The 109,233-nt window shown below is 62.3% G+C and carries 116 protein-coding genes and 3 pseudogenes (1 of these 119 only partly in view); 54 read left to right on the forward strand and 65 right to left on the reverse strand.

Annotated features, from left to right (window positions below; translation table 11 throughout):
- The 3 genes and pseudogenes from JWR51_RS19230 to JWR51_RS19240 all read right to left on the reverse strand — a co-directional run.
- Positions 1–607, reverse strand: a pseudogene (locus tag JWR51_RS19230) (xylose isomerase); the annotation flags it as partial.
- Positions 604–2,073: a xylulokinase gene (gene xylB / locus JWR51_RS19235; protein ID WP_299751318.1), complete on the reverse strand. Its 1,470-nt coding sequence runs from the start codon at positions 2,071–2,073 to the stop codon at positions 604–606. The pseudogene JWR51_RS19230 and the gene xylB, both read right to left, overlap by 4 nt.
- A gap of 93 nt (positions 2,074–2,166) precedes the next feature.
- Positions 2,167–3,195 carry a LacI family DNA-binding transcriptional regulator gene (locus JWR51_RS19240; RefSeq protein ID WP_299751321.1) on the reverse strand — a complete coding sequence of 343 codons (1,029 nt, stop codon included), beginning with the start codon at positions 3,193–3,195 and terminating at the stop codon, positions 2,167–2,169.
- Positions 3,196–3,331: 136 nt separating this feature from the next.
- Here JWR51_RS19240 and JWR51_RS19245 point away from each other — a divergent pair, with 136 nt between their 5' ends.
- From JWR51_RS19245 to JWR51_RS19255, 3 genes are all read left to right on the forward strand, one after another.
- Entirely contained in the window at positions 3,332–4,342 is a 1,011-nt protein-coding gene (locus JWR51_RS19245; protein ID WP_299751324.1) for an aldose epimerase family protein, read from the forward strand.
- Positions 4,343–4,417: 75 nt separating this feature from the next.
- Positions 4,418–5,533: an epoxide hydrolase family protein gene (locus JWR51_RS19250; protein ID WP_299751327.1), complete on the forward strand. Its 1,116-nt coding sequence runs from the start codon at positions 4,418–4,420 to the stop codon at positions 5,531–5,533.
- Between the two features lie 72 nt (positions 5,534–5,605).
- On the forward strand, positions 5,606–6,331 hold the full coding sequence (locus JWR51_RS19255; RefSeq protein WP_299751330.1) for a YafY family protein: 726 nt from the start codon (positions 5,606–5,608) through the stop codon (positions 6,329–6,331).
- Here the strand turns inward: JWR51_RS19255 and JWR51_RS19260 are convergent.
- Positions 6,318–6,965, reverse strand: a complete 648-nt coding sequence (locus JWR51_RS19260) for a cold shock and DUF1294 domain-containing protein (RefSeq protein WP_299751333.1) — start codon at positions 6,963–6,965, stop codon at positions 6,318–6,320. The genes JWR51_RS19255 and JWR51_RS19260 overlap by 14 nt on opposite strands.
- 144 nt (positions 6,966–7,109) lie before the next feature.
- On the opposite strand from JWR51_RS19260, the gene cfa reads away from it, so the two are divergent.
- Positions 7,110–8,225 (forward strand): cyclopropane fatty acyl phospholipid synthase, encoded by a 1,116-nt coding sequence (gene cfa / locus JWR51_RS19265; RefSeq protein ID WP_299751336.1) that lies wholly within the window; start codon positions 7,110–7,112, stop codon positions 8,223–8,225.
- A 56-nt stretch (positions 8,226–8,281) separates the two neighbouring features.
- On the opposite strand, the pseudogene JWR51_RS19270 reads toward cfa, so the two are convergent.
- A pseudogene (locus JWR51_RS19270) lies at positions 8,282–9,175 on the reverse strand (ATP-binding protein); the annotation flags it as partial.
- A gap of 375 nt (positions 9,176–9,550) precedes the next feature.
- Complete coding sequence (locus JWR51_RS19275; protein WP_299751339.1) at positions 9,551–10,306, reverse strand: SDR family oxidoreductase; 756 nt, start codon at positions 10,304–10,306, stop codon at positions 9,551–9,553.
- Between the two features lie 119 nt (positions 10,307–10,425).
- Between JWR51_RS19275 and JWR51_RS19280 the strand changes: the two genes are divergently transcribed.
- Positions 10,426–11,331 (forward strand): LysR family transcriptional regulator, encoded by a 906-nt coding sequence (locus tag JWR51_RS19280; protein ID WP_299751341.1) that lies wholly within the window; start codon positions 10,426–10,428, stop codon positions 11,329–11,331.
- Between the two features lie 162 nt (positions 11,332–11,493).
- On the opposite strand, the gene JWR51_RS19285 is transcribed toward JWR51_RS19280, so the two are convergent.
- The 3 genes from JWR51_RS19285 to JWR51_RS19295 form a co-directional block, all read right to left on the reverse strand.
- Positions 11,494–11,814, reverse strand: a complete 321-nt coding sequence (locus tag JWR51_RS19285) for a multidrug efflux SMR transporter (RefSeq protein WP_299751344.1) — start codon at positions 11,812–11,814, stop codon at positions 11,494–11,496.
- 78 nt (positions 11,815–11,892) lie between these two features.
- Positions 11,893–12,348: a carboxymuconolactone decarboxylase family protein gene (locus JWR51_RS19290; protein WP_299751347.1), complete on the reverse strand. Its 456-nt coding sequence runs from the start codon at positions 12,346–12,348 to the stop codon at positions 11,893–11,895.
- Positions 12,349–12,444: 96 nt separating this feature from the next.
- Positions 12,445–13,866: a PLP-dependent aminotransferase family protein gene (locus JWR51_RS19295; RefSeq protein ID WP_299751349.1), complete on the reverse strand. Its 1,422-nt coding sequence runs from the start codon at positions 13,864–13,866 to the stop codon at positions 12,445–12,447.
- A gap of 114 nt (positions 13,867–13,980) precedes the next feature.
- Here JWR51_RS19295 and JWR51_RS19300 point away from each other — a divergent pair, with 114 nt between their 5' ends.
- A complete protein-coding gene (locus JWR51_RS19300) occupies positions 13,981–14,595 on the forward strand; it encodes an NAD(P)H-dependent oxidoreductase (RefSeq protein ID WP_299751351.1) in 615 nt (204 codons plus the stop codon).
- Here the strand turns inward: JWR51_RS19300 and JWR51_RS19305 are convergent.
- A complete protein-coding gene (locus tag JWR51_RS19305; RefSeq protein ID WP_299751353.1) occupies positions 14,592–15,707 on the reverse strand; it encodes an MFS transporter in 1,116 nt (371 codons plus the stop codon). The genes JWR51_RS19300 and JWR51_RS19305 overlap by 4 nt on opposite strands.
- Positions 15,708–17,349: 1,642 nt before the next feature.
- On the opposite strand from JWR51_RS19305, the gene JWR51_RS19310 reads away from it, so the two are divergent.
- Complete coding sequence (locus JWR51_RS19310) at positions 17,350–17,814, forward strand: hypothetical protein (protein ID WP_299751356.1); 465 nt, start codon at positions 17,350–17,352, stop codon at positions 17,812–17,814.
- A gap of 190 nt (positions 17,815–18,004) precedes the next feature.
- Here JWR51_RS19310 and JWR51_RS19315 read toward each other — a convergent pair whose 3' ends face one another.
- Positions 18,005–18,454 carry a hypothetical protein gene (locus JWR51_RS19315; RefSeq protein WP_299751358.1) on the reverse strand — a complete coding sequence of 150 codons (450 nt, stop codon included), beginning with the start codon at positions 18,452–18,454 and terminating at the stop codon, positions 18,005–18,007.
- A gap of 426 nt (positions 18,455–18,880) precedes the next feature.
- Here JWR51_RS19315 and JWR51_RS19320 point away from each other — a divergent pair, with 426 nt between their 5' ends.
- The 3 genes from JWR51_RS19320 to JWR51_RS19330 are packed head-to-tail and all read left to right on the forward strand — an operon-like array spanning position 18,881 to position 24,607.
- Entirely contained in the window at positions 18,881–19,960 is a 1,080-nt protein-coding gene (locus JWR51_RS19320) for a DNA cytosine methyltransferase (RefSeq protein WP_299751360.1), read from the forward strand.
- A 28-nt stretch (positions 19,961–19,988) separates the two neighbouring features.
- On the forward strand, positions 19,989–22,949 hold the full coding sequence (locus JWR51_RS19325; protein WP_299751361.1) for an ATP-binding protein: 2,961 nt from the start codon (positions 19,989–19,991) through the stop codon (positions 22,947–22,949).
- Positions 22,946–24,607, forward strand: coding sequence for a response regulator receiver domain (locus JWR51_RS19330; RefSeq protein ID WP_299751364.1), 1,662 nt, complete (start codon positions 22,946–22,948; stop codon positions 24,605–24,607). Before JWR51_RS19325 ends, JWR51_RS19330 begins: the two co-directional genes overlap by 4 nt.
- Positions 24,608–24,865: 258 nt before the next feature.
- On the opposite strand, the gene JWR51_RS19335 is transcribed toward JWR51_RS19330, so the two are convergent.
- Positions 24,866–25,126: a helix-turn-helix transcriptional regulator gene (locus tag JWR51_RS19335; RefSeq protein ID WP_299751367.1), complete on the reverse strand. Its 261-nt coding sequence runs from the start codon at positions 25,124–25,126 to the stop codon at positions 24,866–24,868.
- A 99-nt stretch (positions 25,127–25,225) separates the two neighbouring features.
- On the opposite strand from JWR51_RS19335, the gene JWR51_RS19340 reads away from it, so the two are divergent.
- On the forward strand, positions 25,226–25,786 hold the full coding sequence (locus JWR51_RS19340) for a hypothetical protein (protein ID WP_299751370.1): 561 nt from the start codon (positions 25,226–25,228) through the stop codon (positions 25,784–25,786).
- A gap of 84 nt (positions 25,787–25,870) precedes the next feature.
- Positions 25,871–26,602: a hypothetical protein gene (locus JWR51_RS19345; protein WP_299751372.1), complete on the forward strand. Its 732-nt coding sequence runs from the start codon at positions 25,871–25,873 to the stop codon at positions 26,600–26,602.
- A 340-nt stretch (positions 26,603–26,942) separates the two neighbouring features.
- Here the strand turns inward: JWR51_RS19345 and JWR51_RS19350 are convergent, their stop codons facing one another.
- From JWR51_RS19350 to JWR51_RS19370, 5 genes are all read right to left on the reverse strand, one after another.
- A complete protein-coding gene (locus JWR51_RS19350) occupies positions 26,943–28,349 on the reverse strand; it encodes a hypothetical protein (RefSeq protein ID WP_299751375.1) in 1,407 nt (468 codons plus the stop codon).
- A 315-nt stretch (positions 28,350–28,664) separates the two neighbouring features.
- Entirely contained in the window at positions 28,665–29,000 is a 336-nt protein-coding gene (locus JWR51_RS19355; protein WP_299751378.1) for a hypothetical protein, read from the reverse strand.
- The gene (locus JWR51_RS19360; protein ID WP_299751381.1) at positions 28,982–29,632 is read right to left on the reverse strand and encodes a hypothetical protein; all 651 of its coding nucleotides are present in this window, start codon (positions 29,630–29,632) and stop codon (positions 28,982–28,984) included. The genes JWR51_RS19355 and JWR51_RS19360 overlap by 19 nt, the downstream gene beginning before the upstream one ends.
- Before the next feature lie 164 nt (positions 29,633–29,796).
- Positions 29,797–30,879, reverse strand: a complete 1,083-nt coding sequence (locus JWR51_RS19365) for a hypothetical protein (RefSeq protein WP_299751384.1) — start codon at positions 30,877–30,879, stop codon at positions 29,797–29,799.
- A 74-nt stretch (positions 30,880–30,953) separates the two neighbouring features.
- Positions 30,954–31,193, reverse strand: a complete 240-nt coding sequence (locus JWR51_RS19370; protein ID WP_299751387.1) for a hypothetical protein — start codon at positions 31,191–31,193, stop codon at positions 30,954–30,956.
- A gap of 139 nt (positions 31,194–31,332) precedes the next feature.
- Here JWR51_RS19370 and JWR51_RS19375 point away from each other — a divergent pair, with 139 nt between their 5' ends.
- Positions 31,333–31,974 carry a hypothetical protein gene (locus JWR51_RS19375; RefSeq protein WP_299751390.1) on the forward strand — a complete coding sequence of 214 codons (642 nt, stop codon included), beginning with the start codon at positions 31,333–31,335 and terminating at the stop codon, positions 31,972–31,974.
- 112 nt (positions 31,975–32,086) lie between these two features.
- Here JWR51_RS19375 and JWR51_RS19380 read toward each other — a convergent pair whose 3' ends face one another.
- The 4 genes and pseudogenes from JWR51_RS19380 to JWR51_RS19395 form a co-directional block, all read right to left on the reverse strand.
- Positions 32,087–32,335, reverse strand: coding sequence for a hypothetical protein (locus tag JWR51_RS19380; RefSeq protein WP_299751393.1), 249 nt, complete (start codon positions 32,333–32,335; stop codon positions 32,087–32,089).
- Positions 32,332–32,697, reverse strand: coding sequence for a hypothetical protein (locus tag JWR51_RS19385; protein WP_299751396.1), 366 nt, complete (start codon positions 32,695–32,697; stop codon positions 32,332–32,334). Before JWR51_RS19385 ends, JWR51_RS19380 begins: the two co-directional genes overlap by 4 nt.
- Before the next feature lie 736 nt (positions 32,698–33,433).
- Complete coding sequence (locus JWR51_RS19390) at positions 33,434–34,978, reverse strand: recombinase family protein (protein WP_299751399.1); 1,545 nt, start codon at positions 34,976–34,978, stop codon at positions 33,434–33,436.
- 31 nt (positions 34,979–35,009) lie between these two features.
- Positions 35,010–35,654 (reverse strand): annotated as a pseudogene (locus JWR51_RS19395) (magnesium chelatase domain-containing protein); the annotation flags it as partial.
- Positions 35,655–35,835: 181 nt separating this feature from the next.
- Here JWR51_RS19395 and JWR51_RS19400 point away from each other — a divergent pair.
- From JWR51_RS19400 to JWR51_RS19410, 3 genes are all read left to right on the forward strand, one after another.
- Positions 35,836–36,675: a GH25 family lysozyme gene (locus JWR51_RS19400; protein WP_299751405.1), complete on the forward strand. Its 840-nt coding sequence runs from the start codon at positions 35,836–35,838 to the stop codon at positions 36,673–36,675.
- Positions 36,676–36,759: 84 nt separating this feature from the next.
- Positions 36,760–36,882 (forward strand): hypothetical protein, encoded by a 123-nt coding sequence (locus JWR51_RS19405; protein ID WP_299751408.1) that lies wholly within the window; start codon positions 36,760–36,762, stop codon positions 36,880–36,882.
- A gap of 169 nt (positions 36,883–37,051) precedes the next feature.
- The gene (locus tag JWR51_RS19410) at positions 37,052–38,359 is read left to right on the forward strand and encodes a sorbosone dehydrogenase family protein (protein ID WP_299751411.1); all 1,308 of its coding nucleotides are present in this window, start codon (positions 37,052–37,054) and stop codon (positions 38,357–38,359) included.
- Here JWR51_RS19410 and JWR51_RS19415 read toward each other — a convergent pair.
- From JWR51_RS19415 to rsmI, 4 genes are all read right to left on the reverse strand, one after another.
- Positions 38,356–38,985 (reverse strand): MarC family protein, encoded by a 630-nt coding sequence (locus JWR51_RS19415; RefSeq protein WP_299751414.1) that lies wholly within the window; start codon positions 38,983–38,985, stop codon positions 38,356–38,358. The two genes, JWR51_RS19410 and JWR51_RS19415, sit on opposite strands and share 4 nt — an antisense overlap.
- 233 nt (positions 38,986–39,218) lie before the next feature.
- Positions 39,219–40,157 carry a glutathione synthase gene (gshB, locus tag JWR51_RS19420; protein WP_299751417.1) on the reverse strand — a complete coding sequence of 313 codons (939 nt, stop codon included), beginning with the start codon at positions 40,155–40,157 and terminating at the stop codon, positions 39,219–39,221.
- Between the two features lie 9 nt (positions 40,158–40,166).
- On the reverse strand, positions 40,167–40,553 hold the full coding sequence (locus JWR51_RS19425; protein ID WP_299751422.1) for a YraN family protein: 387 nt from the start codon (positions 40,551–40,553) through the stop codon (positions 40,167–40,169).
- Positions 40,522–41,421 carry a 16S rRNA (cytidine(1402)-2'-O)-methyltransferase gene (rsmI, locus tag JWR51_RS19430; RefSeq protein ID WP_299751425.1) on the reverse strand — a complete coding sequence of 300 codons (900 nt, stop codon included), beginning with the start codon at positions 41,419–41,421 and terminating at the stop codon, positions 40,522–40,524. The genes JWR51_RS19425 and rsmI overlap by 32 nt, the downstream gene beginning before the upstream one ends.
- Before the next feature lie 115 nt (positions 41,422–41,536).
- Between rsmI and JWR51_RS19435 the strand changes: the two genes are divergently transcribed.
- Positions 41,537–42,745, forward strand: a complete 1,209-nt coding sequence (locus tag JWR51_RS19435) for a penicillin-binding protein activator (RefSeq protein ID WP_299751428.1) — start codon at positions 41,537–41,539, stop codon at positions 42,743–42,745.
- A gap of 217 nt (positions 42,746–42,962) precedes the next feature.
- Here JWR51_RS19435 and hemW read toward each other — a convergent pair whose 3' ends face one another.
- The 4 genes from hemW to rph are packed head-to-tail and all read right to left on the reverse strand — an operon-like array spanning position 42,963 to position 45,604.
- A complete protein-coding gene (hemW, locus tag JWR51_RS19440; protein ID WP_299751432.1) occupies positions 42,963–44,114 on the reverse strand; it encodes a radical SAM family heme chaperone HemW in 1,152 nt (383 codons plus the stop codon).
- The gene (gene rdgB / locus JWR51_RS19445; RefSeq protein WP_299751435.1) at positions 44,101–44,748 is read right to left on the reverse strand and encodes an RdgB/HAM1 family non-canonical purine NTP pyrophosphatase; all 648 of its coding nucleotides are present in this window, start codon (positions 44,746–44,748) and stop codon (positions 44,101–44,103) included. Before rdgB ends, hemW begins: the two co-directional genes overlap by 14 nt.
- Positions 44,745–44,891, reverse strand: coding sequence for a hypothetical protein (locus JWR51_RS19450; protein ID WP_299751438.1), 147 nt, complete (start codon positions 44,889–44,891; stop codon positions 44,745–44,747). The genes rdgB and JWR51_RS19450 overlap by 4 nt, the downstream gene beginning before the upstream one ends.
- The gene (rph, locus tag JWR51_RS19455) at positions 44,888–45,604 is read right to left on the reverse strand and encodes a ribonuclease PH (protein ID WP_299751441.1); all 717 of its coding nucleotides are present in this window, start codon (positions 45,602–45,604) and stop codon (positions 44,888–44,890) included. The genes JWR51_RS19450 and rph overlap by 4 nt, the downstream gene beginning before the upstream one ends.
- Before the next feature lie 147 nt (positions 45,605–45,751).
- Here rph and hrcA point away from each other — a divergent pair, with 147 nt between their 5' ends.
- On the forward strand, positions 45,752–46,828 hold the full coding sequence (hrcA, locus tag JWR51_RS19460) for a heat-inducible transcriptional repressor HrcA (RefSeq protein ID WP_299751443.1): 1,077 nt from the start codon (positions 45,752–45,754) through the stop codon (positions 46,826–46,828).
- Positions 46,829–46,896: 68 nt separating this feature from the next.
- Positions 46,897–47,478 carry a nucleotide exchange factor GrpE gene (grpE, locus tag JWR51_RS19465; RefSeq protein ID WP_299751446.1) on the forward strand — a complete coding sequence of 194 codons (582 nt, stop codon included), beginning with the start codon at positions 46,897–46,899 and terminating at the stop codon, positions 47,476–47,478.
- Between the two features lie 9 nt (positions 47,479–47,487).
- On the opposite strand, the gene pncA is transcribed toward grpE, so the two are convergent.
- Positions 47,488–48,120 (reverse strand): bifunctional nicotinamidase/pyrazinamidase, encoded by a 633-nt coding sequence (gene pncA / locus JWR51_RS19470; protein WP_299751449.1) that lies wholly within the window; start codon positions 48,118–48,120, stop codon positions 47,488–47,490.
- A gap of 2 nt (positions 48,121–48,122) precedes the next feature.
- Positions 48,123–49,925: an aminodeoxychorismate synthase component I gene (gene pabB, locus JWR51_RS19475; protein ID WP_299751453.1), complete on the reverse strand. Its 1,803-nt coding sequence runs from the start codon at positions 49,923–49,925 to the stop codon at positions 48,123–48,125.
- Positions 49,926–50,053: 128 nt separating this feature from the next.
- Between pabB and JWR51_RS19480 the strand changes: the two genes are divergently transcribed.
- The 6 genes from JWR51_RS19480 (at position 50,054) to dnaJ (ending at position 56,252) form a co-directional block, all read left to right on the forward strand.
- A complete protein-coding gene (locus JWR51_RS19480; protein ID WP_299751456.1) occupies positions 50,054–50,386 on the forward strand; it encodes a hypothetical protein in 333 nt (110 codons plus the stop codon).
- A gap of 245 nt (positions 50,387–50,631) precedes the next feature.
- The gene (gene dnaK / locus JWR51_RS19485; RefSeq protein ID WP_299751459.1) at positions 50,632–52,545 is read left to right on the forward strand and encodes a molecular chaperone DnaK; all 1,914 of its coding nucleotides are present in this window, start codon (positions 50,632–50,634) and stop codon (positions 52,543–52,545) included.
- A 168-nt stretch (positions 52,546–52,713) separates the two neighbouring features.
- Positions 52,714–52,998: a hypothetical protein gene (locus JWR51_RS19490; protein ID WP_299751462.1), complete on the forward strand. Its 285-nt coding sequence runs from the start codon at positions 52,714–52,716 to the stop codon at positions 52,996–52,998.
- A gap of 102 nt (positions 52,999–53,100) precedes the next feature.
- Positions 53,101–53,562 carry a hypothetical protein gene (locus tag JWR51_RS19495; RefSeq protein WP_299751465.1) on the forward strand — a complete coding sequence of 154 codons (462 nt, stop codon included), beginning with the start codon at positions 53,101–53,103 and terminating at the stop codon, positions 53,560–53,562.
- A 283-nt stretch (positions 53,563–53,845) separates the two neighbouring features.
- Complete coding sequence (locus tag JWR51_RS19500; RefSeq protein ID WP_299751468.1) at positions 53,846–54,895, forward strand: alpha/beta hydrolase fold domain-containing protein; 1,050 nt, start codon at positions 53,846–53,848, stop codon at positions 54,893–54,895.
- Between the two features lie 214 nt (positions 54,896–55,109).
- A complete protein-coding gene (dnaJ, locus tag JWR51_RS19505) occupies positions 55,110–56,252 on the forward strand; it encodes a molecular chaperone DnaJ (protein WP_299751471.1) in 1,143 nt (380 codons plus the stop codon).
- Between the two features lie 145 nt (positions 56,253–56,397).
- Here dnaJ and JWR51_RS19510 read toward each other — a convergent pair whose 3' ends face one another.
- On the reverse strand, positions 56,398–56,805 hold the full coding sequence (locus JWR51_RS19510) for a VOC family protein (protein ID WP_299751474.1): 408 nt from the start codon (positions 56,803–56,805) through the stop codon (positions 56,398–56,400).
- A 129-nt stretch (positions 56,806–56,934) separates the two neighbouring features.
- Between JWR51_RS19510 and JWR51_RS19515 the strand changes: the two genes are divergently transcribed.
- Both JWR51_RS19515 and JWR51_RS19520 read left to right on the forward strand, forming a co-directional pair.
- Positions 56,935–57,480, forward strand: a complete 546-nt coding sequence (locus JWR51_RS19515; protein WP_299751477.1) for an NADPH-dependent FMN reductase — start codon at positions 56,935–56,937, stop codon at positions 57,478–57,480.
- A 6-nt stretch (positions 57,481–57,486) separates the two neighbouring features.
- A complete protein-coding gene (locus tag JWR51_RS19520) occupies positions 57,487–58,095 on the forward strand; it encodes a histidine phosphatase family protein (RefSeq protein ID WP_299751480.1) in 609 nt (202 codons plus the stop codon).
- Here the strand turns inward: JWR51_RS19520 and JWR51_RS19525 are convergent.
- Complete coding sequence (locus JWR51_RS19525; RefSeq protein ID WP_299751483.1) at positions 58,085–58,342, reverse strand: TfoX/Sxy family DNA transformation protein; 258 nt, start codon at positions 58,340–58,342, stop codon at positions 58,085–58,087. The two genes, JWR51_RS19520 and JWR51_RS19525, sit on opposite strands and share 11 nt — an antisense overlap.
- Positions 58,343–58,403: 61 nt before the next feature.
- Here JWR51_RS19525 and pyrF point away from each other — a divergent pair, with 61 nt between their 5' ends.
- A complete protein-coding gene (pyrF, locus tag JWR51_RS19530) occupies positions 58,404–59,102 on the forward strand; it encodes an orotidine-5'-phosphate decarboxylase (RefSeq protein WP_299751486.1) in 699 nt (232 codons plus the stop codon).
- Between the two features lie 379 nt (positions 59,103–59,481).
- Here pyrF and JWR51_RS19535 read toward each other — a convergent pair whose 3' ends face one another.
- Entirely contained in the window at positions 59,482–59,832 is a 351-nt protein-coding gene (locus tag JWR51_RS19535; RefSeq protein ID WP_299751488.1) for a VOC family protein, read from the reverse strand.
- A gap of 138 nt (positions 59,833–59,970) precedes the next feature.
- Between JWR51_RS19535 and dapB the strand changes: the two genes are divergently transcribed.
- Genes dapB through JWR51_RS19550 form a run of 3 tightly spaced genes read left to right on the forward strand, consistent with a single transcriptional unit; the run spans position 59,971 to position 61,880 of the window.
- Positions 59,971–60,810: a 4-hydroxy-tetrahydrodipicolinate reductase gene (gene dapB, locus JWR51_RS19540; protein ID WP_299751491.1), complete on the forward strand. Its 840-nt coding sequence runs from the start codon at positions 59,971–59,973 to the stop codon at positions 60,808–60,810.
- A gap of 3 nt (positions 60,811–60,813) precedes the next feature.
- Complete coding sequence (locus tag JWR51_RS19545) at positions 60,814–61,251, forward strand: EVE domain-containing protein (RefSeq protein WP_299751494.1); 438 nt, start codon at positions 60,814–60,816, stop codon at positions 61,249–61,251.
- Positions 61,252–61,265: 14 nt separating this feature from the next.
- Positions 61,266–61,880 carry a 2,3-bisphosphoglycerate-dependent phosphoglycerate mutase gene (locus JWR51_RS19550; protein ID WP_299751497.1) on the forward strand — a complete coding sequence of 205 codons (615 nt, stop codon included), beginning with the start codon at positions 61,266–61,268 and terminating at the stop codon, positions 61,878–61,880.
- Between the two features lie 24 nt (positions 61,881–61,904).
- Here the strand turns inward: JWR51_RS19550 and JWR51_RS19555 are convergent, their stop codons facing one another.
- Both JWR51_RS19555 and JWR51_RS19560 read right to left on the reverse strand, forming a co-directional pair.
- A complete protein-coding gene (locus JWR51_RS19555; protein ID WP_299751500.1) occupies positions 61,905–62,774 on the reverse strand; it encodes a bifunctional helix-turn-helix domain-containing protein/methylated-DNA--[protein]-cysteine S-methyltransferase in 870 nt (289 codons plus the stop codon).
- Between the two features lie 86 nt (positions 62,775–62,860).
- Positions 62,861–63,343 (reverse strand): DUF2244 domain-containing protein, encoded by a 483-nt coding sequence (locus JWR51_RS19560; protein ID WP_299751503.1) that lies wholly within the window; start codon positions 63,341–63,343, stop codon positions 62,861–62,863.
- A 44-nt stretch (positions 63,344–63,387) separates the two neighbouring features.
- On the opposite strand from JWR51_RS19560, the gene nth reads away from it, so the two are divergent.
- Complete coding sequence (gene nth, locus JWR51_RS19565) at positions 63,388–64,059, forward strand: endonuclease III (protein ID WP_299751506.1); 672 nt, start codon at positions 63,388–63,390, stop codon at positions 64,057–64,059.
- Between the two features lie 144 nt (positions 64,060–64,203).
- Here the strand turns inward: nth and JWR51_RS19570 are convergent, their stop codons facing one another.
- Positions 64,204–64,653, reverse strand: a complete 450-nt coding sequence (locus JWR51_RS19570; protein ID WP_299751509.1) for a DUF2214 family protein — start codon at positions 64,651–64,653, stop codon at positions 64,204–64,206.
- Between the two features lie 75 nt (positions 64,654–64,728).
- On the opposite strand from JWR51_RS19570, the gene JWR51_RS19575 reads away from it, so the two are divergent.
- On the forward strand, positions 64,729–65,316 hold the full coding sequence (locus JWR51_RS19575) for a TetR/AcrR family transcriptional regulator (protein ID WP_299751512.1): 588 nt from the start codon (positions 64,729–64,731) through the stop codon (positions 65,314–65,316).
- A gap of 66 nt (positions 65,317–65,382) precedes the next feature.
- On the forward strand, positions 65,383–66,402 hold the full coding sequence (locus JWR51_RS19580) for an adenosine kinase (RefSeq protein ID WP_299751515.1): 1,020 nt from the start codon (positions 65,383–65,385) through the stop codon (positions 66,400–66,402).
- 214 nt (positions 66,403–66,616) lie between these two features.
- Here the strand turns inward: JWR51_RS19580 and JWR51_RS19585 are convergent, their stop codons facing one another.
- The 10 genes from JWR51_RS19585 to hisB all read right to left on the reverse strand — a co-directional run bounded on the left by JWR51_RS19585 (position 66,617) and on the right by hisB (position 72,929).
- Positions 66,617–67,384 carry a TIM barrel protein gene (locus JWR51_RS19585; RefSeq protein ID WP_299751518.1) on the reverse strand — a complete coding sequence of 256 codons (768 nt, stop codon included), beginning with the start codon at positions 67,382–67,384 and terminating at the stop codon, positions 66,617–66,619.
- Between the two features lie 69 nt (positions 67,385–67,453).
- Positions 67,454–68,404 (reverse strand): type I pantothenate kinase, encoded by a 951-nt coding sequence (gene coaA, locus JWR51_RS19590; RefSeq protein ID WP_299751521.1) that lies wholly within the window; start codon positions 68,402–68,404, stop codon positions 67,454–67,456.
- Positions 68,404–68,724 (reverse strand): phosphoribosyl-ATP diphosphatase, encoded by a 321-nt coding sequence (locus JWR51_RS19595; RefSeq protein WP_299751523.1) that lies wholly within the window; start codon positions 68,722–68,724, stop codon positions 68,404–68,406. The genes coaA and JWR51_RS19595 overlap by 1 nt, the downstream gene beginning before the upstream one ends.
- Before the next feature lie 190 nt (positions 68,725–68,914).
- The gene (hisF, locus tag JWR51_RS19600) at positions 68,915–69,745 is read right to left on the reverse strand and encodes an imidazole glycerol phosphate synthase subunit HisF (RefSeq protein ID WP_299751525.1); all 831 of its coding nucleotides are present in this window, start codon (positions 69,743–69,745) and stop codon (positions 68,915–68,917) included.
- A gap of 55 nt (positions 69,746–69,800) precedes the next feature.
- Positions 69,801–70,043, reverse strand: coding sequence for a hypothetical protein (locus JWR51_RS19605; RefSeq protein WP_299751527.1), 243 nt, complete (start codon positions 70,041–70,043; stop codon positions 69,801–69,803).
- Complete coding sequence (locus JWR51_RS19610; protein ID WP_299751530.1) at positions 70,040–70,369, reverse strand: hypothetical protein; 330 nt, start codon at positions 70,367–70,369, stop codon at positions 70,040–70,042. The genes JWR51_RS19605 and JWR51_RS19610 overlap by 4 nt, the downstream gene beginning before the upstream one ends.
- Positions 70,366–71,097, reverse strand: a complete 732-nt coding sequence (hisA, locus tag JWR51_RS19615) for a 1-(5-phosphoribosyl)-5-[(5-phosphoribosylamino)methylideneamino]imidazole-4-carboxamide isomerase (protein WP_299751532.1) — start codon at positions 71,095–71,097, stop codon at positions 70,366–70,368. Before hisA ends, JWR51_RS19610 begins: the two co-directional genes overlap by 4 nt.
- Complete coding sequence (gene hisH, locus JWR51_RS19620) at positions 71,094–71,738, reverse strand: imidazole glycerol phosphate synthase subunit HisH (RefSeq protein ID WP_299751535.1); 645 nt, start codon at positions 71,736–71,738, stop codon at positions 71,094–71,096. The genes hisA and hisH overlap by 4 nt, the downstream gene beginning before the upstream one ends.
- Entirely contained in the window at positions 71,735–72,079 is a 345-nt protein-coding gene (locus tag JWR51_RS19625) for a DUF2628 domain-containing protein (protein ID WP_299751538.1), read from the reverse strand. Before JWR51_RS19625 ends, hisH begins: the two co-directional genes overlap by 4 nt.
- Positions 72,080–72,308: 229 nt before the next feature.
- A complete protein-coding gene (gene hisB, locus JWR51_RS19630) occupies positions 72,309–72,929 on the reverse strand; it encodes an imidazoleglycerol-phosphate dehydratase HisB (protein ID WP_299751541.1) in 621 nt (206 codons plus the stop codon).
- Between the two features lie 235 nt (positions 72,930–73,164).
- Here hisB and hslV point away from each other — a divergent pair, with 235 nt between their 5' ends.
- Genes hslV through hslU form a run of 3 tightly spaced genes read left to right on the forward strand, consistent with a single transcriptional unit; the run spans position 73,165 to position 75,543 of the window.
- Complete coding sequence (hslV, locus tag JWR51_RS19635; protein WP_299751544.1) at positions 73,165–73,722, forward strand: ATP-dependent protease subunit HslV; 558 nt, start codon at positions 73,165–73,167, stop codon at positions 73,720–73,722.
- A 2-nt stretch (positions 73,723–73,724) separates the two neighbouring features.
- Positions 73,725–74,246, forward strand: a complete 522-nt coding sequence (locus tag JWR51_RS19640) for a GNAT family N-acetyltransferase (protein WP_299751547.1) — start codon at positions 73,725–73,727, stop codon at positions 74,244–74,246.
- Positions 74,239–75,543: an ATP-dependent protease ATPase subunit HslU gene (gene hslU, locus JWR51_RS19645; protein WP_299751550.1), complete on the forward strand. Its 1,305-nt coding sequence runs from the start codon at positions 74,239–74,241 to the stop codon at positions 75,541–75,543. The genes JWR51_RS19640 and hslU overlap by 8 nt, the downstream gene beginning before the upstream one ends.
- Before the next feature lie 321 nt (positions 75,544–75,864).
- Here the strand turns inward: hslU and JWR51_RS19650 are convergent, their stop codons facing one another.
- From JWR51_RS19650 to JWR51_RS19660, 3 genes are read right to left on the reverse strand one after another with little or no spacing between them, the layout of a single operon-like run.
- Positions 75,865–76,236 (reverse strand): helix-turn-helix transcriptional regulator, encoded by a 372-nt coding sequence (locus JWR51_RS19650; protein WP_299751553.1) that lies wholly within the window; start codon positions 76,234–76,236, stop codon positions 75,865–75,867.
- Positions 76,233–76,817, reverse strand: a complete 585-nt coding sequence (locus tag JWR51_RS19655) for a Smr/MutS family protein (protein ID WP_299751555.1) — start codon at positions 76,815–76,817, stop codon at positions 76,233–76,235. Before JWR51_RS19655 ends, JWR51_RS19650 begins: the two co-directional genes overlap by 4 nt.
- 27 nt (positions 76,818–76,844) lie before the next feature.
- Positions 76,845–77,570, reverse strand: coding sequence for a Tim44/TimA family putative adaptor protein (locus JWR51_RS19660; RefSeq protein WP_299751558.1), 726 nt, complete (start codon positions 77,568–77,570; stop codon positions 76,845–76,847).
- A gap of 168 nt (positions 77,571–77,738) precedes the next feature.
- Between JWR51_RS19660 and JWR51_RS19665 the strand changes: the two genes are divergently transcribed.
- A complete protein-coding gene (locus JWR51_RS19665; RefSeq protein ID WP_299751561.1) occupies positions 77,739–78,203 on the forward strand; it encodes an FxsA family protein in 465 nt (154 codons plus the stop codon).
- An 81-nt stretch (positions 78,204–78,284) separates the two neighbouring features.
- The gene (secB, locus tag JWR51_RS19670; protein ID WP_299751564.1) at positions 78,285–78,803 is read left to right on the forward strand and encodes a protein-export chaperone SecB; all 519 of its coding nucleotides are present in this window, start codon (positions 78,285–78,287) and stop codon (positions 78,801–78,803) included.
- 61 nt (positions 78,804–78,864) lie between these two features.
- Here the strand turns inward: secB and dnaQ are convergent, their stop codons facing one another.
- The 4 genes from dnaQ to JWR51_RS19690 are packed head-to-tail and all read right to left on the reverse strand — an operon-like array spanning position 78,865 to position 81,607.
- Complete coding sequence (dnaQ, locus tag JWR51_RS19675; protein WP_299751570.1) at positions 78,865–79,566, reverse strand: DNA polymerase III subunit epsilon; 702 nt, start codon at positions 79,564–79,566, stop codon at positions 78,865–78,867.
- 9 nt (positions 79,567–79,575) lie between these two features.
- The gene (coaE, locus tag JWR51_RS19680) at positions 79,576–80,172 is read right to left on the reverse strand and encodes a dephospho-CoA kinase (protein ID WP_299751573.1); all 597 of its coding nucleotides are present in this window, start codon (positions 80,170–80,172) and stop codon (positions 79,576–79,578) included.
- A 2-nt stretch (positions 80,173–80,174) separates the two neighbouring features.
- The gene (locus JWR51_RS19685; RefSeq protein WP_299751575.1) at positions 80,175–81,005 is read right to left on the reverse strand and encodes a shikimate dehydrogenase; all 831 of its coding nucleotides are present in this window, start codon (positions 81,003–81,005) and stop codon (positions 80,175–80,177) included.
- Positions 81,002–81,607 (reverse strand): Maf family protein, encoded by a 606-nt coding sequence (locus JWR51_RS19690; protein ID WP_299751578.1) that lies wholly within the window; start codon positions 81,605–81,607, stop codon positions 81,002–81,004. The genes JWR51_RS19685 and JWR51_RS19690 overlap by 4 nt, the downstream gene beginning before the upstream one ends.
- A gap of 441 nt (positions 81,608–82,048) precedes the next feature.
- On the opposite strand from JWR51_RS19690, the gene hemE reads away from it, so the two are divergent.
- From hemE to JWR51_RS19730, 8 genes are all read left to right on the forward strand, one after another.
- Positions 82,049–83,086, forward strand: a complete 1,038-nt coding sequence (hemE, locus tag JWR51_RS19695) for a uroporphyrinogen decarboxylase (protein ID WP_299751581.1) — start codon at positions 82,049–82,051, stop codon at positions 83,084–83,086.
- 3 nt (positions 83,087–83,089) lie between these two features.
- Positions 83,090–83,515, forward strand: a complete 426-nt coding sequence (gene hemJ / locus JWR51_RS19700) for a protoporphyrinogen oxidase HemJ (protein ID WP_299751584.1) — start codon at positions 83,090–83,092, stop codon at positions 83,513–83,515.
- Positions 83,516–83,845: 330 nt separating this feature from the next.
- On the forward strand, positions 83,846–85,111 hold the full coding sequence (rho, locus tag JWR51_RS19705; protein ID WP_299726183.1) for a transcription termination factor Rho: 1,266 nt from the start codon (positions 83,846–83,848) through the stop codon (positions 85,109–85,111).
- 6 nt (positions 85,112–85,117) lie between these two features.
- A complete protein-coding gene (mnmE, locus tag JWR51_RS19710; RefSeq protein ID WP_299751587.1) occupies positions 85,118–86,416 on the forward strand; it encodes a tRNA uridine-5-carboxymethylaminomethyl(34) synthesis GTPase MnmE in 1,299 nt (432 codons plus the stop codon).
- Positions 86,417–86,499: 83 nt separating this feature from the next.
- On the forward strand, positions 86,500–88,362 hold the full coding sequence (mnmG, locus tag JWR51_RS19715) for a tRNA uridine-5-carboxymethylaminomethyl(34) synthesis enzyme MnmG (RefSeq protein WP_299751590.1): 1,863 nt from the start codon (positions 86,500–86,502) through the stop codon (positions 88,360–88,362).
- Positions 88,362–89,009 carry a 16S rRNA (guanine(527)-N(7))-methyltransferase RsmG gene (gene rsmG / locus JWR51_RS19720; RefSeq protein WP_299751593.1) on the forward strand — a complete coding sequence of 216 codons (648 nt, stop codon included), beginning with the start codon at positions 88,362–88,364 and terminating at the stop codon, positions 89,007–89,009. Before mnmG ends, rsmG begins: the two co-directional genes overlap by 1 nt.
- Positions 89,010–89,035: 26 nt before the next feature.
- Complete coding sequence (locus JWR51_RS19725) at positions 89,036–89,836, forward strand: ParA family protein (RefSeq protein WP_299751596.1); 801 nt, start codon at positions 89,036–89,038, stop codon at positions 89,834–89,836.
- A 10-nt stretch (positions 89,837–89,846) separates the two neighbouring features.
- A complete protein-coding gene (locus JWR51_RS19730) occupies positions 89,847–90,716 on the forward strand; it encodes a ParB/RepB/Spo0J family partition protein (RefSeq protein WP_299751599.1) in 870 nt (289 codons plus the stop codon).
- 138 nt (positions 90,717–90,854) lie between these two features.
- On the opposite strand, the gene holA is transcribed toward JWR51_RS19730, so the two are convergent.
- From holA to leuS, 3 genes are read right to left on the reverse strand one after another with little or no spacing between them, the layout of a single operon-like run.
- Positions 90,855–91,877: a DNA polymerase III subunit delta gene (gene holA / locus JWR51_RS19735; protein WP_299751602.1), complete on the reverse strand. Its 1,023-nt coding sequence runs from the start codon at positions 91,875–91,877 to the stop codon at positions 90,855–90,857.
- Positions 91,877–92,377: a hypothetical protein gene (locus tag JWR51_RS19740; protein WP_299751605.1), complete on the reverse strand. Its 501-nt coding sequence runs from the start codon at positions 92,375–92,377 to the stop codon at positions 91,877–91,879. The genes holA and JWR51_RS19740 overlap by 1 nt, the downstream gene beginning before the upstream one ends.
- A complete protein-coding gene (leuS, locus tag JWR51_RS19745) occupies positions 92,364–94,982 on the reverse strand; it encodes a leucine--tRNA ligase (protein ID WP_299751607.1) in 2,619 nt (872 codons plus the stop codon). Before leuS ends, JWR51_RS19740 begins: the two co-directional genes overlap by 14 nt.
- A gap of 128 nt (positions 94,983–95,110) precedes the next feature.
- On the opposite strand from leuS, the gene JWR51_RS19750 reads away from it, so the two are divergent.
- From JWR51_RS19750 to JWR51_RS19760, 3 genes are all read left to right on the forward strand, one after another.
- Complete coding sequence (locus tag JWR51_RS19750) at positions 95,111–95,794, forward strand: YggS family pyridoxal phosphate-dependent enzyme (protein ID WP_299751609.1); 684 nt, start codon at positions 95,111–95,113, stop codon at positions 95,792–95,794.
- Between the two features lie 128 nt (positions 95,795–95,922).
- A complete protein-coding gene (locus tag JWR51_RS19755) occupies positions 95,923–96,606 on the forward strand; it encodes a response regulator transcription factor (RefSeq protein ID WP_299751611.1) in 684 nt (227 codons plus the stop codon).
- A gap of 110 nt (positions 96,607–96,716) precedes the next feature.
- The gene (locus tag JWR51_RS19760; protein ID WP_299751614.1) at positions 96,717–97,178 is read left to right on the forward strand and encodes a cyclic nucleotide-binding domain-containing protein; all 462 of its coding nucleotides are present in this window, start codon (positions 96,717–96,719) and stop codon (positions 97,176–97,178) included.
- A 223-nt stretch (positions 97,179–97,401) separates the two neighbouring features.
- On the opposite strand, the gene JWR51_RS19765 is transcribed toward JWR51_RS19760, so the two are convergent.
- The 6 genes from JWR51_RS19765 to ffh all read right to left on the reverse strand — a co-directional run bounded on the left by JWR51_RS19765 (position 97,402) and on the right by ffh (position 102,704).
- Entirely contained in the window at positions 97,402–98,214 is an 813-nt protein-coding gene (locus tag JWR51_RS19765; protein WP_299751617.1) for an exodeoxyribonuclease III, read from the reverse strand.
- A gap of 297 nt (positions 98,215–98,511) precedes the next feature.
- A complete protein-coding gene (gene rplS / locus JWR51_RS19770) occupies positions 98,512–99,069 on the reverse strand; it encodes a 50S ribosomal protein L19 (RefSeq protein ID WP_299751620.1) in 558 nt (185 codons plus the stop codon).
- 217 nt (positions 99,070–99,286) lie between these two features.
- Positions 99,287–99,973: a tRNA (guanosine(37)-N1)-methyltransferase TrmD gene (gene trmD / locus JWR51_RS19775; RefSeq protein WP_299751623.1), complete on the reverse strand. Its 687-nt coding sequence runs from the start codon at positions 99,971–99,973 to the stop codon at positions 99,287–99,289.
- Positions 99,970–100,506, reverse strand: a complete 537-nt coding sequence (rimM, locus tag JWR51_RS19780) for a ribosome maturation factor RimM (RefSeq protein WP_299751626.1) — start codon at positions 100,504–100,506, stop codon at positions 99,970–99,972. Before rimM ends, trmD begins: the two co-directional genes overlap by 4 nt.
- Positions 100,507–100,691: 185 nt before the next feature.
- Positions 100,692–101,090, reverse strand: a complete 399-nt coding sequence (rpsP, locus tag JWR51_RS19785; RefSeq protein WP_299751628.1) for a 30S ribosomal protein S16 — start codon at positions 101,088–101,090, stop codon at positions 100,692–100,694.
- A gap of 30 nt (positions 101,091–101,120) precedes the next feature.
- Positions 101,121–102,704 carry a signal recognition particle protein gene (ffh, locus tag JWR51_RS19790; RefSeq protein WP_299751631.1) on the reverse strand — a complete coding sequence of 528 codons (1,584 nt, stop codon included), beginning with the start codon at positions 102,702–102,704 and terminating at the stop codon, positions 101,121–101,123.
- A 282-nt stretch (positions 102,705–102,986) separates the two neighbouring features.
- Between ffh and JWR51_RS19795 the strand changes: the two genes are divergently transcribed.
- Entirely contained in the window at positions 102,987–103,466 is a 480-nt protein-coding gene (locus tag JWR51_RS19795) for a hypothetical protein (protein ID WP_299751634.1), read from the forward strand.
- An 89-nt stretch (positions 103,467–103,555) separates the two neighbouring features.
- Positions 103,556–104,770 (forward strand): GNAT family N-acetyltransferase, encoded by a 1,215-nt coding sequence (locus JWR51_RS19800; RefSeq protein WP_299751637.1) that lies wholly within the window; start codon positions 103,556–103,558, stop codon positions 104,768–104,770.
- Between the two features lie 224 nt (positions 104,771–104,994).
- Here JWR51_RS19800 and JWR51_RS19805 read toward each other — a convergent pair whose 3' ends face one another.
- A complete protein-coding gene (locus JWR51_RS19805; protein WP_299751640.1) occupies positions 104,995–105,954 on the reverse strand; it encodes a cupin-like domain-containing protein in 960 nt (319 codons plus the stop codon).
- Positions 105,951–107,153, reverse strand: coding sequence for a GNAT family N-acetyltransferase (locus tag JWR51_RS19810; RefSeq protein WP_299751643.1), 1,203 nt, complete (start codon positions 107,151–107,153; stop codon positions 105,951–105,953). The genes JWR51_RS19805 and JWR51_RS19810 overlap by 4 nt, the downstream gene beginning before the upstream one ends.
- Positions 107,154–107,565: 412 nt before the next feature.
- Between JWR51_RS19810 and dapF the strand changes: the two genes are divergently transcribed.
- Both dapF and mtaB read left to right on the forward strand, forming a co-directional pair.
- Positions 107,566–108,417, forward strand: a complete 852-nt coding sequence (dapF, locus tag JWR51_RS19815; RefSeq protein ID WP_299751684.1) for a diaminopimelate epimerase — start codon at positions 107,566–107,568, stop codon at positions 108,415–108,417.
- Positions 108,418–109,233, forward strand: the 5' portion of a protein-coding gene (mtaB, locus tag JWR51_RS19820) for a tRNA (N(6)-L-threonylcarbamoyladenosine(37)-C(2))-methylthiotransferase MtaB (protein ID WP_299751646.1). It continues 450 nt past the right edge of the window; only the first 816 of its 1,266 coding nucleotides appear in the window; it begins with the start codon at positions 108,418–108,420; its stop codon lies off the right edge, out of view.

Genomic DNA, 109,233 nt, shown 5'->3' on the forward strand with positions numbered 1-109,233 from the left:
CCTGCTTGATCTTGGTGTTGAGCAGCGTCTCATAACCCTCGCGGCCACCCCACAGCACATAATTCTGGCCACCGAGCTCGTGAGTGACTTCCAGCACGTTCTTCACCTGGCCGGCGGCATAGGCGAATACATCCGGATCCGGGTTGGTCGCGGCGCCGGACATGTAGCGGCGGTTGGCGAAGAGGTTGGCCGTGCCCCAGAGGAGCCTGGTGCGGCTGTTTTCCATCTTGCGGGCAAAGATTTCGGTGATGGTGCGGACGTTCCTGTTGCTTTCGGCAAGCGTCGCGCCCTCGGGCGCTATGTCGGCGTCATGGAAGCAGAAGAACGGGATATCGAGCAGGTCGAACAGTTCGAACGCCACGTCGGCCTTGAGCTTGGCGCCTTCCATGCCCTTGTCATACCACGGGCGATCGAAGGTGCGGCCGCCGAACGGATCGCCGCCTTCCCAGGCGAAGGTGTGCCAATAGGCGACGGCGGGGCGGATATGATCTTCCATCCGCTTGCCGAGGACGATTTCATCCTTGTTGTAGTGATGGTAGGCCAGCGCATTGGAGCTTGATGGCCCCTCGAATTTCACCGGCGAAATTCCCTTGAAGAAATCAGTCACGTCCGTGCCTCCTCGATGGCGGGATAGAGTGCGCGATAGCGCGCATATTGGTCGGCGTAGGCATTGGTGAGACCCTTGTCGGGGGCGATCACGGTCTTGATGGCGGGCATGGCCATGACACTGGCCGGATCGGCACCGGTGGCGGCGCAGAGGCCCAGGCGGGCGGCGCCAAGCGCCCCGCCGAAATCGCCATCCTCGGGGAGGGCGACTTCCATGTTCAGGTTGGTGGCGATCATCTTGAGCCAGAGCGGGGATTTTGAGCCACCGCCGACCGCGAGAAGGCGATCGATCTTGGTGCCAGCATCATTGAGGACGCGCTGGCAATCGCGGAAGGCGAAGGTGACGCCTTCCATGACGGCCTGAGCCAGTTGCGCCGGTTCGGTGCTCTGGCTAAGGCCGGTGAAAGAGCCGCGGGCATTGGCATTGTTGTGCGGGGTGCGTTCGCCCGACAGGTACGGCAGGAAGATTTCCTCGCCCGGGCCTTTGAACTGGGCTTCGGCGGCGCGGGACAGGTCGGCTTGCTGCTGGCCGGTCATGCGGGAGAGCCAGTTGAGGCTGTCGGTGGCCGACAGGATGACGCCCATCTGATGCCAGGTATTGGGGATGGCATGGCAGAAAGCGTGGACCGCGCCATTGGTATTGGGGCTGAAGCGCTCGTTGGAGACGAAGATAACGCCCGAAGTGCCGAGCGAAACAAAGCCTTCGCCGGGACGGATGGCGCCGATACCGCAGGCAGCGGCGGCATTATCCCCAGCGCCGCCGGCGATGACCACATCGCCGCTCATGCCCCAGCGGGACACGAATTCGGATTTGAGATTGGCTGAGGGGGCCGAGCCTTCGACCAGGCGCGGCATGTGCGAGCGGTTGAGGCCAGTGACGGCCAACAGTTCGTCCGACCAGTCGCGCTTGGCGACATCGAGCCAGAGCGTGCCTGCGGCGTCGGACATTTCTTCGATGTGCTCGCCGGTCAGCAGCAGGCGGATATAGGCCTTGGGCAGCAGCACCTTGGCGATCTTGGCGTAGATTTCGGGCTCGTGCTTGCGCACCCAGGCAATCTTGGGCGCGGTGAAGCCCGGCATGGCGATATTTCCGGCGAGCTCGCGCAAAGTGGGGAGCGCGGCTTCCATTTCTGCGCATTCGGCGGCCGAACGCCCATCATTCCAGAGAATGCAGGGGCGGAGGACCTCGTCGTTTTTACCCAGCAGCGTCGCGCCATGCATGTGGCCGGAGAGGCCGATACCGCGAACATTTTTGAGCTGCTCGGGGTTGGATTTCGACAGCTTGTCGATGGCGGCCAGCGTAGCGGTCCACCAATCGGTTGGGTTCTGCTCGGACCAGCCGGGATGGGGGCGAACGGGCTCGACGGCGGGAGCCGTGGCTTCGCCCAAAGCGCGACCTGATTCGTCGATCAGCAGCGCCTTGACGCCGGAGGTGCCGATGTCGATGCCGAGAAAGGTTGCGCTCATGAGGTACGTACCTCCGAGCAAGGTGCAAACAACATCTGAACGTCCTCCCTGCCCATTTTTGGGCTAGCGCCGATTTGATGGATGGCGTGCTTCTTAGCGTAGATTGTCGCGCAGGAAAATACCGATTTCAATGGGGTCGGTTTTGGCGATGCCGCTGGCGCCCAAGGCCAGGGACCGCGCAGCGGCGATGGCGGCGCGGATTTCGCCATCGGGATTTTGGTCCAGAACCACGTCGATGGAGCCGGTGCGTAGGCCATTGCGCGTAGGCTCGGTCAGTTCGTGGGCGATGACACGAATGCTGCCGGAGCGGTGCGATGCGTCGAGCGCGGCCACGAGGCCAGAGTTACCTGCACCCAGATTGTAAATACCGGCGAGGTCGGGATGGGTGTCGAGAAGCTGGCCCACCAGAACCTCGGTTTCGGCGCGCTCGTCATGGCCTTCGATGGGGCCTACCAGGGTAACTGCGGGAAATTCGGCGGCGATGGCTGCGCGAAACCCTTCGAGGCGGTCGCGGTGATCGCGCAGATGCAGCGAGCCGGCAATGAGCGCGACCTTGCCGCCCTGGGGGCAAAAGCGGCCCATCAGCGAGGCCGCGGTGCGGCCGGCGGCAACATTGTCGATGCCGATGAAGTGGCGGCGGGCCGAGCCGGGCAGGTCCGACACCAGGGTCATCACTACGACGCCCCGGCGGGTGGCATGGTCGACAGCGGTCAGCACCGACGCGTCCTCGCTGGCGACGATGACGGCGCAGTCGCAATCGCGCGGGTCAAGGCCATCGAGGCTTTGCGCCAGCGCATCGGCATCCAGCGCCTTGAGGCGGATGGTGGTGAGCTGTAGACGATCGGCCGGCGCCTCGCTGGCGCGGCGGGCGACGGCGTCGGCCAGGCCGGCCATGAACTCGTTGGAGCTATCGGGGATGATGAAAACCACGCGCAGATCGCGCGCGCGGGCCAGCAGCGAGGCCGACAGATCGCGCTGGAAACCCAGGGTTGCGATGGCGGTTTCGACTTTTTCGGTGGTGGCTGGGCTGACGCCGGCGCGGCCATTGAGCACGCGGTCGACCGTGGCCAGCGATACCCCGGCGGCACGGGCCACATCGTGGACGGTGGCGCGCCGTCTCATGCCGATCTCGTCCAATCGTCACCCCTGAATTCTGTGCTGCCACAGTCGGCAGGGGCGGCCAAAAGGTCAAGTGCGACGTTGCAGGTGGGCCGGAAAGCAGGCTACACGTTCCCCGCAAAAGACGAAGGGGCATGCAATGGCAATCGAAGTTTCGGCATTTGGCGAGTTCAAGGGCAAGCGGGTCGACCAGTTTCGGTTGACCAGTGAAACCGGGGTTGCGGTCGATATCATCTCCTATGGCTGCGTGGTGCGCGATTGGCGCGTGCCGGTCAATGGCGGCCTTCGTTCAGTCGTGCTCGGGTTCGACGACTTCGACGCCTATCCCAAGCACAGTCCGCATTTCGGCTCCCTGGCCGGGCGGGTCGCCAACCGGATCAAAGGCTCTTCGTTTGACCTCAACGGCAAGCGCTACGACCTGCCGCCCAATGCCGGAGCACTGCATCTGCATGGTGGCAACGAGGGGCTGGGCCGACAGGTCTGGGACGGCGAGGCCGATAGCGGCACCAATGCGGTGCGCTTCACCCATTTCAGCCCGGACGGCGCCTCGGGCTATCCCGGCAACGTCAATTTCGCCGCCACCTATCGGCTGACCGGCAACAAACTACGCCTGGAGCTGGAGGCGACCACCGACCGGGCGACGCCGATCAGCCTCGTGCAGCACCAGTATTTCAACCTCGGGACCGGCAATGATGTGCTCGACCACCATATCCAGGTGGATTCGAGCGCCTATACCGAGCTGGGCGAAGACCTGTGCCCGACCGGCGCCATCCTGCCGTCGGCGGGAATGCAGTACGATTTGCGCGCGGGCCGGATCATGCGCGACCACGCGGGCGATCCGGTGGCCTATGATATCGGGCTGGCGCTCGATACCGGGCGCAGCCATGCCGAGCCGATCGCGGTGGTGAAGGGGCCAGATGGGGCACTAACGCTGAGGCTGTGGACCGACCGGCCGGGCGTCCAAGTCTATAATGGCGTCTGGACCGATATCGCGGTGCCGGGGCTCAACGGCAAACGCTATGGCAAGCATTCGGGGCTGTGCCTAGAGGACCAGAATTTTGCCGACGCCGTGCACAATCCGCACTTTCCGTCGGTGATTCATTCGCCGGAACGGCCATATAGCCACTGGTGCGAATTCGAAATCGCCTGATTTCCTGCTGACTCGAACTGTCAGGGCCCTGGCGCATTGATATTCACGCGGCACCTCGCCGCGTGGAGATTTGCCATGATGCCGTTTCAGATTGCCGTCGATGACAGCGCGCTGGAAGATCTCAAGGTACGGCTGGCGGATACGCGGCTGCCGCAGGCATTGGACGATGTCGGGTGGGACTACGGCATCGAGACCGGGTTTCTGCGCCGGCTGATCAGCCACTGGGGCCAAGCATTCGATTGGCGGGCCGCCGAGGCGCGGCTCAATGGGTTTGCGCAGTTTACCGACACCATCGACGGCGAAACCGTGCATTTCGTCCATATGAAGGGCGAAGGCGGGCGACATGTGCCGCTGCTGCTGACCAATGGCTGGCCCTCCAATTTTGTCGAATTGCTGCCGATCGTGCCGCTGCTGACGCGGGAGGTGGACGGCATCTCGTTCGATATCGTCATTCCCTCGCTGCCCGGCTACGGCTTTTCCGGTAAGCCAACAGCGCCGGGCATGAACCTGACCAAGGTGGCGCCGCTCTGGGCCGAGCTGATGAGCCGGCTAGGCTATGAGCGGTTCATGATCAGCGGCTCGGACCTGGGCGGCGGGGTCGAAATGGTGCTGGTCAAGACCGCGCCTGAGCGGATCATCGGGGCGCACTATTCCAATGTCTATTCGGGCTTCGCCCGGCCAGACGAGCCCACGCCAGAGGAAGTGGCCTACTTCAAGGGCATCGATTATTGGGCCTTCGCCGAGGGCGCCTATGCGATGATCCAGGGCACCAAGCCGGCGACGCTGGCGGTGGGGTTGAACGATTCGCCCGCGGGGCTGGCGGCGTGGATAGCTGAAAAATTCCAGGGCTGGAACCAGCCCGAGCGGCCGATCGAGACGGCGTTTGCGCTGGATGACCTGTGCACGATCCTCTCGGTCTATTGGTTCTCGCAGACCATCGGCTCGTCGGTGCGGCTCTATAAGGAAGCCTTTGCCGATCCCGACCTGATCAAGCCGGGTCCGCCGCATCAGGTGCCGCATGGGATCTACCTTCCGCCGGGCGACATGCCGGCGCCGCGCGCCTGGGGCGAGCGGCATTTGCAGAATATCGTGCGCTGGACCGAGGCAACGGCCGGCGGGCATTTCCCGGCGCTGGAATTTCCCGAGGAGTTTGCCGCCGATATCCGTGGCTTTCATGCGCAGATTGGCTGACGGCCAACGCAGCGAGGTGCTTGGCGGCGGCCGGGGAATCGGGCATGCCTTTTGTCCAGAGGAGAACGAACCATGGACAAAACAGAGCGCCTGTTCGCGGTTATGGATGCGCTGCGGCGGCATAGGCGGCCGGTTACGGCAGCGGCTTTGGCCGAAGAGCAGAATGTTTCAGTGCGCACGCTCTATCGCGATGTGCAGACCCTTATCGGGCTGGGCGCGCCGATCGAGGGAGAAGCGGGGGTCGGCTATATGCTGAAGCCCGGGTTCTTCCTGCCGCCCCTGATGTTTTCGGCCGAGGAACTGGAAGCCTTGGTGTTGGGCGCGCGCTGGGTGCAGGCGCAGCCGGACGATGGACTGGCGGGAGCGGCGCAGAATGCGCTGGCCAAGATTGCTACCGCCTCGCCCGAGGACCTGCGCGACAAGATCAACGATACCGGGCTGTGGCCGGTGCTGGTGGCCAGCAAACGGCCGCCGGTGGCGATATTAGGTCAGATCCGGCTGGCGATGCGGCAGGAAAAGGCGCTGCATATCGCCTATGAGGACGAGGGCGGACGCACCTCGGAGCGCAGCATCTGGCCGATCCAACTGGCCTATTACGAGGGCAAGCAGATCATCGTCGCCTGGTGCTGCATGCGCGAGGCGTTTCGCAATTTCCGCACCGACCGCATCGCGGTCCTGACACCGATCGAGGAGCGTTATGGGCGGCGCCGGCTGGCCATGGTCAAGGAATGGCGGGCCGAACAGGAGCGCGAATGGGCCGAATGGGCGGCGGCCAGAGCCGCCGCTAACCCGGAATAAGGTTGGCGAGTTCGCCCATGGACAGGCGGCCGCTAATCAGGCCGATCAGCAGCAAGGCATGCAGCGCGGCGATGGCGCCGGAGGTGAGGGCAAATTCCGGCTTGGCGGTCTTGTGGCGAAAAATTTGCTGCGCCAGGAGGCCGCCGATAATGCCGAAGAGCAGATCGATACCGTGCAGCCGCGCTTCGCTGGTGCGCCAGCCACCGGCTTCGGCCTGGCGCTTGTCGTCATAATAGACGGCGGCTGAAACAATGCCCATGACCGAGTAGGTGAGCAGCAGCAACAGGGGCACGGAGCCGATTGCCGCGCCGGCCAGCGCCAGTGCGGCCAGGATGGCCGCGGCGTAGTAGCGGACGGCATGGCGTCGTTTTGGGCTGGGTGCGGGCTCGCTGCCCCGCGCCAGGGCCCGGCCCTTGACCGGATTGGCCCCCGCAATGCTGACATTGACTGCGGCGGGACCGCCATCGCGGCGGCGGCCGATGGCGTAGCTGACACGGTCGCCGAGTTGCGGGCGAGTGGCGATGCGGGCGATCTCCGAGATGTGCACAAAGATGCGCGGGCCGCCGCCATCGGGGTGGATGAAGCCAAAACCGCGCTCGTCGTTCCACTCAATCAGTTCGCCATGCTGGGCCATTGGTCTGCTCCGTACCGCAACCAATTTAGCGGCAAGGCGTTAGCGGGCGATGGATTTTTAGGATCGTCAGATTCCTATTGATCGTCGATTGACGATGGAGTTAACATAGGCCGTTTCCGCAACCATCAGCATCCTAATTAAATCATGTCCAGCACCGCCAAGAATTTCATTGAGACGCAACTTAAAAAGACAGGGGTGGTCATCAACGGCCCCAATCCCTGGGATCCGCAGATCCATAACGAGGCGCTGTATGGGCGCCTGCTGAGCCAGGGCACGCTGGGGCTGGGCGAAGCCTATATGGATGGATGGTGGGACGCCGAGGCGATCGACCAGTTCATCTTCCGGCTGGTATCGGCCCATATCCAGGACAATTTCAGGCCCGACCTGGCGCTGATAGGCAGCGTGCTGCGCGGCAAGCTGCTGAATATGCAGCGCCTTAAAGTGCGCGAAGTGGGCGAAAAGCACTACGATATCGGCAATGAGCTTTATGCCGCAATGCTCGACAGCCGCATGATCTATTCGTGCGGCTACTGGCAGGACGCCACCACGCTTGACGCCGCGCAGGAGGCCAAGCTCGACCTGATCTGCCGCAAGGTGGGGCTGGAGAAGGGCATGCGCATTCTCGATATCGGCTCGGGCTGGGGCGGGTTCATGCAGTTCGCCGCCGAGCGCTATGGGGTAAGCGCGGTGGGCGTGACCATTTCCAAGGAGCAGGCGGCGCTGGCCAATGAGCGCACGCGAGGCCTGCCGGTCGAAACGCGGCTGATGGATTATCAGGCGCTCGAGGGCAAATTCGACCGCATCATCTCGATCGGCATGTTCGAGCATGTCGGCTACAAGAATTACCGGCCCTACTTCACCAAGGCGCGCGAGCTTTTGGTGGATGACGGGTTGATGCTGCTGCACTCGATCGGCGGCCACACCACCACCAGCCATGGTGACCCGTGGAGCGAAAAGTACATTTTCCCCAATGGCATGCTGCCTTCGATCGCGCAGATCGGCACGGGAATAGAAAAGCTGTTCGTGATGGAGGACTGGCACAATTTCGGTGCCGACTACGACAAGACGCTGATGGCCTGGCTGGAGCGGTTCGAGGCGGCCTGGCCAAAGCTGGCCGATCAATACGACCAGCGCTTCTACCGCATGTGGCGCTATTACCTGACCTCGTTCGCGGCTGTGTTCCGGGCCCGCAATATCGGGCTGTGGCAAGTGGTGCTGTCGCCTCATGGGGTGCCGGGTGGCTATACTAGCGTGCGATGAGTCAAGGATTCACGTGAAACTTTCCACCGCAAAGCCGGTCACCGAACGGTCACAGATCAGGTCATGGCCAGGTTGATGCGGTAGCTGAGGGCTTCGGCAATGTGGGAGCGGGCGACCTTTTCGGCGCCTGCGAGATCGGCCAGCGTGCGGGCGACTTTCAACACCCGGTGATAGGCGCGGGCGGAGAGCGAGAAGCGCTCGGCCGCCTGCAGCAGCAAGGCTTGGCTCTCACGGTCGGGATTGACCACGGCTTCGATCAGGGTCGGACCGGCGGCGGCATTGGTGTAGACGCCGGGAGCGCCAGCTTCGAGATAGCGCTCGCGTTGGCGTTCACGCGCCAGATGGACACGCTGAGCAACCACGGAAGAGGCTTCAGCGGCACCACCGGGGGCGATCATATCGGCGGCGCTGACGGCAGGGACGTCGATGCGGATATCGATGCGGTCGAGGAAGGGCCCGGAGACACGGGACTGGTAATCGCCGGCGCAGGCGGCACCGCGCTTGCAGGTATGGCCCGGACTGCCCGCCATGCCGCATTTGCAGGGGTTCATGGCCGCAATCAATTGTACGCGGGATGGATAAGTAACGCGGGCATTGGCGCGGGCAATGACGGTTTCGCCTGACTCCAGCGGTTGGCGCAGGCTATCGAGCACCTGGGCGGCGAATTCAGGCAGTTCGTCGAGGAACAGCACGCCATTATGAGCGAGGCTGACCTCTCCGGGCCGAACACGCAGACCTCCGCCGACCAAAGCTGCCATCGAGGCGGAATGATGCGGCGCGCGGAACGGGCGGCGGTCGGAAATGGCGCCACCGGCCAGTTCCCCGGCGATGGACTGGATCATCGACACATCGAGCAGCTCGCGCGGATTGAGCGGCGGCAGGATGGAGGGCAGGGGGGCCGCCAGCATGGATTTTCCAGCGCCGGGGGGGCCGATCATCAGCATGTTGTGTGCACAAATGTCCCTTGTGATAAATGCCCGCAATGGGGTGGAGAGGGGACGGTCCGGTTTTTGCTCTCATTTTGAGATAGCAGACGCCGGAAAATACGCTCTATAGCGCGTTGCCGGACAACTCCAAGCACAGGGCGACGAGACGCTCTTGACAATCGACACTGCGAGTAAGGCCGCCGGGATGGATTGGCCGGCTTGTCGCCCGGATCAGGATTTCGCCATTACCGGGTGCTGGCAGGGCCGGCGCTTCGGTCACTTGCAGGACGTCGGCTGGCTCGCCATACCGGTGATAAATGATGCTTCGCATTGGATTTCCTGGCGCATGTCGCAAAGGGAAATGACGGCGCGGCCAGTCGCGCCGTCACAGAGCGGCGATCAGATCTGCGCTTGGCCGCCATCGACGAACAGCTCGGCGCCATTGACGAAGCTGGCATCGTCGGAGGCCAAGAATAGAACCGCCTTGGCGATTTCTTCAGGCTGGCCGACGCGGCCGAGCGGGATGGTGCTGGCGAGATAGCCGAGCAGGCCCTGCTGCTGCGCTTTATCGGGGCCAGCCAGGTCCACAAGGCCCGGGGTCTCGGTCGAGCCGGGGCTGACGACGTTGAAGCGAATGCCACGATCCTTCACATCCAGGATCCAGCTGCGCACGATATTGCGCACGGCGGCCTTGGAGGCGCTGTAGATGCTGAAATTAGCGGTGCCCTTCTTGCTCGTGGTCGAGCTGGTGACGACGACCGAAGCGCCCTGGGACAGCAGCGGCAAAGCCTTCTGCACGGTGAAGACAAGGCCCTTCACATTGCGGTTGAAGGTGTCGTCAAACTGCTCTTCGGTGATGCCGCCGAGGGGCAGCATGCTGCCGCCGCCGGCATTGGAGAACAGTACGTCGATGCGGCCCTTCTGCGCCTTGACCGTCTCGAAGAGGCGATCGAGATCGTCCATCTTGGCGGAGTCGGCCTGGATGCCGGTGACATTCTCGCCGATAGCGGCGACTGCGGCATCAAGCTCGGGCTTGCGGCGGCCGGTGATGAAAACATGCGCCCCTTCGGCCGCGAACAGCTTGGCCGTGGCCAGGCCAATGCCGGTGGTGCCGCCGGTGACGACAGCAATCTTACCTTCGAGTTTTTGAGACATGAAGCCTACTCCAGTTGGTTGTTACCGACTGAAAGTAGTGACCACGCAGCTTGCATAAAGTGCGATTTCTTGTTTTATTAATCCATGTAGATGCATAATACCTTCGGAGGATTTCCTGCTTGGATCAACTTCTCGCCATGAGAACGTTCGTGCGCATCGCGGAAACGGGAGCCTTTGCAAAAGCGGCCGACGCGCTGCAATTGCCACGCTCGACCGCCAGCAAACTGGTTGCCGATCTTGAGGACCACCTCGGTACCAAGTTGATCCAACGCACCACACGCAGCCTGAATGTGACGCCCGAGGGCGCTGAATATTATGAGCGAGCGGTGCGCCTGCTTGCCGAGATCGATGAAATGGACGCGGTTGCTTCCAATGCGCGGGCACAGCCCAAGGGCCGTTTGCGGTTGGACATCGGCTCGTCGCTTGCCAATTCCATTCTTATACCAGCACTGCCAGAATTTAGGGCTCTGTATCCTGAGATCGAGGTGCAGTTGGGTGTCAGCGATCGACCAGCAGACCTTATCAACGAGGGTGTGGATTGCGCGATACGGGGTGGCGCCCTGGCGGATACATCTTTGATCGCAAGGCGTATCTGCGAACTGGGCTTCGTGACTTGCGCTGCGCCCGGATACCTTTCCAACTTCGGTGTGCCGGAAAAGCCATCGGATCTTGAGCATGGCCACATCTTGGCGAGCTATTTTTCTTCGCTTTCCGGAAAGCCATTTCCACTTCTCTTCCGGCAGGGTGAAAAGACGATCGAAATCAATATGCGCTCGATGGCGGCAGTCAATGACAGCACCGCTCACCTCAGCAGTTTGATTGCTGGCTTGGGGATTGGCCAAACCTTCCGATACGTGGCCCAGCCCCACCTTGATGACGGTACGCTCGTTCCGGTGTTGACCGGCTGGTCTCGGCATTCAATGCCGCTCTACGTGATGTATCCGCCGAACCGGCACCTTAACGCCCAGATACGCGTCTTCGTCGACTGGGTGGCTGTGCTGTTCGCGAAGGTCGCTGACGTATAGCGTCCATATGGTGCGTTATCTGGTTGGTCTAAGATGATAGGCCGAGTTCTGAATCCGCCATTGCTGATAGCCTGGGCGGATCCAGAACTCGGCTCGATATCTCCACCGTGCCATAGTAGGCAGGGGTGCATGCAGGCCCTGATCGGGAAAATGCTGAGTAGCCTAGTTTCCCGAGACCAGCTTTAGGCCGATGACGCCGGCCAGGATAAGCACGATGCACAGAATTCGCAGCGGCGATGCAGAGTCGCCCAGCAGCACGATGCCCAGAACAGCGGTTCCCGCCGCGCCGATGCCGGTCCAAACAGCGTAGCCGGTGCCCATCGGCAGCGTCCGCATGGCGAGCGACAATAGCACCACGCTCGATAGCCCGGTGCCGACGGTCAGCAGGCCGGGGACCAATCGCGTAAAACCCTCGGACGACTTCATGGCGAAGGCGAAGCCGATTTCGAGAAGGCCGGCGATGCAGAGAAAAGCCCATGCCATGGCACAGCTCCATTTTGAATGAGGGGTCAGCGGGCGCCGGCGGATGGAGGAAGTTCGCCGAGCGCCCGCCGATGGAGATTAGGCGTTCGCGGCAGCGGCCGGGGGCACGCGGAAGGCGATGCCGAGGCGGTTGAACACGTTCATCAGACCGATCGCATAGGTCAGGTCGGCGAGTTCCTTGTCGTTGAACTCGGCGGCGGCGGCCGCATAATCGGCATCGGGAACATGGGATTCGGAAACGCGAGTGACGGCTTCGGCCCAGGCCAGGGCGGCGCGTTCGCGAGCGGTGAAGACCGCACCGGCGTCGTGCCAGATCGGCACCAGAACCAGTTTGTCGACCGCAAGGCCGCCCTTGGTCAGGTCGCGCGAGTGCATGTCGATGCAATAGGCGCAGCCATTGATCAGCGAGACGCGCAGATAGACTAGATCGATCAGGTCTTTCGGCAGGCCGGACTTTTGAACGGCCATATAGACGCCGCCCAGGGCCTTGAAGCCTTCGGGGGACGCTTTGGCATAGTCGAGGCGAGTGCTCATGATGAAATCCTTGTTGGTTGAGGACTGCATCTATCGATTTCTTGGCCTATCATAGAAGAACCATGATCTGGCATATGGACTAGGCCATAATGCCTGTCACATTAGCCCAGCGATGCGCCTGCCCAGCGTCTCGGCGGTGCGCTGGGAATCGACATTGGTAAAATTGACCAACAGCGCCGAAGCCCCCTCTTCCCCCATCATCCAGTCTGACAAGGCCTCGGCGTAAAGGCCCTCGCTACGCATGCGGGCGACAACCTCGCGATCGGATTGCCCACCCTGCAGCCGCAAGATCAGGTGCATGCCACCGGGCTGAGAATCGATACGCACGTGCTTGCCGAGCGCGCTGGCGAGGCCCCCGGCGGTGGCGGCGCGGCGTTCGGCGTATAGCTTGCGCATGCGCTGGATATGCCGGGCGAAATGGCCCTCAGTGATGAAGGCCGTGACGATCGCCTGGGTCAGTTCGGGACTGCCTCCGGTAGACACCTGGCTGACCGCCCCGAAGCGCTCGACCTGCGGCTGCGGCACCACCAGATAGGCCAGGCGAACGCTGGGCAACAGCACCTTGCTGAAGGTGCCCGCATAGAGCACACGCCCTTCGCGATCCAGACTCTTCAGCGCCGGCAGAGGCCGACTGACGTAGCGGTATTCACCATCGTAGTCGTCTTCGATGATCCAGGCTTGGTTGCGCGTCGCCCAATCCAGCAACGCCAGCCGCCGCGGCAGGGACAGCGACACACAGAGCGGACTTTGATGGGCGGGCGTCACCACCGCGGCACGGGCCTTGGGCGCTAGTCGGATGGCCTCGCCAACCATCATCCCATCGCCATCGACCGGCACCGGGACGGCGCCGATGTTCATTAATTCCAACAGGTCGCGGGTCGGCGGATAGCCGGGATTTTCCAGCCAGACCCTGTCGCCGTCCTTGAGCAGCGCATGGGCGATCAGTTCGAAAGTGTGTCGATAACCGGAGGTGACGAAAATTTGTGATGGAGAGCAGTTGATGCCGCGCGATACCTGCAGATAGGCGGCGATCTGAGCGCGCAATTCGGGCAAGCCATAGACAGGCGGATGCACCATATCGGCCGGCTGCATGGCCCGCACTGCGCGGGCGCCGAGCCGAGCCCAGATCTTGCGCGGAAACGCATCGAGGGCCGGCAAGCCCATCTGAAATGGCAGGATGGTGTCGGGCCGAAAACTCATCGCCGGATTGCCACTATTGGGCGGCCGCAGTGAACTGGCAACGGCGGTTCCCGGCTTGAGGTCGGGAGTCACCACGGTACCAGCTTGACCGCGCGCCTGGATGTATCCCTCCGCCGCCAGCAGCGAATAGGCCGTTTCGATCGTGCCGCGGGCTAGGCCCAGTTCCTTCGTGAGCGCTCTTGCTGATGGAATGCGATCCCCCGGCTTCAGAACCCCGCTAGCGATAGCGCCGCGAAATCGATCGTAGATCTGCCGATAGAACGGATCGGCCGCTTGGGGGTCCAACGGTGAGATCGTAGGAGGTTTGGCTGTGGTCATGGCCTAGTCCTGTTTTTGGTTCATGGACCTTTGATATGGGGCATGACCTCTATTAGTCATAGCCCATCGCGGCGTCCAGGGTTTTGGCGTCGACCAAATCTTGGAGACGGACCTATGAAGACAATCCTGCATGTCAGTTGCAGCCCGCGCGGGCAGGACGCCGAGAGCTACCGCCTGTCGCAGAAGATCATCGGCTCTCTGCTCCAGCAAGAGCCCACGGCAGTCTTGGTCGATCGCGTGATCGGCGACGGCAGCATCCCCGCGGTCGATGCCGACTACGCCCTCTCGCAGGGCTCTGCCGCCGACGTCTCTGACCAGGGCTCGATGATCCTCTCCGAACAGCTCATCCGGGAGCTGGAAAGTGCAGACGTTGTGCTCATCAGCACGCCCATGCACAACTACACGGTGCCCTCGACGCTGAAGGCCTGGATCGACCATGTCGTTCGTGCCCGCCGGACGTTCAACGTGACCGCTGCCGGCAAGGTGCCCCTGTTGCGGGACCGTCCCGTCTTCATCGCCATCGCCGCCGGCGGCCGATTCTCCGGCGAGCGCGCCCGTCAGCCCGATTTCCTAACGCCATATCTCCAGGCAATCCTCAACATGATCGGCCTCTACGACCTGACGTTTTTCTCCGTCCAGGGAACCGGCTCGAACCCGGACGCCATCGTCAAGACGCGTGCGCGGACCCACCAGGCCTTGGAAGACCATTTCGCCTCGGTCCGTCTCTAGCCGGGTGGGGTCTCTTGCCGCGCCAAGCTCCGTCTGAACGCGAGATAGCTGTCGGGTGAATAGCGCAGGGCCAGCACGATCAATCCGATAATGCCGATCGCCATCAGCAACCAAGCCTGCGCGAGATCCGCGAACGCATCCCGCAGGGCCCCGGCGATTAGGGGAACAAAGCTGGCGAGAATGTACCCGCCGCCCTGCACGAATGCGGTAAAGTCGCCGGCTGCCGTCGGCTCATTCACATGGTCCACTGCCACGATGATCGATAGCGGAAACAGAATGCCGATTCCAGTGCCAAGCAAGATGATGGCCGGAACAGCCAGCGAGACGGGGGTCGTCAAGAGGCACGCCAACCCTGCGAGCACCAGTACCAGACAGGTCACCAGCGGACCCCGGCGATCTGGGAAATGACGGATGAATGCTGCTAGCGCTAGTGCGGTCAACGCCTCGATGAAGGTTAGCCCAGCCAACAGATAACCGGCCGTCTCGGAGGACTGTCCTAAGGCGACGTAAAACGGCGGTAGCCAGGCCATCACCAGCATGAAGGCGCCCGTGCCGATACCGAAAAATACCAGCAGTGACCAACTGCGCGGGCTGCTCCAGAACGTGATCGTCTTTGTTGCGACAGTTCCCTGGCTGGCCCGCGCCCGTTTGTCCCCAGCCGCGGGGCGGCTGGCGACCAACCAAATCACCGAGGCGACTAGCGCCGGACCGGTCCAGGACGCCAACGCCACTGCCCACCCAAACCGATCAGCGAGCCCCGCCGCGCTTGCGGCCGCCAGGGCCGCGCCGGAGACTATGCCTGTTGAGTAAAGGCCGATGGCTCCGCCGGTATTGCCGGGGAAGTTTCGCTTGATGAACCCGGGAGCCAGCGCCTGCACAATCGCGATCCCAATGCCCGCGGCCGCGGCTGTAACAAGCAGCCCCAGGCTGTCATTCAGCCAGAATCTGGCCGCACAGGAGACAGCGATGGCCAGCGTTCCCAGCCCGATGCCCCGTTTTTCGCCCAGCGCCCGGCGCAGTGGTCGCACCGACATCGCCCCTACACCCATCAGGAACACGGGCAGCATGGTGACGAACCCGATTCCAGTCGATCCCATATGGGTGGCGTCCAAGTTCAGTTCCGTGAGGGGTCCCATGGCAGCGATGGCCGGGCGAAGATTAAGCGACACCGCCAGAAGGGCGATTACTAGCAAGGTACTCTGTGGCTTGTTTAGGCCGGTCATATTCATTGCCCCAGATGCTGTCACACCCGCCCTGCGCGCTGCTGAGCGCACCGGCGACGATCCACCATGCGGGTTGCGAGACTGTCGAACCTGCGGCCGCTTGGCCTAGTTTGATAGGTCCATGATCACGCTTCTTCTTTAGGCCAAGACTTATCGGTAATATTGTACCCGCCCGGTCTACGGCCGGTCCCGACAGCTGGTAGCGAAAATCTGGGCTCATTCCAGCTCCGGCACATCGCCATTCTGAAGCAGCACAAGGGGATCACCGAACACCCCGTTTGACCAGGTCTGCGGTCTTCGGTCCCAGTTGATGTCGACCCCTGGCGACAGGCCATTTCCCTGGCCGTCTGGATGGCGCTGGCCTCGTCCCAGAACGGCCGCAAGGCTATCCGACCAATGCCGGGAAACCAGATTGAACGGCTGCTTTTAGGAAATAGCGGCGCGACCACCAATGGCCGGAATGGGGTCGGTTTCTGCCGTTCACCTGATGGATTGATATTCCAATCCTTGCAGCCTTCCGGACGGACCGCCGTGCAGCATGTTGTGTGTACAAATGTCTAGCGCAACAAGTGCCAGAAATGGGGTAGAGGCTGTGTGAAGATGGTCAGCAGTGTTGGGCCGCTTTGCGCCAATGGCGGGCATAGGAGTACAACGATGTAGGACTGTCATCGACGTCGAACCCCTGAATTTCGATCGCGCCTCCACCTCGTCGCTTTGGCGCTGATGGCAAGGCGGCCTTCCTCGCAATGTTGTCGGCGGGGTCTTGTCGATAAATTCTGCCAGACGCGCTCTTAGTTCTTGCGTTGAGGGGCGGCCGTTAGGGTGTTTCATGGGTGGTGGGAGCCCTCGCTTGGCCAGACAATCATGCCCCGCGAACAAAGTAACCAGCCACGACCGGGCGATATGCTTGTGGCCATTCATTTATTCCGAAAGTCAGCGAGCAGATATTACTCGATAGACCGCCCCTCATCGCCCTGCTCCGGCGGGTTTTGTTGCGCTGTGATGTAAATGGTGCTTCATTTGTCGGGTGAAGGACACAGGAGGAGTGAAGGATGAAGCAGGATCTATCGTGCGACTTAACCGAAGGCGAAATAATTGATCCAACAACAATCAGGGAATTGATCAGTAGTACAACGTACTTGGCGCCGAATTTGGAAAAGAAGACATCTCATCGCGGATCGACCGAAAAGATAAAGAAATCGTACATTCCAATTGATTTTACTATTTGGGATCAATGCCTTGTTACGTCGGTTGAAAAACAAACGCACATTCAATCTCACTCCCATGACGAACCGTTGTTTAGATATGTGCTCGAGGGTTCATTTCGCATCAATGGAATTTTACACAAGGCTGGTGACTGGGTACTTCTACCACAGAATTTCGTCTACGAGATTGACACGGAAGACGGGTACAAGACCATATCTCACTATTACACCATCTGTGTCGTCGAGCACTAGCTGCGCCATCACTGAAAGTCGACATGGACCAAGGTTGTTCTGAACGATCTCTTATTAATAACAGGAGAAGTGAAATGGACGGTAATACAGAATCGATGATTGCAAATACTGATGTACTAAACGTTCTTGGCGACAATGTCCCGTCGCTGAGCGATTTCGTTTTGGATCGTGTGCGTCAAGGGAGGTCTACCCGGACGCAAGTGTTGGACGGGTCCAAACTCCCGCAACACGACGAAAAGGTGCCGTATGCCCTAACCCACGTGATCATGAACTTTGACAATGAAGACGATCTGATCAAGTGCATCAGAATGCTCCAGTGGTCAGACGCGAGAATGAGGGCCGCTCCCGATCCAAAGATAATGTGGGCCTGGAGGGAAGGCTTTCGTGATGGTAGCCAAGTCGAGTTCGCGGTGGCGTGGTACTCCGAGGAATTCTTCCAAGCCCGTAAAGACGCGTTCCTAGATAGAAGTCATTCGGGCTATTATTCACAGTTTGGGTTGGAACCGAAGGATATCAAAATAAGGCATGAAATTCTCTGACACGTTGCTTAGGTGCAACTTTCTGCGACCCGTCTTATGCGAAAGGGGAATACGGATCAACCGGCCCGACACGCGATGCGCTAACGGCTGAAATGGGGTCGGTTGCTGCTGCTCCTGCGATGGATAGATATTGGAATCCTTGTCGCGTTCCGGACGGCCCATGCGCGAACATGTTGTGTGCACAAATGTCTCATGCGGTTAATCGTTTGATGCGTTCGAAGTCGCGCGGGCGGCCCAACAGCTTCGTGATCTCTATGTGCTCTTCGATGGATGGCAGAAAAACCTTGCCGGCGGCTGTCTCGAAGGGACGGCGGGTCTTGGGAGACACCGGCGTCCAGTGATCGCCCACCCTGACCTGGAACCCGCCGAGCAGGTCGATAGGGATCGGCGGTGTTGTCCAAGTCGCATAAACTTCGGACCGGAACCGTTCCGTCCCACCGTCAGTCCCGTCGGTCAGACCGAGAACGGCGATGAGGCGGCGAGCATCGGCTGGCGAAAGGAGAACATCAATATCATGAACGTCCTCAAGCCCTCCGGTGAGGAGGGCAGTCGCAGTTCCGCCGATGATCCACCAAGGGTCGTGAATTTCGGCTGAAAGGCTCAGAAGAGATGCCAGAGCGTCGTGGAAATGGTTTGTCATAACGTCGCCCCTCGTAGCGCAAGGATTGAAATTCCAATCCCTATATGACTTCCGGACAGACCGCGCCCGGCATCTTACCCTTGTAGCCGCCATGCCGGTGCGGAAGTTATTTTGCTTCTTGGACGGCACGGCATCAAAACAGACCTTTATCCTAAGGCGATCCAGAACGATTTGCGGGCCGAAATTCTCCGCTCATGCTTTCCCTGCTCCGAATTATCCGATCTACTCCAAGAAAATTCGGATCTGCCGCGATGACCGTGGTTCAATTATTCGCGGAATTGGAGATATTTGGAAGAACGGCATGGATAGATTTGATTGTGGCATTTAGGTAAACGGCGGTGGTAGGGCAAATTTCACGTTCGTTCGATATGAGAACGCTACGTCAAGTGTTTGGCGCTCAATTGAATTCTGAGTTCTCGGTCCAATATGTCGGATACTGATCCAATCCATGCCGGGCAAGCGCTTCGGGCAGTAGATTTTTTTTGCGGCGCGGGTGGCATGAGCTTCGGCCTATCTCAAGCCGGCATCCAGATGCTGGGCGGCGTCGACAATGCGGTCGATTGCAAGCTTACCTATGAATCAAACGTGCCCGGCGCGAAGTACATCAGACACGACATCACGCGCCTGTCGGCACCGGAACTCGGTCGCAGGTTGAACTTGCGGAAGAACGACCCCGATCTAATTTTCAGCGGTTGCAGCCCGTGTCAGTTTTGGTCCAAAATCCGCACGGACAAGACTAAATCCCTTCAGACCGCGTTCCTTCTGCGCCAGTTTCAGCGTTTCATAAAATACTTCCGACCGGGATTTGTCGTTGTTGAGAACGTCCCAGGACTGTTCCGTCGCAAGGACAATGGCATTCTTGTCGCCTTTCTCGATTTTCTCACCAGCCACGGGTATAATTTCAAAGACGGGATCATCAACGCGAACAATTTCGGCGTCCCGCAAAACCGCATGCGGTATCTGTTGATCGCCTCCCGGGTTTCGACGGTTGCCCCGCTGCCGGTGGACCCCGGCGAGCGTGCTCTCAACGTAGCGGATTTCATAGGCGTGCCCAACGGTTTCCCCGAGATCGGGCCGGGGCATCGGGATGAAACCCGTTTCCAGCATAGTACGGCCGCGCTATCGGAGAAGAACGTCCGCCGGATAATGGTCACACCAGCCTCTGGCGGCGACCGCGCGGCATGGGCGAATGATCCTGAACTTCAAATCAACGCATACAGAGGCCGCGACAAGATCTTCCGCGATGTTTACGGCAGAATGTCATGGGACAAGCCAGCGCCTACCATAACCACGCGGTTCATTTCGTTGTCCAACGGCAGATTCGGCCATCCCCAGGAAGACAGGGCGATTTCCGTACGAGAGGGCGCCGCACTGCAGACTTTTCCGAAGGATTATGAGTTCCATTCGCCGAACCTCAACGGCTTGGCCCGACAGATCGGTAATGCAGTGCCGCCTGCCTTGGCCAAGCGCATAGGCGAGCATTTGATCGCCGTCCGCAATGGCTAGGATACAAACGCGAGCGAGAGCGGTCGACATGCTTGGCCGGCAACAGATTGCTGGTGTGCAAAATGCCTTGGTCGAACTGTTCAAGAACGCTCATGACGCATATGCCGAACGCATCGCGGTCGATCACTTCGAGGATTTCGGCACCGACGGTGAGGGGTTCCTAATCGTCCGCGACAACGGCACGGGAATGACCGAGGCAGACTTCGTCGACAAGTGGCTCGTGCTTGGGACCGAAAGCAAAACCGTCGCCGGCACGAGACCGTACAGACCTGCCGGTGCAGATGCGCGGCCGATCACTGGGGAGAAAGGTATCGGCCGCTTGGCGATCGCGCTGCTCGGGTCGCAGACCTTGGTGCTGACCCGCGCTGTCCGCGACGATGGCGTGCACGATCTTGTCGTCGGGTTGGTACATTGGGGATTGTTCGAAATCCCTGGGCTCAACCTCGAGGAAATTGATGTGCCGGTCGAGACCGTCGCCGGCGGAGGTGTACCAGACGCCGCAGTTCTCGAACGGATGCGCAATCAATTGAAGGATTGCGCTGCGAGGATTCATCTCGAACACCCCGATGCAGATGTCGAACGCATAATAGCGCAGATCGATGCCTTTCAGCCCGATCTCAGCAGCGTCTATGGTTTCCTAAAAAGTACCGAAGAGGATCATCTGACCCTCGATGGCGATGCGGTCGGCACCCATTTTCTGATCGCTCCGAGCAATCCTGTCATAAAGCTCGATCTAGCTCACGAGGAACGCGAAGACGATTACGGTTTCCGCAAGCATCTGCTGGGGTTTTCCGATGCCGTATTCGGCGAGGACGTGTCACCAAGGCTGACGACCTCTTTCCGCCGTTGGAGAGCTGGCGAAACGATAGGCGAGGAGTTGCTCGACCCGGAGACGTTTTTCTCCCGCAAAGAACTTTACGACCAATCCGACCATCTTCTGGACGGTACCGTCGACGAATTTGGACAGTTCAACGGCAAGTTGCGGGTCTATGAAAAGGACTATGACCTCGTCATCCCCTGGGGTGGCGCCAACGGCAAGGAGACCAAGGCAGGCCCATTCACGATCAGGTTCGGATACCTGATGGGACGCGCTGCCGAGTCCATCGTCCCGCCCGATATGTGGAACACGCTGAACGTAAAGCTCGAGCATATCGGCGGTCTCTACGTCTATCGCGACGGGGTCCGAATACTGCCTTATGGCGACTATTCCTTCGACTGGATCGATGTCGAAAAGCGCCGCAATAAGGGAGCAGGTTACTACTTCTTTTCGTTCCGTCGCATGTTCGGCGCAGTCCTTCTAACGCGCTCGAAAAACGGCGATCTCCAGGAAAAGGCAGGCCGCGAAGGCTTTCAGCAAAACGAAGCCTACCGACAGATTCGTGACATCCTAATAAATCTCCTGCTGTACCTTGCCGCAGAATTCTTCCGGAAGTCTGGAGCCAACACTGAGGCGTTCGAAGCCGCCCAGGACGAACTTCGAAGGCGTTCGGCAGCGCTGGAACGCCAGCAAAAACAGTCAGCGACCAAGAGGCGGAATTTCGCCAACTCGCTGGAGGCATTTGGGGACGATGTCCGTTCCGGTCTCCCGACGACCGCAGCGGCGAACCTTATGCACTTGACCCAGTCGCGTATGGATGCCGCCGCCCGTCTGCCAGATCAGGACAAAGCCGCCACGGCACTCATTCGTGCCGAACAAGAAGCGATCAAATCGATCGCCGAACTGAGGCAGCGGTACACGAAAAAGCGGCCCACCGGCATTGCCTTGGGCAAGGAACTTCAGCGCGACTGGGAGGCATACGTTCTCGAACGGCAGCGACTCGAGACGGAGGTGTTCAATCCATTCGAGCGGCAAGTAGCGGCCACTTTGGGAACGGTGGCAGAGCAGGCACGGGTGTATGTCGACCAGCGAAAGCGCCTAGAAGAGCGGATTAAGTCGCTCGCAGGCGAGCGCAAGAAAGATTTGGCCGAGGCGGTCCGTCAGACCAACGCGACTGCGTCAGACACCAGGCAGACGGTTTTCATCATTACCGAGCGGGCACGGCTGGCGTTGGACGAGACCGTCAGATCAATCCAGGCAGATCTGAATCGCACGGACTTAGCCGGCATGGATCCAGACCGTATCGACGAGATGCGTCGACGGTGGGAAGAGCAACTGACGGACATCGAAGGCCGGCATCGCGATGCTCTGATGGCAGCACGCGACATGCTCGCTTCGCTTGCGGAAAATCTCCGCGCCTCAGACGGCGAAGAGCCCGCGCAAGTCATGCAAGCGATGGAAGAGCGAATGATGGCGCTCGAGGAGCAGGCTGACGAGGACTTCGAAATGGTCCAACTCGGCCTGGCCGTCGCTATCATCAACCACGAGTTCGCCGCTTCCATCAAACGCGTCCGGAGAAGCATCCAGGAGCTAGGTCAAGTCTCGCGGCGCAGCGACGGCCTGAGGCCTCTTTACGAATCCATCCGCTCCAACTTCGAACATTTGGACGGCCATCTAAATCTGTTCACGCCCTTGCAGCGTCGCCTCCACCGATCGAGCCTAAAGATCGACGGTCGTGAGATCCTGAACTACTGCAACGACCTCTTCTCCAACCGTTTCGAAAGGCATCAGGTAAAGCTCGATGCCACGGACGACTTCGTAGAACTGGTGGTCCAATGTTATCCGTCGACCTTGTACCCGGCCGTCATCAATATCGTCGACAATGCATTGCATTGGCTGAACTCGGTTCCCTCCGACCGACGGATTGAACTGCACGCCGATCGTGATCGGATCTATATTTCCAATAACGGCCCGGCGGTCGAATCGATCGACGGCCAGCGCATCTTCGAGCGAGGCTTCAGCCGCAAGACGGGGGGCCGTGGCCTTGGTCTGTTCATCTCCGCCAAGGCGCTCGAAGCCGAAGGCCTTTCACTAGGCCTCAGCGAACCGCCCCGCCCTAACTATACCGTGACCTTCGCCATAAAAATCGAGAACATCGGAGTCCAGCCGTGACGACAGCGCAGGAATTTGCCGTGACAGCGGCCCGCAAATACCTGCAGAGCATCGTGTTCGTGGATGACGAGATTTATGTGCCGGTCCCAGCGCAGGAAGTGGCTGTGGATTTGGGCACCCCTGCTGCTGCGATGCGGGTCTACGCCAAGCCGATGGAGCCCAAGGTGGTGGAGCGCGTTGCTCAAGCGCCCGCGGCCGATGGTGGTGATGATGGCGCTAAAGATGCGGGCGCGCTGTATCACCCAAAGCACATGGTCGAAAGCTTCGCCCGCCAGCGAATGGTGTGCGCGCTTTATGAGCCGGCAAAAGGTTTCAAGACCGACCCGGCTTCCGAGATATTCCTGCTCTGTGAGCGCGCCGATGTCGTCATCCTCGATTGGGACTTCCACGGCGAGCCGGGCACCAAGGTTCTGGATCTAATCACCAACCTGGTATCCGCCGCGCAAACGACGGTTCCGCACCATGTCCGTCTTTGCGCCGTTTACACATCGACGCCAAACCTCGTTCATGTCGCGTCGCAAATTTTCGATCACCTCGGAAAGCAGAATCTCGCCGTCGACGCGGAAGGCGACTACAACCTAAACGCCGGCTCATCTCGCATAGTCGTTCTGGGCAAACCTTCTACGGGGCGACCGACTGATCAGAAAGCTGCTGCCGAGGTTGCCGAAGCGGACCTAGCCGAGCGGATTATTTCCGAATTCGCGAAAATGCATGAGGGGATACTGCCCTCCATGGCCATGTACGGTTTGGCCAGTGTCCGCACCAACACGAAGAAGATTCTCGACAAATTCCGTAGGGAAATGGACGGCGCATTCCTCGCGCATCGCGGATTGATCCTGCCGGGCGACGACGCTTTCGAGCAAATACCCGAACTGCTGGCAGAGGAAGCACTGGCAGTCATGATCGACAATCGAATTGGGCATGTGGAGGCTACTAAGCTCGCCGAAAAGGCGATTGATGCGATGGGCATCAAAACCGCCTGGGACACAAAGAACGGCACAGCCAGCGCGCCCGGTGTTTACGCGATCAAACTGCTCAAGGAAGGGCCGGAGAAGGTAAAGAAGAAGGTCGACCTCAATCCGGAGGTACTCAAATTGCTTCACGACGAAATGGACAAGGACCACGGCTCGGCGATGGAGCGTCTGGCGGCCCTATATGCTTCCCGCACGCAATATGGGGAGGAACGAACCCTGGAATTCGGCACCGTTGTTCGCTATCGAGCACCCGTGGAGGGCAGCGAAGATCCGGTTCGATACGCGATATGTCTTATGCCCCTGTGCGACTGCGTGCGCCTCAAGAATGGCGAGGCCTATCAGTTTCCGTTTTGGGAGCTCCGGACCGACAACAAGAGCGCTCAATCCAAAGGTTTGGTAGTGGAGCTTCCGGCCACAGAAGGCTTTATCGAGCTATTCAGTATGGGCAAGCCGCGCGATCAGCTTTGGCTTGCAGACTTCAAAGCCGGGGCTGCGGGCATGGTTGCTGCGGTGAACAATGGAGCCGACTTCCAATTTAACGGCGAAGGCAAGCAGGTGCAGTGGATTGCCCAGCTCAAACCGGCCCATGCCCAACGCATCGCCCAGGACATAGGAACTTCTTTTGCACGGGTGGGCGTGATCGAAGCGGAATGGCTGAGGCTTAAGGCCGACCGCCAATCCTGAAATTGAGGGTCGTTTTATACTTGGGTGCGTCGTCAGCAAGAGCCACTCGATGTAACAACTTGGGGACGACATTTTGAGCGTCATTGGGTGCGGGAAGTTCCAGAAACGCCCGCGCCCATCTCCGCATGGTCACGGACATTTCAAGGATTGAAACGCCAATCCTTTTGCCCAGCGCTATGCGGTCTGGCGCAAATTCATATCTAGATCGGACCGCAGATGACCGATGCCACAGGCTCAGTACGCGATAACTGACGCTTATCACGTACTGGTTTGGGGACCTGCGGGCACGCCTCTTAGCTCCTCGATGATCCGATGCAGGTCCAAGCCAACGACGTCGGCTAAGGCGATCAGTTCGACCAGATCGACACGACGTTGGCCGGACTCGATATTGGCGATGAATGGTTGATGTCGCCCGAACCGGGCAGCCAGCTCGGCCTGGGTGAACCCCGCCGTTTTGCGCGCTTCGGTGAGCCGCCGGATAAGCAATTCCTGGCGTGGACTGCGGATCGTCTCGGGCATCGGAAGCCGGAATTAGTTGCGTACAACTTACCGGCTAATCCGATGTTCGGATTATCCAATCTTTAGATATTTATTGCAGATAATGCCATGAACACATGAGTGGGTATTTATATGCAAGAACAGATGATCGCGGGCACTAGGGTGCTCACCAAAACTGGAAGAATCGAAAGTACCGGCAACGGACAGACCACCCCCCTTTTCGACCTGATAAACGGCATTACCTTTGATGACGGCGAAACTATTCGCCGATTTGTCCAGGTCGAGAGGAGCATCGCATCATGGCTCTCACCGGGTGTCGAAGGAACCTTCGTGTTCACGAAAGGCCCCGGAAAGGTCCTTATGCTGACGGCGGTTGAAACCCAAAATGGGTTGCGGGTCGCCAATCCCAAGTTCGCCACTCATGTCACGGCCGAGGCTTCCGGACATATCATCTGGTACGGCCTGGCGGCAGTGATTTGCGTTTCGCTCGTGGGGCTTATCGGACCGCTGGCGATCATCACGACCCCGCCATTCCTGATTTTCCTTACGCTGGCCATCAAGGGGATGTGGCGGGTGGGCCCATATTCGGGCTTCGGCGCGGTCGTGCGAACCTTGGATCGCACGCGGAAACTGCCGACAACGCCTGAAGTGTTGGACGCACCGGCGATGGTAGCGGCATAAGCGAAAGGACAATTCAGTGAACAGGCTCGTCATTATTGCCACCGTTGGCCTCCTTGCAGCGCCCGCGGCGGCCCAAACAACCCGGTGGGATGGAGCGAGATTGATCCCACCGGCGAACGCGCCCAGGCTCTGTTCCCCGAGAACGCGCAGGCGCTCGAAACAGACATGGGGCGCCCGCATCATGTCTACATTGCAGACATCGACTATCCCGCTGGCCCTCTCACCTTCGCAATGTGGGTCGGACCGGGCGTCTGCGGCATGGCCAATTGCGGCCTCAAAATATTCGACGATAGCGGCCTTCACTTGGGCGGTGCAGAGGTCTGCGACAGGCCCGACGCTGTCAAGATTGATCTTGCCGGGCAATTCGTCCGCTTGTGCTCGGACAGGGCTCAGGCGGTCGCTGATTTGTTTTGGAACTATTCCCCGCCCACAGCGACGAACACTGCAGGGCAGTGGCAATCCAGGGAAATTCAATACCTCTACAACAACGGCTCGCGCATGGCCGTGTCACCCGACGAGGGCACGATCCGGTACGACCGGGTTCGTGATGGGCTGCGGGGATTGATCGCGGACGGAACTGTATTGTTCCGGGGCGAGCCCTGGCAACCTGGCGGAGCCTTCCGGGGCGTGGCCTACACCTTCAGGAAAGGCTGCGATCCAGCATCGTATCAGGTCGTTGCAGGGTACGAGGGATTCGCTGAACTCCTGACGCTGCGGGGCGAAGCGCCAGTGCGTGTCGAGGGCGGGTGTGAGATCTCTCGGTATACGGTCGATAGCGGCAATGCGATCCTTACGTTTGATCCCACCTTCGACTAACCATCCCGCCAAGGATTGAAATTCCTGTCCTTGGCGATGTCTGGAAATATCTCCAGCGCTGGTATGCTGCTACGGCCTGGTCTCTCCGACGTTGAGGGTATGCGCTCGCCGTAGCCGTAACCATCAGACGGCCTTGGTCGGGCCTGTGCTGGAAGAATAGCGATCCGATCCTTGGTCCGCTTCATGCGGTCCTGCGGACCCCCTATCGCTGTCCACTGCCACTATCACACGGCCCTGGTCGGGCCTACATTGAGAGGGGGATTCAGGAACGGGCGAAACTGGGACCTCGGTTATACCACCATAGACCGCGACGAACCGGAAACATATTGATTTCGTTGGACTATTTTTTTCTAGCGGCTTTCATGGCTTTCGATACATGAGCTATCGAAACTCCCTCAATCGCCGCGATGTCGGCGAGAGTATTGCCCTTGGAATGAAGTAGCAGGGCACGGCGGCCCAAGGACAGCCGCTCGGCCTGCACCTTCGCTCGGGGTGTAGCTCCACGACGGTGACGGGACTCCCGGGTCCTGATAGTCTTGAGTTCCCGACGGCGGTCCGGATCAACGAGAACACGAAGCTGCGCCTCGCGCATCTCGTCTGCGGTGACCTCCAAGCGACCAACGATTGTAGTCGCCTTAAACCTGTACCGGGGATCCGCTGGTTGACCGCCGGGCCCGGGCCACTGCTCGCCGGCGGCGGCGGCTTTCGCGCGGCGCAGAACGGCACTCATGCGCGACCTTGCTTCCGTATCCCTCCAGCCGCCCAGCTCGATCGCCAGGGACGCGATCTCTCTTGCCACTACATCTGGAGGTGCGGTGTGAGCCATGGCGCACGCGGCCAGGAAAAGCCATTCATCACGCGCTCCCGAAGGCAGCACGCCGCCGGCATGCCGATATCGGCGCAGTCGATGCAGATCGGTCAGGACTGCCTCGTAATAGGTCGCCGACGTGAGGTAGGTAGCAGGACGCGGCAACGCGGTAGCATCAAGTTCCGCCCGCCGTCGCGCGCGCTCGGCCTGTAACGAACGAAGCTCGGCGCGGCGAAGCGGTAGAATCTCGTCAGCTAGATCATCGAAATCATAGGCGTCTTGGCGCAGCCGTTCTGGATCGCCCCGGACGTAGACGGGACGAACAATCTCGTTTCGCCAATCCTTGGCCCTGGCGTTCTTGGAGCCAATAATCCGAAAGACTCTTGCAGCATCCAGCGCCTTCCGGTCGGCGCCAAAGTCCGCCAGGGCCTCCGCCAGGTGCGATTGTACCGCGTTCCAGCGCGGCAACGCCTGAGCGGGAAGCCAGCTATGGAGCCAAACCAGGCACAACCCATTTCCGGTGGACACCGCATACGACGGTGCCGGCATATTCCGCTCATCGAGGACCCGCATGGCGGACCAAAAGACCGCCTCGGGCGCGCTGTCCTCCCATCTGACCCTCTTGCGGTAATCGACATCCACGAACGCGGCACCGATGTTCTTCACGCTGCTGATGCGACGGCGGTGGCCCCAAAACGAATTCATGGAGACATAAACGTCGGCCTCACCTGGCTCGACCGCGGACCCCGCTGCCGCCGCATGATCAACGCTCCAGCTTGATTCCTGCCATGGCCGGTCGGCCCAGGATACCCGTCGCGCGACGACAAAATTGCCGACAGAATGGTGGTCGTCAGGGTAGTGCAACGCGGCGATTTGGTGCCGCGCCGTGAACGCACCGACAGCCCGACCATCGTTGACTTTTGCCGTACAATCCAGCACGATTGTTCATCCCTACGAAACACCCCCGCGAGGCCTGCAAGCCTGTGACCGGGGGTGTGATCGTTAATGAACGTCTATTTCTCCTGTGAAATCAAATGGATGGCCTGCGATTGACGATTTTGGCAAGCCGTGAAACGCGCCCGGATAGGGGCTACGCGCGCGTGGACTCTCCAAATACGGCATTGGGGGGCCAACTGCGTTTTCGCGCGCGGGTGAAGTCCCAGGCGCCTCATGACCTCATCGAGGATGGGGGGTGCCCCTAAAATAAATTCGGGGCCATCTGGGCCCCGAAACTACGCGTCTAGATATAGTGTATCATCCAGCTTCCGCATACAATTTCGCGACGCGGACGTAGCCCCATGTGATGTTTGACACCTGGGCCGCGATCTGAAGAAATGCTTCCAGTTCAGCTGGATCGGCAGGCTCAGGCATTGTCACCATGACGACCTCGGCCATGGCCTCTGACGGACTGCACCGCACAAAGCTACGCTCGGCAAAGAGCCATTCGGCGGCGGCGGGCGCCGTGTCACCCTCGTAAACAAGGCAAATATCATCGCTGTCCTCGTCAAGGACAACCGGGCGACCGTCCAAGTAGCGAACTACCAGGGCCGTCAGGTCCTTGCAGCCGTCTTCTACTGTTCTTTCATCCATTCTCTCGCTACCTCTCCAGTTGCGACGCCATCAAAAATCCCATCGAGCCAGGTCGAAAGCCCTCGGACGGGCATACCTTCCTCGTAGTACATGCACCACATCTCGAAGCATCTTGCCCGACGCTCGACCATAGAGTCTGCATACGCCGAACCCCACGAGAGTGGAACCAGACTTCGATCAATCTCGTCAATTATTATTTTCTCTAAAATCTTCTCAACTTGGTGCCAAGCCTCATGATACGCCGTTGAAATCAAATTCATGCTGTAGCTGTGCAAGGATAGAGCAACTATATCTTCGTCATTAAAGGATATTCCGCCAGCCCTTGCATAATCCTTTCCACTTTCCTTGTGGCGGATAACTTCCCGGCAAGGATAGCCGTCGGGAATAAACTCGAAAACCAGGTTGGGGACCGCGTAAACGGCGGCCCAGGGTGTGATGCGATGGACGATCTGGGCGGCATGGTCGAGCACGGACCAAACGTCCGCCGGAACCGGTCCAGGTAAACCGAAAGTGCGTCCGCCCTCGCCGATGGGCAGCGGTGTGAGGATAGTCTCAACTATGCCGCCAGGTCGAAAAATCCGGCCCTGATCGGTCATAAGCGTGGGATTCGGGATGAATGCTGGATAACGCACGGCGCGCTCCGAAAACGAGAGGGGGAAGGCGGGTCAAGAGGGGTGGAGCGGACCGCAGCGTAGCGAGGACACGGCCCTCTTGACGCGCATGCAGCCTTAGACCGTCCCGCTCCCCCGGCCCAATCCATTGGGCCGGGGATGCCAACCCGGCGAGGGGCTCTTTCTTACCGGCGCAACCTGGCGGCGGGTTCGTGATCGCGGTCTTGAACCTCAACATATGCGGCGCGGATCGCGTCTTCACGGGACAGGCCCTCTGCCTGCGCCAAGGTGCGAGCGCGGGCGTAGATCGCCAGCTTCGCATTGAGCACCTCCTCTTCCTTGCGAAGGCGGTCGCGGTCGGCCTCGGTGCGGGCCTCTTTGGCCCACCGAGCGAGCAACACATCCAGGTTCGCTTGAGCGCGTGCAGCGTTGCGCGCCAAGGCCTCGTCAACACCATCCTGAGGTGCCGGCGGCGCCTTAGGTTCCACTTCGGCGGAACTGCCGCCGGCCATGGGCGGCACAGGGCCGGCGGAGGATGGGGCCATGCCATCATCGGGCCGCAACGCCCGCGCCGCCCCGCTCCCAGTCGACTCGCGCTCGGCCTCCCAGCGGGCGAGCAACGCGGCAGAGGGCTGGAACTCGGCCAGATTGACATTGTGGCGCTGGCAGCAGAGCCACACGCGCTCGCGATCCCCGTCGGTCCACGTGCCGAACAAGCGCAAATTGCCGTCCCAGACGTCCATGGACTTACCAACCAGCGCGAAAATGGCTTCGTCGGACACTGGACCATGGATCGTGACGCGCTCGCCGACATCAAAAAGACGCGTGTCCCCGAGCCCGATCCAGACGCCATCGTCGACCACCCCATCGACGTCATAGCCGCGTTCGCGCCAGCCGTCTGCAATCTGCTCCAGCCGGTCATTGGACAGAACCGGCGTGGCGCGGCGGGGCGCGCCAGGAGCGGCGGCGATTGCCGTCGGCTCCAGGTGCTCGACCCGCCAGGGGTTCGACTCGTCCGCCGCATAGTGGTGTGCGATCTCGCGATTGGTACGACCACCGCCCCACGTGCGGACGGTGCCGCCGTTCGGGTCGATCTCGATCCAGCCGCCGTCGGTGCACATGACGCGGTGCGCACCGCCCGGTTTGGCTGCGGGGCGGATCATGTGGACGCGCCGGCCGAAGTCTTGCGCGAGCCCGGCAGCCAGGCCGAGCTTGAGCAAAAGCTCGGTCTTGAAGGCGATTTTTTTGGCGTCTGAAGCGTCGGTCATAAGGATTCTCCTGATTATCCTTGCCGCTGCGATCCGGAAGCGGATCCGCTGCGCGAGGGTGGTGGCGTGAGTTGCTAAAGCTCGACCGGCTCGGGCGAGTGCCGCTCGGGCAGCGACAGCGCGGATTCGATCTGCGAGAGCCGACCGAGTATCGCTTCGAGAAGGGTCACGATGACGCGAATCGGATCCTCGCCCGTGCCCTCCTCCTCCAAGAGCTGGAGTAGCGGGTGCAAGGCCAGCACGTCTCCGTGCGTGCTCTCCAACTCCGTCATGAACGGGTGCGACTGGATCGAGGCTTTCGCGGTTTCGGTCATTTTTTGCGATCTCCTGAAGTCGGCGAATGCGGCTTGCGGGTGGCAGGCGAAGCCCGGCCAGCGCGTCACGGACGGCGGCGGCGCGCGGGGACTCGACCCCTGCGGCACGGCACGCGGCCCGTAGCTCGCGCGCCAGCGAGTGTGCGGTGCCAGTGCGGTCGACGATGACTGGGGTCTTGTCTCCCTGCGCCAAGGCAAGGCCGGCGTCCGCCAGGGCTCGACGGAAAGCGTGGGGGGAGGCGGGCGGCCAGGCGGAAGCAAGCACGGCGCGCAGATCGACCGCCGGAATTTCCGTGCGCTCCTGAACGTGCCGGCGGCCAGGCGAAAGCGCCGCAACTTGGACGGCGCAGTCCAGGTCGTAGCGTTCACGCATCCAGGCAGTGACGGCCTCGTTGCCGTCCTTGAGCAGGGCCCGGTAGACGGACATAGGTCGGGGGACTGGAGGCGGCGGGAGTCCAAGCTCGCACGCGGTGAGAACGGCGCACTTTTCTCGGCGCCTGTAAGAGTTGCGCAGGTCGACAACGCGGCCGTCGGGCCGTACAAGACTATAGAAGACATGTGCGTGGGTGCGGCCAGCTTTGGTGTGCAGAACACCGCCGCGGTCCTGATCCTCGAGTCCGAATTCGCCTTCCAAGTGTCGCAGGAAGACGCCGATGACCTCGGGTCGGTCGTGACCGATGGCCGGGTCAACGTGCAAGTGCCAAACGGGGCGGGCAGTGCGACCGTGGGCGGCACCTGCCACGAGTTGGCGCAACTGCCCTGCCAGGTCATAGGCCGGTAGGTGGCGAGCTGCGACCAGTTGGACGCGCTGGCCGGCTTCGCGGGAGAGCAAATGCCGCACGAGCGCCTGCCCGCCGCGTCCTCGGGTCTCGCCGGAGAGCACGGTTCGTCCCTCATTGCTTCTCGACCAGGAGCGAGTCGAGATACGAGGCGTTGGCGTAGATGTCCGTCAAAACACCAACATCCTCGGGCGAGTTGGGCTCCAGGCATCCGAGAGCCGCCAGCATGTGGCGCTGGGCCCACTGGCCCGGGCTCACGCCGGCCGCAGCGGCAGCGCGCTCGATTAGCTTGGTCTGACCCTCCGTCATGCGGATGCTGACGCACAGACGCGATGGCAGCTTGAAAATGTCAGCGTCGGTCATTTCAGCCTCTCAATGATCGTGGTCAGCGCGATCGACTGCGCACGCAGGTCCGCGAGAATGCGCTCCGCGAGATCGTGAAAGCCGGTGTGGCCAGCCAAGCGCAGCGCCTGGCAAAGCTGCACCGTGGCACCAGTCGCGCGGCGGACGTCTCCTGAAAGAACGGCCACGGAGGCGACGTCGGCGGGCGGAACGCCGCGCCGATCCGGGCGCTCGGGCGGCCGGCCAAGGGCGACAAAGGCGGCGTTGCGGAGCCAACCGGCACGCGAAAACTGGCCGCGCCGTTCGTCGATCGCGTCACGCTCGGCAGCAGCGAACTTGACGTTGATCTGCTCCGGCCTCTGCCGGCTCTTGCTTATGCTCATGCTCGACGGCTCCGACGACGAAAGGTGGGGGTTCACGGGGGAGGGCTTGCCCTCCTCCTGACCAGTTGGGGCGGGTACCGCCCCATGCCTGGCTAACCCCCTGCGATCACACCAGGATCGGGTCCCTGCGCGCATAAGTCAAGTTTACCGAACAATCTTTTATCGTCGTTCGATACATGTTGACGAGCTTCATGCAAATCCGTCTCGGTGGGCGCTGGGCCAAGGGGCGTGTTCACAAGTTCGTGAAGCCCTCGCCGGGCGGCATGCCCTCCGAACATGGTCGGAGGGCAGGCGACAGGGTCATTTCGGTATTGGCGGCATCAAGCGGGCCGAGCCTCGCCCAAGGGCTGCGGCCGCACCAACCCACTTGACCCCGCCAGCACCTCGCAGCCGCCGAGGTGCCTCCGGCCGTCCGGAAAGCAGAAAAGCCCCTGGCTCGCTAGGAACCAAGGGCTTTTGCAATTCAGAGAACCCGCCCACAAACGGAGGCGGTATTAATGCTGGCCATCAGGCGAACCGCAGGTGTTACTGCTGGACGAACCGCTGGGTTTACCCGCCCACCCGGCACGAGGTCTGGTCAGGGCGGGGAAAATGCTAGCGCGCTTTTGACGAGAACCACAGTTCACACCGTTTTTTCTCTAAGCCGCCTGCACGGCGGGTAGTCGCGCTCGCACAGTGAAAATGGTGTCGATTCCGGTTCTCGTCAAGCCTGTGAGATCGATACAACTTTATCTTTTTAGGTCAGCGTTTCGCCGGTGGTGAGGAAGACATTGAAATGTCCGTCGGGCTCGATATCGATAGTGTCGATCACCCGGCGAAGCTCTTGAGCCGCCGCTGCTCGGGCGCGCCGGCGTTCCTCGTCGTCCTCCGAATAGACCTTGGCGAATATTTCATCCAGAATGTCCCTGGTGGGGCGCGTAGTCGCCAAGGTTTTTCGAAGCTCAGTCTGAAGATGCTCGAGTCGAATGGATGCCTGGGTGACTTCCGCGTCAAGGGACTGCACCCTGGCGCCAACCGTGGCAGCGCCACCGCTGGCTGCGACTAGCTCGACCAGATTTCCAAGTTCGGCTTCAAGCGCCGCGCGCCTTGCAGTCTCCGAAGCGATCTGGCCACGGAGTCCCCCGGCCTCGGTGTCATCCTTGGCCGCTAAGGCCTGCAGATGGTCGTCCCCAACCATCTGCAATACCCTGCCTTCGAGCTCATAGTAGGGGTGATAGGCGCGATGATCACAGCCTGCGCTGGCATGGGCAGCGCCACATGTCAGCTTCGGGCCGCGCGATCTTTGACCTTTGTCGATGAAGACCATGCTGCCGCTGCAGGTCCCACATTTGACCAGTCCTGACAGGATATTCCGGTAGTTGCTAGACACGCGTCCCCTACCGGCCCCACGGGCTTTGGAGGCCGCCGCGGCGGCATAGTAGTTGGCCTCGGGCACTACGGCCGGATAGTAACCCGGGATAGGAGTAACCATTGACGTGCCGTCACCGCCCGCGAGTTTGGACAGGGGCTGAAACTGACCGAATGTGGCAGGGTTTCCAAGAATTTTCTGAATGTAGGAATCGTGCCAGCGGACCCCCTGCTTCTTGCCTGTCCCCCAAGTTTCGATACCCGCCGCATTGAGCCTCTTGGCGATGCTCCGTCTGCCCAGGCCGGCGATGGTGTCAGCGAATATGCCCCTGACAATCTCAGCCCTTTCCGGGACGATCTCATACCGCCCGGCGCGTGGACCGCCGACAAGAACAAGCCAGGCCGGACAAATCGCAGTCATCGCCTGCCCATCCTCAAACGCGCGCCGGCGCTTCTCCTCCCAGGCTTTGCCCACTCGCTGCCCTTTTATCCGGGATTCTTCGTGAGCCCGAGCCATGATCGTGATGCTGATGATCAACGCACCCAAATCGTCTCGAAGGCGCTCCTGCGAATACTCCTGCGCGTCCGATAATGTGACGACGGTGATCCCTGCTCGAACCAGATCGAAGAGCCGGGCTGCCGCATCGATCACCGCCTCACGGGACAGCCGATCTAGGCTTTCAACGATTAGATACGAGCCCCGCTCGATCTCGCCCCGCTCTACCAAATCAAGGAATTCGCGCAATGCGCCAATCTGGGCATGGCCACCCTTATATGCGGAACGTCCCAAATCGCGGAGGCTATCGTCAAGGACGATACCCCGCGCGGCGCACCACTCTCGGGCACCGTCAAGCTGGCGTCGGAGGCTATCTCCCTTGGACTGCTCCGGCGTGGAAAATCGAATGTAGCTGTATGCCTTGACCATAATCCGCATTTGCCTGTTTGGTGTCCATTAGTCAACACAACATAAGCATGTTGTGACCACCGGCCGCCGCGACTTCGAGCGCACGGCGGGCAACCTGCTGGCCGCGCACTTCGCTGAGATCGGGCAGGGCGGTGTTGGGGAGGTAGCGCTTGGGCTGCGGCCGCGTCGCCAGTTGATGGCCGGTCAGGTGATTGACCAAAGCCAAAAGGCTATCGGCAGCGACGATATCGATGTCCTCCCCAGCCCAGGCGGCCTCAGGACCCGAGGCGGTGGCGCACATGATGCCGAGGCCCCGGCCATGGGCGGCGATGGCGGCGGGCAGGATGCCCTGCACATGAGCCAAGCGACCATCGAGCCCGAGTTCGCCCAGCGCCAGAAAGCCGTCGAGTGCATCGCGGGGAATGGCGCCGATTTCGGCCATCAGGGCCAGCGCGATGGGCAGGTCGTAATGGCTGCCTTCTTTGGGCAGGTCGGCCGGCGCCAGGTTGACGGTGATACGCTTGGGCGGCAGGCCCAGCCCCGAGGCGACCAGAGCCGCGCGGACCCGCTCGCTGGATTCCTTGACCGCTTTGTCGGGCAGCCCGACCATCAGAAATTTCGGCAGGCCGGGCGCGATCTGCACCTGCACGTCGACCGGCACCGCCTCGATGCCCAGAAATGCCACCGTCGCGACCCGCGCCACCATGTCTACGCCCCCACGCTGGCGCGACGCTAACAGAGGACATTCACCAGAACAAGAACATTTAGCGAACATGGACCGGACCGTTAACCATTGGCTCAAGGCGGAATGGTGAACGCAAGCTTTCTTTAACGGGGCCATGTTGAATCGAAAGTTCAGGTGTATTGCGTCATGAGTGTTCCCCTAGATGATCGCCGACTGGTCCAAAGTTTCGCCCTCGGCGATGTTCAAGAGCGCGGCAATGGCGGCGCTCATGGTCGCAGTGGCGGCCTGTGCCAGCGGGGGCGGGCTTTATGGCGCGGTTCCGGGCGATAACCGCCCGCATGCCGGGGTCGACCGGGCGCGGGCCATGCCGATCCAGGGCATCGACATCGCGCGCTACCAGTCTAATCCGGACCTGCACACCACCTACGCCTCGGGCATCCACTTCGTGTTCATGAAGGCAACCGAGGGCAAGGACTATATCGACCCCAATTTCTACGCGAACTGGGCGCGCGCCAAGAACGCCGGCATGCCACGGGGCGCCTACCATTTCATGACCTGGTGTTCGCTGGCCTCCGAGCAGGCGGCCTGGTTCATCGCCAATGTGCCCAACGATCCCGATGCGCTGCCGCCGGTGCTGGACCTGGAATGGAACAACCATTCGAGCTGCAAGAACAAGCCAAGCCGCGTCGACGCGCTGGAGAAAATCCGGGTGATGCTGGCGGCGATGGAGGCTCATACGGGCAAGCTGCCGATCATCTATACCGACATGACGTTCCACCGCGACGTGCTGGAGGGCGAGTATTTCCCCAACGCGTTCTGGCTGCGCTCAACCGCCGCCGAGCCGCATGAGCGCTATCGTGGCCGCCCCTGGACGTTCTGGCAGTGGACACAGACCGGCGTGGTGCGCGGCATTCGTGAAGAGGTCGACCGCAATGCGTTTTATGGCGACCAGAACGACTGGATCAATTTCCTGTTGACCGGGTGCGATCCGCGCGCCGTGGCGGCGCTGGGGCCGGGGGGACGTTGCCGCATCCAGAAATGAGATGGTCTTGTCACTATTGAGCCAAGAGCATAGATTTTGCTGGTGATTTGAAGGGCATACCCGCCCGCAGCGAGGAGACGACACATGGCCAAGGGTCAAATGAAGAGCAACAAGGAAACCAAGAAGCCAAAAAAGGAAAAGGTTGCCACCACCACCAATGCCACTGGGCTCGGCTCCGGCAGCGCCGGCACCGTCAAGAAGAAGTAAGTTTTGGCACTGCGATATTTTGCAAGCGGTCGGCCTGGCGCCGGCCGTTTTTTATGCAGCAAACATCGCAAGATTATCGATAATGCCGTTGCGCTGACGTCGCTCTTGTCGCAAAGGAGAGGCCGACGCGGCCTGCCTCTGGCGCCCGCATTGCCCCGGGAGATTTGCCATGAACCAGATTGTCGCCATTATCCTTGTCATTATCGTCGTGCTGGTCGTCGGCGCGTTGTGGTACTTCCTGCGGCGGCCTTCGGGGTCCCGGATGGCACCGGTCTATGGCGCCAATCCGGCATTTCCAAAGGCCGTGCCGCAAGGCAGCATGCCGACGCTGAAAATGCCCACCGCCAAGGGCTGGGAGCCAGGCCAGAAGCCCGCGACGGCGCCGGGCCTGAAGGTGAGCGTATTCGCCGCCAAACTGCGCCATCCGCGCTGGATTTATGTGTTGCCCAATGGCGACGTGCTGATCGCCGAAGCCGCGACGCAGGCCGGCAAGATCCGCAGCATCACCGATTTCGTCGCCACCCGCACCATGCGGCGGGCCGGCGCGCTGCAGGAGAGCGCTAACCAGATCACCCTGCTGCGCGACGCCGATGGCGATGGCGTACCGGAACTGCGCGAAGTGTTCCTGAGTGGACTGAACCAGCCCTTCGGCATGGTGCTGGTCGGGGAGACGCTCTATGTGGGCAATACCGATAGCGTGGTGGCTTTCCCCTATGTGAGCGGGCAGACCAAGATTACCGCGCCGGGCCGCACGCTGATGGACATGAAGCCGGCCGGCCACTGGACGCGCAACCTGCATGCCAGCGTCGACGGCACCAAGATTTACGTGGGCGTCGGCTCGCTCAGTAATATCGGCGAGAGCGGCATGGCGGTGGAAGAAGGCCGCGCCGCGATCCACGAGCTGGACCTGACGACCGGCAAGAGCCGCATCTTCGCTGGGGGCCTGCGCAATGCCGTGGGCATGGCTTGGGAGCCGACCACCGGTGAGCTCTGGACCGTGGTCAACGAGCGCGACGGGCTGGGCGACGAAACCCCGCCGGATTACCTGACTTCGGTCAAGGATGGCGGCTTTTACGGCTGGCCCTATGCCTATTGGGGCACGGTGGACGACCGGGTGCCGCAGGACGCCGCTTTGGCGGCCAAATCCATCGTGCCCGACTATGCGCTGGGTGGGCATACAGCTTCGCTCGGCCTGTGCTGGGTGCCCGAGGGCACGCTGCCGGGCATTCCGGCCGGCATGGCGATCGGCCAGCATGGCTCGTGGAACCGCAGCACGCTGAGCGGCTACAAGATGGTGCTGGTGCCGTTCGAAAATGGCAAGCCCAAGGGCACGCCGATCGAGCTGCTAACCGGGTTCCTCGCGCCTGACGAAAAGACCTCCTATGGGCGGCCGGTCGGGGTGGCGTTGGCCAAGGATGGCGCCGTGCTGATGGCCGACGATGTGGGCCACATCATCTGGCGGCTGACGGGCGCTTAACCCAACAGCCCGCTGGAGCGGATGCCGTCGAAGACGAACTGGACGGCAAGCGCGGCCAGCAAGATGCCGACGACGCGGGAGACCACGGAGAGGCCCGTGACGCCGAGCAGGCGCTGGATGGGGATGGCGATCAAAAGCGTCAGCCAAGCCAGCGCCAGAATGACCACGATAGCGACCAGCACCGACCAATATTCGAACTGATTGTTGGTGCTGGTGGTCAACAGGATCACGGCGCTGATGGCGCCGGGACCGGCCAGCAGCGGCATGGCGAGGGGAAACACCGAAATATCGTGGCGCTGCCGGGCTTCCACATCTTCCTCGGTGGTGGTGCTGGTGGCGCCTGAGTGGCGGGCGAACACCATGTCGATGGCGATCAGCAGCAGGAGCACGCCGCCTGCAGTGCGCAGGGCCGGGATGGTGATGCCGAACACTTCCAGGATCGGATTGCCCAGCACTGCGAAGAACAGCAGGATGATGCCCGCGATGACCACGCCACGTGTCGCGAAATTGAAGCGCTGGCTGGGCGTGTGGTCCTTGGTGAGGGCCGCGAAAATGAAGGCAATGTCGGCCACCCCGACGGTCGCGAACAGCGTGGCGAAGGCAACAAGAAATGTATTGGTCGGCATGGCGGTTCCCCCGGCTCTGGCCTAGCCATAGCCGGTCGGAGGCGAAATGCCCACAGGGGCTGGAAGCCCCTCACCCTGACTATTCTGCTGAACGCAGAATAGTCTGTCCCTCTCCCACAAGGGGCGAGGGTGACGACTGCGATCTCTCAGCTCTTTCCCTTCTCCCCTTGTGGGAGAAGGTGCCCGAAGGGCCGATGAGGGGCCGCTCCGTCTCTGAGGGGAAGAAACAGGCGTCAGCGCCGCTTTTCGATGGCGTCCCAGATCATCACGGCAATGTCCGGCCCGCCGAAGCGCTTGATTTCGCGGATGCCGGTGGGGGAGGTGACGTTGATTTCGGTGAGGTAGTCGCCGATGACATCGATGCCGACGAAGATCATGTCGCGCTCCCTCAGCGCCGGGGCGATGGCGGCGCAGATTTCCAGATCGCGCTTGGTCAATTCGGATAGTTCGGGGCGGCCGCCGACATGCATGTTGGAGCGCGCTTCGCCATCGGCGGGGACGCGATTGAGCCCCATGATCGGTTCGCCATCGATGATGATGATGCGCTTGTCGCCCTTGCGCACATCCGGCAGGTACTTTTGGATCATGAAGGGTTCGCGATAGTTCTGCTCGAACAGTTCGAGCAGGGAAGCGAGATTGTGGTCGCCCTCCTGCAGGAAGAACACGCCGGCGCCGCCATTGCCGTAGAGCGGCTTGACGATGATGTTGCCATGCTCCTTGCGGAAGGCGTGGATCAATTCACGATCGCGCGTCACCAGAGTGGGTGGCATCAGCTCGGGAAAATCGGTGACGAGGATTTTTTCGGGCGCGTTGCGGACGGCGGCGGGCGGATTGACCACCAGGGTCTTGGGGTGGATCTTGTCCAGCAGGTGGGTCAGCGTGATGTAGTTCATGTCGAAGGGCGGGTCCTGGCGCATCAGCACCACGTCCTGGGTCGACAGATCGATACGGGCCGCCTCGCCGAGGGTGAAGTGCTCGCCCTTGGGCTTGTCGGCCACGGTGATGGGGGCGGCGAGCGCCGAGACCATGTTGCCGCGCAGGGCCAGCGTGTCCGGGGTGTAGTGCAGCAGCTGGTGGCCGCGCGCTTGCGCCTCGAGCATCATGGCGAAGGTGGAATCGCCGCGTGGGTTGATGGTGGCGACATGGTCCATCTGGACGGCGACTTTGAGCATTTTGGGTCCTTAAGAGGCGTCGAAAGCGTTGATGACATGGCGCGGCCAGGAGCGGGGCGCAAGGAAAATCACGTCGAACCGGAAGGGTGTTTCGGCTTGGGCGGGATGCTTGGCAAGCCAGTACTGCGCGGCGCGGGAAATGCGCGATGTGTTGACGGCTTCGAGCGCCTCGGCATAGCCGGCACTGGAGGCGCGGGCCTTGACCTCGATGAAGACGGTGGTGCCGAAGCGCTGGGCGATCAAGTCGATCTCGCCGACGGGGGTTTTGTAGCGGCTGGCAATAATGCGGTAGAATTGCAGGCGCAGGAACCAGGCGGCCAAAGCTTCCCCACGATGGCCGCCGAGGTGGGCGGCAATGCGCTTGTCACTCTTGGGCTTTGAGCGCGAGGGCGGCATCGTAGACCTCCTTGCGCTTAAGGCCGTATTGGGCGGTAATGGCATCGACGGCAGCGCGGAGTGGCTGGTCGGCTAGCGCCTCGACCAACGAAGCATTCCAATCGGCGGCGTCGGGGACGGCGGCCTCTGGCGAACCGCCGACGACTATGACGGCTTCGCCTTTGGTTTCGGTATCGGAAAATTCGGCGGCGAGAGCCGCGAGCGTGCCGCGATGGACGCGCTCGAAACGCTTGGTGAGTTCGAGCGCGACAGCAGCGGGACGAGCCGGACCGAAAGCGAGGGCCATGGCGGCGAGAGTGTCGTCGAGGCGGCGTGGCGACTCGTAAAAGACCAGTGTTTCACGTGAATCTGCCAATGCCTTGAGGGCGTTGGAGCGCGCACCCGCCTTGGGCGGCAAAAAGCCGTGGAAGGCGAAGGCGTCGGTGGGTAGGCCGGCAACGACCAGCGCGGACAGCAGGGCCGAGGCGCCGGGAATGGCGAAAACCGGCAGATTGGCTTCCGCCAAAGCGCGGATCAATGGAAAGCCGGGATCAGACAGCAATGGCGTGCCGGCGTCGGAAATCAGCGCAAAGGTCTGGCCGGCGGCGATGCGGGCGACGATGTCGTCGGCCTTTGCGCGCTCATTGTGTTCGTGCAGGGCGATGCGGCGGCCCTTGATGCCGTAGTGATCGAGCAGGCGGGCGGACATGCGAGTGTCCTCGCACAGCACTGCGTCGACGGCGGCGAGGGTTTCGAGCGCACGGATAGTGATATCGCGCAGATTGCCAATCGGGGTGGCAACGACATAGAGACCGGGCGCCAGCGGCGGGGCCACAAAGGTCTGGCCGGCAATGAAATAGTTCGTCGCCTTGGGCTGCTGCTCGTCCACGCGTCATCCTTCCGCTGTCTCGATGCTGTTTTAGAGAGCGGGGGCGGCAAAGTATAGAATTGCTTAATTGGAAAGGCGCAGGCTTGCGGCATCCGTCGGGCTTGAGGGGCAAGCAATGGCCGGGACAGTGGGATTGCGAGCGATTGCCGCCGGCGCCTTGGCGCTGGCCTTGGGCGCCTGTTCGGCGGGCGGCTTTGCCATTGGCGATCGGGTACTGACGTTTCCGTGGGACGCGCCGCAAGAAAATGTGCCGATGGCGCAGGCGGTATTGCCGGCGGCGCCCGGCGAAACATTTGGACAGGGGCCGGTGCGGGTGGCGTTGCTGCTGCCACTGAGCGATCCGGCGCTGGGGGGCATGGCGACGGCACTAGCCAATGGCGCCAGGCTCGCGATGAGTTTCATCGAGGCTAATCCGAATATTGCCGAGAACATCACGATTTCGCTGAGCGATAGCGGCGCTTCGGTGGGCAGTGCCAGCCAGGCGGCGACTGCGGCGCTGCAAGACGGCGCCAGCCTGATCCTGGGGCCGGTGCGCAGCGATCAGGTGATGGCGGTTGGTTTCGTGGCGCGCTCGGCCGGGGTGCCGGTGATCGGGTTTGCCAACACGTCCAGCGCGGCTGCGCCAGGCGTGTATCTGCTCAGCGTGCTGCCGGAGACGGCGACAAAGCGCAGCCTGGCCTATGCGTTAGGCAAGGGCAGTCGCGGTTTTGCCGGCGCGTTTCCGGCGACGGAAGCCGGCGCAGCGCAGGAAAGAGCCTTCCGGCAGGCGGTGGCGGCGATCGGGTTGAGCCCGGCTGCCGTCTACACCTATGGCAGCGCGGCGGAAGTGCAGGGCATCGTGCAGCAGGCCATGCCGATGCTCAAGACCGGCTATATCGATACGCTGTTCGTGCCGGACCCGATGGTGGCGCCGGCCTTCGGGGCGGCTTTGCAGCAGACAGGGGCAGCGGGGTTGCTGGTAGTGGGTTCGGCTGATTGGGACAGTGACGGGCGGCTGGCGCAGGCGCCGGGGCTAACCGGAGCGATTTATCCGGCAATTGACCCACGCGGGCTGCTGGCAATCAGCGCCGAGTATCAGACGCGGTTCGGATCACCACCGCCGCAACTGACGACGCTGGCGTATACGGCGGTGATCCTGGCCAATGTGAAGACCCTGTCGCTGAGCAATCCGCGCTATGAGGCCGCGGCGCTGACGGCGGTATCCGGGTTCAATGGACGCGACGGGGTGTTCCGGTTCCTGGCCAATGGGCAGGGCGAATACGCGCTGGCGATCAAGCAGGTGGGCAATGGCGGCGCTGCGGTAGTGGAGGGGGCGAAGCTATAGGTGATCTCCTTCAATACCCTCAATGCCTCAGCACCCACCGTCCTTCCCGCGGGCTTGACCCGCGGGCCTCCATCAGCGTTGCACATGCGGCGAGAGGCCCGCGGGTCAAGCCCGCGGGAAGAAGGGTGGATGGGATGAATAGTGCGCTTTGCGAGGGCAGACACCTCATCCGACGCTGCGCGCCACCTTCTCCCCGACGGGGAGAAGAATAGGAAGGCTAAGCCGCCAAATCCGCCACAACCGCATCCAGCACCGGCCAGCCGCGGTCGGTGACGCGGATATTGCCATTCGGCAGGGTTTCCACAAACCCATAACCCTTCAGATCGTCGATCTGGCGTTGGTTGATCTTGCGGCCGGAGAGCGCGGTGAAACGCTGGGGCGAGATGCCTTCGCGCAGGCGCAAGCCCATGACGAGGAATTCGTCGCCCTGTTCTTCCCAGGTCAAAACGTCATCGGTGACGAGGCCGTGGCCGTTGGTGACGACCTTCTTCTGCCAGTCGAACGGCATTTTCTCGGTCGCGGTAGCGTGGCGCTGGTTGTTGATCAGCAGCCGTCCATGGGCGCCGGGGCCAACGCCGGCATATTCGCCATAGCGCCAATAGAGCAGATTGTGCTCGCTTTCCTGGCCGGGACGGGCGTGGTTGGAAATCTCATAGGCCGGCATGCCCGCCTGGGCGGTGAGTTCCTGGGTCATTTCATAGAAATCGGCGGCTAGGTCTTCATTGGGCATGATCAGCTTGCCGGCCTTGTGCAGGTCGAAATAGCGCGTGCCCTGCTCGATGGTCAGCATGTAGAGGCTGATGTGGCCCTGCGCCAGCCAGAGGCCTTCCTTGAGTTCGTCCTCCCAGTCTTCCAGCGTCTGATTGGGACGACCATAGATCAGATCGAAGCTGGAGCGATCGAACACCGATTGCGCGATGCGCACGGCGGCAACGGCTTCCTCCACGGTGTGGCGGCGGCCCAGTTCGGCCAAAGGCTGCGGACGCAGCGACTGCACGCCAAGCGAAACGCGGTTGATGCCGGCAGAACGGAAACCTTTGAAACGCTCGACTTCGACGCTGGTGGGATTGGCCTCCAGCGTGATTTCGGCCTTAGGCTCAACTGTCCAATGGCGGGTGATCGAGTTGATGATGCTTTCGACGGCCCAGGGGCTCATCAGCGAGGGCGTGCCGCCGCCGAAGAAGATGGACTGCACCACCCGGCCGGGCGTCAGGCTGGCGGCGTGGGCGATTTCGCGCTCGTAAGCGGCCACATAGGCCTGCTCGTCGAACGGGCCGCGATGAACATGCGAATTGAAATCGCAATAGGGGCATTTGCTGGCGCAGAAGGGCCAGTGCACATAGACGCCGAACAGATCATTCGCGCTCAATGGCTTGCTCCACAAACTTCGCAAACGCGCGGGCGCGATGCGATAGCCCGGTCTCGCCGGGCGTCCAGGAATGCTTGGCTTCGGCGGCCATCTGGCCAAAGGTGATGTCGTAGCCGTCGGGCATGAAGGCGGGATCGTAGCCATGCCCCTGCTCGCCGCGCGGCGGCCAGACCATGGTGCCGTTGCACTGGCCCTCGAACAGCCAATCGCGGCCATCGGGATGGGCGAGGCATAGCGTGGCCATAAAATGGGCCTTGCGTTGGCTCGGTGAGGTGGCATTAGCCGCCTGCAGCGCATCCTCGACGCGCTTCATCGCATGGCTGAAATCGCGCGGCACACCGGCCCAATCGGCAGTGTAGACGCCGGGATCGCCGCCCAGCGCATCGACGCAAAGCCCCGAATCATCGCTCAGCGCGATCATTCCGGAACCCTGGGCTGAAGCATGGGCCTTGAGGCGCGCGTTTTCGGCAAAGGTGGTTCCGGTTTCCTCAGGCTCGGGAAGGCCAAGTTCGCCGGCAGAAATCAGCTCGAGGCCAAAGGGCTCGAACAGTTCCTGGAATTCCTTGAGCTTACCCTTGTTGTGGGTAGCCAGGACCAGACGATCGCCATCGCGGAGCCGGAGGAGGGCGCTCATTTTGCGCTCTTGGGCTTGGCATCGAGCGCGCGAACCACGTCATGCCAGATGGCGCAGGCTTCGGGCGATGGCACGCGCGGCTCTTCCTGCCGCACCGGGGCGGGTTGGGCGGTCGCGACTTTCTTGAGGAGCCAGCCGATCATTGGGCAAGCACCGTCTGTTGCAGCACGCTGAGTTCGCCAATGCCCTGTTCGGCCAGGGTCATCAGGTTGTTCAACTCATCGCGGGTGAAGGGGACCTGTTCGGCGGTGCCCTGGATTTCGACATATTTGCCCGAGCCGGTCAGCACGAAATTGGCATCCGTATGGGCTTCGACATCTTCGAGATAATCGAGATCGAGCACCGGCGTGCCGCGATAGATGCCGCAGGACACGGCGGCTACGCTATCGCGAAGGGCCTTGCCCTTGGTGAGCTTGCGCTCGTCCATCCAGGCTATGGCATCGGCGAGAGCGATATAGGCGCCGGTGATCGAGGCGGTGCGGGTGCCGCCATCGGCTTCCAGCACGTCGCAGTCGATAGTGACTTGGTTTTCACCCAGCAATTGCATGTCGACGACGGCGCGCAGGCTGCGCCCGATCAGGCGCTGGATTTCCTGAGTGCGACCGGACTGCTTGCCGGCGGTAGCCTCGCGGCGATTGCGCGAGCCGGTGGCGCGCGGCAGCATGCCGTATTCGGCGGTGACCCAGCCCTGGCCCTTGCCGCGCAGCCAGCCGGGCAGACTGGTTTCAACCGACGCCGTCACCAAAACCTTGGTATTGCCGAACTGCACGAGGCAGGAGCCCTCGGCCTTTTGCGAGACGCCGCGCTCGATCGTTACAGCGCGCATCTGGTTGGGCTCACGTCCGGAAGGCCGCATGGGCAAATCAGTCCCTGATAGTTAGTGAAGTGTTAATCCGCCCTCATACCCCCCCTAGGGGCGCCTCACAAGCCGCGGGCGCTTGGCGGGAGGCTGCAATGCGCTTAAATGATGGGGCAGGGTTAAACGGAAGATTTTACGCAACACATGGCAAAGCCACCCGAAGACTTTCTCGCGGTGCTCAATACCCGCAGCCAGGACATCTTTAGGAAGATCGTCGAGCGGTATCTCGAGACCGGGACGCCGGTGGGTTCGCGCGATCTGAGTCGGATGCTGCAGGTGGGATTGTCGCCCGCCTCGGTGCGTAACGTGATGGCGGACCTTGAGGATCTGGGCCTGATCGCGGCGCCGCATACGTCGGCCGGACGCGCGCCGACGCAGGAGGGGTTGCGGTTTTTCGTCGATGCCATGCTGGAAATTGGCAGCGTCGATGAACGCGAGCGGTTGCAAATATCCAAGAATATCGAGGGCCAGGCGCGGCAGGGGCAGGTCGAGGACCTGCTCACCGAGGCCAGCCAGCTGCTATCGGGCCTGAGCCAGGGTGCCGGCGTGGTGATCGCCGCCAAAGCCGACATGGTGTTGCGCCATATCGAATTCGTGCGGCTCGATGCGCTGCGGGCCATGGCGGTGCTGGTGGGGCAGGATGGGCAGGTGGAAAACCGCATCATGGACTTGCCGCCGGGGCTGACCGCCAGCGCCTTGCAGCAGGCGAGCAATTATCTGGCCCATCATGTGATCGGCCGCACCATCCCCGAGGCACGCAAGATTTTATCCGAGCAGCGCGCCGAACAGCGGGCGGAACTGGATGAGCTGACGCGAAAGCTGGTGGATGACGGCATCGCGACGCTGGCGCAGCCATCGAGCGCCGGGCAGCCGACCATCATCGTGCGCGGGCGGGCGAATCTCATCAACGACACCATGGCGTCGGAAGATCTTTCGCGCATGCGGCAGCTCTTTGACGAGCTGGAAAGCAAGGACGGGCTGCTGGACCTGCTCGGCGATACCGAGAAGGCACAGGGGGTGCGCATCTTTATCGGTTCGGAGAACAAGCTGTTTTCGCTCTCTGGGTCGTCGGTAATTCTCAGTCCCTACAAGGACGCTAACGATAAGGTGGTGGGCGTTTTGGGGGTGATCGGGCCTACGCGATTGAACTATGCGCGCATCGTGCCCGTTGTGGATTATACCGCCCATGTGATCTCCTCGATGATGGCAAGGAAGCGCTAGGGTTGAAAAAACCTGCGCTTTGGCCGATATGCGGGGTCAAATCCAGTTAATTTGCGGAAAAGATGATGATGAGCGACGAAAACGCCTCGCACGACGAGAATCCCGAGATCGAGATTGAGGCGGTTGCGCCGGAAATCGATCCGACGGTGGCGCTGCGGGCGGAAAATGCCGAGCTCAAGGACCGCGTGCTGCGCACCGTCGCCGAGATGGAAAACCTGCGCAAGCGTACCGAGCGGGAAGTGGCCGACACGCGTTCCTACGCGATCGCGGGCTTTGCGCGCGACATGCTGAGCGCGACGGATGCCTTGAGCCGGGCCCTGATGGTGCTGCCGGCGGAAGCCCGCGAAACGGGCGACGCGACCACTAAGAGCCTGATCGACGGCATCGAGATGACCGAGCGCGAAATGCAGCGCCTGCTGGCCAAGCATGGCGTCAAGCCGATCGAGGCCGAGGGCCAGAAGTTCGATCCGCACAAGCATCAGGCGATGTTCGAAGTGCCCGATCCCAGCCGGCCGGAAGGCACGGTTGTGCAGGTGGTGCAGGCCGGTTTTGCTATTGGCGACAGGGTGTTGCGTCCTGCCATGGTCGGCGTCGCCAAGGGTGGCCCGAGCCATGCCGAGGGCGCCGAGGCGATCGACAAGAGCGTCTAGGCCACCGATCTACCCCAGGATGTCCTTGCTTTGCAGCCGGCTCACGCCGGCTGTTTGCATTTCGGCCCAAGCTTTTTCGAGCGAACCCGCGTTGTCGATGGCGCGGGTGGCGTCTTCGACGACGCTGGTGTGGTAGCCGGCGGCGCGGGCATCCAGTGCGGTCCAGCCGACGCAGAAATCTGTAGCCAAGCCAACAACATAGAGTTTCCCCAGATCGCGTTCGGCGAGATAGCCGGCGAGCCCTGTGCGGGTTCGGCGGTCGGCTTCCTGGAAGCCGGAATAGCTGTCGACCGACTGATTATAGCCTTTGCGGATGATCAACTGGCCGTGGGGAATGTCGAGGTCGGCGCTGAGGTCGGCGCCGTGAGTGTTCCAGATGCAGTGGTCGGGCCAGAGGACTTGGGGACCGTAGGGCAAGTCGATCATTTCGAAGGGATTTTTGCCTTCGTGCTGGCTGGCGAAGGAGATGTGGTCGGCCGGATGCCAGTCCTGAGTGAGGACCACATTGGTGAAGCGCTTGGCTAAGGTATTGATTAGCGGCACTATTTCGTCGCCGCCCCCCACCGCGAGACTGCCGCCGGGCAGAAAATCATATTGCATGTCGACGACGATGAGGACGTCGCTTGGGGTGATGTCGAGCATGGTCACTCCTTGATCCATTGGGCGGGGATGAGGCCGCGGACGGAATTGCCGAGGAAAATGGCGGGGGCGGTTTCGAGGTCGGAGAGGGTCAGGGTGTGCTCTCTGGCGCGGCCGCTGTCGATGAGTTCGGCGCGGATCGTGCCGGGAAGCAGGCCGGCGGCGAGCGGCGGCGTTAGCAGGATGCCGTCGCGCTCGATGAACAGATTGGTGATCGAACCTTCGGTCAGTTCGTTGTTTTCATTGAGGAATACGACTTCATCGACGCCAGTGGCGGCGTGGGCGCGTTGGCGCGGTTGGTCGTAGAAGGAGCGGTTAGTGGTCTTGTGGGCGAGCCACAAGCTGCGCGAGTCGAGTTTTTCGGGGGCGATGGAGAAGCGGAACACTGCCGGATTTGGCGGCAGCGGGACGGCGGTGACGCCCAAGCCGTCGGTCTCGTGCAGGGTGAGGCGCACCCGCATCGGTTGGGTGAACTTCTGAGCCGCTTCGGTTAGCATCGCGTTAGCATCGAGCACCGCAAATGAGAGTCGGAAGTAGCGCGCCGAGTCTTCCAGCCGGGTGAGGTGGCGCTCGAGCAGGTAATACCCCACGCCGGGTTCCCAGAGCATGGTTTCGATCAGGCAGACGGGCGCGGCCGGATCGGAGAAGAATGCCATTTTGAGCAGGGCCTCCTGAAATTCATCGGCGACCACACTATCGGCGACAATGCCGCCGCCGATACCGATTTCACCTTTGCCAGAATTGTCGATGACGGCGGTGCGGATGGCGACGTTGAGGGTGAGATCGCCATCGGGGGCAATGTAGCCGATGGAGCCGGTATAGACGCCGCGCGGATCGGGTTCGACCTGATCGATGATTTCCATAGCGCGCAGTTTGGGGGCGCCGGTGATGGAACCGCAGGGAAAGAGATTGACGAGGATATCGCCGGGGCCGAGGCCGGGCTTGAGTGTGGCGGTGATGCCCGAAGTCATGGTGTGGAGGGTGCGGTAGGTTTCCACGGTGAACAGGTCGGTGACCTTGACTGAGCCGATCTGGGCGATGCGGCCGAGGTCGTTGCGCAACAGATCGACGATCATCAGGTTTTCGGCGCGGTTCTTTTCGTCATGGGCCAAAGCGAGGCGGCCGGCCTCGTCTTCGGCCAGGGTACGGCCGCGGGGCATGGTGCCCTTCATCGGGCGAGCGGAGAGGGTGCCGGCGCGATTGGCGACGAACAATTCGGGCGAGCGCGACAGGATGGTGTGGGTATCTGTGCCGATCAGCGCCCCATAGGCGACGGGCTGTTTGCGCACCAGGTCGCGATAGAGCGCGACAGCATCGCCCTCAAGCGTAAAATCGGCCTTGAAGGTCAGGTTGACCTGATAGGTATCGCCGGCGGCGATTAGGGCTTTGACGGTGTCGAAGGCGGTTCGATAGGCCGCAAGCTCCAGGCGCGGCTGGATATTTACAGCGCGGCCGGCAGGACCAGCGATACTCGCCAAAAAGGCGTCGACTTCGGCGAGGCTGAGGCGCTGCGGCGCATCGTAGAGGCCCATCCAGAGCAGGGGCGTGTCACCGCGGACGGGCAGGCGGTGGGCGAGACGCTCCTCGAACAGGAAACCCAGCTCATAGGCCAGGTAGCCGGCGGCCCAAAACCCTTCGGCGCGGGCGGTTTCGAGGTGGGCGAGCGCCACGCGCGCTTCATCGGCCGTATCGGCGGTGACGATCTCGCGCGGGCCGGTGAACAGCAGGTTCTGGCCCGTGGGATCGAGCGTGTCGTGGAGCAGCACTGTGCCGGGGATCAGCATGGTGGCGTTGTAATTGGGGCGCATTGGTTTGGGAAGCGGCGATGGCGTGCGGCTATGCAGAGTAATCCGGATTGCTGCTTGGCGCTGTTGCTGGCCTGTGGCAAACAAGATCGCCGATGGCAGAATGCAGATCGGCCTTGGGGGGTTAATTCATGAGCAAAGTACTGATGGGCGGCCTGGCCGCCATGGCGCTTGTTGTGGGCGCGGTTCCGGCCATGGCCGAATCCGTGGAATTCCAACTGATCAACAACAGCTCCTATGCGCTGCACTATTTCTATACGTCGCCCAGCAATGATACCAACTGGGGCGGGGACCTGCTGGGCGATGATGGTACGCTGGAGGCAGGCTACAGCGGCACCGTGACTATCGGCGATGGCGAGACTGAGTGCGAATACGACTTCAAGTTCGTGATGGATACCGGGGCCGAACTGGTAGTGCCAGGCATCAATATCTGCGAATTGAACTCCTACACGCTCAACGACTAGGCCATTGGGCGCGCCGTTTGCAATTAGGCCCATCCTGCCGGGGTGGGCTTTTTCTTGCCGATGGGGGCCCGGTGACGGTGTCAAACACCGTTTGCGCGCTTGAAGCCCAACTGCGACCCCCCTATATACGCCCCAGGCCCCGTAATGGGCACATTCAACTTGCAAGGGAGCCCGGCCGGCAACGGCCGCGAGACTGCTTCGAGAGAGGGGTTTCAACATGGGTTTGCTGAAAGAGAGGCATAGTAATGGCTAAAGTTATCGGTATCGACCTCGGGACCACCAATAGCTGCGTCGCAGTGATGGACGGCTCGAACCCCAAAGTGATCGAGAATGCCGAAGGCGCGCGCACCACGCCGTCGATGGTGGCGTTCTCCAAGGACGGCGAGCGCCTTGTGGGCCAGCCGGCCAAGCGCCAGGCGGTCACCAATCCTGAAGGCACGCTGTTTGCCGTCAAGCGCCTGATCGGGCGCCGTTACGACGACAAGGTGGTGGGCAAGGACAAGAACCTGGTGCCGTTCAAGATCGTCGCCGCCGACAATGGCGACGCATGGGTGGAAGCCTCGGGCGAAAAGTATTCGCCCTCGCAGGTTTCGGCCATGATCCTGCAGAAGATGAAGGAAACCGCTGAAAGCTATCTCGGCGAGACCGTCACGCAGGCCGTCATTACGGTTCCGGCCTATTTCAACGATTCTCAGCGCCAGGCCACCAAGGACGCGGGCAAGATTGCCGGCCTTGAGGTGCTGCGCATCATCAACGAGCCTACCGCGGCCGCTCTGGCGTATGGCCTCGACAAGAAAAACTCCGGCACCATCGCGGTCTACGACCTTGGTGGCGGCACGTTCGACGTGTCGATCCTCGAGATCGGCGACGGCGTGTTCGAAGTCAAATCCACCAATGGCGACACGTTCCTGGGTGGCGAAGACTTTGACATGCGCCTGGTCGACTACTTTGCCGACGAGTTCAAGAAAGAGCAGGGCATCGACCTCCGCTCCGACAAGCTCGCTCTGCAGCGCCTCAAGGAAGCTGCCGAAAAGGCCAAGATCGAACTCTCGAGCTCGACCCAAACCGAAATCAACCTGCCTTTCATCACCGCCGATGCCTCGGGTCCGAAGCATCTGACGCTGAAGCTGTCGCGTTCGAAGTTCGAAAGCCTCGTTGACGACCTGATCCAGAAGACCATCGAGCCATGCAAGCTGGCGATGAAGGATGCGGGCCTGACCGCAGCCCAGATCGACGAAGTTGTGCTGGTTGGCGGCATGAGCCGCATGCCCAAGGTGCAGGAAGTCGTCAAGCAGCTGTTCGGCAAGGAACCCCATAAGGGCGTGAACCCGGACGAAGTCGTGGCGCTGGGCGCTGCGATCCAGGCCGGCGTGCTGCAGGGCGACGTCAAGGACGTGCTGCTGCTGGACGTGACGCCCCTTTCCTTGGGTATCGAAACCCTCGGTGGCGTGTTCACGCGCCTGATCGATCGCAACACCACGATCCCGACCAAGAAGAGCCAGACGTTCTCGACGGCCGAAGATAGCCAGTCGGCCGTGACCATCCGGGTGTTCCAGGGTGAGCGCGAAATGGCGGCGAACAATAAGCTGCTCGGCAATTTCGACCTCGCTGGCATTCCGCCGGCACCGCGCGGCGTGCCGCAGATCGAAGTGACCTTCGATATCGACGCCAACGGCATCGTCAACGTGTCGGCCAAGGACAAGGGCACCGGCAAGGAGCAGCAGATCCGCATCCAGGCTTCGGGTGGTCTGTCTGACGCCGACATCGAAAAGATGGTGCAGGAAGCCGAGCAGAACGCCGAGGCCGACAAGAAGAAGCGCGAAGCCGTCGAAGCCAAGAACCAGGGCGAATCGCTGATCCACTCGACCGAGAAATCGGTCAAGGAATATGGCGACAAGGTTTCGGCCGAAGACAAGGCTGCGATCGAAGCGGCAATCGTTGATCTGCGCGGCGTACTTGACAGCGACGACGCCGAAGTGATCCGCGAGAAGACCGACGCGCTGGCGCAGGCTTCGATGAAGCTGGGCGAGGCCATGTACAAGGCTAGCCAGGCCGAAGCTGAGGCACAGGCTGCCGGCGATGCGGAAGACGACGATGATGACGTGGTCGACGCCGACTTCGAAGAGGTCAAGGACGACGACAACAAGAAGTCCGCCTAATCGCCGTATTGGATTGAATGACGAAGCCCGGGAGCGATCCCGGGCTTTTTTGTTGGCCGCGGCGGGGCGGTTAACGAGAGGATAATGGCAGCGTTAAAATTGCGAGGATTTCTCGCACGGAGGGCTTACGGGCGCCTGATATCAAGGTGGGGCTTCGGGGGACGCACCATGCCACTGCTGATTTTGCTCACATCGACAATCGTTTTGACCTTCATGCCGGGGTGGCGGTGGTATCTGGCCGGTCTCGCGGTTACGGCCGGGCTGCTGGCGTGGTCATACTGGCCGCCGGGATCGGGAAATTATGGGGCCGCGGTCTATGATTACATCGTGGCGATCGGCTCGCCGTTCTGCTGGCTGGCCTTCGTGATCGCCATGGTGGGCAAGATTGCCTGGCTGGGCGGGATCATGCCGTCGTCATCGTTCCATCGGCAGGCGTCCGAGCCATCGGCTTAGGGCTGGATGGGTCCAGCGGTCCGTGTTCACCTTGACTTCGCTCCGATTCGCGTATTTTGCCTTTGTTCTAGGTTTATCGCCCAAACTGTCCTATGGTGGGGGATGAACATTCCAGACCCCAAAACCTTCACCGATCCCGAAAAACTGCGCAAGCTGATGGCCAATGCCGTCCGCCTCGGCTATCCCGATCTCGTTTTCAATTGCCAGCTGCGCATTGCCGAGCTGGTCGGCAATACCCATGAAAAGGGTATCGAGCGCGAATTCTGGACCGCCCTGAGCGCGGCCGAGGAATTCAACACCGCGATCAAGGGCAAGACCTCCAAGCTCACCAAGATCCGCGCCAAGCACAAGCGTGTCGGCGCCCAGAAGGTTTTGGCAGATGCGGCGATGGAGCCCGAAATGTCGGACGGCTTTGCCACGCTGGTCGAGCATGGCCGCGCGGACCTGTCGAGCGAAGCCATCGTGATGCGCAATGAAGAGCTGTTCAGCGTCGACGCGGTCAATGCCGTGCGCAAGAAGCTGATGGAGCACAATGTCAGCGCCGAGGCGCTGGAAGCCGCGTAAGTCGAGTTTGCCTGGAGCCTGGGCCATTCGAGCATAGCTCTCATGGCCTCCTCGCCTAAAATTGCTCCACCGGAGCAATTTTCCCGCAGGCGGGCGGCTCTGAGTTTCACGTGAATCAGCATCCGACCCGGGAGTGATCCCGGGTTTTTTGTTGCCTGGTAAACGGCTGTAAATGCCGACAAATCCCGAAAAGGGCCAGATCGCGCCCCAATCTCGGCCCATTATGGGGCTCGAAGGAGATGTCGCTGGGGGGCGGCACTGTTGAAAGCGCAGCGAGGCCACCATGAGCGACATTGCCAGCAATCCTGAATCCGGCGGAATCGGCCGGCTTGCCGAACTGATCCACGGCAATCCGATGGACCGCCTCGATACCGATATGAGACACGTGATCGAGGCGCTGGCGGAGCTGGGCGCGCGGCCGCTCGAGCAGAGCAGCCCCGACACGGCACGGCGCCAACCCAAGATGATCGACGCCATCAGCGCCATCATGGCGCGGCAGGGGCGGGCGCCCAGCGAGGATGGCGTCAGCACCGAAGACATCACATTCAAAGGCGCCGAGGACGATCTGGCGGCGCGCGTCTATCGGCCGGTCGGCCTGCTGAGCCGGCTCAACCCGATGATCGCCTATTTCCACGGTGGCGGTTTCGTCACCGGGGATCTGGACATGCATGATGCCTCGGCGCGCGCCCTGGCGCGGCGGACCGGGGCTATTGTGGTGTCGCTCGACTATCGGCTGGGACCTGAGCACAAATTTCCGGCCGCGCATGAGGACGCCTATGCGGCCTGGCGCTGGCTGGTGGGCGCGGCGCGTGAGCTGGGCGGCGATCCGCGGCGGATCGCTGTGGCTGGTGAGGATGCGGGGGCTAATCTGGCGCTGAACGTGGCATTGATGGCGCGGGACGCCCATTTCACCCAGCCGCTGGCGCAATTGTTGATCCACCCGATTGCCGGCAGCGACATGAGCCGGCCCTCCTATGGCGAGACGCTGCGGGCGCGGCCGATCGGCATGCCGGGCATGCAGTGGCGGATGCGGCACGAGCTGGAGGATCGCGAGCAGATGAGCGATCCGCGCATCGATCTGGCGTCGCGGGCAGACCTGGCGGGCGTGGCGCCGGCGACCATAATCCTGGCGGAGATCGATCCGCTGCGGTCGGAGGGCGAGGCGCTGGCCGAAGCGCTGGAGGCCGCCGGCGTCAACGTCACCTGCACCGTGCATGAGGGCGTGACGCAGGGCTTTTTCGGGCTGGGGCTGATCGTCACCAAGGCACTGTTCGCCCAATCGGAGGCCGCCGAGGCACTGAACCAGGTGTTTGGCCGCGGTCGTCGCGGCTGACTATCCGAACTCCAGTTGATGCGGCGGCCCGCGCTTGATATGGAGCGGGCGCTACTCATTTGGTCTGGTGGGCCTGGCTTCCCCTTGCGGGAGGCGCGGTCGATTGCCATCTAGGGGGTAAGTTTCAGGTCTCTTCTAGTGAGGCGTTGGTTTTGGCGCGGTCCATTGGGGATCGCGACGGGCCGGCGCCGGCATGGCTTTCGGAGAAAAATTCTTGGCCAAACGTGATTTCTACGAGGTGCTCGGCGTTGCCAAGGACGCCGACGATGCGGTGCTCAAGAGCGCCTATCGCAAGCTGGCGATGCAGTATCACCCCGACCGCAATCACGGCGATAGCGAAGCGGAAGGCAAGTTCAAGGAACTGAGCGAAGCCTATGAGACGCTGAAAGACGGCCAGAAGCGCGCCGCCTATGACCGGTTCGGGCACGCGGCTTTTGAGAATGGCGGGCGCGGACCTGCGGCCGGAGCGGCCGGCTTCGGGCCGGAATTCACCTCCTCAATGTCCGATATTTTCGACGATATTTTTGGCGACTTCATGGGCGGGCGCCGTGGTCAGGGCGGCGGCGGGGCCGCCAAGCTGCGCGGCTCGGACCTGCGCTATAACCTCGAAATCTCGCTGGAAGAAAGCTTTGCCGGCCAAACCGTCGAGATCGACGTGCCGACGCTGGTGAGCTGCACTACCTGCGATGGGAATGGCGCCAAGCCCGGGACCGGCACCCATACCTGCCGCCAGTGCAACGGCCATGGCAAGGTGCGCGCGGCGCAGGGATTTTTCACCATCGAGCGGACCTGCCCGGTCTGCCAGGGCCGTGGCCAGATGATGGACCAGCCCTGCACCGATTGCGGCGGCCAGGGCCGGCGGCAGGAAAACCGGAAGCTTTCGGTCGATATTCCAAAAGGGATCGAGGACGGCACCCGCATTCGGCTGGCCAATGAGGGCGAGGCGGGGCTACGCGGCGGCCCACCCGGTGATCTGTATATTTTCATCTCGTTGCGGCCGCACGATCTGTTCCAGCGCGACGGGGCGGACCTTTATGCCCGTGTGCCGATCGCCATGACCACCGCGGCTTTGGGCGGCGAGTTCGAAGTGCCAACGCTCGATGCGATGCGGGCCAAGGTCAAAGTCGCGGCCGGCACGCAGCCGGGCCAGCGCGTGCGGCTCAAGGGCAAGGGCATGCCGGTGCTGCGCAGCAAGGACACCGGCGATTTGTATGTGCAGCTCGATATCGAGACGCCGCAGAATTTGAGCCGCAAGCAGCGGGAGCTGCTGGAGGAGTTCCAGCGGCTGACGACGGAAGAGACCAATCCGACCTCGGATGGGTTTTTCGCAAAATTGAAGACGATGTTTGGGGCTTAGGGGGCACGCCCTCGTGGTTCGAGGCTCGCAAGGGCTCGCACCTCACCATGAGGACTACTGCTGGAACCGAGCTTTAAAGTAGCCCTCATGGTGAGGTGTGGGAGGCGTAGCCGACCCTCGAACCACGAGGGCGTGGCACCGTCACTCAGCTTGGCTGGACGAAGCTGGGGTCCATCCACATGATTTCCCAGATGTGACCGTCGAGATCGGAAAACGCGCGGCTCATCATGAAGCGGTAGTCGTCGCCGGGGCGCGCTTCGGTGGCGCCGGCGGCGATGGCTTTGTCGAACAGTGCGATGACGGCTTCCTTGCTGTCGCGGCTGAGCGCGATCAGGACTTCGCTGCTGGTATGGGCGTCGGCGATGGTCTTGGAGGTGAACTGGGCGAACTTTTCGTGCGTCAGCAGCATGGAGAAAATGTTCTCGTCGATCACCATGGCGGCGGCGGTCTCGTCGGTGAACTGCGCGTTGAAGGTGAAGCCGAGCGCGCCGAAGAAAGCCTTGGACGCATCGAGATTGCGGACCGGCAGATTGACGAAAATATTGGTGGCCATGACTGTCTCCTCGGATTATCACTAAGGCATTTACTTAACTGATTGTGTTGCGACTGGCAAGAGGCTTGCTCACCCTTGCGGCGCAGCGCGGCGGCGGGCAGTGTCACCTCCTCACCAGGATGACGCTTCATGACCACCGCGCTTACGCTTTCCGGCTCGACCCGCAAGGGATCGCTGAACCAGATGTTGCAACACCATATCGGCACGCAACTGGAGGCGGCTGGAGTGAAGGTCACGGCCATCAGCCTGGCCGATTACGAGTTGCCGCTGTTTAGCGAGGACCTCGAAGCCGAGCACGTGCCGGCAGCGGCGGCGAAGCTGGCGGCGCTATTCACCAGCCATGATATCGTGTTCTGGGCCAGCCCCGAATATAATGGCGGGCTGACGCCGCTGACGGTCAATACCTTGGCCTGGCTGAGCCGGCAGCGGCCCAGCCCGTTCCGCCACCCGGTGTTTGGGATTGGCGGGGTGAGCACGGGCAAATATGGCACCATCTTTGGGCTGAGCCATCTGCGCGACAGCCTGAGCAAGATCGGCGCGTTGGTAGTTCCGACTCTGCTCGGCATCGGGCCGGCAGATGAGGCCTTCGACGCTGACGGCGCGCCGGTAGAGCCGGCGATCATCCGCAAGGTCGAGACTATTGTGCATGAACTGACCCATTTCAGCCGGGGCTGAGCTTTGATGCGCGCGCTCTACATCACCCATCCGCAGGTCATGGTCGATCCTGATGTGCCGGTGCCGCAATGGGGGCTGTCGGAGGTTGGACGTGCCCGCGCGGAAGCGTTCGCGGCGCGGGGGCTGATTGCCGAGGGGGCGGTGGTTTTTTCTAGCGATGAGCGCAAGGCGGTGGAGCTGGCCGATATCATCACGGCAAGTTGGGGCGGTGCGGTGATCACCGATCCGGCGATGGGGGAGAACGATCGCTCGGCGATGGGCTTCTTGCCGCCGGACAAATTCGAGGTGACGGCGGACCGATTTTTTGCTGCGCCAATGGAAAGCGTGGATGGCTGGGAGCGGGCGATCGACGCGCAGCGGCGGATCGTCGGCGCGGTTGGCAAGGCGATGGAGCGGGTGCGGCCGGGGCAGGCCATGGTGTTTTGCGGACATGGCGCGGTGGGTACGCTGCTCAAATGCTATTTGGGCGGATGGACCATTGCCCGCTCCGAAGATCAGCGACGGATGGCCGATCCGGGCGGCGGCAATGGCTTCGTGTTCGATCTTGAGGCGCGAAAGCTATATTGCGACTGGACGCCGATGGAAGCGCTGACGCGCGAAATGATCAGCGGCTAGACGGGTAGTCTTTTTCGATTTGTGCGACGGTTGCGGCGTCCAGATCCCAATGGCGAATACCGCGCACGGCGCCCGCAATGGCGCGGCGGGTATGCGCACAGGCGTCCTCGGGAAACTCGGCGATCAGGCGGCTGAACACCGCATCTTCACCCAGCGCATCCAGGGTTTCGCGGCTGTCGATGCCGACCGTGCGCAGGCGCTTGCCCAGTACCTTGCCGATATTGGGGGCCGATTCAATCTCTGCCATGGCGGTTGTCTCCGGGCACAGGGTGTGCGAGTGAAAACCGATCCACAGGGAGAATCAAGCCATGGGCGGACAACTGATCGTTGGCCTCGACGTTTCCTCGCGCGCCGAAGCTGAGAAGATCGTGGCAGCGCTGGGCGACGATGTGCAGTTCTACAAGATTGGCTATCAGTGCTTTTATGGCGCGGACGGGTACGCGCTGGGCAAGGATTTGATCGCGGCGGGCAAGAGCGTGTTCTTCGACCTCAAGCTGCTCGATATCGACAACACGGTGGAAAAGGGCGTGGCGGCGATCGCCGCGACCGGGGCGGCGATGCTGACCGTGCACGCCTATCCCAAGACCCTGCGGGCGGCAGCCAAGGCCGCGGCCGGGTCCGGGCTGATGGTGCTGGGCGTGACGGTGCTGACATCGATGGACGATGCGGACGTCAAGGAAGCCGGCTACGAGCGCGATGCCTCGGGGCTGGTGGCGCTGCGGGCGCAGCAGGCGCGCGACGCGGGCATTGGCGGGCTGGTGGCATCGGCGCATGAAGCCGAGATGGTCCGCACCATTGTGGGGCCGAAGCTGGCCATCGTGACGCCGGGGATTCGTCCGGCAGGTTCCGATCATGGCGACCAGAAGCGGGTGATGGGGCCGGCGGAGGCTCTGGCGGCCGGCGCGACGCACCTGGTGGTGGCGCGACCGATTATCCAGGCCGCCGATCCGGCGGTGGCTGCAAGGGCGATTTTGGCGGAGATGGCGGGCGGAGTGAGGGTAGCTTAGGGTCTTCACCTCTCCGTCGGGGGAGAGGTCGGCTTGCAAAGCAAGACGGGTGAGGGGGCCTTCCCAAACACTCACCCAGTAAAGGCCCCCTCACCCGACCCAAGGGGTCGACCTCTCCCCCGAAGGGAGAGGTGAGGAGCATCTCCCGTCGCACTTGGCGAGTGGGGCGGAGTCCCATCATTTGGCGCTGCGCGCCACCTTCTTCCCGATGGGGAGAAGAAAAGGCGGCATTCCAACCACGGTACTTTCCCGCGGACTTGATCCGCGGGCCTTTCGCCGCTTGTGCCCTTTTGAGAGTGGCCCGCGGATCAAGTCCGCGGGAAGGGCGGTGGGGAGGTGAGATTGTGTCCTACGGCGGGCAACTCACTCGCAAATTCCCCTAATACGTATTCTTCAACGGCTGGGTGAAAATCAGCTGGTTGCCGTCGGGGTCGCGGTAGATGGCGGTCTTGACGTAGTCGCCGATGCGCTTGCTGACGGGGGTGATGCCGTTGGTTTCGAGCGCCGAGACATGCGACGCCAGGTCATCGACGATCAGGGTGACCGAAGACGCGCCGGCGCGGTCGGCGTCGGTGAAGACATGCACCCAGCCGCCGGTGGAGAATTTCCATTCCGCCACGTCGGCCATGGGGCGCGCGTCAGCGCTGCGGCCGAACATCTGTTCGTACCAGGGCAGGGCAGTCGCCAAATCATCAACGGCGACACCGGCCAGGGCATTGGTGATGGTCATAGGCAGTCCTTCATGCGGCAAACACGGCGAGAGTCTAGCATGTGGCGAAGCTTCCTCTTACCTACAAGTGTGGCTTGGTGTTGGCAAAGCGCGCTGGTATAGCCGGAGCCGAATATTGCTATTGCTGGAGACTTTGCCATGGCCGATCTCAAGGTGGTTATTGCCGGTGCGGGCGGGCGCATGGGCGCGGCCAATATTCGCGCCGTGGCGGCACTGTCGGGCCTGGCCGTGCATGGCGCGGTGGCGGGAAGCGGGTTGAGCCTGCATGCCGCAGTCGACCGGCCGGGTACGCCCGCCATCGGGCAGGACGCAGGGTTGTTCGCCGGGATCGGCGTGCTGGGCGTGACCATCACCGACAATCTGGATGCGGCTTTGGCGGACGCTGATGCGGTGATCGATTTTACCGCGCCGGCCGCCAGCGTGGCGCTGGCGCAAAAGGCCGCCAAGCTGGGGCTGATCCATGTGATCGGCACCACCGGCTGTTCGGAAGGCGATGACGTGGCGATTGCCGAGGCGGGCAAGGCCGGCGCGACAATCGTCAAATCGGGAAATTTCTCGATGGGGGTCAATGTGCTGGCGAGCCTCGTCAAACAGGCGGCCGCAGTGTTGGCGCAGTACGATATCGAAATCCTCGAAATGCATCATGCCAAGAAGGTGGACGCGCCGTCGGGCACGGCGCTGCTATTGGGACATGCGGCGGCCGAGGGGCGCGAGATTTCATTAGCTTCGCATTCGGTACGCGTGCGCGACGGCCATACGGGGCCGCGCGAAGAGGGTACGATCGGCTTTGCGACGCTGCGCGGCGGCACCGTGGTGGGCGATCACAGCGTGATCTTTGCCGGGCCATCGGAGCGGATCGAACTGAACCATCGCGCCGAGGACCGGGCAATCTTTGCGCATGGCGCGGCGCGGGCGACGCTGTGGGCGCGGGACCAGAAGCCGGGGCTCTATTCCATGGCCGACGTGCTGGGGCTCTGAGCGATGAGCGCGCCGACACACTGGATCGGCGTCGCGGCGCGGGGCCATGTGATGGTTGGCGTCGCCGAGGGGTTCGTGATGTTCGCGCATGGCAAGCATAGCGCGGTCAGGCAGGTGCAGCCGGGCGACTGGTTCGCCTATTATTCGCCGACGCAAACGCTGGGCAAGGCCGACGCCGTTCGACGGTTCACGGCAATCGGGCAGGTGCTGGACGGCGAGCCCGTGCAGATGCAAATGGGCGTCGATGACACCGGCTGGCGGCGGTCGGCGCGATTTCTCGACGCGCAAGAAGCCGATATCTATTTGCTGCTGCCGCAGCTTTCCTTCGTGACCAATCCAAGCCATTGGGGCATGTACTTTCGCAAATCGCTGTTCAGGGTGGAGGCCGGCGATTTTGCGCTGATCGCCGAAGCCATGGGCGTGGCCAACCAGATCCACTGACGGAGACTTTTAGCATGACCGGCACCCTGATCCTCGTGCGCCACGGGGAAAGCGACTGGAACCTCAAGAACTTGTTCACCGGCTGGCGCAATCCGGACCTGACGGAGAAGGGGATCGGCGAGGCGCGGGCGACCGGCGTCAAGCTCAAGGCCAAGGGCTATGTGCCGGACATCTATTTCACCTCCAACCTGCGCCGGGCCCAGCACACGCTGGACCTGATGCTGGAGGAAATGGGGATCACCGAGGTGACGATCACGCGCTCGCTGAAGCTCAACGAGCGCGATTATGGCGACCTTACCGGGCTCAACAAGGACGATGCGCGCGTCAAATGGGGCGAAGAGCAGGTGCTGATCTGGCGCCGCTCGTTCGACGTGCCGCCGCCGGGAGGCGAGAGCCTCAAGGATACCGCGGCCCGCACGCTGCCCTATTATGAGAGCGCGATCGTGCCGCTGTTGAAGGCGGGCAAGACCGTGCTGGTGGCGGCGCATGGCAATTCGTTGCGCTCGATCGTGATGGCGGTTGAGGGGCTGACGCCCGAGCAGATCCTCAAGCGCGAACTGGCGACCGGGGAGCCGGTGGTTTACCAGATCGGCGCAGAGGGGCAACTGGAAGCACGGGTGGAGATTTAGCGTTTCACGTGAATCCCGCCGCGCCTAGTGCGCGGCGGAGATCACGCCTGCTTCCCAGCCGAGGATAGCCCTCTTGCGAGGAACGCCCCAGTGGTAGCCGGTGAGGGCGCCGGAGGTGCCGACGACGCGGTGGCAGGGGACGACGAAGGAGATCGGGTTCTTGCCCACCGCGGCGCCAACGGCGCGCGAAGCGGTGGGGCGGCCAATATCCTGGGCGACCTTGGAATAGGTGGTGGCGCAGCCCACGGGAATCTTGAGCAGAGTTTCCCAGACGCTGACTTCGAAATCGGTGCCGATCAGCACGACCCGCACCGGGCGGTCGGCGGACCATTGCGCCGGATCGAACGCCTGCGCGATCATCGGGGCGACGCGGGCATCGTCGCGGGTGAAGCGGGCATTGGGCCAGCGCTGGGCGAGGTCCTGGAAAGCTTCCTCGATGGTGGTCTGGCCGTCGGCGAAGCCGAGGCCGGACATGCCGTATTCGGTGGCGGTAACCACCGCCATGCCGAAGGGTGACGGACCGACACCCCAGATCATGTCGAGCCCGGCGCCGCCAGCGCGGAAAATTCCCGGAGGCATGGCCTCGTAGGTCACGAACAGATCATGCAGCCGCGAGGTCGAGGACAGGCCGACCTCATAGGTGGTGTCGAGCACGCTCTGGCGATCGCGCAGCAGGAATTTGGCATGGTCAAGCGCCACCGCCTGGGCAAAGCTCTTGGGGCTGAGGCCACACCAGCGGCGGAACAGGTCGGTGAGCTGCCGCTCGCTGAGGCCCATGGCGCGGGCAAAGCGGGGCAGGTCGAGCAGATCGGGGCCGTTCTCGCTGAGATAGCGGATGGCGGCCTGGATGGTCTCGTAATCGGTTTGGGGCGTGGCCGTGATCATCTGGTTCATTTGAACACCCATGCGTGGGATTGTCATGGGGGATATCTAGGCGCGCGGGCGGGGGGAATGCGACCCGGTTTTGACGGCAAGAAGGGCTAGCCGCGGGCCTTGCGCAGGGCGGTGCCGAAAGCCTTGGCGAGGCTGGATTTGTCGTCCTGGGTGAGGAAGGCGCCGATCTCCGTCTCGCCCTTGGAGGTGCGTAGCTTGAGAGCCGTGGTGCGCTCGTTGAAATCGCGGTCGATCACCAGGCGGACTGTCTTGGGGTTAAATTGGCTTTTGGCGACGGTGCCCTTGATATCGGTGGCGACCAGCTCAAGCCGGTCGGACCATAGGGTCAACTGCTGGCGGCGCTTTTCGCCCCGCATCGCGGTGTGCAGCGCAAAGGCGATGGCAATGACGTCGAGGCCCATGAAGCCGACGACCGGCCAGGCGCCGAGCGAAAAGAAAATCAGGCCGGGCAGTGCGGCGAGCGCGACCACCAGGGCAATAACGATCCGCAGGCCGCGCGGCGTCAGCGACCGGTGGGGCGTCAGTTCCGCCGCGAACAGCGGCGCAGTGGTGGTTGCTTGCATGGGCATGTGCTTCTCTTGTTCAGTATAGCCGCAGAATCACCGGAGTGAGAATGGCCAAGGGCAAAAAATTGAAGGGGCTTCCGCCGGCCGATGTGGAATCCATTTTCGCAGCCTTCGAGCGCGATAATCCCGAGCCCAAGGGGGAACTGGACTACATCAACGCCTTCACGCTGCTGGTCGCGGTGGTGTTATCGGCGCAGGCCACTGACGTGGGCGTGAACAAGGCGACCAAGAAACTGTTCGAACTGGCGCCCAGCCCCGCGGCGATGGTGGCGCTGGGACCGGAGCGAATCGAGGAACTGGTCAAGACAATCGGGCTTTATCGCACCAAGGCCAAGAACGTGTTCGCGCTCAGCCAATTGCTGATCGAGCGGCACAATGGCGAAGTGCCGGATCGGCGCGAGGCGCTGGAGGCACTGCCCGGCGTGGGGCGCAAGACCGGTAATGTGGTGCTCAATATTTTCTTCAAGCAGCCCACCATCGCGGTGGACACGCATCTGTTTCGGGTCGGCAATCGCACCGGGTTGGCACCGGGCGAAAACCCCTTGCAGGTCGAGATGGCGTTGATCAAGGCGGTGCCGGAGCACTATCTGCTGCACGCCCATCACTGGCTGATCCTGCACGGACGCTATGTGTGCAAGGCGCGCAAGCCGGAATGCTGGCGCTGTATTATTGCCGAATGGTGCCGGTTCGAGCCGAAGACGCCGGCGCCCAAGGAGTGAGTCTCACCTCGCCCCTTTGGGGAGAGGTCGACGCGCAGCGTCGGGTGAGGGGTCTTTCTGCGTAATATCGCAAGGTCCCCTCACCCTAACCCTCTCCCCGGAGGGGCGAGGGGGACCAGGCCGGTGCGGGTTCCCCGTCAGGCGCTAATACCCCCGCGCCATGGCTGCCGCGAAAATCGGGATCAGGATCAGGATGACCACTTGGGCGTTGATGAAGCGGCGGCTGGCGGCGATATCGCCGGCCGGCGGCACGAAGCCGGAATCGGCCTTGAGGGCATTGCCCCATTTGACCAGCGCCCTGGTGGGCTGGATCGACAGCAGGCCGATTGCGAGGAAGGCAACCATCTTGGCCCAGAAGCTGGGACTGGCGACATAGAACTCCCAGCCCTTGCCGCCGAGGAAGACGCGCAACACGCCGATGATGATGACCAGCCCGGCGACCATGCCGTAGAGGCGATCGACGCTGGCGAGCTGGCTGAGGCGCGAGCCCGCAATGCCGGGACGGAGCAGGGCGAATTCGGCCGCAAGGATGCCCACCAGGGTGAACACTGCGATGTGGTGGAGAATGGCGAAGGTCAGGTCGAGATCGAGCATTTGTGTCTCCGGTCGGCTTGCATCGGGCTGGCGTCATGTTAACAGTGCACACATAAATAGAGCAGGATGTGAGCAGTGTCAACTTCGCCAATCTCGGGCCGGTATCATCATGGCGACCTGCGGCGGGCATTGCTGGACGCCGCCATGGAGATGCTGGAGGCCGAGGGCGCGGCCGGGCTCGGGCTGCGCGAACTGGCGCGGGTGGTGGGGGTGTCGGCCGCGGCCCCGTACCGGCATTTCGACAGCAAGATCGCGCTGCTGGAGGCGCTGGCTATCACTGGCTATCAGCGGTTCAGCCGGATGATGGGTGAGGCCGAACGCGACAGCGCGCCGGAGCAGCGCATCGCCACGATGGGGCAGACCTATGTGCGTTTCGCGCTGGCCAATCCAAACCTGTTCCGCCTGATGTTTTCGCCCGACCTCAAGCGCGACAACCGGCCGGGGCTGCGCATGGCCGCCGATGCGGCGTTTGATACGCTGCGCGCCGTAACGGCGGCCCTGCCGGAGGGCGACAAGAGGATTGCGGCGCTCAAGGCGTGGGCGCAGGTGCATGGACTGGCGGTGCTGCTGCTGGATGGGCAGATCGCGCTGCGTCCCAATGAGGATATCGGCGCGCTGATCGCAGCGGTGCTTGCCGACAAAACCGGCTTCGACGCCGCATAATCGTTGCGCGCAACGGGGCGTTCCGTTACATCGGCCCGGTCCCAATATCTTCCAGAGCGAGCCCCAATGGCCCAGTCCCGCTTCGACGTCCTGACCATCGGTAACGCGATCGTCGATATCATCGCGCCGGCCAAAGCAGGGTTCATCGAAGCCGAGGGAATGAAAAAGGGCATCATGCACCTGATCGACGCCGACCGGGCGCTCGATCTCTATGGGCGGATGCCGACGGACAAGCAGCAGATTTCGGGCGGTAGTGCCGCCAATACGGCCGCTGGCGTCGCCTCCCTGGGTGGCCGCGCGGCCTTCGTGGGCAAGGTGGCGGACGACGCGCTGGGCGACTTCTTTCAGCAGGATTTCCACGCCATCGGCGTGCACTATGCCACCACGCGGCTGATCCATGGGGCGCCCACCGCGCGCTCGATGATCTTCGTGTCGGAAGACGATGGCGAGCGTACCATGAATACCTATCTGGGCGCCTGCCAGCAATTGACCGAAGTCGACATTATCGAGGACGAAATCGGCGGCGCCGAAATCACCTATATGGAGGGCTTTTTGTGGGACCCGCAGGAGGCCAAGAAGGCCTTCGTGCTGGCGGCCCATTATGCCCACAAGAACGAGCGCGCTGCAGCCTTCACTCTGAGCGATCCGTTCTGCGTCGATCGCTATCGCGACGAATTTTTGGACCTGATGCGCTCCAAGACCATGGACCACGTCTATGCCAATGTGCATGAGCTGAAGTCGCTGTATCAGACCCAGGACCTGGGCGAGGCCGTGCGGCAGATTGCCAAGGATTGCGAGCTGGCGGCCATCACCATGGGCGCGGATGGCGCCATGGTGATTTGTGACGGCGAAGTGACTTCGGTGCCGGCGTTCCCGATCGACAAAGTGGTGGATGCGACGGGGGCAGGGGATTTGTTTGCGGCAGGATTTTTGCTGGGCATGGCGCGGGGGCAGACGCTGGAGTCAGCGCTCAAGACCGGATGCCTGGCGGCGAGCGAAGTGATCTCGCATGTCGGGGCGCGGCCGCAGTTGGATCTGGCTGGGTTGGCGCGCGAGCATGGGCTGGCGCAGGCGCTGGATGGGTAGTCTACGGTAGCGAAGGTGTCCTTCACCCCACCTGTGTGGGGAGCAGATCAACGGATCTAGCTTGAGATTTCCTCATCCACCGTTCTTCCCGCGGGCTTGACCCGCGGGCCATTCTCAACTCGACGCAAGCGGCGGCAGGCCCGCGGATCAAGTCCGCGGGAAGGCGGGAGCTCTATCGGCATGATGGTCGCATGCCTTCCCAAAGGAGGGAGCGTTAGGCCCTCAGCGCGGCTTTGGTCTGCTCGAATGACGCCGCGCTATCTCCGATCGGGCGATATTCCAGTCCTGCGAATCCCTCGTAGCCATTGTCCGCCAGCCAATTCACGGCGCTGGCCAGCGCGAGCCCACCCGTGCCAGGCTGGTTGCGGCCGGGATGATCGGCGATGTGCAGGTGAACGATGCGATCGATGTGACCGGCCATGACCTCCTGCGGAACTTCGTCCATCACCATGGAATGGTAGAGGTCGTAGGTCAGGCCGATTTCGGGACGGTTGACGGCGTTGACGATGTCGAGACCTTCAGCGGTCGAGCTCAAGTAATAGCCCTTGTGGTCGACGCGGGTGTTGAGCGGCTCGAGGCCGAGGCGCAGGCCGCTGCCCTTGAGCACATCGGCTGAGCCGGACATCGCTTCGACCAGCGCATCGTGCTGGGAAGCACGGGACACGCCGGACAGTTCGGGACCGCCCTGGGCGATCAGCATTTTGGCGCCGAGGCGCAAGGCGACGTCGCGGCTTTGGGCGAGGCCGTCGAAGAAGCGCTGGTGGTCACTGGTGCGGGTCAATTCGGCAAAAGGTTCGGCAACGATGCCGGCCAGGGTCAGCCCGGTTTCGCCCAGGGCGTCCTCGATGGCGTCGAGGTTCTTGTTGGACCAGAGCCAGAATTCCACCGCATCGAACCCGGCGGCCTTGGCCAGACGGATGCGCTCCGCCGGATCGGCCCTTTCGGGCACGAACAGCATGTCGATGCAAGCGGAGTAGCGCATATTTTTGGCTCCCTTTTGTCGGCACATCGCTGAATGCGAAAACCGGTTCCCACTTTTTCGCGCGATGCGCTAAACGCGACGCAATTTCACGTCTTCGATGGCGTGGCTCTTGCCCTTCTTGAGGATCAGATCGGCGCGGCCGCGGGTGGGCACGACGTTCTGCCGCAGGTTGGGCAGGTTGATGGTTTCCCAGACCATTTTGCCGAAGGCGCCGGCCTCGTCCTTGCTCATGGCCGCAAAGCGGCGGAAGAACGAGGTGGGGTCGCGGAAGGCGGTTTCGCGCAGCTTGAAGAAGCGCTCCATGAACCAGGACTCCAGGTCCTCGTCGTCGGCGTCGATATAGATCGAGAAATCGATGAAGTCGGAGGCGAAGAGGATCGGCTTGCCGGTCTTGGGGAGTTCGCCCGGCTGCAGGATGTTCAGCCCCTCGACGATCAGGATATTGGGGCGGTCGATGACCACCTGCTGGTCGGGGACAATGTCGTAGACCAGATGCGAATAGACCGGCGCCGCGACATTGCCCTTGCCCGATTTGATATCGGCAAGGAACTGCACGAAGCGACCGCGATCGTAGCTTTCGGGGAAACCCTTGCGCTGCATGATGCCGCGTTCGGTCAGCACGGCATTGGGCATCAGGAAGCCATCGGTGGTGACCAGATCGACCTTGGGGCTGGAGGGCCAGCGCTGCAGCAGCGCGCGCAGGATACGCGCCGTGGTCGACTTGCCCACCGCCACCGAGCCGGCGACGCCGATGATGAAGGGCACCTTCTGGTCGGGGGTTTCGAGAAAGCGGGTCGATACATTGTGCAGGCCCTGCACGGCCTCGACGTAAAACGAGAGTAGGCGCGTCAGCGGCAGATAGACCTCTTCGGCCTCTTCCAGCGAGATCGGATCGCTGAGGGTGCGCAGGCGCTCGATGTCGGCGGCGTCGAGCGTCATCGGCTCGTCGGCGCGGAGGGCCGACCACTGGGCCTTGGTGAAGCTATGGTAGGGGGCGAGAACCGGGCGGCGCTTGGTCATCAGGACGGTTTCCGCGACGCTTTTTCGGCAAGGCCGGACTGGGACTGGCGGGATTCGAGCACGTCCATGACGTCGGACAGAGGCACACCCGTGGCGCGCAGCAGCACCAGCAGGTGATAGAGGACGTCGCCGGCTTCCTTGGCGAGTTCGCCCGGTTTGTCCATGACGGCGGCAATGACCGCCTCGGTGGCTTCCTCGCCGAGCTTCTGAGCGCACTTTTCGACGCCGCGCGAAATCAGCTTGGCGGTGTAGCTCTCATCGGGAGAGGCGGCCGCGCGCAGGGCGATGCGGGCATCGAGGTCGTCAAGGGTAAAGGGCATGCGTCGAGCTTTCCAAAAACACCGGATGTGACCCCGGCGCAGGCCGGGGCCTATCCCGAGATCTCAAGATGGGTCCCCGCCTGCGCGGGGATGACATCGAGATTGGGGGACCGTTAGCGTAAATCGCCGGCGCAGTCACCTAGACCTAAGCTGCTAGCCATTCGAGCGTAGCTCTCATGGCCTTGCCTGCTCAAATCGCTCCACCGGAGCGATTTGCCCTATCGGTCGCAGTCAAGTCCATGCGGACGGGAATGCCATGGTCGGCGAGATACTGCTTGGCCTGGGGGATAGTGTAGGTGCCGAAGTGGAAGATGGACGCGGCCAGCACGGCGCTGGCATGGCCTTGCTGCACACCTTCGACCAGGTGATCGAGATTGCCGACGCCACCCGAGGCGATGACCGGGACATTGACCGCATCGGTGATGGCGCGGGTCAGGGCGATATCGAAGCCGGACTTGGTGCCGTCGCGATCCATCGAGGTGACCAGCAATTCGCCGGCGCCGAGTTCGACCATGCGGACGGCGAATTCAACCGCGTCGAGGCCCGAGGCCTTGCGGCCGCCATGGGTGAAGACTTCCCATTCGGATTTGTTGTCGCCACCCAGGCGCCGGTCGAGCCGCTGCTTGGCATCGACCGAGACGACGATGCACTGGTTGCCGAACTTGTCGGCAGCGCGGGCGATGAAATCGGGCTCGTTGACCGCGGACGAATTGATCGCGACCTTGTCGGCGCCCGACAGCAGCAGCTTGCGGATATGCTCGATGGTGCGCACGCCGCCGCCGACGGTGACGGGCATGAAGCAATGCGCGGCCACGCGCTCGACGACATCAAAAATGGTGTCGCGGCCCTCGTGGCTGGCAGCGATATCGAGGAAGCAGAGTTCGTCGGCGCCGGCCGCATCATAAGCGATAGCAGCTTGCACCGGGTCGCCGGCATCGATCAGGTCGACGAACTGCACGCCCTTGACCACACGACCGTCCTTGACGTCGAGGCAGGGGATGAGGCGGGTCTTGAGGGTCACGGAGAAAAGTCCTTGTTCGACGACCAAGATAGGGACGAAGCGGCGGGAATGCCAGTCAGGGAACGGGCCGGTTGTGGCGGCCCCAGGCGAGGCGGTGGATGACAAGCGTGATGCCCCAGACCATCACTGCGCCCATGCCGAGCGGCGCGGTGATGACGAGCAGGACGCCGAGGTTGGGGTCACTCACCATCATGAAGAACGGAAAAATCGTGAGCAGCAAGATCAGCGCTAGCAGGACCAGGTAGACCCGCCAGGGAAAGCGGCGCTGGCGGACTGGTCTGGGGGCAGGGTCCGTCATGGCGCGGACCGGTTGCTGCGGACCCAGGCGCCGTGGTGGATGATGAGGACGATCAGCCAGACGATGGAGGCGCCCAGCCCAAGCGGCACGGTGGCCAGCATGAGCCAGCCGAGCACCGCCATGGTGTAGAGATTTTCGCCCCAATCCTCGCCCGAGATCATGCAGGGGTGAACGCTCCCCTCATCGACGAGGCAGCCATTGGACTGCGCGATCATCGAGGCCGAGACCAGCGAGGCAATCGGCCACAGGGCAAAAATGACAATGAAGACCAACGACGTCCAATAGACCCACCAGGGAAAGCGGCGCTGGCGGATCGCCTCGTTCATGCGGCGGCCTTGAGCAAAGCGAGTGCTTCACGTGAATCAATGCGGCCGTCGTAGAGCGCGCGGCCGGAAATGGCGCCTTCGAGGGCGCGATATTTCGGATCGGCGAGGGTGGCGATATCAGCCATGGACGCGAGGCCGCCCGAGGCGATCACCGGGATGGCGGTGGCCTCGGCGAGTTTGAGGGTGGCCTCCCAATTGATGCCGGCGAGAATCCCGTCGCGGTCGATGTCGGTATAGATGATGGCGGCGACGCCAGCGCCTTCGAAGCGCTTGGCGAGTTCGATGACGGAGAGCTCGGAGGTTTCGGCCCAGCCCTCGACGGCGACCATGCCGGCGCGGGCGTCGATGCCGACGGCGATCTGGCCGGGAAAGGCTTTGGCAGCTTCGCGGACCAAAGCGGGATCGCGCACCGCGATGGTGCCGAGGATAACACGGGAAATGCCACGGCTGAGCCAGGCGTCGATATGAGCCATGGTCCGGATGCCGCCACCGAGCTGGACGGGGAATTTCACCGCGCCAATGATGGCCTCGACGGCGGCGCCGTTGACGCTCTCGCCCGCGAAGGCGCCATTGAGATCGACGACGTGCAGGTATTCAAAGCCCTGGTCTTCGAACAGTTTTGCCTGGGCGGCGGGGCTGTCATTGAACACGGTGGCTTGGTTCATGTCGCCCAGCTTGAGGCGAACGCACTGGCCGTCCTTGAGATCGATGGCGGGGAACAGAATCATGGGGACCAGGTCAGGAAGTTGGAGATGAGGGCCAGGCCGAGTGCCTGGCTTTTTTCGGGGTGGAACTGCGTGCCGAAAATGTTGTCGCGGCCGACGATGGCAGTGACGGGCCCGCCGTAATCGGTGGTGGCGATACGGGTGTCATCGCGGTCGGTCTGCAGGTGATAGGAGTGCACGAAATAGGCGTGCAGGCCTTCTGGGATGCCGGCGAGGAGTGCGTGGGACCGCGCGATGGTCAGCGTGTTCCAGCCCATGTGGGGAATCTTGAGGGTCGGATCGGACGGGGTCAGGTGGACCACCGCACCATCGATCCACCCGAGGCCGGGGGTGATGGCCTTTTCGCGGCCCTCGGTGGCGAGCAATTGCATGCCGACGCAGATGCCGAGGAAGGGCGTGCCGCCACGGATGACGCGGTCTTCCAGCACGTCGCGCATGCCGGGGACTGCATTGAGGCCGGCGGCGCAATCGGCGAAGGCGCCGACGCCGGGCAGCACGATGCGATCGGCGGCACGGACCTTTTCGGGGTCGGCGGTGACGAGGATCTCGGGGGGATTATCCATGAGCGCGGCTTGGCGCTCGAAGGCGTTGGCGGCGCTGCGCAGATTGCCCGAGCCGTAATCGATGATGGTAACGAGGCTCATTTGGATTCCAGCCAGGAGAGGGTCGCAAGATCGGGGGCGGCGGCGACGCGGTCGCCATGATGGGTCCAGCCGCGACGATGCAGGGCATGGCGGCGCAGGCTGGGAGCCGTGAAACCGATCCAGAGGACGAAGAGGAAGTAGAGCCAGACCGTAGCGGCACCGCCGAGGATGGTGGCGGCAAACCCGAGGGCAATGACGGTGACCGCATAAGCGATCAATTCAAGCCAGAGGCCATGGACCAGCGCGAAGATAGGCGGCAGCAGGAAGGCAGCCCACGAGAATTTTTCGGGGATGGCGGCCGGGGCGGCGGACTGGCGTTCGTAGATGGCAAAGAGGGTCATGGCGTTTCCATGCGGCAAGGCCGGATCATGTGCACTTAAGACATATCGGGCGGCGTTGGAAGGGTTGGCCGCTGCATGCGGCTTCGCCCCTTGATCGGCAGACTACCACCGGCCTTCTCGCGGGCTTGACCCGCGAGCCTGTCGCAGCACACGCCGGACATGGTGGTCGCCGGGAGTGGCCCGCGGATCAAGTCCGCGGGAAGGACGGTGGGTGGGGCGACAATGGCTTTTAGAGCGTGCCCTTGGTCGAGGGGATGCGATCGGCCTGGCGGGGATCGATCTCGACGGCATCGCGCAGGGCGCGGGCAACGGCCTTGAACATCGACTCGGCCAGATGGTGGTTGTTGTCGAAGTAGAAGTTTTCGAGATGCAGCGTGATGCCGGCATTCATCGCGAAAGCCTGGAAGAATTCGCGGAACAGCTCGGTATCCATCTCGCCGATCTTGGGGGCGGAGAAGGCGGCGCGGAAGACGAGGAACGGGCGGCCGGAGACGTCGACGGCGGCGCGGGTCAGCGTGCCATCCATCGGCAGGTCGACGCTGGCGTAGCGGCGGATGCCCTTCTTGTCACCGAGCGCCTTGAGGAAGGCTTGGCCCAGGGCGATGCCGACGTCTTCCGCCGTGTGGTGGAAATCGATGTGCAGGTCGCCGGTCGCCACGACCCTCATATCGATCAGCGAGTGGCGCGAGAGCTGGTCGAGCATGTGATCGAAAAAGCCGATGCCGGTCGCCATGGAGTGCGTGCCGGTGCCGTCGAGGTTGAGCGAGACGGTAATCTGCGTCTCGTTGGTCTTGCGGGCAATCTCAGCGGTGCGCATGGAGGACTCCGGGTTGGCGGGGTGCCTTAGCATGTACACGATTGGCGATAAAGAATGCGTTGCTCCGTGCACGCCCTCGTGGTTCGAGGCTCGGCGAAGGGCTCGCACCTCACCATGAGGGCTACTGATGGAATTGCGATGTTCCAATAGTCCTCATGGTGAGGTGGGAGTTCTTATGACCCTCGAACAACGAGGACGTAGCACCCCACATTGCAATCGCCCAAGCGTGCCCTAAATATCACTCAACAAGTTCTGGAGTTTCTTCCCAATGAGTGAGAGCAATAATTTCCCCGGCTGGCACGGGACGACGATTGTCGCCGTGCGCAAGGGCAACAAGGTGGTGGTGGCTGGCGATGGCCAGGTGACCATGGGCCAGACCGTGATGAAGCACGGCGCGCGCAAGGTTCGCCGGCTGGGTGATGGCAGCGTGATCGGCGGCTTCGCGGGCGCGACGGCCGATGCGTTCACGCTGTTCGAGCGGCTCGAGGCCAAGCTGATCCAGTATCCCAACCAGTTGATGCGCGCCTCGGTCGAGCTGGCCAAGGACTGGCGCACCGATCGTTACTTGCGGCGGCTGGAGGCGATGATGATCGTCGCCGACGCCAAGGAGACGCTGGTGCTGACCGGCACGGGCGACGTGCTGACGCCGGACTATGGGGTGACGGCGATCGGCTCGGGCGGCAATTACGCGCTGAGCGCAGCTTTGGCGCTGGCCGACGCGACCGAGCTGGACGCCGAGGAAATCGCTCGCAGGGCGATGAAAATCGCCGAGCAGGTCTGCGTCTACACCAATTCCAACGTCACCCTCGAAACCATCGAGTTCTGATCTTGGACTATTCGATCTGGATGTTGAACGCTGCCGACGTGACCGCCTATCGGGCGGTGCGCCATGAGGCTCTGGTCAATCATCCTGATGCCTATGCGAGTTCGGCGGACAGCTTTGCCGCGCGCGGCGATGAGGATCTGGCGGCGCTGCTCGGCCAGATGGCGTTTTTCGGCGTCTTTGCCGAAGGCAGCCTGGCCGGCCTCGTGGCCTTTGGGCAGACCCAGGGCGAGCGCGAACAGCATCGGGGCTGGCTCTACCAGGTCTATGTACAGCCGCGCCTGCGCGGCACGGGCGCGGGCCTGGCCCTGATCGAGACGGCGGTGGCGCATGCCAGCAGCCGGGTCATCCAACTGCACCTGATGGTGGGCGCGCACAACGTGCCGGCCATCCGGCTCTATGAAAAGGCGGGGTTCAAAACCTATGGAACCGACCCCCGCTGCCTTTTGGTGAACGGTCGATATATCGACGAACACATGATGGTGCGCTTCTTCGATGAGGCACCAGGAAAGACAGACAATGAGTGAGACCAATTTTTCCCCGCGCGAGATCGTTTCCGAACTCGACCGGCATATCGTGGGCCAGCACGACGCCAAGCGCGCAGTGGCCGTGGCGTTGCGCAATCGCTGGCGCCGGCAGCAGCTGACGCCCGAGCTGCGCCGCGAAGTGACGCCAAAGAATATCCTGATGATCGGGCCGACCGGTGTCGGCAAGACCGAGATCGCACGCCGGCTGGCACGGCTGGCGCAGGCGCCCTTCATCAAGGTGGAGGCCACCAAGTTCACCGAGGTGGGCTATGTGGGCCGTGACGTCGAGCAGATCATTCGCGACCTGGTCGAGGCCGGTATCGCGGTGCTGCGCGATAAGAAGCGGGCCGATGTGCAGGCGCAGGCGCATCACAATGCCGAAGAGCGGGTGCTCGACGCGCTGGTGGGCACCTCGGCGCTGCCGTCGACGCGTGACTCGTTCCGCAAGAAGCTGCGCGGCAATGAGCTGGACGACAAGGAAATCGAAATCGAGCTGACGCCCAGCGGTGGTGCCGGCGGGTTTGAGATTCCCGGCATGCAGGGCGGGGTCGGCATGATCAACCTGCAGGACATGTTCGCCAAGATGGGCGGGCGCGGCACCAAGCGGAAGGTCAAGGTGAAGGACGCCTATGAGCCGCTGATTGCCGAGGAAGGCGACAAGCTGCTCGACCAGGAACAGCTCAAGAGCGAAGCCATCGAGCTGGTGGAAAACCACGGCATCGTCTTCATCGACGAGATCGACAAGGTGGCGGCCCGCGATGGCGGCGTCTCCGGTGGTCCGTCGCGCGAGGGCGTGCAGCGCGATCTGCTGCCGCTGATCGAGGGCACGACGGTGTCGACCAAGTATGGTCCGGTCAAGACCGACCATATCCTCTTCATCGCCTCGGGCGCGTTCCATGTGAGCAAGCCCAGTGATCTGTTGCCCGAATTGCAGGGTCGCCTGCCGATCCGGGTGGAGCTGAAAGCCCTCACGCGCGAAGACTTCATCGCCATCCTCAATGACACCGAAGCCAGCCTGATCAAGCAGTATGTGGCGCTGATGGCGACCGAAGGGCTGACGCTGGACATTACCCAGGACGCCATCGCGGCGATTGCCGACGCGGCGGTCAAGGTCAACAACTCAGTCGAGAATATCGGTGCGCGCCGGCTGCAGACGGTGATGGAGCGGCTGGTGGAGGACATTTCCTTCACTGCGCCCGACAAGCAGGGCGAGACCATCCGCATCGACGCGGCATTTGTCGCCGAGAAGGTGGGCGTGCTGGCGGCGGATACGGACTTAAGCAAGTTCGTGCTGTAAGCGCTGCCTTAGGATTTGCAGTCGGCCTCCCCTCGAGGGGAGGGGAGGCGACGGCCGATAAATCGACGGGTAGGTATAGTAAGGATGAATGACCGCCGGGTTCGCCCGGCGGCCTTTTTGTGCACCTGACAATCCCAACCACCGATCTGTCCCCGGACTTGATCCGGGGATCACTTTTCGCTTGTGCCATCCTGAGAGTGGCCCGCGGATCAAGTCCGCGGGAAGGACAGTGGGTGGGAGGGGCGGTAGCGGTAGAGAGAAGGCCCACTCACCCGCGCTATGCGCCGACCCCCAAGGGAGAGGCGAGGGTCCTGAGACCTTTTACCCGCGCGGCTTGCTGGCGCGGCGCTGCAATTCGTTGCGCAGGGCGATCAGGTCTTCGGTATCGAGCTTGCCGATCGAGGCGGCGAGGCGGTTGGTCAGCTCGGTGGCCTCGGGCGCGAGGCCCCCGGTATCGATGGTGATCTTGGGGTCAGAGAGCTCGGCGAGACGCTGCAGCTCTTCGGCCTCGTCCCAGATGACGTTGAAATAGGTGATGATGCGGTGCAGCAGGAAGCCGGTGGGCTTGCCGCGGCGACCGTGTTCGAGCGCGGATAGGTAGGCGCTCGACACATTCAGCGCCGACGCCATCTCCTTGAGGGAGACGCCGCGTTCCTCGCGCAAGGCCCGCATCTTGGCGCCCAATGGGGTCATGGCCGGCGCAGGCGCACATACCAGGCGCCCTCCCCACCATGGCCGCGGGCGGCGACGGTCCAGCCGGAGACCATGGGCGACAGCGAGGATTCGCTGAGCCAGACCGGCAACATGGTGCGCAGCACGCCGCGCTCGGTCATCGCCAAGGTGTAGTCGTCGATGGTTTTTTGGCCCTTGCCGGTGATGACAAGGATGGTGCGGTCGCCGCGCGCGGCACGGGCCTGGATGAAGCGGTGGAGCGCAAAGCGGGCCTCGTCCTGGCGCATGCCATGCAGGTCGATGGTGCCGTCGATGTCGATGCGGCCGCGCACGACCTTCTTCTTGATCGAGGGCTCGAGCGCGCGGTCAGGGATTTTGCCATGCGGCGGGATGGGTGCCTGATAGGACGGCACCTGGAAGCGGCGGCGCGGCTTTTCAGGGGCGGGCGGGGCAGCTGGCTTTTCGGCCACCGGCTCGGGCATGGGGAGCGGGCCACCTGCCATTTTCAGCAACCGCTTGCGGCGCAGCGGATCGATGGTGGCGGCAACGGCCGTCCACAGGTGAAAGTCGTGCGGCAGGCGTTTCGGATCACGCTTGGACATGAAAGCAAAACCCGCCCGCCGCGCCGGTTAGTCGAGCTGGCTGGTGGTGACCACTTTCCAGTTCGGATCGCGCGATTTTGGGTTGCGCGCGAAGGTCCACTCATCGGCGATGGTCTGCACCTGATCGGCATTGCCGTCGACCAGGGCGCCATCCTTGTCGCGGGTGGCCGACACCACTTCGGCATGGAAGCGGATGGTGACCAGGACGTTCTTCTTGTCGAATTCGGCGTCGGAGAATTCGACCTTGGGCAGGCCCACAAAGGTGAAGTCCACCTTCTGGCCGGCGGCCTCGCGATCGGCGATGGCCCGCTGAAAACCCTCGAACACGTCTTTTTCCAGGAGATTCTTGAGCGTGGCACGATCGCCGGCGGCAAAAGCGGTGACGATCATCTCATAGGCCTGCTTGGCGCCATCCATGAAGGATTTTGGGGTAAAGCTCGGATCGGCGTCGACCACGGCCTTGAGGCCTTCAGCCAGACCCGCATTGCCCTTGGCGAACTGCTCGATTTCGGCCTCGGTCTTGCGGGCGCGACGATCCTCGTCGAGATCGGGATTGCCGGCGCCACGCGGCCGGATCGGCACGATGGTGTCTTCGGCCGCGGGCTTGACGGTTTTTGCATCGGACTTGACCCGGCGCTCGACCGGAGGCCGCTCATTGCCGGTGCGCGTCCCCAGAACCGAGCGCAGCCGGAACAGGATGACGATCGCAAGACCGATAACGATGAGGGTAGGCAGATCGAGAAATTCGGCCATGGACAAACACCTATTGCAAAACGCGTCGGCAAAATCGCATCCACATGCGACGCGGGCGCTCGCAGCGCGCCTAAACTGACCTATATATAGGAAAAGTTCACCCCGAAACCAGTTCACGATGGGGCGAGTTCCCTTTTGAGGCTCGATCCCGGTTTCGGCAAGAGAGGAATGACCCGTTTGGCCCGATTTTTCCTGCTTGGCTTGCTGGCCCTGCCCATCGTGGAAATTGCCCTGTTCATCAAGGTGGGACAGGCGATTGGGCTGTGGCCGACGCTGGCTTTGGTGATTGGCGCGGCGCTGTTGGGTGGGGCGCTGCTGCGCCAGCAGGGCCTGGCGGTGCTGATGCAACTGCGCGGCAATGTCGCGGCCGGCAAGCTGCCGGGGCAGACCATTGCGGATGCAGCACTGATCGGGGTGGCGGCCGTGCTGCTGATCCTGCCGGGATTCTTGAGCGACGTGGTGGCACTGTTGTTGCTGGTGCCGCCGATCCGGCGCTGGATCTACAAGACGCTGGCGGGCAATTTCACCGTGGTGCAGACCACCGGCTTTCGGGCCCAGCCCCAAACCGAGGATGCTCGAGTTAAGGGGCCCGGCGTAATCGATCTGGACGACGAGGACTATCGGCCGCGTTAAGCGATCGGGCGGCCGCAGCTTGTCCGGCTGGCGCAAAGGTGCTAGCCAGCCCGCCAATAAACGCAGTCGAGGAACCCGATTATGGCTGACGACAATCAGGGCGCTGCCGCGCCGCAGGCAAACACCGCTCCGATGATGAATCTGGTGGGCCAGTATATCAAGGATCTGTCGTTCGAAAATCCCGGCGCTCCCGCCTCGATCATGCTGGGCGGCGGCAACCCGGCGTTCAACGTCTCGATCAGCGTCGGCGTCAAGAAACAGGCCGACGATCTCTATGCGGTCGAGCTGACGCTCAATGCCAAGGCCAATCGCGAGGCCACCGTGCTGTTCAATGTCGAGCTGGTGTACGGCGGCGTGTTCCGCCTGCGCAATATCGTCGAAGCGCAGCTCAGCCAGCTGCTGATGATCGAATGCCCGCGCCTGATCTTCCCATTCGCGCGGCAGGTGCTTGCTAGCGTCACCCAGCAGGGCGGCTTCCCGCCACTGATGATGGAGCCGGTGGATTTCGCCAGCATCTATCGCCAGAACCTGGCAAATTTGGCCGCCAAGCAGAACGCCACGCCGGCCGTCGCCGATGCGGATACCACCAAGCCGAACTAACTTTTGGGCTTTGACGGCTTTTAGAATCCCCGGAGCCTGGCTTCGGGGATTTTTGTTTGGGTTAAGACGCCTCGGCGTATTCGTTCCACAGCGCGTCCGCGCCCATCGAGGCGATCAGCGCGTCATGGGCCAGTTTTGCCTCCGCCGACACGCGCGAGGGCAGCGGCACCGGACGGCGGACAGCCGCGACCATGGAGGCGATGCCTTCGGCGCCAGAGATGCGGTTTTCCGCCACCAGAGCGAGGCCCGCCTGACGGCCGCCGATCAGCTCCAGATAGACCTCGGCCAAAATCTCGCTATCGAGCAGGGCGCCATGCAGGGTGCGGCGCGAGGTATCGATGCCGTAATGCTTGCACAGGGCATCAAGGCTCACCCGGGCGCCCGGATGGCGCTCGCGGGCCAGCATCACCGTATCGATGACCTCATTGGTCAGCTTGGGCTGGCCCAGATTGGTCAGCTCGGCATTGAGGAAGCCCATATCGAAGGGGGCGTTGTGGATGATCAGCGTGGCGTCTTCGATAAAGCTGCGGAAATCGGTCGCAACGGCCGAGAACAACGGCTTGTCGGCAAGGAAATCGTCGGACAGGCCATGCACCCGGAACGCCTCTTCGGGCATCGAGCGCTGCGGATTGAGATAGACGTGAAAGGTCTTGCCGGAGGGCAGGTGATTGACCAGCTCAACGCAGCCGATTTCGACCAGACGGTCCCCCGTGGCGGGGGACAGGCCGGTGGTTTCGGTATCGAGCACGACCTGGCGGGTCATGGCATCTCCTCACTGCGTCTCTTGGCGGGCCTGGATCGAAGCGACCAGCGCTTTGACCATGTCGGTGGTCTGTTTCATGGTGCCACCAGTATCGAACGCATAGGTGGCGCGCGCCCTCTTTTCGGCCTGCGGGAGCTGGCGGGCAAGGATGGTGTCGAGCTTTTCCACGGTCATGCCGGGGCGGGCGAGGGCGCGCTCACGCTGGATCGGCTCGGCCACATGGGTGACGCCGATGGCATCGAAGCCGTAATCATAGCCGCTTTCGAACAACAGCGGCACTTCGACCACCGCCAAAGCCGCGCCGGACTGTTGGGCGTTGTCCATGAAACGGGCAATGCGCGCGCGCACGAGGGGATGAACCACGGCTTCCAGGCGCTTGAAGCCGGATGGATCGGCGGCAAGGCGGGACGACAGCAGGGCCTTGTCGATGACGCCATTGACCGCGACGCCGGGGAACAGCGCCTCGACGGGCGCCACGGCTTCACCGGCGTAAAGCTCGGCCACGGCGGTATCGGCGGAATAGACCGGGACCCCAAGGGCTTTGAAGGCATCGAGCACGGTGGATTTGCCGGTGGCGATCGAGCCGGTAATGCCGATGCGCCACATGATCAATGTTCCAATGTGGCTTCGATACGGGCGCGCATGGCAGGCGTGACGAGCGGCCGCGTGCCGAACCAGGCCTCAAAACCGGGCACGGCCTGGTGCAACAGCATGCCCAAACCATCGACGGTGCGCAGGTCAAGCGCCCTGGCGTCGGCCAGCAGCGGCGTGACCTGCGGGGTGTAGACGATGTCGGTCACCAGCGCATTTGCCGGCAGCCGGGCGAGATCGAGGCCCTCAAAGCGCGTCCCATGCATGCCGATCGAGCTGGTATTGACTACAAGACCCGCCTTGGGCGCCAGTTCGGCGAAGGCCTCATAGCCATGGGCGCTGAACGAACCGTCAATATGGGCCGCCAGTTGCGCCGCATTGGCGACGGTGCGGTTGAGGATATGCACTTGTCTGACGCCCCGGCTGCGCAAGGCGACAAGAACGGCGCGCGCCGCGCCGCCAGCGCCCAGCACGATGGCTTCATCGAGGTCATCCGACCAGCCCGGCGCGCCGGCATCGAGATTGCCCAAAAAGCCGAGATAGTCCGTATTGGTGCCATGCACCTTGCCGTCGCGGACCACCAGCGTGTTGACCGCGCCGATGATCTTGGCCAGCGGATCAACGCTGTCGCAGAGGGCGAATACAGCTTCCTTGTGGGGAATGGTGACATTGCCGCCGGCGAACTCACCCGAGCGCAGGCGCTCGAAGAAGGCAGGCAGCTCGGCCGGCGCGACGTCGATGGCTTCGTAGCTGCCATCGATACCGCGCTCGGCCAGCCACGTGCCATGGATCAGCGGCGAGCGTGAATGGTTGATCGGGTGGCCGATGACGAAGGCTTTGATGGTCACGCCGTCTGGTCCTTGAGCACTTCGGGGGCAAATTCACGCAAGGCCGCCAGCAGCGGCAGCAAAGGCAGGCCCAAAATGGTGAAATAATCGCCGCTGATGGCCTCGAACAGGCGGATCGAGGGCCCTTCGAGCCGATAGCCGCCCACCGAGGACAGGATGGCATCGCCCTCACGGGCCAGCACGTCGTCGCGGTCATCATCGGAAAACTCGCGCATGGTCAGCTCGGCGGTCTGGATATCGGACCACAGCAGAAGATCATCCTGCACCAGAGTGACCGCGGCGTGCAGGCGATGGGTCTTGCCCTTGAGCCGGTCGAGCTGGAGCGTCGCATCGGCGCGATTGACCGGCTTGTGCAAGAGTTCGGTGCCGAGGCTAAGCGTTTGGTCGGCGCCGATCACAAATGCGCCGGGATGAGCCCTGGCCACGGCTGCGGCCTTGGCTTTGGCCAGTAGCAAGGCGATGTCACGGCCATCGGCGCCGGCGTCGGACGCGGCGCTTTCCAGCGCGCGTTCACCGATGTCGGCGGGCGTGGCGGAAAACACCAGACCGGCTTGAGTCAGCAGGGTTTTTCGGGCGGCGCTGGCAGAGGCAAGGATCAACATGGGACTAGGTTTTCCACACTGTCATCCCCAGCTCAAGGCCTGCCTGTGATAATGACTCATGGTTTTGGCCCTCGGCCCGACTTGTTCGACTTGGTTAGCAAAACATTAACAGTTGGACTCGGTGCCCGGCGAAACGAGGCTGGGGACAAAAGCGGGGAAAAGTCGGCCAGGCCGCAACCGGGACGCCAAGCGCTTTTGCACAGCCAAAGACTCCGCTGGACTCTCGCGAGTCCCGAATTAATGAAGCGTTAACTCTTGTGGCGGCCCACCGTGGAGCGTCCTTCACACACCAGCTCTTCACACCTGGTTAACCATACCGCTGCGCCCATCTGTCGCCGGAGGGGCGATTGTGGACGGCAATGAATTGATGCAAAACACTGCCATGATAATACAAATACTAAGTCTAAGACTTTCTTTTAGGGTTTTGGAAGGGAAGGGCGCGTGAGCGCTTCTGTCCATAAACCGCTGCTCGCCACCGTGCTGGGGAACCGCCAGGAACGGCCCCCAATCTGGATCATGCGCCAGGCGGGGCGCTATCTTCCCGAGTACCGGGACGTGCGTGCCAGATCCAAAGGCTTTCTGGATCTGTGCTACACGCCCGACCTGGCAGTCGAAGTCAGCCTGCAGCCATTGCGCCGCTTCGATCTCGATGCAGCGATCCTGTTCTCCGATATTCTGGTCATTCCCGATGCGCTGGGGCAGTCGGTTCGCTTCGAGGTTGGTGAAGGCCCGGTGCTGGACCCCGTCACCGCGGAAACGCTTGGGATATTAAGGCCCGAGGGCGTGCTGGAGCATTTGGCGCCGGTGCTGGAGACCCTGCGGCGTCTGCGGGCAACGCTGGAGCCTCAAAAGACCCTGATCGGCTTCTGCGGGTCGCCCTGGACCGTGGCGACCTACATGATCGGAGGCAAGGGTTCGCCCGACCAGGCGGCGGCGCGACTGTTTGCCCTGCGCCATCCCGAGGCGTTCCAGACGCTGATCGATATTCTGGTGGCGGCGAGTATCGACTACCTCGTGGCGCAGTTCGAAGCAGGCGCCGATGTGGTGCAGCTCTTCGAGAGCTGGGCGCTCAATCTGGACGAGGTGGCGTTTGCCGGCCACGTCATTGCGCCCAATCGCCGGATCGTCGAGGGCGTGCGAGCGCGCGTGCCCAATGCGCCGATTATCGGCTTTCCGCGCGGCGCGGCGGGCAATATCGCGGCCTACGTCAAAGCCACCGGCATTAATGCCGTTGGTCTCGATTATGCAACGCCGCTGAAATTTGCGGCTGAGCATGTGCCGGCCGGTGTGCCGGTGCAGGGTAATCTCGATCCGCTGCGGCTGGTTGCTGGTGGTGCGCAGATGGAAAATCGTGCCCGGGAGATCATTGCGGCCTTTGTGGATCGGCCGCATATTTTCAATCTGGGCCACGGTATCGTGCCGGAAACGCCGATTGAGCACGTGGCGCGATTGGTCGATCTGGTGAAGCGGGGAATTTAGGCAATGATCGAATGGGTCAAGGCGCTGCATGTCATTTCGGTGATCGCCTGGATGGCAGGCATGCTCTATCTGCCGCGGTTGTTCGTCTATCACGCCGATGCCGAAAAGGGCTCGGTTCAGTCCGAGACCTTTAAGGTGATGGAGCGCCGCCTGCTACGCGGCATCATCAATCCGGCAATGATTGCCACCTTCCTGTTCGGCATCGGTCTGGTCAGTTCGGGCGTGGTCGACTGGTCACAGGGCTGGCCCTGGGTCAAGGCGGCGTTCGTGCTGGTTTTGGTGGGGTTTCATGGCTTTCTGGCACGCTGCTACAAGCAGTTCGCCGCCGATAAAAATGAGCGGCCATCCAAGTTCTTCCGGATGATCAATGAGATCCCGACGGTAGCGATGATCGTCATTGTCATCATGGTGATCGTAAAGCCGTTCTAATTGGTTCCGACAGTAATCTGAGCAGCTCGCCACCACACAGGGTCATTCCCGCGCAGGCGGGAACCTCCGTTTGCGGTGCTGGTGAAGAAAACAGGGGTTCCCGCCTGCGCGGGAATGACCCGGATGGGTGGGGATGCCCTGCATTTAACCCCCAGCGTTTCACGTGAATCGTCCCAGGCCGACCGTTTCAATCTTGAAAGTGACGCCGGATCACGCTACATGCTGGTCAACGCATCAATATCGTCTCGGCCTCCCCGGCCGCTGTTGTGGTGCCTACCCCTCCCAAAATTTCCGACACATCTCCGATTTCCCTAAAGGGTCATCCACCACATGCAGAATATGAAGCTCAGTGAGCTCAAGGCCAAGTCCCCGGCAGAGCTGCTGGTGTTCGCCGAAGAACACGAGGTCGAGAACGCTTCGACCATGCGCAAACAGGAATTGATGTTTGCCATCCTCAAGGAACTGGCCGCCAAGGACATCGACATCACTGGCGAAGGCGTCGTCGAAGTCCTGCCCGACGGGTTTGGCTTCCTGCGCTCGCCCGATGCCAATTACCTTCCGGGCCCCGACGACATCTATGTCAGTCCTTCGCAGATTCGCCGTTTCGGCCTGCGCACCGGCGACACGGTTGAGGGCGAAATTCGCTCTCCCAAGGAAGGCGAGCGCTATTTTGCGCTGCTCAAGGTCTCGACCATCAATTTCGAAGACCCCGAGGCCGTTCGCCACAAGGTCAACTTCGACAATTTGACGCCGCTTTATCCCGAGGAACGGCTTCGCATGGAGCTGCCGGACCCCACGCTCAAGGATCGCTCGGCGCGCATCCTCGATCTGGTGGCGCCGCTCGGCAAGGGCCAGCGCGCCCTGATTGTTGCGCCGCCACGTACCGGTAAGACCGTACTGTTGCAGAATATTGCACAGTCGATCGCCACCAATCACCCCGAATGCTACCTCATCGTGCTGCTGATCGATGAGCGGCCCGAGGAAGTCACCGACATGCAGCGCTCGGTCAAGGGCGAGGTCATCTCCTCGACCTTCGACGAGCCCGCATCGCGCCACGTCCAGGTCGCCGAAATGGTGATCGAAAAGGCCAAGCGCCTAGTCGAACACAAGCGCGACGTCGTGATCCTGCTCGATTCGATCACCCGTCTCGGCCGCGCCTACAACACTGTCGTGCCGTCGTCCGGCAAAGTGCTGACCGGCGGCGTGGATGCCAATGCGCTGCAGCGCCCGAAGCGGTTCTTCGGCGCGGCGCGCAATATCGAGGATGGCGGCTCGCTCACCATCATCTCGACGGCGCTGATTGATACCGGTTCGCGCATGGACGAAGTGATCTTTGAAGAGTTCAAGGGCACGGGCAACTCGGAAATCATCCTTGATCGCAAGGTCGCCGATAAGCGCGTCTTCCCGGCGCTCGATATCACCAAGTCGGGTACCCGCAAGGAAGAACTGCTGGTCGAGCCCGACATCCTCAAGAAGATGTACGTGCTGCGTCGTATCCTGACGCCCATGGGCACGATCGACGCGATGGAATTCCTGATGGACAAGATCCGCCAGACCAAGACGAATTCCGATTTCTTCGACTCGATGAACACGTAAACTTACATGCGCGACGGCGATACCATCGTCGCGCTGTCTTCGGGCGCCGTGCCCGCGGGCGTGGCGGTGATCCGGCTCTCCGGACCGGATGTTCCCAATATTCTCAACGCGATAGCCGGCGGGGTTCCAGAACCCCGCCGTTTGACGTTGCGGCCGATCGGCGCCGGCACGGTGCTGGATCGTGGCCTCGTCGCGTATTTCCCGGCACCACAGAGCTTTACCGGCGAGCATTGTGCCGAATTGCAGGTGCATGGTTCCCCGGCCGGTGTCCGCGCCATCCTGAGGCTCTGTACAAGCCTTGGCGCGCGGCTGGCGGAGGCCGGAGAGTTCACCCGCCGGGCCTTCGAAAATGGCAAGCTCGACCTGGTTGAAATCGAGGGTCTCGGCGACCTGCTCGATGCCGAAACCGAAAACCAGCGGCGACAGGCGGTGGCGCGGCTTGAAGGCGGGCTGACGGCGCAGCTGGATAGCTGGCGCGACCGACTGCTTGATCTGCGCGCCGAAATCGAAGCGCGGCTCGATTTTTCCGACGAAGGTGACGTCGGGGACCTGCCGCCCAGCTTTGCCGATGATGTCGAGGCCCTGCATACCACCATTATCGCTGCGCTGGACAATGTCGAGCGCGGCCGGATCGTGCGCGAAGGCCTCCGTGTCGCACTAGCAGGCGCCCCCAACGCCGGAAAATCCAGCCTGCTCAATGCGTTGGCCAAATCCGAGATCGCCATCGTCACCGACGAGGCGGGCACCACGCGGGACGTTCGTGAGGTGCCCATCGATATTGGCGGGCAGTTGGTGATCTTTCTCGATCTGGCCGGCCTGCGAGAAACCGCGAGCAAGGCCGAGGCCGAGGGTGTCCGCCGCGCGCGGGCGGAAATCGAGCGTGCTGACCTCATCCTATGGCTGGTAGCACCCGACGTGCCCGACACCATCCGCCTGGACCCCGCTGACGTCCCGCTCTGGCGCGTCGCGACCAAGGCTGATCTAAGAGACGCCGCTGACGGGCAGGACCTTGCCGTCTCGGCGACATCGGGCACAGGGCTGGACGAACTATTACGCCGCCTGGGCACCTTCGCCACCGAGCGCGCTGGACAGGGCGAGCCGGTCCTGGTTAGCCGCGAGCGCGACCGCGCGGCGCTCACCGCTGCAGCCCAATCGCTCGCTGCCGTCAAGACCATGCTGGGCGAGCCGGAACTCGCCGCCGAATCCCTGCGGATCGCGTCCCAGGCGCTGGAACGGCTGGTTGGGCGTATCGACGCTGAGCGGGTGTTGGACCGGCTGTTCGCCAGCTTCTGCATTGGCAAATGATTCACGTGAAACGCTGCCGCGCGGCGGCGTGAATTGATTCACGTGAAACATTGGCTTATTGAGCGCGCTCGGAGACATGCACCATGAGCGACTATGCCGTCATCGTTGTTGGGGGAGGCCATGCCGGCTGCGAAGCGGCGGCTGCTTCCGCGCGGCTGGGCGTTCCCACGGCCCTGGTTACCCACAAGTTCTCGACTATCGGCGAGATGAGCTGTAATCCGGCCATTGGTGGCCTGGGCAAGGGCCATCTGGTGCGCGAGATCGATGCCCTGGATGGGCTGATGGGCCGCGTCGCCGATGCCGCCGGCATTCAGTTCCGGGTGCTCAACCGGCGTAAGGGCCCAGCTGTGCGCGGGCCACGGGCGCAGGCGGATCGCAAGCTTTATCGGCAGGCAATGCAGGCGGCCATCACCGCGCAGCCAAACCTCGATGTCATCGAGGGCGAGGTCGACGATATCGAGGTCACGGACGGCGTCGTGTCGGGCGTCATCTTGCTCGATGGGCGTCGCATCGACACCAAGGCCGTGGTGCTGACCACCGGGACGTTCCTGCGCGGTTTGATCCATCGTGGCGAAGAAACCACGCCGGCCGGGCGCTTGGGCGAAAAGCCGGTGTTAGGGCTATCGACGCGTCTAGAGAATCTTGGCCTGCAGCTTGGCCGGCTCAAGACCGGCACGCCAGCGCGGCTGGACGGACGGACCATCGATTATGCGGTGCTGGAGAGCCAGCCGGGAGATGCACCGCCTGAGCCGTTCTCGGCGCTGACGGCGGCGATTACCAATCGGCAGGTGGATTGCCACATCACCCGCACGACCATTGAGACGCACAAGATCATTGCCGACAATATCCATCGCTCAGCAATGTATTCAGGGCGAATCCAAAGTCGCGGACCGCGTTACTGCCCGTCGATCGAGGACAAGATTGTCCGCTTTGCCGATCGCGACAGTCACCAGATTTTCCTGGAACCTGAGGGACTTGATGACCCGACGGTGTATCCAAATGGCCTGTCGACATCGCTGCCGGCCGACGTACAGGAGCAATTCCTGCGCTCGATGCCGGGGCTGGAAAACGTCACCATCATCCGGCCGGGCTATGCCATTGAATACGATCATGTCGACCCGCGCGAGCTGAAGTTGACGCTGGAGGTCAAGCGCCAGCCGGGGCTGTATCTGGCAGGCCAGATCAATGGCACGACCGGCTATGAGGAAGCGGGCGCACAGGGCCTGCTGGCCGGCGCCAATGCCGCCTTGGCGGCGGCGGGACGCGCGCCGCTATCCTTGTCTCGGACCGAAAGTTATCTGGGGGTAATGGTCGACGACCTGGTGACTCGCGGCGTAAGCGAACCCTATCGCATGTTCACCTCGCGGGCCGAGTTCCGGCTGCATCTGCGGGCCGACAATGCCGACCAGCGGCTCACGGCCTTGGGCCTTGCCACCGGCCTGGTTGGTGACGAGCGGGCTGCGCATTACGCCGACAAATCTGCGGCGCTGGATGGCGGACGGCAGATGCTGCGATCGCTGTCCGCTACGCCGAATGCCGCTCGCAAGGTGGGCATCGACGTCAATGAGGACGGAAAAGCCCGGACCGCGTTCGAGCTGTTGTCCTATCCCAATGTTGCTCCGACCGACGTTGCGCGGCTGTGGCCCCAAGTGGCGACGATCCGCACGGAAATCATGGATCAATTGGTGGTGGATGCGCAGTACGCGGTCTATCTGGACCGTCAGCGTTCGGATATCGAGGCTGTACGGCGCGACGAGCAGCGGGCTATCCCTGAACAGCTCGATTATGCGGCGATTCCTGGGTTGTCATCGGAGCTGCAACAGAAACTGGCAGCGCAGCGGCCACAGACTATCGCCCAAGCCCAAGCCATTGATGGCATGACGCCGGCAGCCATCACGCTGATGCTGTCGATCATTCGGCGCGGTTCATTGCGCAAGGCGAGTTGATGGACGCGCACCATGAGGCGATTGCGCCCTACGGCGAATATCTGTCGCGGCCGGTGATCGATGTGGCCGCCGATCTAGAATCCTATGCTGAGCTGCTGCGAAAGTGGCAAAAAATTCAGAATCTTGTTTCACGTGAAACATTGGATGCTGTCTGGACCCGGCATTTTGCCGACAGCCTGCAGGTTCTTAGGCTGCTGCAGCCCAGCGATCGCGTGGTCGTCGATCTCGGCAGCGGTGGCGGCTTTCCCGCGCTGCCGCTGGCAATTGCGCTGAAAAACACCCCGATTCGCTTCATCCTGGTCGAGCCAAACGGCCGCAAGGTCAGTTTTCTGCGCACTGTCGCTCGCGAGCTGGGTCTGGCGGTGACCGTTGAGTCGCGGCGCAGCAATGAGCTTGATTCACGTGAAACAGGGCCGGTCGATGTGGTCTCGGCACGGGCTTTGGCGTCGCTCAGCGAGCTCTGTGTGATGGCAGCGCCGCTGTTTGGGGCCCAGACCAGGGCGATTTTCCATAAAGGTCGTGAACATCTCGAAGAGTTGGCCGAATCGCGTTTGGTCTGGGACCATGACGTGTTAATAATTCCCAGCGACACCGATCCGAACGGCGTTTTGCTCGAGCTTTCCAATTTAAGCTTGAAAAACAGGTAGTTAGCGGCAATCTCCTGGAGAGTACCTTGGCGCCTCGTATTTTGACTTTGGCGAACCAGAAGGGCGGCGTGGGCAAAACCACGACTGCGATCAATCTTGCAACAGCCTTGGCGGCGGTTGGCGAGCGGGTGTTGATTGTCGACCTCGATCCGCAGGGTAATGCCTCGACGGGCCTGGGGATTTCGCGCACCGACCGCGAGATTTCGGCCTATGACTTGATGGTCGGCGAGGCTACCGTCGCGCAGGCCGCTATCATGACCAGCGTCCCCCACGTGGCGATCGTACCATCGACAATGGATTTGCTCGGCGTCGAGCTGACCATTGCCGGCCAGGCCGACCGCGCGTTCAAATTGCGTAATGCTTTCAAGGGCATGCACGAATTGACGATCACCGGCAAGCCGGTGAGCTATGTGCTGATCGACTGCCCGCCGTCGCTGAACCTGTTGACCGTCAATTCGCTGGTAGCGGCGGATGCGGTGCTGGTGCCGCTGCAATGCGAGTTTTTCGCGCTGGAAGGCCTGAGCCAACTGCTTCAAACCATTGAGCAAATTCGCTCGACGCTGAATCCGAAACTATCGATCCAGGGCGTGGTGATGACGATGTTCGACAAGCGCAACAGCCTTTCCGAACAGGTGCTGCAAGACGTGCGCAGCGAAATGGGCGATCTGGTGTACGACACGGTCATTCCGCGCAATGTGCGGCTGGCGGAGGCGCCGTCTTATGGCAAGCCGGCGCTGCTCTATGATTTGAAAAGTGCCGGCAGCCAGGCCTATCTGCGGTTGGCGACCGAGGTGATCCGCCGCGAGCGGCAGTTGAACGCGGCATAAGGACGAGAGCATGAACGAAAAACCGACACGTTTGGGCCGCGGCCTCGCCGCCCTGATTGGCGATATGGCGGCACTGGAAGGCGGCCGCGTTACCGAGGGCCAGGGCGGCGTGAAGCGCCTGCCAGTGGACTTCATCATTGCTAATCGCGCCAATCCGCGACGGACGTTCAATGCGGATCAGCTCGAGGAGCTGACCAATTCGATCCGCGAAAAGGGTATCATGCAGCCGCTGCTGGTGCGGCCGAGCGACGATCCCAATATTTTTGAAATTATTGCCGGCGAACGGCGTTGGCGTGCGGCGCAGCGCGCGGGCCTGCATGACGTCCCGGTTATCGTGCGGGATGTGGGCGACAAGGAAGCGCTCGAGCTCGCCATCATCGAGAACGTGCAGCGCGCCGATCTTAATCCGCTTGAAGAAGCAATGGGTTACGGGCAGCTCATCGAACAGTTCGAGTATACCCAACAAGACCTGGCACAGGTGATCGGCAAAAGCCGTTCGCATGTCGCCAACACTTTGCGTTTGCTGCGACTGCCTGAAGATGTGCGGGAAATGGTGGCGAGCGGCACGCTGACGGCGGGGCATGCGCGGACGCTGATTACGGCGGACGATCCGGCGGCTTTGGCACATCAGATCGTCAGTGGGGGCCTGTCGGTGCGCGATGCGGAGGCCCTAAGCCAGCAGCGCGATGTGCCGGCGCGCGCCAAGCCCAACAAGGATGATCGTGATGCCGATACGGTGGCGCTGGAGCGCCGGCTGTCGGACGCGCTGGGCCTATCGGTATCGCTGGCGCATGGCGAGCGCGGCGGCAAGCTCGAGATTCGCTACAAGACGCTGGAGCAGCTGGATGGAATTTGCCTCAGGCTGACCGGCAGCAACTGATTCTGTCGAAGTTTCACGTGAAACGTGCTCCACCACGACGTCATTCCCGCGAAAGCGGGAACCCATTCTGTCTCGGCTACTGGCAGAAGAGTGGGTTCCCGCTTTCGCGGGAATGACGTTGTGGATGGTGATTGCCCTCTAATGCGTCGCGGCGGTCATGCAGAGGGATAGCAGGACCCGGCGCATGGTCGCCTCGGCCAAGGCGGGTCGGCGGCGGCTGTCGGCGGTGGCCTGAAGCAGACGCTCGGAGGCCGTGGCCAGCGCATTATCCGACCATAGCCGGACTTGCTGTTCCAGGGTGCCGGTGCGCGAGAAATGCGGCTTGGGGCGGGCGTTGTTGACCGCGTCGCGGGCGCTTTTGCCGGCGTCGACCTCGGTCCGCCAGCGCCGCAGCGCGGCAAAGTGCAAATCGGCGGAGCGCAGCAGGCGTTGCGGGTCCACGGCCGAAGCCAGTGCGCGGTTGAGCGCCAATTCTAGCTTCTCAGCGTGGCCCGAGCCGGTGGAATCGAGGATCGTATCGATCACCAGGGCGCCATTGTCGGCGCAGAGCAGCAAAACGTCGTCCGCGGTCAGGGTTTTGGTCGCGGCGGCGTAGAGGCAGAGCTTTTCCAGTTCGCGCCGGGTGATTTCGCGGTCATTGCCGAGGATTTCGCGCAGGACGGGCACCACATCATTGTCAACGCGGATGGCTTCCTTGGCAAAAGTGTCGCGAATCAGGGCGATCAGGGTCTCGTCACTGTCGGGATAGCAGGGCAGGGCCCGGCCAAGGCTGGCGGCCTCCACCAGGGCGCGCAGGGCGTCCTTGGGCAGGAGATTACCGGCCTCCAGCACGATGACGGCCCCGGCGGGATCGTCGCGCAGCTCGGTCAAGGTCATCACCAGCGATTTGGTGGCGCCGCGCACGCGGATGATGCGCTTGCCGCCGAACAACGAGACCGATTTGGCCTCCATGGCCAGGATCGAGGGGTCGGCATCGACCTCGTTGCCATCCAGAACCACGAGGCTAGCCGATTGCGGATCGTCGCCAGAGAAGTAGCGCACCAGTTTCTGGGCGGTTTCACGGACCAGGCCCGCGTCAGGGCCATACGCGAGGAAAATGCCTTCGCTTAGGTCCGGACGCGCCAGATAGCGCGCCACCTCGTGGGCCTTGAGCGCCGTCATCAGCGCGTCAGCGTCGCCAGGATGGCCAGGCGCAGCGATTCGGCGGCGGATTTGGCAGCGCGCTCCGAGGCCTCGGTATAGGCAGACTGATCGTTGAGGATTTGCGCGCCAGTCTGGTAGTTCGCTGTCGCCCGTCGTGTCAGGACCAGCGGCTTGGCCTTGGGATCGTTGTTTTGCTCGATGGTCAGTGTCGCGGTGACGGTGACCTCATAGGCCTTGTTGGGGTTGGCAGTGACGGTGTTGACCAGCGTCGTTGCGCTCGCGGTAGTTGAAACCGTTGCCAAGGGTGCCGTTGGCGATTTACCGAAGCGTAGGGCCAATTCCTGAATGACGACCTGATCAAGACGGCTGGTCGGTGCGGCAAAGGCCAATTCGAGATTGGCGTTTTCCGCGAGGCGCCCGCTATAGACGGGTGTCAGGGTGCAAGCGGCAAGCAATGGCGCGGCGACCAATAAGGCAGCCGAAAAGCCGATTACTTTCAGGTGTTTAGACCACAACATTGACGATCCTGTCTGGTACGACGACGATCTTCTTGGGCGCGTTGCCGTCCAGCATGCGGACAATTTCGTCCAGAGACAAGACCAGGCGCTCGACTTCGGCGCTGGCCGTGCCCTTGGCAACGACGATTTCGGCGCGGCGCTTGCCGTTGACCTGGATTGGCATGGTCACCTGGTCGTCGACCAGCAGCGCCGGGTCGACTTCCGGCCACGGCGCGTCGGCAACGAGGCCCGATTTGCCCAGAGCTTCCCAGCAGGTTTCGGCTAGATGCGGCATCATCGGGGCCAGCAGCTGGATCAGCCGCGCGACGCCATCCTCCAGCGCCGACAGGCGGGAAGAGGGGGCGACAGCCGCGATGCCCGAGGAGCGCACCAGCGCATTGGTCAGCTCATAAATCTGGGCGACCGCGCGGTTGAAGCGCAGGCCCTCGATGTCCTGGCTGACATTGTGGACGGCGCGATGGGCGATCTTGCGCAGGGCCTTGGCTTCATCGTCGTCTGATTCACGAACAGAGTGGGCGGACTGTTTGGTAATCTCGATGGTTTCGCTGACCAGCCGCCAGATACGCTGCTGGAAGCGGCTGGCGCCTTCGACGCCGGCCTCGGTCCACTGCACATCGCGTTCCGGAGGCGAATCCGACAGCATGAACCAGCGTGCGGTATCGGCGCCGTAGCTGCCGACGATCTCGTCCGGATCAACCACGTTCTTCTTGGATTTGCTCATCTTTTCGATCGAGCCGATGGTGATCGGCTCGCCCGAATGCAGATGCAGGGCCTTGCGGTCCTCGCCCAGCGTTTCGATGACGACTTCGGCCGGCGCGACCCATTCGCCAGCGGGCGATTTATAGGTCTCGTGGGTGACCATGCCCTGGGTGAACAGGCCTTTGAACGGCTCATCCACGCCGACATGGCCGGTGGCCTTCATGGCCCGGGTGAAAAAGCGCGAGTAGAGCAGGTGCAGGATCGCGTGCTCGACGCCGCCGATATACTGATCCACCGGCAGCCAGGCATTGGCGACGGCCGGAATCGTCGGCGTGTCCGCATGCGGCGCGGTGAAGCGCGAAAAGTACCAGGAGCTGTCGACAAACGTGTCCATGGTATCGGTTTCGCGCCGGGCCGAAGCGCCGCATTGCGGGCAATGGACATGCTTCCAGGTCGGATGACGATCCAGAGGATTGCCGGGCTGGTCGAAGGTGACATCTTCGGGCAGCACGACCGGCAGGTCTTTCTTAGGCACCGGAATGGTACCACAGACCTCGCAATGGATGATCGGGATCGGCGCGCCCCAATAGCGCTGGCGCGAAATGCCCCAGTCGCGCAGGCGATAATTGACCTCGACCTTGCCCTGCGGCTTGCCGTCGACGGTGAGGCCGGCGAATTGAGCGGCAACCGCCTGCTTGGCGGCGTCCACGCTCAGGCCGTCCAGAAACCCCGAATTGATCATGGTGCCGGGCTCAACAACGGCTTCATCGGCCACGGCGAATGTCGCCGCGTCGGCACCGGTCGGCAGCACCACCGGGACGACCGGCAGGTCATATTTGCGGGCGAAATCGAGATCGCGCTGGTCATGGGCCGGGCAGCCGAAAATGGCGCCGGTGCCATACTCCATCAGCACGAAATTGGCGACGTAAACAGGCAGGGTGGCGTCCGGCTTGACCGGGTGTTTCACGTGAATCTGGGTGAAATAGCCCTTCTTCTCGGCCTTTTCGATGGCTTCGGTGGCGGTGCCCTGGCGGCGGCATTCGGCGACGAATTCGGCCAAAGCCGGGTCATTGGCGGCCAGTTCGGTCGTCAGCGGGTGATCGGGCGACAGCGCCACGAAGGATGCGCCGAAAATGGTATCGGGGCGCGTGGTAAAAACCTCGATGCTGCTGGCATCGGCCTTGTCGCTGGGCACAACTTCGAACTGCAGGCGCAGGCCTTCCGACTTGCCGATCCAGTTGCGCTGCATGACACGCACTTTTTCGGGCCAGTCGGTCAGGGTATCGAGCGCCTCGAGCAGGTCCTCGGCAAAGTCGGAAATCTTGAAGAACCACTGGGTCAGCTCGCGCTGCTCGACCAGGGCGCCGGAGCGCCAGCCGCGGCCGTCGATGACCTGCTCGTTAGCGAGCACAGTCATGTCCACGGGGTCCCAGTTGACCTTGGATTTTTTGCGCGTGACGAGGCCCGCTTCGAGAAAATCGATGAACATGGCCTGCTGGTGCTGGTAATATTCGGGCTCGCAGGTGGCGATTTCGCGGGTCCAGTCGATCGCCAGGCCCATGGACTTGAGCTGGTCCTTCATCGCCGAGATGTTCTGGCGGGTCCAGGCGCCCGGATGCACCTTGCGCTCCATGGCGGCGTTTTCTGCGGGCATGCCGAAGGCGTCCCAGCCCATGGGGTGCAGCACGTTCTTGCCGCGGGCGCGGTGATAGCGGGCCACCACGTCGCCCATGGAATAGTTGCGCACATGCCCCATATGGATGCGGCCGGACGGATAGGGGAACATCTCGAGGACATAGTATTTCTCGCGGGCATCGTCGTCGCGCACGACGAAGCTCTTGGCCTCGTCCCACACTTTTTGCCAACGGGGTTCCATTTCGCGCGGATTGTAGCGTTCGCCGCTCACTTGATACGTCCTCAGAGGGTAGACAGCCACGCGGCAAAAGACTGGCGCGGCTTGCGTTTGTGGGGGATTTTGGCTACCGGACCATCATCAGAATTCCCCCCTAAGGTCAACAGAAACAGGGCGAAAGCGTGGAGCAGGCAGCAGACGACGCCCAGGATCGACTCACTGAAATCCGCGCTCGGATCAGCCACGCGCAGCGGCGCTTTGGCCCGCCGGCCGAGAGCGTGGAGCTGATTGCCGTGTCCAAGACCTTCGAGGCGCATGAGATCGAGCCGTTTCTGGCAGCCGGACAGCGCCTGTTCGGCGAAAACCGGGTGCAGGAGGCCAAGGACAAATGGCCGGGGCTGCGCGAGCGCCATGGTGACGTGGAACTGCACATGATCGGGCCATTGCAGACCAACAAGGCGCGCGAGGCCGTGGCACTGTTCGACTGCATCCAGACGCTGGACCGCGATAAGTTGGCGGTGGTGCTGAAGGCGGAGATGGAGCGCGCCGGCAAGAGCCTGCCCTGCTTCGTGCAGGTCAATATTGGCGCCGAAGCGCAAAAGAGCGGCATCGCGCCGGCCGAGGTGGTGGACTTCGTGGCGCGCTGCCGGGCGGTGCATGGCCTGGATGTGGTGGGGTTGATGTGCATCCCGCCCGATGGGGTGCCGCCAGGCCCTTATTTTGCGCAATTGGCGGTGCTGGGCGCTGCCGCCGGGGTGCAGAAACTGTCGATGGGAATGAGCGGGGACTTCGAGACGGCCATTGCGATGGGCGCTACTCATGTTCGAGTCGGCTCAGCATTATTCGGGCATCGGCCAAAAACTTAAGGTGAGTCTGCAACTCTTGTTGCTCCGTACCGTTGCTCAAATGTAACGCCGATGTGATTGGCCGGTCCAAAACAGGTCGCAATAGTGTGACCGATGGCATAGCCGATCGAAATTGTCCGGAGAAAACAATGAATAAGCGACGCATTCTGCTGGTAGATGATGATGCGGATTTGCGCCAGACTATTGTAGAGCAATTGGCCCAGCACCGAGAATTCGACATTCTGGAGGCTGGCAGCGCCAATGATGCGCTCAAAGCTACGCGCGAAAACAATATTGACCTGATGATCCTCGATGTTGGCCTGCCCGACATGGACGGTCGCGACGCGGTCAAGGTGCTGCGCACCGAGGGCTTCAAAAGCCCCATCCTGATGCTGACCGGCCACGATAGTGATGCCGACCAGATCCAGGGGCTCGAATCGGGCGCCAATGACTACCTGACCAAGCCGTTCCGCTTCCCGGTCCTGTTGGCGCGCATCAATGCCGCGCTACGCCAGCACGACCAGAGCGAAGACGTGGTGTTCACCATCGGCCAATACAGCTTCCAGCCCGCAGCCAAGATGCTGGAGGCCACTGATGGCGGCAAGGTTCGCCTGACCGACAAGGAAACCTCGATCCTCAAATTCCTCTACCGCCAGGGCCCCAAGACCATCACGCGCGACGTGCTGCTCAAGGAAGTCTGGGGTTACAACAACCGCGTCACCACCCACACGCTGGAGACCCATATCTATCGCCTGCGCCAGAAGATCGAGCGCGATCCCTCGAATGCGCGGCTGCTGGTGACGGAAGAGGGTGGATATCGTCTCGTTCCTTAGGCTTAGGGTAAATTTCCGTTCAGAGCCGGGAAAGAAATGGCCTATAGGATGAACAGTGTCGGCTGATTTCATTGTCAGCGGGCGATTGTGCTCATCCGGGCTAGGGGCGTATGCGATTTGACAATGCGGCCGGCGTTCTCGCGCAGGCCGAATTCTTCGATATTTGCGACGACGAGCAGCGCCGGCTCCTGGCCTTTGCCAGCGAACGGCGCAGCTTTGCTCCGGACGAAGTCATCTATAAGGCCGGCGACGTGCCGGGCGGCGCCCATGTGCTGGCCTCGGGCACGCTCAAGGTCAAGCCCGAGGGGCAGGGCGCCCTGGGCAAGCCCTATGCGATCAGCGAGCCCGGCAGCGTAGTTTCCGCCATGGCGCTGATCCTGCCCAAGCCGCGCCCGGTGACCATTACCGCCGTGATCGATTGCGAAACCCTGTTCGTGCCACGGCAGGCGTTTTTGAAATTGCTGGAACAGTCGCCCGACCTGGCGCAACGCGCCGTGGAGCGCATCCAGAGCGATCTGGGAGCCTATCTGGGGGCGCTACAGCCGATGGGCGCTAAAATGCGGGGCGAGTAGCCGGCTGCCTCGCGCGCTCTAAATCGGCCCTAGGTGGCCATCGTGTTGCGGCCGTCAACTTAGCGTCTGAACCATCCCCACGCGCCACCTTCCCGCGGGCTTGACCCGCGGGCCTTCCGCCGCGAACACGAGCTTATGCGCGTTTGGTCAGTGGCCCACGGGTCAAGCCCGTGGGAAGATCGAGGTTGTGGTGAGCTCGCAACTACAGGCCTTGGCTACAGCCCTACAGCCCCGCAAACCGTGCAATGACCGGCACATGGTCGCTCGGCTGCGGAGCATAGCCGCGGAATGCCTTGATGATTTCGGCGCCGATGGAGTGTTCGGCGACGTCGCCGGTCGACCAGATATGATCGAGCCGGCGTCCCTTGTTGGCGTTTTCCCAATCGGCGCTGCGGTAGCTCCACCAGGAATAGAGCTTCTGGTCATAGGGCACGTGCTTGCGCACCAGGTCGACCCAGGTATGGCCGCCGTTGAGGATGGCGTTGAGCGCCTCGGTCTCAACCGGGGTGTGGCTGACGATCTTGAGGAGCTGCTTGTGGCTCCAGACGTCGTTTTCATGCGGGGCGATGTTGAAATCGCCGGCGATCAGATGGCCGCGCTGGAAGATCGGCTCGGCAAACCAGCTGGTCAGCTCGTTGAGAAAGCCCAGCTTGTGCTTGAACTTGGGGTTGATTTCGGGATCGGGCTCGTCGCCACCGGCCGGAATGTAGAAATTGTGCAGCGTCAGCGGCCCATGGCCCAGATCGGTCAGCGCCGAGACGTGACGTGATTCGGGGATTTCGCAGAACACGCGGCTCGACACATCGGTCAGCGGGAATTTCGAAACGATGGCGACGCCGTGATACCCCTTTTGTCCGTGCACCGCCTGGTGCGGATAGCCCGCATCGCGGAAGGCGTTGGTCGGAAACTGGTCATTGGTACATTTGATTTCCTGCAGCATCAGCACGTCGGGCTGATACTGCGCCAGGAATTCCAGCACCATGGGCAGGCGCAGGCGAACCGAATTGATGTTCCAGGTGACGACGGCAACGGACATTCTTGGGACTTTCAGGCGGGCGGGCGTTCTTTATGGCCGGAGCCTGACGGGGGGTAAAGCCGGAAATGGCCGCCTCCTGCCAACCGGTGTCATGAGCCGTATGTTGCCTGCGGCGTCATCCTCAGCATCACCCCACCCACGATCTTCCCGCGGGCTTGACCCGCGGGCCGCTCACCGCGAACACGAACTGCGCGCGCAAGCTGCCAGTGGCCCGCGGAAGGCGTTGGGTGGGCTGGCCACGCAACAAAAAACCCGGCCACAAGGACCGGGTTTTTCAAAATCATATCGAAAGCGAGATTACTCGGCCTTGGGCTCGGCAGCGGCGGCTTCTGCAGCAGCAGCCTGTGCGGCGGCGGCAGCAGCGGCTGCGGCTTCCGCGTCCTTGGCAGCAGCTTCAGCGGCGAATGCCTCGGCGGCAGCAATCTTTTCCTGCTCGCGGGCGTTCTTGGCTTCCAGAGCCGCAGTGCGCTCGACGGCCTCGATCTTCTTGGTACGCGAATTGGTCGATTCGAAAATACGGGCGGATTTACCGCGACGATCGCGCAGGTAGTACAGCTTGGCGCGACGCACCTTGCCGCGCTTAAGAACTTCGATCGAAGCTACGTTCGGGGAGTAGAGCGGGAAGACGCGCTCGACGCCTTCGCCGTACGAAATCTTGCGCACGGTGAAGCTCTCGGTGATGCCACCGCCAGTGCGGGCGATCACGATGCCCTCATAGGCCTGCAGGCGTTCTTTTTCGCCTTCGCGAATCTTGACCCACACCTTGACGGTATCGCCATGGGTGAATTCTGGAAGGGTGCGCTTGGCGGCCAGCGCCTCGACTTGTTCGGCGTTGATCTGCTGAATGATATTCATGTGATCCGTCCTGATCTTTTCAAAGGAGCATTGTTCGGGAAACTGATCCCGACTGCCCGGTCTTGGTTACAACGGAGGTTTTTTCGTCTTTTTGTTTTGTGCCCGACGGGTCCGAATAGCCCATGCGCGCGATAGTAGCGGCGCTATAGGGGAAAAAAGGGCCAGAGTCTATGGGTTTTGGCTGCAACGGTCGCAAAACTGTCGTGCGGGAAGAGCCTTACTTCTGCTCCAGCAGGTCCGGCCGCCGCGCCAGCGTCAGCGCCACACTCTGCGCCTGCCGCCATTTGGCGATTTTACCGTGATCGCCCGAGGTCAGGACGGCTGGAATCTCGACGCCTTCGAAGCTCTGCGGCCGCGTGTAATGCGGGTATTCCAGCATTCCGTTCTCAAAGCTCTCGTCAGCATGGCTCTCGGCAGCGCCCAGCACGCCGGGTATCAGGCGCACGATGGCTTCCAGCAGCACCATGGCGGCGACTTCGCCCCCTGCCAGCACATAATCGCCAATGGAGATTTCCTCGAGCTGGCGGGCCTCGATGACGCGCTGGTCCACGCCCTCGAAGCGGCCGCAGACGATGACGGCGCCGGGACCGGCGGCCAATTCGCGCACGCGGGCCTGGGTGAGCGGCTTGCCGCGCGGCGACATCAGGATGCGGGGGCGGGGATCGCCGGGTGGTGCCACCGCGTCGATGGCAGCCGCTAGGATATCGGGTTTGAGCACCATGCCGGCGCCGCCGCCTGAGGGCGTGTCATCGACGGTGCGGTGACGGTCGGTGGCGAAATCGCGCAATTGGGTCGTCTGCAGTGACCACAGCCCATCGGCCATGCCACGGCCGATCACCGAAGCGCCAAGCGGGCCGGGGAACAGGTCGGGGAACAGCGTTATAACGGCGGCGGAGAAGCTCAATTCGGCTCTTCTTCCTCGCCCCATTCGGTCTCGGTAGGGGCAACGATGGTCAAATAGCCCTGCTCGATATGGATGGCTGGAACGACGGCTTTGGTGAACGGGTAGAGATAGGTGTCGCCCGACTGGCTGTTGCGGATTTCGATCAGGTCGCCGGCGTTGAAATTGGGGATGGCGGTGACGGTGCCGATCACCGTGCCGTCCTCAAGCCGAGCCTGCAGGCCCAACAGATCGGCGTGGTAGAAATCGTCCTCGTCTTCGGTATCGGGCAGGCGCGAACGGTCGACGAACAGGCTGACGCCATTGAGCAGTTCGGCCGCATTGCGATCGGCCACGCCCTTGAGGCGGGCGACGACCACGGTCTTCTGCACCCGCAGATTGGTGATGGTGACTGTCAGCCCCGGCCGGTCGGTTTCCAGTGGCCCATAGGCGGCGATGGCTTCGGGATCCTGGGTATAGGGCGTGATGCGCACCTCGCCCTTAATGCCATGGGCACCCCCGATAATGCCCATCAGCAGGCGATTGGAATTGGTCATGGGGGCTCCGGACGCCTTTGAAAACACGGTGTCATACCGGCGAAGGCCGGTACCCATCTCGAGATCTCAGGATGGGCCCCGGCCTTCGCCGGGGTGACACAGTGGAAGTTGAGAGATCAAGCCAGTCAAGACGAAAAGGGCCCCGATACGGTGTATCGAGGCCCTGCATCAAAACCCAGAGGGTCTTACTCAGCCGGAGCTTCTTCGGCCGGGACTTCCTTGGGGGCATTCTTGGCGGCTTCAGCAGCGGCGGCAGCGGCCGTGCGGGCTTCGGCGCGTTCGGTTGCCTTGGCGCCGGGGATAGCCTTTTCCGGGTTGTTGCGGGCTTCGCGCTTCAAGAGGCCCGCGGTATCGAGGAAACGCAGCACGCGGTCGGTCGGCTGGGCGCCGACTTCGAGCCAATGCTTGGCGCGGTCGGTGTTGAGCACGATGCGCACTTCATTGTCCTTCGCGAGCAGCGGATTGAAGGTGCCCAGCTTTTCGATGAAGCGGCCATCGCGCGGCGAGCGGGCATCGGCAACGACGATGTGGTAGAATGGGCGCTTCTTGGTGCCGCCACGGGCGAGACGAATCTTGAGAGACATATTTTAGGTCCTTTGGATCGAGTTCTTCGGTTACTTTTTCTTGCCCAGGCCGGGAAGGCCGGGGAAACGGGGAGCGCCACCAAGGCCGGGCAGGCCAGGGGCGGATTTGAACAGGGCGCCGACATCGGTCGGCAGCTTGTCGGCGAGCTGGGGTTGAGCGGGAGCGCCCATGCCCTGCTGGAGCTGCTTGGGATCGATGCCGGCCTGGCGGGCCATGGCTTCGAGCTGCTTGGGGTCCATCTTGGAGAGATCGGGCATGCCGCCCATCATCCCACCCATCTTGCCGCCGAACATGCCGGCCAGCGAGCCCATGCCGCCCTTGGAAACCTTCTTCATCATGTCCGCCATCTGGCGGTGCTGCTTGATGAGCTTGTTGATTTCGGAGACTTCGACACCAGCGCCGGAGGCGATGCGCTTGCGACGGCTGGCATTGAGAACGTCGGGCTCGGCGCGTTCCTTCTTGGTCATCGAGCCGATGATGGCGATCTGGCGATCGAACACCTTTTCGTCGATGTTGGAATTGGCCATGGCCTTCTTCATCTGGCCGACGCCGGGCATCATGGCCATCAGGCCATTCATGCCGCCCATTTTCTTCATCTGCTGCAATTGGCCGCGCAGATCGTCGAGGTCGAAGGAGCCCTTCTTGAGCTTCTTGGCCATCTTCTGGGCGTCTTCGGCCGAGACGTGCTCTGCCGCGCGCTCCACCAGCGAGACGATATCGCCCATGCCCAGAATACGGTCGGCGATGCGCGAGGGATGGAAATCCTCCAGCGCATCCATCTTTTCGCCGGTACCGATCAGCTTGATCGGCTTGCCGGTTGCGGCACGCATCGAGAGCGCCGCGCCGCCACGGCCATCGCCGTCGACGCGGGTCATGACGATGCCGGTGATATCGACGCGCTGGTCGAACGAACGGGCGAGGTTCACGGCGTCCTGGCCGGTCAGCGCATCGACCACCAGCAGCACTTCATGCGGGTTGGAGACGGTCTTGATCTCGGCCGTTTCGGCCATCAGTTCTTCGTCGATATGGGTGCGGCCGGCGGTATCGAGGATCAGGATATCGAAGCCGCCCAACTTGCCTTCGCGCGCGGCGCGGCGAGCGATCTGTACCGGATTTTCACCGGCGACGATGGGCAGGGTGGCGACGCCGACCTGTTCGCCCAGCACGCGCAGCTGCTCCATGGCGGCCGGGCGGCGGGTATCGAGCGAGGCCAGCAGAACCTTCTTGTTCTGCTTGTCCTTGAAGCGCTTGGCAATCTTGGCAGTGGTGGTGGTCTTGCCCGAGCCCTGCAGGCCGACCATCAGGATGGTGACGGGCGCAACGGCGTTGAGGCTGATCGGCACGGCCGCTTCGCCGAGCACGCCGACCAGTTCGTCATGGACGATCTTGACGACCTGCTGGCCCGGCGTAACCGAGCGGGTAACCTCCACACCGATGGCGCGGTCGCGCACCTGCTCGACAAAGGCGCGCACGACTTCCAGCGATACGTCGGCCTCGATCAGCGCGCGGCGGATTTCGCGCAGCGCCGCATCGACGTCGGCTTCGCTCAGCGCGCCGCGGCCACGTAGACCATCAAAGATTTTGCCAAGCCGGTCGCTTAAGCTATCGAACATTTTTGGTCCTTGTCTCTATCGGGTATCCGACGAGATATTGGTATCATCGAGCCAAACGCAAAACCCACCCGCGGGCGCAACGCGCTGGCGGATGTTGGCCTCCGGGATCGATTTATACCCCAAGGGGTCCCGGTCGGCTGGTCAGGGCAGGGCCTGATGAATGGCGTGCCTTTTATGTGGCGGTAAGCCGTGAGTCAAGGAAAGCCTGCGGCTTGCCCACGCCGTACCGCGGTTGTGCGGGGAGGATGTCCCAATGTATAGAACAACCACGGGGGATCACACATGCTTAGACAAGCCTTAGCCGCTCTTTTATTTGCCGGTCTTCTTTGTTGCTCGATGTCAATGGCGGTGGGTAGAGACACCATTGGCTATAGCGAGACGAAGGGGATATTCGCCAACCACACCATGATGTCGTACGATTCTGCGCACGGAACACAGGTCGAGTTTATCGCTTCGACGGGCAGGACATATCTTCTATACCCAGGCAATACCGTGATCGTGAAGGGCTCGTGGCGGCTCGATCGTACCGAGAAATCCGATGTCTTCAACATCTGCTTCCGCTATCCGAGCAACTCGTCCAACCCGGCAACCGGGAATGCCGGTGGCGACTGGGAGTGTCAAATTGCCGGTTTTTATCTCGGGGCGCTTCGCGAGATCATACCGGGCGATCAGTTGGGATTGTCGAGAGGGTCCGAGGTTCCGTTCGTCCTAAGCCGTGCGCGCACAAACTTCACCTCACTGCTGCGCAAGCTGGCGCAGTAAGCGGTGGTTTGTACTGGAGCAAAGGCTAAACTCATCTTAACCCCGTACTGCTATGCCGATAGCCAGCTCGGACCGAGCCGAGAGGACAGATGAGTGCTATCGAGCGATCGGACGCGATGACGGGCGCGGTGCGACAGGACACTGCCGTGCCGGCTTCGCTTGCCCAGGTCACGGTGTTTGACAGTTTCGAGGCGGCAAAGCCCGGCTGGCTCAGTCTCGAAGCGCGCGCTGTCCTGACGCCCTATCAGCGGTTCGACTGGATGGCGGCGATGCATGCCCACGGGCTCGACAAGGGCCGGCTGGCGATCGCCGTGCTGGGGCCGCCGGAACGGCCGATTGCCCTGCTGGCACTGGTCATCGGCTGGCGCCGCGGCGTGAGGCAGGCACGGCTGATCGGCTCGGATTTTGGCAATAGTGACTGGCTGATCTTCGATCCGGAGGCGGCCGACCGGCTGACGCTGCCGGTGCTGCAGAATTTTCTGGCGGAAATTGCCCTCCAGGCTGGTGGTATCGATATCGTGCGGCTGAGCCAGTTACCGGCGCGGTGGCACGGTCATGCCAATCCATTGCTGGCGTTCCGCCACCAGCCGGCGGCAAACAATCTGTATGTCGCCGAAATCGGCGCGGTGCCGCACCCCTTCATCGACCACGGCATCACCAGCAAGCTGCGCGCCAACCTGCGGCGCGGTCGTGCGCGGCTGGAGGAGCAGTTCGGCCCGGTTGGCGTGCGGCGGATCGTGGACGCGGCGGCACTGGGGCCGGTGCATGATGCGTTCCTGGCACAGCGCGGCGAGCGTTTTGCTCAGATGGGCATCGAGAACGTGTTCGCGACGCCTGGCATGGTCGGATTTTTTCGCTCATTGTGCGAGCAGGGGCTGGGGCAGGAGCGCCCGGCTTTCATGGCGCACGCGCTTTATGCCGGGGACGAGATCCTCGCCACCTCGTTCGGTACGGCGGCGGGCAACCATTTTAGCCAGTACATCAATTCCACCAGCGCCGGTCCTGCCAGCAAATACAGCCTGATGGGCATATTGATGGTGGAAATGCTGGACGACCTGATCGCCTCGGGCATTACCGGCTTCGACATGGGCACCGGTGACTTTGCCTATAAGGCGGACTGGAGCCAGCCCGAGGTGGTGTTCGATAGCGCCGTCGCGGTGAGCGGATTGGGCAAGCTGGCTCTGCCGGTGCTGGACAATCTGGTGCGCACCAAGCGGGCGATCAAGCAGAACCCGCGGATCTGGGCGCTGGCCAGGAAGGCGCAGAAACTGCGGTATGATCTGATGGGCAAGCTGCGGCGGTAGCGTCCTTAGCCTTTTGCCTCTCATAGAACCCCCTCACCCGGCCTCCGCTCCGCTCGGCCACCCTCTCCCCGACGGGGAGAGGAATCCCGGCTGCGCGGTGCCTCTTATTCTTCTCCCCGTCGGGGAGAAGGTGGCGCGCAGCGCCGGATGAGGGTGTCTGCCCTGCCCAAAACAAACGGGCGACCCCAAGGCCGCCCGCTTCACATTCACGTTGTACGCAAAGCCTACATGCCCACCTTGGCCGCAGCTTCCTTGGCCTTCTGCGCCTTGTAGTAATAATTCGCGTCTTTCCCCAGCACCACCGAGCGAATGAGCCGACGAAGCCCCTCGCTCTGGCGCAAGGGCGCGGCGAGACCCTTGCCGATCTGCATGGCCGCGACCTTCAACCCATCCCAGCCCGGATTGATCCCCGGACCCTTTTGCGGAAAACCACGGTCGCGCAGCATGGAATTGGCGACATAAAGGTCGTTGCGGCGGCTGACCGCCTTGGTCTTCCAGGTGATGGCGACCGAGATGGAATAGGTGTCCTTGGTGCGCACCCAGTGCGGCCAGAGATAAGGCACGAACACGCCTTCGCCGGGCTTGAGATCATTGTGCATTTCCTTGGCGACGTACTTTTCGTCGAACTTCAGGTTGCGGTGCTTGGTGATGCAGTGCTCGATCTGGTCGTCGGTGGCGATCGACTTGTCCTGATTGTCATAGACGTTGAAAATCTTGTCGCCATGCACCTGGACGAAGAAGTTGTCCTCGCTGTCGAGGTGGAATGGCGTGGTCGAGCCCGGCGAGGATACAAACATGAAGCCCTGCACGTCCGAGAAGCCAGCTTCATCGAGGCTTTTGAAGCCCTGCGCGGTGGCGACGGACATCAGCGCCTCGTCGAGCAGCGCCTTGTAGGTGGGGTGGATTTCGACGCGCTTGAGCACCATCCAGGCGCCGGCAGTCTCGATCTTCTGGATCACGTCTTCGGGGGCGAGATCGACCAGCGGGGTGGTTGTGGGGTCCTGGCTGACGGCGGCCTTGCCCGAATTGTATTCGATGCGGTCGCGCGGCAGTTCCTTGACCAGCTCCAAAATCGCCGGAAGCGTCAGGCGGGCATCGCCGACCAGGCCGTGATTGATGCGGAAGGGCAGGTTGGGAAATTTGGACTGGAACGCGGAGGCATCGGCGGTCAGCAGTGTGCTCACGATTTTTTCTCCCGGATGGATTTTACAAAACGGACGAGGCGCTTGGCCTCTTCGCGCGCGTGGCGGCGCGCCATGATGAGTTTGCCCAGGGCCCGGCCGGCAGGATCGTGTGGGCGCGTCGGGATCAGCAGGTCGCCGACGGACAGGCGTTGCGCCCAGACATGGTCGATCATCGGATGGCCGGCGGCGGCGGTGGAATCGACCAGGGCGATGGCGGGATTGGCGGCGAAGCGCCTGGTCAGTTCCAGCGTCAGTTGCACACCGGGCGAGAAGCGGGCCAGTTCCTCGTCATAGGCGATCTTGAAGAAGAAAGCCCGATCGCCCTGGCGCAACACCAGCCCGGCGGCGACGGTGGCGCCGTTAAGGGTCAGCTCGACTACCTCAAAGGCGCCGCGTGTGCCCAGGTCCTGGGCAACGGCCGTGATGAAGGCGGTATCGGCCTGGCTCTGGCCCAGGCCGGTGCCCAGATCGCCCTTCCAGCCGCGTGCCTCAAGGGCGAGAAAGCGCTCCAGCGCCGGCGCGATGGTCAGGGGCGAGCGGGCCACGCTGAACACGACCTCGCCGTCATCGCCCAGCCGGTTGCGCAGGCGGCGCATTTCCTTGAGCCGCTTGGTGCCCATGCTGGCGCGGAGGTAATCGTCGGTGTCGGTAATGGTGGCGTCGAAGGCGGCGCGCTGATGGGTGTGATCGGTTAGCGCGGTCAACCCGCGCTCGGCCAGGGCGGCCTGGAACGCCATGGCGACGGGGCCGTCGAGCATCATGTCGGGCAGCACCAGCAGATGAGCGCCAGTCGCGGCGGCACCGTCGATCAGGGCGCCGGCCGCCTCGATGGCGTGTTCGGCGTCGAGTACGGGCGTCGACAGCGGCGAATAGGGTTGCAGGGCGACCAGCGCCGGGATCGGCAGCTTATAGGCCTGCCAGGCGCTGATGACGGGCAGCAGGCCCAGCATGCGCCCGGGATTGATGCCATCATGGGCGACCAGTGCATCCGCGCCCTTGCCGCCCGACGCCATGGTGGCGGCGGGCACCGCATAGCCGGGATCGAAGAACACGTTCGGCTCGATGCTGGCGGCGCACAGCGCCTCCCAGGCACCGCGCGGCACCGTGGCGATATCGAGCTTTTGCGCATGGGCCAGTTTGGCCATGGCGGCAGGCATGGCGCGCGCGGTCGGCATGGTGAGCATGGCGCTGTCAGACATTGTGAGCGCTCGCCGCAAAGCTGTCGCCATCGGCAACACAAAATTTACCAACCAGGACAATGGCCGTGCAGTCTTGATCCCTCACGGGCAAGATGTCAGCCAGTAGTTTGGCGAACTGATTGCGGAACGATTGCAAAGGTGGGCCCCTCAAGTCGAAAACGGCGCGCGGACTGGCCGTATTTGACCGCTTCTTTCCTACGCCCATTTGCTCGGCCACGCTTGCCCCACCTAATTGCCTGGTTAAGCGCTGGTGAAGTGCTATTGGCGGCCCGAAAGCCTCAACAATGCGTCAAGGACAGAGACCGCATTTTCCCCAAACACTGGCAATCGGGCGGCCTTTGCGCCATATAGACGCCAACAACCATTTCCCCCTCCCATGAGGCCTGACGTGAGCGGCGTGCCGTTTCTCAAGATGAACGGTTTGGGCAACGAGATCATCGTGGCCGATATGCGCGGCCGGACCGACCGGGTGACGGCCGCCGCCGCGATCGCCATCAATGGCTCGAGCGACACCAAGTTCGACCAGATCATGGCGATCCATGACCCGCGCACCTCGGGCACGTTCGGCTATATCGAGATCATCAATTCGGACGGCACGCGGGCGCAGGCCTGCGGCAATGGCATGCGCTGCGTCGTGCAGGCCCTGGCGGCCCAGACCGGGCAGAAGAGCTACGTGTTCGAGACGCTGGCGGGGATTTTGACCGGCGACGAGCATGATGATGGGCTGATCGCGGTTGATATGGGCAAGCCGCATTTCGGCTGGCAGGAGATTCCGCTCAGCGAGGAATTCATCGATACCACCGGGATCGAGCTGCAGATCGGGCCGATTGATGCGCCGATCCTGCATACGCCGTCGGTCGTCTCCATGGGCAATCCGCATGCCACGTTCTGGGTCAAGGACGATGTGTGGAACTATGCGCTTGACCGTTTCGGACCGCTGCTCGAGAACCATCCGATCTTCCCGGAACGGGCGAATATCTCCATCGCACAGGTTGTAAGCAGTGATCACATTATCCTGCGCACCTGGGAACGTGGCGCTGGGCTGACCAAGGCTTGCGGCACGGCCGCTTGTGCAGCCTTGGTCAATGGCGCGCGCACCAAGCGCACCGGCCGCAAGGCGACGGTGACGCTGCCGGGTGGCGATCTGCTGATCGAGTGGGCCGACAATGATCATGTGATTTTGACCGGTCCGGCCGAGCTCGAATTTGCCGGCGTGGTCGATCCGGCGACCGGCGTGTGGTCGCGTGACGAGGAAGCGGCCTGAATGTCAGTCGAAACGCTAACATTTGGGTGTCGTTTAAACGCCTATGAGAGCGAGGTGATGAAGGCCGAAGCCCTCAAGGCCGGGCTCGATAATGCCATCATCATCAACACCTGCGCCGTCACCGCCGAGGCCGTTCGCCAGGCAAAACAGGCCGCGCGCAAGGCGCGGCGCGACAATCCGGACGCCAAGATCATCGTCACCGGCTGCGCGGCGCAGACTGAAGCGCGCTCGTTCGGCGACATGGCCGAAGTCGACTTAGTCATTGGTAACAATGACAAAATGAGCGCCGCCGCCTACGCGCCCATGGTGTTCGGCACGCCGCTGAACGACAAGGTCCAGGTCAACGACATCATGAGCGTGCGGGAGACCGCCGGTCACCTGATCGAGGGCATGGACGGCCGCGCTCGCGCCTTCGTGCAGGTCCAGAACGGCTGTGATCATCGCTGCACCTTCTGCATCATCCCCTTCGGCCGCGGCCCCTCCCGTTCGGTGCCGATGGGCGCAATCGTCAATCAGATCAAGACCTTGGTCGACAACGGCTACGGCGAAGTGGTGCTCACCGGGGTCGATATTACCTCGTATGGCGGCGACCTGCCGGGCCTGCCGACCCTTGGCAAGCTGACCCAATCAATCCTGCGGCACGTGCCCAGCCTGCCGCGCCTGCGCATCTCCTCGATCGATTCCATCGAAGCCGACGAGGCTCTGTATGATGCTGTCGCCAGCGATAGGCGCTTGATGCCGCACCTCCATTTGTCGCTGCAATCGGGCGACGACATGATTCTCAAGCGCATGAAACGCCGGCATAGCCGCGACGAC

Origin of the sequence: Devosia sp., assembly GCF_028290625.1 — a bacterium.
Taxonomy (GTDB): Bacteria; Pseudomonadota; Alphaproteobacteria; order Rhizobiales; family Devosiaceae; genus Devosia.

What these genes read in the sequence shown, in the direction of transcription:
- xylB (WP_299751318.1), bottom strand. Translation starts at nt 2,073, where the DNA reads ATGAGCGCAACCTTTCTCGGCATCGACATCGGCACCTCCGGCGTCAAG.
- JWR51_RS19240 (WP_299751321.1), bottom strand. Translation starts at nt 3,195, where the DNA reads ATGAGACGGCGCGCCACCGTCCACGATGTGGCCCGTGCCGCCGGGGTA.
- JWR51_RS19245 (WP_299751324.1), top strand. Translation starts at nt 3,332, where the DNA reads ATGGCAATCGAAGTTTCGGCATTTGGCGAGTTCAAGGGCAAGCGGGTC.
- JWR51_RS19250 (WP_299751327.1), top strand. Translation starts at nt 4,418, where the DNA reads ATGATGCCGTTTCAGATTGCCGTCGATGACAGCGCGCTGGAAGATCTC.
- JWR51_RS19255 (WP_299751330.1), top strand. Translation starts at nt 5,606, where the DNA reads ATGGACAAAACAGAGCGCCTGTTCGCGGTTATGGATGCGCTGCGGCGG.
- JWR51_RS19260 (WP_299751333.1), bottom strand. Translation starts at nt 6,965, where the DNA reads ATGGCCCAGCATGGCGAACTGATTGAGTGGAACGACGAGCGCGGTTTT.
- cfa (WP_299751336.1), top strand. Translation starts at nt 7,110, where the DNA reads ATGTCCAGCACCGCCAAGAATTTCATTGAGACGCAACTTAAAAAGACA.
- JWR51_RS19275 (WP_299751339.1), bottom strand. Translation starts at nt 10,306, where the DNA reads ATGTCTCAAAAACTCGAAGGTAAGATTGCTGTCGTCACCGGCGGCACC.
- JWR51_RS19285 (WP_299751344.1), bottom strand. Translation starts at nt 11,814, where the DNA reads ATGGCATGGGCTTTTCTCTGCATCGCCGGCCTTCTCGAAATCGGCTTC.
- JWR51_RS19290 (WP_299751347.1), bottom strand. Translation starts at nt 12,348, where the DNA reads ATGAGCACTCGCCTCGACTATGCCAAAGCGTCCCCCGAAGGCTTCAAG.
- JWR51_RS19295 (WP_299751349.1), bottom strand. Translation starts at nt 13,866, where the DNA reads ATGACCACAGCCAAACCTCCTACGATCTCACCGTTGGACCCCCAAGCG.
- JWR51_RS19300 (WP_299751351.1), top strand. Translation starts at nt 13,981, where the DNA reads ATGAAGACAATCCTGCATGTCAGTTGCAGCCCGCGCGGGCAGGACGCC.
- JWR51_RS19310 (WP_299751356.1), top strand. Translation starts at nt 17,350, where the DNA reads ATGGACGGTAATACAGAATCGATGATTGCAAATACTGATGTACTAAAC.
- JWR51_RS19315 (WP_299751358.1), bottom strand. Translation starts at nt 18,454, where the DNA reads ATGACAAACCATTTCCACGACGCTCTGGCATCTCTTCTGAGCCTTTCA.
- JWR51_RS19320 (WP_299751360.1), top strand. Translation starts at nt 18,881, where the DNA reads ATGTCGGATACTGATCCAATCCATGCCGGGCAAGCGCTTCGGGCAGTA.
- JWR51_RS19325 (WP_299751361.1), top strand. Translation starts at nt 19,989, where the DNA reads ATGCTTGGCCGGCAACAGATTGCTGGTGTGCAAAATGCCTTGGTCGAA.
- JWR51_RS19335 (WP_299751367.1), bottom strand. Translation starts at nt 25,126, where the DNA reads ATGCCCGAGACGATCCGCAGTCCACGCCAGGAATTGCTTATCCGGCGG.
- JWR51_RS19355 (WP_299751378.1), bottom strand. Translation starts at nt 29,000, where the DNA reads ATGGATGAAAGAACAGTAGAAGACGGCTGCAAGGACCTGACGGCCCTG.
- JWR51_RS19365 (WP_299751384.1), bottom strand. Translation starts at nt 30,879, where the DNA reads ATGACCGACGCTTCAGACGCCAAAAAAATCGCCTTCAAGACCGAGCTT.
- JWR51_RS19370 (WP_299751387.1), bottom strand. Translation starts at nt 31,193, where the DNA reads ATGACCGAAACCGCGAAAGCCTCGATCCAGTCGCACCCGTTCATGACG.
- JWR51_RS19380 (WP_299751393.1), bottom strand. Translation starts at nt 32,335, where the DNA reads ATGACCGACGCTGACATTTTCAAGCTGCCATCGCGTCTGTGCGTCAGC.
- JWR51_RS19385 (WP_299751396.1), bottom strand. Translation starts at nt 32,697, where the DNA reads ATGAGCATAAGCAAGAGCCGGCAGAGGCCGGAGCAGATCAACGTCAAG.
- JWR51_RS19390 (WP_299751399.1), bottom strand. Translation starts at nt 34,978, where the DNA reads ATGCGGATTATGGTCAAGGCATACAGCTACATTCGATTTTCCACGCCG.
- JWR51_RS19400 (WP_299751405.1), top strand. Translation starts at nt 35,836, where the DNA reads ATGATCGCCGACTGGTCCAAAGTTTCGCCCTCGGCGATGTTCAAGAGC.
- JWR51_RS19405 (WP_299751408.1), top strand. Translation starts at nt 36,760, where the DNA reads ATGGCCAAGGGTCAAATGAAGAGCAACAAGGAAACCAAGAAGCCAAAA.
- JWR51_RS19410 (WP_299751411.1), top strand. Translation starts at nt 37,052, where the DNA reads ATGAACCAGATTGTCGCCATTATCCTTGTCATTATCGTCGTGCTGGTC.
- JWR51_RS19415 (WP_299751414.1), bottom strand. Translation starts at nt 38,985, where the DNA reads ATGCCGACCAATACATTTCTTGTTGCCTTCGCCACGCTGTTCGCGACC.
- gshB (WP_299751417.1), bottom strand. Translation starts at nt 40,157, where the DNA reads ATGCTCAAAGTCGCCGTCCAGATGGACCATGTCGCCACCATCAACCCA.
- JWR51_RS19425 (WP_299751422.1), bottom strand. Translation starts at nt 40,553, where the DNA reads ATGCCGCCCTCGCGCTCAAAGCCCAAGAGTGACAAGCGCATTGCCGCC.
- JWR51_RS19435 (WP_299751428.1), top strand. Translation starts at nt 41,537, where the DNA reads ATGGCCGGGACAGTGGGATTGCGAGCGATTGCCGCCGGCGCCTTGGCG.
- rdgB (WP_299751435.1), bottom strand. Translation starts at nt 44,748, where the DNA reads ATGAGCGCCCTCCTCCGGCTCCGCGATGGCGATCGTCTGGTCCTGGCT.
- JWR51_RS19450 (WP_299751438.1), bottom strand. Translation starts at nt 44,891, where the DNA reads ATGATCGGCTGGCTCCTCAAGAAAGTCGCGACCGCCCAACCCGCCCCG.
- rph (WP_299751441.1), bottom strand. Translation starts at nt 45,604, where the DNA reads ATGCGGCCTTCCGGACGTGAGCCCAACCAGATGCGCGCTGTAACGATC.
- hrcA (WP_299751443.1), top strand. Translation starts at nt 45,752, where the DNA reads ATGGCAAAGCCACCCGAAGACTTTCTCGCGGTGCTCAATACCCGCAGC.
- grpE (WP_299751446.1), top strand. Translation starts at nt 46,897, where the DNA reads ATGAGCGACGAAAACGCCTCGCACGACGAGAATCCCGAGATCGAGATT.
- pncA (WP_299751449.1), bottom strand. Translation starts at nt 48,120, where the DNA reads ATGCTCGACATCACCCCAAGCGACGTCCTCATCGTCGTCGACATGCAA.
- pabB (WP_299751453.1), bottom strand. Translation starts at nt 49,925, where the DNA reads ATGCGCCCCAATTACAACGCCACCATGCTGATCCCCGGCACAGTGCTG.
- JWR51_RS19480 (WP_299751456.1), top strand. Translation starts at nt 50,054, where the DNA reads ATGAGCAAAGTACTGATGGGCGGCCTGGCCGCCATGGCGCTTGTTGTG.
- dnaK (WP_299751459.1), top strand. Translation starts at nt 50,632, where the DNA reads ATGGCTAAAGTTATCGGTATCGACCTCGGGACCACCAATAGCTGCGTC.
- JWR51_RS19490 (WP_299751462.1), top strand. Translation starts at nt 52,714, where the DNA reads ATGCCACTGCTGATTTTGCTCACATCGACAATCGTTTTGACCTTCATG.
- JWR51_RS19495 (WP_299751465.1), top strand. Translation starts at nt 53,101, where the DNA reads ATGAACATTCCAGACCCCAAAACCTTCACCGATCCCGAAAAACTGCGC.
- JWR51_RS19500 (WP_299751468.1), top strand. Translation starts at nt 53,846, where the DNA reads ATGAGCGACATTGCCAGCAATCCTGAATCCGGCGGAATCGGCCGGCTT.
- JWR51_RS19510 (WP_299751474.1), bottom strand. Translation starts at nt 56,805, where the DNA reads ATGGCCACCAATATTTTCGTCAATCTGCCGGTCCGCAATCTCGATGCG.
- JWR51_RS19515 (WP_299751477.1), top strand. Translation starts at nt 56,935, where the DNA reads ATGACCACCGCGCTTACGCTTTCCGGCTCGACCCGCAAGGGATCGCTG.
- JWR51_RS19520 (WP_299751480.1), top strand. Translation starts at nt 57,487, where the DNA reads ATGCGCGCGCTCTACATCACCCATCCGCAGGTCATGGTCGATCCTGAT.
- JWR51_RS19525 (WP_299751483.1), bottom strand. Translation starts at nt 58,342, where the DNA reads ATGGCAGAGATTGAATCGGCCCCCAATATCGGCAAGGTACTGGGCAAG.
- pyrF (WP_299751486.1), top strand. Translation starts at nt 58,404, where the DNA reads ATGGGCGGACAACTGATCGTTGGCCTCGACGTTTCCTCGCGCGCCGAA.
- JWR51_RS19535 (WP_299751488.1), bottom strand. Translation starts at nt 59,832, where the DNA reads ATGACCATCACCAATGCCCTGGCCGGTGTCGCCGTTGATGATTTGGCG.
- dapB (WP_299751491.1), top strand. Translation starts at nt 59,971, where the DNA reads ATGGCCGATCTCAAGGTGGTTATTGCCGGTGCGGGCGGGCGCATGGGC.
- JWR51_RS19545 (WP_299751494.1), top strand. Translation starts at nt 60,814, where the DNA reads ATGAGCGCGCCGACACACTGGATCGGCGTCGCGGCGCGGGGCCATGTG.
- JWR51_RS19550 (WP_299751497.1), top strand. Translation starts at nt 61,266, where the DNA reads ATGACCGGCACCCTGATCCTCGTGCGCCACGGGGAAAGCGACTGGAAC.
- JWR51_RS19555 (WP_299751500.1), bottom strand. Translation starts at nt 62,774, where the DNA reads ATGAACCAGATGATCACGGCCACGCCCCAAACCGATTACGAGACCATC.
- JWR51_RS19560 (WP_299751503.1), bottom strand. Translation starts at nt 63,343, where the DNA reads ATGCCCATGCAAGCAACCACCACTGCGCCGCTGTTCGCGGCGGAACTG.
- nth (WP_299751506.1), top strand. Translation starts at nt 63,388, where the DNA reads ATGGCCAAGGGCAAAAAATTGAAGGGGCTTCCGCCGGCCGATGTGGAA.
- JWR51_RS19570 (WP_299751509.1), bottom strand. Translation starts at nt 64,653, where the DNA reads ATGCTCGATCTCGACCTGACCTTCGCCATTCTCCACCACATCGCAGTG.
- JWR51_RS19580 (WP_299751515.1), top strand. Translation starts at nt 65,383, where the DNA reads ATGGCCCAGTCCCGCTTCGACGTCCTGACCATCGGTAACGCGATCGTC.
- JWR51_RS19585 (WP_299751518.1), bottom strand. Translation starts at nt 67,384, where the DNA reads ATGCGCTACTCCGCTTGCATCGACATGCTGTTCGTGCCCGAAAGGGCC.
- coaA (WP_299751521.1), bottom strand. Translation starts at nt 68,404, where the DNA reads ATGACCAAGCGCCGCCCGGTTCTCGCCCCCTACCATAGCTTCACCAAG.
- JWR51_RS19595 (WP_299751523.1), bottom strand. Translation starts at nt 68,724, where the DNA reads ATGCCCTTTACCCTTGACGACCTCGATGCCCGCATCGCCCTGCGCGCG.
- JWR51_RS19605 (WP_299751527.1), bottom strand. Translation starts at nt 70,043, where the DNA reads ATGACGGACCCTGCCCCCAGACCAGTCCGCCAGCGCCGCTTTCCCTGG.
- JWR51_RS19610 (WP_299751530.1), bottom strand. Translation starts at nt 70,369, where the DNA reads ATGAACGAGGCGATCCGCCAGCGCCGCTTTCCCTGGTGGGTCTATTGG.
- hisA (WP_299751532.1), bottom strand. Translation starts at nt 71,097, where the DNA reads ATGATTCTGTTCCCCGCCATCGATCTCAAGGACGGCCAGTGCGTTCGC.
- hisH (WP_299751535.1), bottom strand. Translation starts at nt 71,738, where the DNA reads ATGAGCCTCGTTACCATCATCGATTACGGCTCGGGCAATCTGCGCAGC.
- JWR51_RS19625 (WP_299751538.1), bottom strand. Translation starts at nt 72,079, where the DNA reads ATGACCCTCTTTGCCATCTACGAACGCCAGTCCGCCGCCCCGGCCGCC.
- hisB (WP_299751541.1), bottom strand. Translation starts at nt 72,929, where the DNA reads ATGCTAAGGCACCCCGCCAACCCGGAGTCCTCCATGCGCACCGCTGAG.
- hslV (WP_299751544.1), top strand. Translation starts at nt 73,165, where the DNA reads ATGAGTGAGAGCAATAATTTCCCCGGCTGGCACGGGACGACGATTGTC.
- hslU (WP_299751550.1), top strand. Translation starts at nt 74,239, where the DNA reads ATGAGTGAGACCAATTTTTCCCCGCGCGAGATCGTTTCCGAACTCGAC.
- JWR51_RS19650 (WP_299751553.1), bottom strand. Translation starts at nt 76,236, where the DNA reads ATGACCCCATTGGGCGCCAAGATGCGGGCCTTGCGCGAGGAACGCGGC.
- JWR51_RS19655 (WP_299751555.1), bottom strand. Translation starts at nt 76,817, where the DNA reads ATGTCCAAGCGTGATCCGAAACGCCTGCCGCACGACTTTCACCTGTGG.
- JWR51_RS19660 (WP_299751558.1), bottom strand. Translation starts at nt 77,570, where the DNA reads ATGGCCGAATTTCTCGATCTGCCTACCCTCATCGTTATCGGTCTTGCG.
- JWR51_RS19665 (WP_299751561.1), top strand. Translation starts at nt 77,739, where the DNA reads ATGACCCGTTTGGCCCGATTTTTCCTGCTTGGCTTGCTGGCCCTGCCC.
- secB (WP_299751564.1), top strand. Translation starts at nt 78,285, where the DNA reads ATGGCTGACGACAATCAGGGCGCTGCCGCGCCGCAGGCAAACACCGCT.
- dnaQ (WP_299751570.1), bottom strand. Translation starts at nt 79,566, where the DNA reads ATGACCCGCCAGGTCGTGCTCGATACCGAAACCACCGGCCTGTCCCCC.
- coaE (WP_299751573.1), bottom strand. Translation starts at nt 80,172, where the DNA reads ATGTGGCGCATCGGCATTACCGGCTCGATCGCCACCGGCAAATCCACC.
- JWR51_RS19690 (WP_299751578.1), bottom strand. Translation starts at nt 81,607, where the DNA reads ATGTTGATCCTTGCCTCTGCCAGCGCCGCCCGAAAAACCCTGCTGACT.
- hemJ (WP_299751584.1), top strand. Translation starts at nt 83,090, where the DNA reads ATGATCGAATGGGTCAAGGCGCTGCATGTCATTTCGGTGATCGCCTGG.
- rho (WP_299726183.1), top strand. Translation starts at nt 83,846, where the DNA reads ATGCAGAATATGAAGCTCAGTGAGCTCAAGGCCAAGTCCCCGGCAGAG.
- mnmE (WP_299751587.1), top strand. Translation starts at nt 85,118, where the DNA reads ATGCGCGACGGCGATACCATCGTCGCGCTGTCTTCGGGCGCCGTGCCC.
- mnmG (WP_299751590.1), top strand. Translation starts at nt 86,500, where the DNA reads ATGAGCGACTATGCCGTCATCGTTGTTGGGGGAGGCCATGCCGGCTGC.
- rsmG (WP_299751593.1), top strand. Translation starts at nt 88,362, where the DNA reads ATGGACGCGCACCATGAGGCGATTGCGCCCTACGGCGAATATCTGTCG.
- JWR51_RS19730 (WP_299751599.1), top strand. Translation starts at nt 89,847, where the DNA reads ATGAACGAAAAACCGACACGTTTGGGCCGCGGCCTCGCCGCCCTGATT.
- holA (WP_299751602.1), bottom strand. Translation starts at nt 91,877, where the DNA reads ATGACGGCGCTCAAGGCCCACGAGGTGGCGCGCTATCTGGCGCGTCCG.
- JWR51_RS19740 (WP_299751605.1), bottom strand. Translation starts at nt 92,377, where the DNA reads ATGTTGTGGTCTAAACACCTGAAAGTAATCGGCTTTTCGGCTGCCTTA.
- JWR51_RS19755 (WP_299751611.1), top strand. Translation starts at nt 95,923, where the DNA reads ATGAATAAGCGACGCATTCTGCTGGTAGATGATGATGCGGATTTGCGC.
- JWR51_RS19760 (WP_299751614.1), top strand. Translation starts at nt 96,717, where the DNA reads ATGCGATTTGACAATGCGGCCGGCGTTCTCGCGCAGGCCGAATTCTTC.
- JWR51_RS19765 (WP_299751617.1), bottom strand. Translation starts at nt 98,214, where the DNA reads ATGTCCGTTGCCGTCGTCACCTGGAACATCAATTCGGTTCGCCTGCGC.
- rplS (WP_299751620.1), bottom strand. Translation starts at nt 99,069, where the DNA reads ATGAATATCATTCAGCAGATCAACGCCGAACAAGTCGAGGCGCTGGCC.
- rimM (WP_299751626.1), bottom strand. Translation starts at nt 100,506, where the DNA reads ATGACCAATTCCAATCGCCTGCTGATGGGCATTATCGGGGGTGCCCAT.
- rpsP (WP_299751628.1), bottom strand. Translation starts at nt 101,090, where the DNA reads ATGTCTCTCAAGATTCGTCTCGCCCGTGGCGGCACCAAGAAGCGCCCA.
- ffh (WP_299751631.1), bottom strand. Translation starts at nt 102,704, where the DNA reads ATGTTCGATAGCTTAAGCGACCGGCTTGGCAAAATCTTTGATGGTCTA.
- JWR51_RS19795 (WP_299751634.1), top strand. Translation starts at nt 102,987, where the DNA reads ATGCTTAGACAAGCCTTAGCCGCTCTTTTATTTGCCGGTCTTCTTTGT.
- JWR51_RS19800 (WP_299751637.1), top strand. Translation starts at nt 103,556, where the DNA reads ATGAGTGCTATCGAGCGATCGGACGCGATGACGGGCGCGGTGCGACAG.
- JWR51_RS19810 (WP_299751643.1), bottom strand. Translation starts at nt 107,153, where the DNA reads ATGTCTGACAGCGCCATGCTCACCATGCCGACCGCGCGCGCCATGCCT.
- dapF (WP_299751684.1), top strand. Translation starts at nt 107,566, where the DNA reads ATGAACGGTTTGGGCAACGAGATCATCGTGGCCGATATGCGCGGCCGG.